General features: G+C 43.7%; 121 protein-coding genes, 1 tRNA gene and 3 pseudogenes (2 of these 125 running past the window's edge). 57 read left to right on the plus strand and 68 right to left on the minus strand.

Annotation, left to right across the window (positions count from 1 at the left end; genetic code table 11):
• From ADU37_RS00290 to ADU37_RS00300, 3 genes are all read right to left on the minus strand, one after another.
• A protein-coding gene (locus ADU37_RS00290; RefSeq protein ID WP_058945756.1) for a hypothetical protein crosses the window boundary here: on the minus strand, positions 1-1,124 show its 5' portion. Its footprint begins 22 nt before the window's first position; only the first 1,124 of its 1,146 coding nucleotides appear in the window; it begins with the start codon at positions 1,122-1,124; the stop codon falls past the left edge of the window.
• Positions 1,125-1,292: 168 nt separating this feature from the next.
• Positions 1,293-2,057 (minus strand): sulfite exporter TauE/SafE family protein, encoded by a 765-nt coding sequence (locus ADU37_RS00295; RefSeq protein ID WP_004067769.1) that lies wholly within the window; start codon positions 2,055-2,057, stop codon positions 1,293-1,295.
• A gap of 13 nt (positions 2,058-2,070) precedes the next feature.
• Positions 2,071-3,069, minus strand: a complete 999-nt coding sequence (locus tag ADU37_RS00300; protein WP_058945757.1) for a M42 family metallopeptidase — start codon at positions 3,067-3,069, stop codon at positions 2,071-2,073.
• A 321-nt stretch (positions 3,070-3,390) separates the two neighbouring features.
• Between ADU37_RS00300 and ADU37_RS00305 the strand changes: the two genes are divergently transcribed.
• Genes ADU37_RS00305 through ADU37_RS00320 form a run of 4 tightly spaced genes read left to right on the plus strand, consistent with a single transcriptional unit; the run spans position 3,391 to position 7,080 of the window.
• The gene (locus ADU37_RS00305; RefSeq protein ID WP_158508477.1) at positions 3,391-5,076 is read left to right on the plus strand and encodes a DUF4932 domain-containing protein; all 1,686 of its coding nucleotides are present in this window, start codon (positions 3,391-3,393) and stop codon (positions 5,074-5,076) included.
• Positions 5,077-5,081: 5 nt separating this feature from the next.
• Entirely contained in the window at positions 5,082-5,435 is a 354-nt protein-coding gene (locus tag ADU37_RS00310) for a hypothetical protein (protein WP_058945759.1), read from the plus strand.
• A gap of 45 nt (positions 5,436-5,480) precedes the next feature.
• A complete protein-coding gene (locus ADU37_RS00315; protein ID WP_058945760.1) occupies positions 5,481-6,047 on the plus strand; it encodes a TATA-box-binding protein in 567 nt (188 codons plus the stop codon).
• Between the two features lie 28 nt (positions 6,048-6,075).
• On the plus strand, positions 6,076-7,080 hold the full coding sequence (locus ADU37_RS00320) for a histone deacetylase family protein (protein WP_058945761.1): 1,005 nt from the start codon (positions 6,076-6,078) through the stop codon (positions 7,078-7,080).
• An 8-nt stretch (positions 7,081-7,088) separates the two neighbouring features.
• Here ADU37_RS00320 and ADU37_RS00325 read toward each other — a convergent pair whose 3' ends face one another.
• From ADU37_RS00325 to ADU37_RS00350, 6 genes are all read right to left on the minus strand, one after another.
• The gene (locus ADU37_RS00325; RefSeq protein ID WP_058945762.1) at positions 7,089-7,697 is read right to left on the minus strand and encodes an indolepyruvate oxidoreductase subunit beta; all 609 of its coding nucleotides are present in this window, start codon (positions 7,695-7,697) and stop codon (positions 7,089-7,091) included.
• Positions 7,694-9,634, minus strand: coding sequence for an indolepyruvate ferredoxin oxidoreductase subunit alpha (gene iorA, locus ADU37_RS00330; protein ID WP_058945763.1), 1,941 nt, complete (start codon positions 9,632-9,634; stop codon positions 7,694-7,696). Before iorA ends, ADU37_RS00325 begins: the two co-directional genes overlap by 4 nt.
• A gap of 10 nt (positions 9,635-9,644) precedes the next feature.
• On the minus strand, positions 9,645-11,012 hold the full coding sequence (acs, locus tag ADU37_RS00335) for an acetate--CoA ligase alpha subunit (protein ID WP_058945764.1): 1,368 nt from the start codon (positions 11,010-11,012) through the stop codon (positions 9,645-9,647).
• Positions 11,013-11,320: 308 nt separating this feature from the next.
• On the minus strand, positions 11,321-11,950 hold the full coding sequence (gene tmk, locus ADU37_RS00340) for a dTMP kinase (protein WP_004068218.1): 630 nt from the start codon (positions 11,948-11,950) through the stop codon (positions 11,321-11,323).
• A gap of 67 nt (positions 11,951-12,017) precedes the next feature.
• On the minus strand, positions 12,018-12,725 hold the full coding sequence (locus ADU37_RS00345) for a phospho-sugar mutase (protein WP_058945765.1): 708 nt from the start codon (positions 12,723-12,725) through the stop codon (positions 12,018-12,020).
• A gap of 10 nt (positions 12,726-12,735) precedes the next feature.
• The gene (locus ADU37_RS00350; protein ID WP_058945766.1) at positions 12,736-13,821 is read right to left on the minus strand and encodes an NDP-sugar synthase; all 1,086 of its coding nucleotides are present in this window, start codon (positions 13,819-13,821) and stop codon (positions 12,736-12,738) included.
• A gap of 107 nt (positions 13,822-13,928) precedes the next feature.
• Between ADU37_RS00350 and ADU37_RS00355 the strand changes: the two genes are divergently transcribed.
• The 5 genes from ADU37_RS00355 (at position 13,929) to ADU37_RS00375 (ending at position 18,908) form a co-directional block, all read left to right on the plus strand.
• A complete protein-coding gene (locus ADU37_RS00355; RefSeq protein ID WP_058945767.1) occupies positions 13,929-15,803 on the plus strand; it encodes a phosphoenolpyruvate carboxykinase (GTP) in 1,875 nt (624 codons plus the stop codon).
• Positions 15,804-15,940: 137 nt separating this feature from the next.
• Positions 15,941-17,125, plus strand: coding sequence for a magnesium transporter (locus ADU37_RS00360; protein WP_058945768.1), 1,185 nt, complete (start codon positions 15,941-15,943; stop codon positions 17,123-17,125).
• 57 nt (positions 17,126-17,182) lie between these two features.
• Positions 17,183-17,800: a potassium channel family protein gene (locus tag ADU37_RS00365; protein ID WP_058945769.1), complete on the plus strand. Its 618-nt coding sequence runs from the start codon at positions 17,183-17,185 to the stop codon at positions 17,798-17,800.
• Positions 17,787-18,386: a potassium channel family protein gene (locus ADU37_RS00370; protein WP_058945770.1), complete on the plus strand. Its 600-nt coding sequence runs from the start codon at positions 17,787-17,789 to the stop codon at positions 18,384-18,386. The genes ADU37_RS00365 and ADU37_RS00370 overlap by 14 nt, the downstream gene beginning before the upstream one ends.
• A gap of 51 nt (positions 18,387-18,437) precedes the next feature.
• Positions 18,438-18,908: a hypothetical protein gene (locus ADU37_RS00375; RefSeq protein WP_058945771.1), complete on the plus strand. Its 471-nt coding sequence runs from the start codon at positions 18,438-18,440 to the stop codon at positions 18,906-18,908.
• On the opposite strand, the gene ADU37_RS00380 is transcribed toward ADU37_RS00375, so the two are convergent.
• The 4 genes from ADU37_RS00380 to ADU37_RS00395 all read right to left on the minus strand — a co-directional run bounded on the left by ADU37_RS00380 (position 18,905) and on the right by ADU37_RS00395 (position 23,094).
• Entirely contained in the window at positions 18,905-20,416 is a 1,512-nt protein-coding gene (locus ADU37_RS00380) for a metallophosphoesterase (protein WP_058945772.1), read from the minus strand. The two genes, ADU37_RS00375 and ADU37_RS00380, sit on opposite strands and share 4 nt — an antisense overlap.
• A gap of 5 nt (positions 20,417-20,421) precedes the next feature.
• Entirely contained in the window at positions 20,422-20,832 is a 411-nt protein-coding gene (locus tag ADU37_RS00385) for a cyclic nucleotide-binding/CBS domain-containing protein (RefSeq protein WP_058945773.1), read from the minus strand.
• Between the two features lie 62 nt (positions 20,833-20,894).
• On the minus strand, positions 20,895-21,794 hold the full coding sequence (locus ADU37_RS00390) for a 2-phosphoglycerate kinase (protein WP_058945774.1): 900 nt from the start codon (positions 21,792-21,794) through the stop codon (positions 20,895-20,897).
• Positions 21,778-23,094, minus strand: coding sequence for a hypothetical protein (locus tag ADU37_RS00395; protein ID WP_058945775.1), 1,317 nt, complete (start codon positions 23,092-23,094; stop codon positions 21,778-21,780). Before ADU37_RS00395 ends, ADU37_RS00390 begins: the two co-directional genes overlap by 17 nt.
• A 134-nt stretch (positions 23,095-23,228) precedes the next feature.
• Here ADU37_RS00395 and wtpA point away from each other — a divergent pair, with 134 nt between their 5' ends.
• From wtpA to ADU37_RS00415, 4 genes are all read left to right on the plus strand, one after another.
• A complete protein-coding gene (wtpA, locus tag ADU37_RS00400) occupies positions 23,229-24,296 on the plus strand; it encodes a tungstate ABC transporter substrate-binding protein WtpA (protein ID WP_058945776.1) in 1,068 nt (355 codons plus the stop codon).
• Between the two features lie 31 nt (positions 24,297-24,327).
• Positions 24,328-25,071 carry a tungstate ABC transporter permease WtpB gene (wtpB, locus tag ADU37_RS00405; RefSeq protein WP_058945777.1) on the plus strand — a complete coding sequence of 248 codons (744 nt, stop codon included), beginning with the start codon at positions 24,328-24,330 and terminating at the stop codon, positions 25,069-25,071.
• A complete protein-coding gene (gene wtpC, locus ADU37_RS00410) occupies positions 25,064-26,098 on the plus strand; it encodes a tungstate ABC transporter ATP-binding protein WtpC (RefSeq protein WP_058945778.1) in 1,035 nt (344 codons plus the stop codon). The genes wtpB and wtpC overlap by 8 nt, the downstream gene beginning before the upstream one ends.
• A 106-nt stretch (positions 26,099-26,204) precedes the next feature.
• Positions 26,205-27,314 (plus strand): aromatic amino acid transport family protein, encoded by a 1,110-nt coding sequence (locus tag ADU37_RS00415; protein ID WP_058945779.1) that lies wholly within the window; start codon positions 26,205-26,207, stop codon positions 27,312-27,314.
• Here ADU37_RS00415 and ADU37_RS00420 read toward each other — a convergent pair.
• The gene (locus ADU37_RS00420; protein WP_058945780.1) at positions 27,290-27,571 is read right to left on the minus strand and encodes a hypothetical protein; all 282 of its coding nucleotides are present in this window, start codon (positions 27,569-27,571) and stop codon (positions 27,290-27,292) included. The genes ADU37_RS00415 and ADU37_RS00420 overlap by 25 nt on opposite strands.
• Positions 27,572-27,671: 100 nt before the next feature.
• Here ADU37_RS00420 and ADU37_RS00425 point away from each other — a divergent pair, with 100 nt between their 5' ends.
• The 3 genes from ADU37_RS00425 to ADU37_RS00435 all read left to right on the plus strand — a co-directional run bounded on the left by ADU37_RS00425 (position 27,672) and on the right by ADU37_RS00435 (position 30,917).
• Positions 27,672-30,263 (plus strand): ATP-dependent helicase, encoded by a 2,592-nt coding sequence (locus tag ADU37_RS00425; protein ID WP_058945781.1) that lies wholly within the window; start codon positions 27,672-27,674, stop codon positions 30,261-30,263.
• 97 nt (positions 30,264-30,360) lie between these two features.
• Entirely contained in the window at positions 30,361-30,636 is a 276-nt protein-coding gene (locus tag ADU37_RS00430; protein WP_058945782.1) for a hypothetical protein, read from the plus strand.
• Entirely contained in the window at positions 30,636-30,917 is a 282-nt protein-coding gene (locus tag ADU37_RS00435; RefSeq protein ID WP_058945783.1) for a hypothetical protein, read from the plus strand. Before ADU37_RS00430 ends, ADU37_RS00435 begins: the two co-directional genes overlap by 1 nt.
• Here ADU37_RS00435 and ADU37_RS00440 read toward each other — a convergent pair.
• The gene (locus ADU37_RS00440) at positions 30,907-32,766 is read right to left on the minus strand and encodes a prolyl oligopeptidase family serine peptidase (protein ID WP_058945784.1); all 1,860 of its coding nucleotides are present in this window, start codon (positions 32,764-32,766) and stop codon (positions 30,907-30,909) included. The genes ADU37_RS00435 and ADU37_RS00440 overlap by 11 nt on opposite strands.
• A gap of 97 nt (positions 32,767-32,863) precedes the next feature.
• Here ADU37_RS00440 and ADU37_RS00445 point away from each other — a divergent pair, with 97 nt between their 5' ends.
• Positions 32,864-34,747: a GNAT family N-acetyltransferase gene (locus tag ADU37_RS00445; protein WP_058945785.1), complete on the plus strand. Its 1,884-nt coding sequence runs from the start codon at positions 32,864-32,866 to the stop codon at positions 34,745-34,747.
• A gap of 52 nt (positions 34,748-34,799) precedes the next feature.
• Positions 34,800-35,465, plus strand: coding sequence for a DUF4097 family beta strand repeat-containing protein (locus tag ADU37_RS00450; protein WP_058945786.1), 666 nt, complete (start codon positions 34,800-34,802; stop codon positions 35,463-35,465).
• On the opposite strand, the gene mrtA is transcribed toward ADU37_RS00450, so the two are convergent.
• Together mrtA and ADU37_RS00460 are read right to left on the minus strand one after the other, a co-directional pair.
• Entirely contained in the window at positions 35,452-36,033 is a 582-nt protein-coding gene (mrtA, locus tag ADU37_RS00455; RefSeq protein WP_082663067.1) for a CPBP family archaeomyxosortase MrtA, read from the minus strand. The two genes, ADU37_RS00450 and mrtA, sit on opposite strands and share 14 nt — an antisense overlap.
• A gap of 39 nt (positions 36,034-36,072) precedes the next feature.
• On the minus strand, positions 36,073-36,936 hold the full coding sequence (locus ADU37_RS00460; RefSeq protein WP_058945788.1) for a peptidylprolyl isomerase: 864 nt from the start codon (positions 36,934-36,936) through the stop codon (positions 36,073-36,075).
• A gap of 120 nt (positions 36,937-37,056) precedes the next feature.
• Here ADU37_RS00460 and cysS point away from each other — a divergent pair, with 120 nt between their 5' ends.
• Positions 37,057-38,487, plus strand: a complete 1,431-nt coding sequence (gene cysS / locus ADU37_RS00465) for a cysteine--tRNA ligase (RefSeq protein ID WP_203226271.1) — start codon at positions 37,057-37,059, stop codon at positions 38,485-38,487.
• On the opposite strand, the gene ADU37_RS00470 is transcribed toward cysS, so the two are convergent.
• From ADU37_RS00470 to ADU37_RS00480, 3 genes are read right to left on the minus strand one after another with little or no spacing between them, the layout of a single operon-like run.
• The gene (locus ADU37_RS00470) at positions 38,488-38,742 is read right to left on the minus strand and encodes a hypothetical protein (RefSeq protein WP_058945790.1); all 255 of its coding nucleotides are present in this window, start codon (positions 38,740-38,742) and stop codon (positions 38,488-38,490) included.
• Positions 38,743-38,787: 45 nt separating this feature from the next.
• Complete coding sequence (locus ADU37_RS00475; RefSeq protein WP_058945791.1) at positions 38,788-39,177, minus strand: type II toxin-antitoxin system VapC family toxin; 390 nt, start codon at positions 39,175-39,177, stop codon at positions 38,788-38,790.
• A complete protein-coding gene (locus tag ADU37_RS00480) occupies positions 39,164-39,385 on the minus strand; it encodes a hypothetical protein (protein WP_058945792.1) in 222 nt (73 codons plus the stop codon). The genes ADU37_RS00475 and ADU37_RS00480 overlap by 14 nt, the downstream gene beginning before the upstream one ends.
• Before the next feature lie 157 nt (positions 39,386-39,542).
• Between ADU37_RS00480 and ADU37_RS00485 the strand changes: the two genes are divergently transcribed.
• The 5 genes from ADU37_RS00485 to ADU37_RS00515 all read left to right on the plus strand — a co-directional run bounded on the left by ADU37_RS00485 (position 39,543) and on the right by ADU37_RS00515 (position 43,154).
• Entirely contained in the window at positions 39,543-40,886 is a 1,344-nt protein-coding gene (locus ADU37_RS00485; protein ID WP_082662996.1) for a M20/M25/M40 family metallo-hydrolase, read from the plus strand.
• Between the two features lie 484 nt (positions 40,887-41,370).
• The gene (locus ADU37_RS00495; protein ID WP_058945795.1) at positions 41,371-41,577 is read left to right on the plus strand and encodes a hypothetical protein; all 207 of its coding nucleotides are present in this window, start codon (positions 41,371-41,373) and stop codon (positions 41,575-41,577) included.
• A 210-nt stretch (positions 41,578-41,787) separates the two neighbouring features.
• Positions 41,788-42,021, plus strand: a complete 234-nt coding sequence (locus ADU37_RS00500) for a hypothetical protein (RefSeq protein WP_058945796.1) — start codon at positions 41,788-41,790, stop codon at positions 42,019-42,021.
• 385 nt (positions 42,022-42,406) lie between these two features.
• Complete coding sequence (locus ADU37_RS11180) at positions 42,407-42,592, plus strand: hypothetical protein (RefSeq protein WP_144433157.1); 186 nt, start codon at positions 42,407-42,409, stop codon at positions 42,590-42,592.
• A gap of 4 nt (positions 42,593-42,596) precedes the next feature.
• Entirely contained in the window at positions 42,597-43,154 is a 558-nt protein-coding gene (locus tag ADU37_RS00515; RefSeq protein WP_058945799.1) for a hypothetical protein, read from the plus strand.
• A 20-nt stretch (positions 43,155-43,174) separates the two neighbouring features.
• On the opposite strand, the pseudogene leuS reads toward ADU37_RS00515, so the two are convergent.
• Positions 43,175-43,507, minus strand: a pseudogene (leuS, locus tag ADU37_RS00520) (leucine--tRNA ligase); the annotation flags it as partial.
• Between the two features lie 46 nt (positions 43,508-43,553).
• On the opposite strand from leuS, the gene ADU37_RS00525 reads away from it, so the two are divergent.
• Positions 43,554-44,201 (plus strand): phosphoribosyltransferase, encoded by a 648-nt coding sequence (locus ADU37_RS00525; RefSeq protein WP_058945801.1) that lies wholly within the window; start codon positions 43,554-43,556, stop codon positions 44,199-44,201.
• A 12-nt stretch (positions 44,202-44,213) separates the two neighbouring features.
• On the plus strand, positions 44,214-44,507 hold the full coding sequence (locus ADU37_RS00530; protein ID WP_058945802.1) for a hypothetical protein: 294 nt from the start codon (positions 44,214-44,216) through the stop codon (positions 44,505-44,507).
• Here ADU37_RS00530 and ADU37_RS00535 read toward each other — a convergent pair.
• Complete coding sequence (locus tag ADU37_RS00535) at positions 44,498-46,276, minus strand: DUF4932 domain-containing protein (protein ID WP_238981978.1); 1,779 nt, start codon at positions 46,274-46,276, stop codon at positions 44,498-44,500. The genes ADU37_RS00530 and ADU37_RS00535 overlap by 10 nt on opposite strands.
• Before the next feature lie 84 nt (positions 46,277-46,360).
• On the opposite strand from ADU37_RS00535, the gene ADU37_RS00540 reads away from it, so the two are divergent.
• Positions 46,361-47,332 carry a metal ABC transporter solute-binding protein, Zn/Mn family gene (locus ADU37_RS00540; protein ID WP_058945804.1) on the plus strand — a complete coding sequence of 324 codons (972 nt, stop codon included), beginning with the start codon at positions 46,361-46,363 and terminating at the stop codon, positions 47,330-47,332.
• Positions 47,333-47,338: 6 nt separating this feature from the next.
• Here the strand turns inward: ADU37_RS00540 and ADU37_RS00545 are convergent, their stop codons facing one another.
• The 4 genes from ADU37_RS00545 to ADU37_RS00560 are packed head-to-tail and all read right to left on the minus strand — an operon-like array spanning position 47,339 to position 52,105.
• Complete coding sequence (locus ADU37_RS00545) at positions 47,339-48,244, minus strand: ABC transporter permease (protein ID WP_058945805.1); 906 nt, start codon at positions 48,242-48,244, stop codon at positions 47,339-47,341.
• A complete protein-coding gene (locus ADU37_RS00550; protein ID WP_058945806.1) occupies positions 48,241-49,272 on the minus strand; it encodes an ABC transporter permease in 1,032 nt (343 codons plus the stop codon). Before ADU37_RS00550 ends, ADU37_RS00545 begins: the two co-directional genes overlap by 4 nt.
• Entirely contained in the window at positions 49,262-50,791 is a 1,530-nt protein-coding gene (locus tag ADU37_RS00555) for an ABC transporter ATP-binding protein (protein ID WP_058945807.1), read from the minus strand. The genes ADU37_RS00550 and ADU37_RS00555 overlap by 11 nt, the downstream gene beginning before the upstream one ends.
• Before the next feature lie 45 nt (positions 50,792-50,836).
• On the minus strand, positions 50,837-52,105 hold the full coding sequence (locus ADU37_RS00560; protein WP_058945808.1) for a BMP family protein: 1,269 nt from the start codon (positions 52,103-52,105) through the stop codon (positions 50,837-50,839).
• Positions 52,106-52,229: 124 nt separating this feature from the next.
• Between ADU37_RS00560 and ADU37_RS00565 the strand changes: the two genes are divergently transcribed.
• Positions 52,230-52,685: a hypothetical protein gene (locus ADU37_RS00565; protein ID WP_058945809.1), complete on the plus strand. Its 456-nt coding sequence runs from the start codon at positions 52,230-52,232 to the stop codon at positions 52,683-52,685.
• A 72-nt stretch (positions 52,686-52,757) separates the two neighbouring features.
• Positions 52,758-54,107, plus strand: a complete 1,350-nt coding sequence (gene glmM / locus ADU37_RS00570) for a phosphoglucosamine mutase (RefSeq protein WP_058945810.1) — start codon at positions 52,758-52,760, stop codon at positions 54,105-54,107.
• A gap of 24 nt (positions 54,108-54,131) precedes the next feature.
• On the opposite strand, the gene ADU37_RS00575 is transcribed toward glmM, so the two are convergent.
• Positions 54,132-54,344, minus strand: a complete 213-nt coding sequence (locus ADU37_RS00575) for a hypothetical protein (protein ID WP_058945811.1) — start codon at positions 54,342-54,344, stop codon at positions 54,132-54,134.
• Between ADU37_RS00575 and ADU37_RS00580 the strand changes: the two genes are divergently transcribed.
• Genes ADU37_RS00580 through ADU37_RS00590 form a run of 3 tightly spaced genes read left to right on the plus strand, consistent with a single transcriptional unit; the run spans position 54,343 to position 54,980 of the window.
• A complete protein-coding gene (locus ADU37_RS00580; RefSeq protein WP_058945812.1) occupies positions 54,343-54,561 on the plus strand; it encodes a hypothetical protein in 219 nt (72 codons plus the stop codon). The two genes, ADU37_RS00575 and ADU37_RS00580, sit on opposite strands and share 2 nt — an antisense overlap.
• Positions 54,558-54,740: a hypothetical protein gene (locus tag ADU37_RS00585; protein ID WP_058945813.1), complete on the plus strand. Its 183-nt coding sequence runs from the start codon at positions 54,558-54,560 to the stop codon at positions 54,738-54,740. The genes ADU37_RS00580 and ADU37_RS00585 overlap by 4 nt, the downstream gene beginning before the upstream one ends.
• 42 nt (positions 54,741-54,782) lie before the next feature.
• Positions 54,783-54,980 (plus strand): hypothetical protein, encoded by a 198-nt coding sequence (locus tag ADU37_RS00590; RefSeq protein WP_058945814.1) that lies wholly within the window; start codon positions 54,783-54,785, stop codon positions 54,978-54,980.
• Here the strand turns inward: ADU37_RS00590 and ADU37_RS00595 are convergent.
• The 8 genes from ADU37_RS00595 to ADU37_RS00630 form a co-directional block, all read right to left on the minus strand.
• Entirely contained in the window at positions 54,962-55,441 is a 480-nt protein-coding gene (locus ADU37_RS00595; RefSeq protein WP_058945815.1) for a flavodoxin family protein, read from the minus strand. The two genes, ADU37_RS00590 and ADU37_RS00595, sit on opposite strands and share 19 nt — an antisense overlap.
• Complete coding sequence (locus tag ADU37_RS00600) at positions 55,438-56,019, minus strand: DUF523 domain-containing protein (protein ID WP_058945816.1); 582 nt, start codon at positions 56,017-56,019, stop codon at positions 55,438-55,440. Before ADU37_RS00600 ends, ADU37_RS00595 begins: the two co-directional genes overlap by 4 nt.
• Positions 56,020-56,053: 34 nt before the next feature.
• The gene (locus ADU37_RS00605; RefSeq protein ID WP_058945817.1) at positions 56,054-56,635 is read right to left on the minus strand and encodes an AAA family ATPase; all 582 of its coding nucleotides are present in this window, start codon (positions 56,633-56,635) and stop codon (positions 56,054-56,056) included.
• A gap of 12 nt (positions 56,636-56,647) precedes the next feature.
• Entirely contained in the window at positions 56,648-57,448 is an 801-nt protein-coding gene (locus tag ADU37_RS00610) for a hypothetical protein (RefSeq protein ID WP_058945818.1), read from the minus strand.
• Positions 57,448-57,723, minus strand: a complete 276-nt coding sequence (locus tag ADU37_RS00615) for a hypothetical protein (RefSeq protein WP_058945819.1) — start codon at positions 57,721-57,723, stop codon at positions 57,448-57,450. The genes ADU37_RS00610 and ADU37_RS00615 overlap by 1 nt, the downstream gene beginning before the upstream one ends.
• A gap of 64 nt (positions 57,724-57,787) precedes the next feature.
• Positions 57,788-58,360 (minus strand): hypothetical protein, encoded by a 573-nt coding sequence (locus ADU37_RS00620; RefSeq protein WP_058945820.1) that lies wholly within the window; start codon positions 58,358-58,360, stop codon positions 57,788-57,790.
• Positions 58,361-58,388: 28 nt separating this feature from the next.
• On the minus strand, positions 58,389-59,591 hold the full coding sequence (locus ADU37_RS00625; protein ID WP_058945821.1) for a hypothetical protein: 1,203 nt from the start codon (positions 59,589-59,591) through the stop codon (positions 58,389-58,391).
• Between the two features lie 317 nt (positions 59,592-59,908).
• Positions 59,909-61,105 (minus strand): cysteine desulfurase, encoded by a 1,197-nt coding sequence (locus ADU37_RS00630; protein ID WP_058945822.1) that lies wholly within the window; start codon positions 61,103-61,105, stop codon positions 59,909-59,911.
• 131 nt (positions 61,106-61,236) lie between these two features.
• On the opposite strand from ADU37_RS00630, the gene ADU37_RS00635 reads away from it, so the two are divergent.
• Complete coding sequence (locus tag ADU37_RS00635; RefSeq protein WP_058945823.1) at positions 61,237-61,824, plus strand: hypothetical protein; 588 nt, start codon at positions 61,237-61,239, stop codon at positions 61,822-61,824.
• On the opposite strand, the gene ADU37_RS11550 is transcribed toward ADU37_RS00635, so the two are convergent.
• A complete protein-coding gene (locus ADU37_RS11550) occupies positions 61,804-61,923 on the minus strand; it encodes a D-glucuronyl C5-epimerase family protein (RefSeq protein ID WP_082662998.1) in 120 nt (39 codons plus the stop codon). The genes ADU37_RS00635 and ADU37_RS11550 overlap by 21 nt on opposite strands.
• A gap of 49 nt (positions 61,924-61,972) precedes the next feature.
• Entirely contained in the window at positions 61,973-63,508 is a 1,536-nt protein-coding gene (locus ADU37_RS00640; protein WP_058945824.1) for a D-glucuronyl C5-epimerase family protein, read from the minus strand.
• A 95-nt stretch (positions 63,509-63,603) separates the two neighbouring features.
• On the opposite strand from ADU37_RS00640, the gene ADU37_RS00645 reads away from it, so the two are divergent.
• The 3 genes from ADU37_RS00645 to ADU37_RS00655 are packed head-to-tail and all read left to right on the plus strand — an operon-like array spanning position 63,604 to position 65,184.
• Complete coding sequence (locus ADU37_RS00645) at positions 63,604-64,500, plus strand: thiamine-phosphate synthase family protein (RefSeq protein ID WP_058945825.1); 897 nt, start codon at positions 63,604-63,606, stop codon at positions 64,498-64,500.
• Positions 64,497-64,796 (plus strand): VanZ family protein, encoded by a 300-nt coding sequence (locus tag ADU37_RS00650; RefSeq protein WP_058945826.1) that lies wholly within the window; start codon positions 64,497-64,499, stop codon positions 64,794-64,796. The genes ADU37_RS00645 and ADU37_RS00650 overlap by 4 nt, the downstream gene beginning before the upstream one ends.
• A complete protein-coding gene (locus tag ADU37_RS00655; protein ID WP_058945827.1) occupies positions 64,771-65,184 on the plus strand; it encodes a secondary thiamine-phosphate synthase enzyme YjbQ in 414 nt (137 codons plus the stop codon). The genes ADU37_RS00650 and ADU37_RS00655 overlap by 26 nt, the downstream gene beginning before the upstream one ends.
• Positions 65,185-65,266: 82 nt before the next feature.
• Here the strand turns inward: ADU37_RS00655 and ADU37_RS00660 are convergent, their stop codons facing one another.
• Both ADU37_RS00660 and ADU37_RS00665 read right to left on the minus strand, forming a co-directional pair.
• Positions 65,267-66,022: an MBL fold metallo-hydrolase gene (locus tag ADU37_RS00660; protein WP_058945828.1), complete on the minus strand. Its 756-nt coding sequence runs from the start codon at positions 66,020-66,022 to the stop codon at positions 65,267-65,269.
• Positions 66,019-66,678 carry a M48 family metallopeptidase gene (locus ADU37_RS00665; protein WP_058945829.1) on the minus strand — a complete coding sequence of 220 codons (660 nt, stop codon included), beginning with the start codon at positions 66,676-66,678 and terminating at the stop codon, positions 66,019-66,021. The genes ADU37_RS00660 and ADU37_RS00665 overlap by 4 nt, the downstream gene beginning before the upstream one ends.
• A gap of 84 nt (positions 66,679-66,762) precedes the next feature.
• On the opposite strand from ADU37_RS00665, the gene ADU37_RS00670 reads away from it, so the two are divergent.
• Positions 66,763-67,446, plus strand: coding sequence for an MFS transporter (locus ADU37_RS00670; RefSeq protein ID WP_004069752.1), 684 nt, complete (start codon positions 66,763-66,765; stop codon positions 67,444-67,446).
• Between the two features lie 39 nt (positions 67,447-67,485).
• Here ADU37_RS00670 and ADU37_RS00675 read toward each other — a convergent pair whose 3' ends face one another.
• The 7 genes from ADU37_RS00675 to ADU37_RS11190 are packed head-to-tail and all read right to left on the minus strand — an operon-like array spanning position 67,486 to position 71,712.
• Entirely contained in the window at positions 67,486-68,388 is a 903-nt protein-coding gene (locus tag ADU37_RS00675) for an ABC transporter ATP-binding protein (RefSeq protein WP_004069754.1), read from the minus strand.
• A gap of 11 nt (positions 68,389-68,399) precedes the next feature.
• Positions 68,400-69,203 carry an ABC transporter permease gene (locus ADU37_RS00680; protein ID WP_004069756.1) on the minus strand — a complete coding sequence of 268 codons (804 nt, stop codon included), beginning with the start codon at positions 69,201-69,203 and terminating at the stop codon, positions 68,400-68,402.
• Complete coding sequence (locus ADU37_RS00685) at positions 69,203-69,649, minus strand: hypothetical protein (protein WP_143592314.1); 447 nt, start codon at positions 69,647-69,649, stop codon at positions 69,203-69,205. Before ADU37_RS00685 ends, ADU37_RS00680 begins: the two co-directional genes overlap by 1 nt.
• Positions 69,630-70,061: a hypothetical protein gene (locus tag ADU37_RS00690; protein WP_004069760.1), complete on the minus strand. Its 432-nt coding sequence runs from the start codon at positions 70,059-70,061 to the stop codon at positions 69,630-69,632. The genes ADU37_RS00685 and ADU37_RS00690 overlap by 20 nt, the downstream gene beginning before the upstream one ends.
• Entirely contained in the window at positions 70,058-71,242 is a 1,185-nt protein-coding gene (locus tag ADU37_RS00695; RefSeq protein WP_004069763.1) for a radical SAM protein, read from the minus strand. The genes ADU37_RS00690 and ADU37_RS00695 overlap by 4 nt, the downstream gene beginning before the upstream one ends.
• Before the next feature lie 12 nt (positions 71,243-71,254).
• Positions 71,255-71,515, minus strand: a complete 261-nt coding sequence (locus tag ADU37_RS00700) for a hypothetical protein (RefSeq protein WP_004069765.1) — start codon at positions 71,513-71,515, stop codon at positions 71,255-71,257.
• Positions 71,512-71,712 carry a hypothetical protein gene (locus tag ADU37_RS11190; protein WP_144433159.1) on the minus strand — a complete coding sequence of 67 codons (201 nt, stop codon included), beginning with the start codon at positions 71,710-71,712 and terminating at the stop codon, positions 71,512-71,514. Before ADU37_RS11190 ends, ADU37_RS00700 begins: the two co-directional genes overlap by 4 nt.
• 235 nt (positions 71,713-71,947) lie before the next feature.
• On the opposite strand from ADU37_RS11190, the gene ADU37_RS10875 reads away from it, so the two are divergent.
• Both ADU37_RS10875 and ADU37_RS00705 read left to right on the plus strand, forming a co-directional pair.
• Positions 71,948-72,229 (plus strand): MBL fold metallo-hydrolase, encoded by a 282-nt coding sequence (locus ADU37_RS10875; protein WP_082662999.1) that lies wholly within the window; start codon positions 71,948-71,950, stop codon positions 72,227-72,229.
• Between the two features lie 92 nt (positions 72,230-72,321).
• The gene (locus tag ADU37_RS00705; protein ID WP_020953640.1) at positions 72,322-73,077 is read left to right on the plus strand and encodes a hypothetical protein; all 756 of its coding nucleotides are present in this window, start codon (positions 72,322-72,324) and stop codon (positions 73,075-73,077) included.
• Here ADU37_RS00705 and ADU37_RS00710 read toward each other — a convergent pair.
• The 7 genes from ADU37_RS00710 to ADU37_RS00740 form a co-directional block, all read right to left on the minus strand.
• Entirely contained in the window at positions 73,042-73,461 is a 420-nt protein-coding gene (locus tag ADU37_RS00710) for an ester cyclase (RefSeq protein ID WP_004069767.1), read from the minus strand. The genes ADU37_RS00705 and ADU37_RS00710 overlap by 36 nt on opposite strands.
• A gap of 310 nt (positions 73,462-73,771) precedes the next feature.
• Positions 73,772-74,479 (minus strand): acetate--CoA ligase family protein, encoded by a 708-nt coding sequence (locus tag ADU37_RS00715; protein ID WP_058945830.1) that lies wholly within the window; start codon positions 74,477-74,479, stop codon positions 73,772-73,774.
• 35 nt (positions 74,480-74,514) lie between these two features.
• Positions 74,515-75,936 carry an acetate--CoA ligase family protein gene (locus ADU37_RS00720; protein WP_058945831.1) on the minus strand — a complete coding sequence of 474 codons (1,422 nt, stop codon included), beginning with the start codon at positions 75,934-75,936 and terminating at the stop codon, positions 74,515-74,517.
• A gap of 133 nt (positions 75,937-76,069) precedes the next feature.
• Positions 76,070-76,846 carry a sugar phosphate isomerase/epimerase gene (locus tag ADU37_RS00725; protein WP_238981979.1) on the minus strand — a complete coding sequence of 259 codons (777 nt, stop codon included), beginning with the start codon at positions 76,844-76,846 and terminating at the stop codon, positions 76,070-76,072.
• A gap of 32 nt (positions 76,847-76,878) precedes the next feature.
• Complete coding sequence (locus tag ADU37_RS00730) at positions 76,879-77,547, minus strand: TIGR00266 family protein (RefSeq protein WP_058945833.1); 669 nt, start codon at positions 77,545-77,547, stop codon at positions 76,879-76,881.
• A gap of 45 nt (positions 77,548-77,592) precedes the next feature.
• The gene (gene nth, locus ADU37_RS00735; RefSeq protein ID WP_058945834.1) at positions 77,593-78,306 is read right to left on the minus strand and encodes an endonuclease III; all 714 of its coding nucleotides are present in this window, start codon (positions 78,304-78,306) and stop codon (positions 77,593-77,595) included.
• The gene (locus tag ADU37_RS00740) at positions 78,275-78,706 is read right to left on the minus strand and encodes an ATPase (protein WP_058945835.1); all 432 of its coding nucleotides are present in this window, start codon (positions 78,704-78,706) and stop codon (positions 78,275-78,277) included. The genes nth and ADU37_RS00740 overlap by 32 nt, the downstream gene beginning before the upstream one ends.
• A gap of 91 nt (positions 78,707-78,797) precedes the next feature.
• On the opposite strand from ADU37_RS00740, the gene ADU37_RS00745 reads away from it, so the two are divergent.
• Genes ADU37_RS00745 through ADU37_RS00755 form a run of 3 tightly spaced genes read left to right on the plus strand, consistent with a single transcriptional unit; the run spans position 78,798 to position 81,011 of the window.
• Positions 78,798-79,253, plus strand: a complete 456-nt coding sequence (locus ADU37_RS00745; protein WP_058945836.1) for a PadR family transcriptional regulator — start codon at positions 78,798-78,800, stop codon at positions 79,251-79,253.
• A 1-nt stretch (position 79,254) separates the two neighbouring features.
• Complete coding sequence (locus tag ADU37_RS00750; RefSeq protein ID WP_058945837.1) at positions 79,255-80,235, plus strand: ATP-binding cassette domain-containing protein; 981 nt, start codon at positions 79,255-79,257, stop codon at positions 80,233-80,235.
• A gap of 5 nt (positions 80,236-80,240) precedes the next feature.
• Positions 80,241-81,011 carry an ABC transporter permease gene (locus ADU37_RS00755; protein ID WP_058945838.1) on the plus strand — a complete coding sequence of 257 codons (771 nt, stop codon included), beginning with the start codon at positions 80,241-80,243 and terminating at the stop codon, positions 81,009-81,011.
• 2 nt (positions 81,012-81,013) lie between these two features.
• Here ADU37_RS00755 and ADU37_RS00760 read toward each other — a convergent pair whose 3' ends face one another.
• A complete protein-coding gene (locus tag ADU37_RS00760; RefSeq protein ID WP_058945839.1) occupies positions 81,014-82,249 on the minus strand; it encodes a phosphoglycerate kinase in 1,236 nt (411 codons plus the stop codon).
• A gap of 123 nt (positions 82,250-82,372) precedes the next feature.
• Here ADU37_RS00760 and ADU37_RS00765 point away from each other — a divergent pair, with 123 nt between their 5' ends.
• A complete protein-coding gene (locus ADU37_RS00765) occupies positions 82,373-84,520 on the plus strand; it encodes a restriction endonuclease (protein WP_058945840.1) in 2,148 nt (715 codons plus the stop codon).
• Here ADU37_RS00765 and ADU37_RS00770 read toward each other — a convergent pair whose 3' ends face one another.
• From ADU37_RS00770 to ADU37_RS00800, 7 genes and pseudogenes are all read right to left on the minus strand, one after another.
• Positions 84,521-85,132 (minus strand): hypothetical protein, encoded by a 612-nt coding sequence (locus tag ADU37_RS00770; protein WP_058945841.1) that lies wholly within the window; start codon positions 85,130-85,132, stop codon positions 84,521-84,523.
• Between the two features lie 81 nt (positions 85,133-85,213).
• A complete protein-coding gene (locus ADU37_RS00775) occupies positions 85,214-87,178 on the minus strand; it encodes a metallophosphoesterase (RefSeq protein WP_058945842.1) in 1,965 nt (654 codons plus the stop codon).
• A gap of 51 nt (positions 87,179-87,229) precedes the next feature.
• Positions 87,230-87,832, minus strand: a complete 603-nt coding sequence (locus ADU37_RS00780) for a DUF447 domain-containing protein (RefSeq protein ID WP_058945843.1) — start codon at positions 87,830-87,832, stop codon at positions 87,230-87,232.
• A 27-nt stretch (positions 87,833-87,859) separates the two neighbouring features.
• Complete coding sequence (locus tag ADU37_RS00785) at positions 87,860-88,924, minus strand: ABC transporter ATP-binding protein (RefSeq protein ID WP_058945844.1); 1,065 nt, start codon at positions 88,922-88,924, stop codon at positions 87,860-87,862.
• Between the two features lie 9 nt (positions 88,925-88,933).
• Positions 88,934-90,777 (minus strand): annotated as a pseudogene (locus ADU37_RS00790) (ABC transporter permease).
• Entirely contained in the window at positions 90,774-92,168 is a 1,395-nt protein-coding gene (locus tag ADU37_RS00795) for an ABC transporter substrate-binding protein (protein ID WP_058945845.1), read from the minus strand. The pseudogene ADU37_RS00790 and the gene ADU37_RS00795 overlap by 4 nt, the downstream one beginning before the upstream one ends.
• Before the next feature lie 89 nt (positions 92,169-92,257).
• Positions 92,258-93,322: a CGP-CTERM sorting domain-containing protein gene (locus tag ADU37_RS00800; protein ID WP_058945846.1), complete on the minus strand. Its 1,065-nt coding sequence runs from the start codon at positions 93,320-93,322 to the stop codon at positions 92,258-92,260.
• A 114-nt stretch (positions 93,323-93,436) separates the two neighbouring features.
• On the opposite strand from ADU37_RS00800, the gene ADU37_RS00805 reads away from it, so the two are divergent.
• Positions 93,437-94,564 carry a tyrosine--tRNA ligase gene (locus ADU37_RS00805; RefSeq protein WP_058945847.1) on the plus strand — a complete coding sequence of 376 codons (1,128 nt, stop codon included), beginning with the start codon at positions 93,437-93,439 and terminating at the stop codon, positions 94,562-94,564.
• Between the two features lie 31 nt (positions 94,565-94,595).
• Here the strand turns inward: ADU37_RS00805 and ADU37_RS00810 are convergent.
• The 5 genes and pseudogenes from ADU37_RS00810 to ADU37_RS00830 all read right to left on the minus strand — a co-directional run bounded on the left by ADU37_RS00810 (position 94,596) and on the right by ADU37_RS00830 (position 99,072).
• Positions 94,596-94,683 (minus strand) — tRNA-Leu (locus tag ADU37_RS00810).
• 57 nt (positions 94,684-94,740) lie between these two features.
• Positions 94,741-95,385, minus strand: a complete 645-nt coding sequence (locus ADU37_RS00815; RefSeq protein WP_058945848.1) for an alanyl-tRNA editing protein — start codon at positions 95,383-95,385, stop codon at positions 94,741-94,743.
• A 47-nt stretch (positions 95,386-95,432) separates the two neighbouring features.
• Positions 95,433-96,860 (minus strand): hypothetical protein, encoded by a 1,428-nt coding sequence (locus tag ADU37_RS00820; RefSeq protein WP_058945849.1) that lies wholly within the window; start codon positions 96,858-96,860, stop codon positions 95,433-95,435.
• 88 nt (positions 96,861-96,948) lie between these two features.
• Positions 96,949-98,224 (minus strand): annotated as a pseudogene (locus ADU37_RS00825) (dicarboxylate/amino acid:cation symporter).
• Between the two features lie 101 nt (positions 98,225-98,325).
• Complete coding sequence (locus tag ADU37_RS00830) at positions 98,326-99,072, minus strand: biotin--[acetyl-CoA-carboxylase] ligase (RefSeq protein WP_058945850.1); 747 nt, start codon at positions 99,070-99,072, stop codon at positions 98,326-98,328.
• Between the two features lie 94 nt (positions 99,073-99,166).
• Between ADU37_RS00830 and fba the strand changes: the two genes are divergently transcribed.
• The 9 genes from fba (at position 99,167) to ADU37_RS00875 (ending at position 107,279) form a co-directional block, all read left to right on the plus strand.
• Entirely contained in the window at positions 99,167-100,015 is an 849-nt protein-coding gene (fba, locus tag ADU37_RS00835) for a class I fructose-bisphosphate aldolase (protein WP_058945851.1), read from the plus strand.
• 72 nt (positions 100,016-100,087) lie between these two features.
• Positions 100,088-101,851: a pyruvate/oxaloacetate carboxyltransferase gene (locus tag ADU37_RS00840; RefSeq protein ID WP_058945852.1), complete on the plus strand. Its 1,764-nt coding sequence runs from the start codon at positions 100,088-100,090 to the stop codon at positions 101,849-101,851.
• Positions 101,852-102,033: 182 nt separating this feature from the next.
• Positions 102,034-103,770, plus strand: coding sequence for a carbon starvation protein A (locus ADU37_RS00845; protein WP_058945853.1), 1,737 nt, complete (start codon positions 102,034-102,036; stop codon positions 103,768-103,770).
• A gap of 152 nt (positions 103,771-103,922) precedes the next feature.
• Positions 103,923-104,105: a hypothetical protein gene (locus tag ADU37_RS11800; RefSeq protein ID WP_343203939.1), complete on the plus strand. Its 183-nt coding sequence runs from the start codon at positions 103,923-103,925 to the stop codon at positions 104,103-104,105.
• The gene (locus ADU37_RS00855; protein ID WP_058945854.1) at positions 104,098-104,367 is read left to right on the plus strand and encodes a hypothetical protein; all 270 of its coding nucleotides are present in this window, start codon (positions 104,098-104,100) and stop codon (positions 104,365-104,367) included. Before ADU37_RS11800 ends, ADU37_RS00855 begins: the two co-directional genes overlap by 8 nt.
• 10 nt (positions 104,368-104,377) lie before the next feature.
• Positions 104,378-105,370, plus strand: a complete 993-nt coding sequence (locus tag ADU37_RS00860) for an ArsA family ATPase (protein ID WP_058945855.1) — start codon at positions 104,378-104,380, stop codon at positions 105,368-105,370.
• On the plus strand, positions 105,360-105,650 hold the full coding sequence (locus ADU37_RS00865; RefSeq protein ID WP_058945856.1) for an iron-sulfur cluster assembly protein: 291 nt from the start codon (positions 105,360-105,362) through the stop codon (positions 105,648-105,650). Before ADU37_RS00860 ends, ADU37_RS00865 begins: the two co-directional genes overlap by 11 nt.
• Positions 105,651-105,652: 2 nt before the next feature.
• The gene (locus ADU37_RS00870; RefSeq protein WP_058945857.1) at positions 105,653-106,309 is read left to right on the plus strand and encodes a hypothetical protein; all 657 of its coding nucleotides are present in this window, start codon (positions 105,653-105,655) and stop codon (positions 106,307-106,309) included.
• 37 nt (positions 106,310-106,346) lie between these two features.
• On the plus strand, positions 106,347-107,279 hold the full coding sequence (locus tag ADU37_RS00875; RefSeq protein WP_058945858.1) for an RsmB/NOP family class I SAM-dependent RNA methyltransferase: 933 nt from the start codon (positions 106,347-106,349) through the stop codon (positions 107,277-107,279).
• A 6-nt stretch (positions 107,280-107,285) separates the two neighbouring features.
• On the opposite strand, the gene ADU37_RS00880 is transcribed toward ADU37_RS00875, so the two are convergent.
• Positions 107,286-108,278 (minus strand): hypothetical protein, encoded by a 993-nt coding sequence (locus tag ADU37_RS00880; protein ID WP_058945859.1) that lies wholly within the window; start codon positions 108,276-108,278, stop codon positions 107,286-107,288.
• The gene (locus tag ADU37_RS00885; RefSeq protein ID WP_058945860.1) at positions 108,278-108,868 is read right to left on the minus strand and encodes a metallophosphoesterase; all 591 of its coding nucleotides are present in this window, start codon (positions 108,866-108,868) and stop codon (positions 108,278-108,280) included. Before ADU37_RS00885 ends, ADU37_RS00880 begins: the two co-directional genes overlap by 1 nt.
• A gap of 61 nt (positions 108,869-108,929) precedes the next feature.
• On the opposite strand from ADU37_RS00885, the gene ADU37_RS00890 reads away from it, so the two are divergent.
• From ADU37_RS00890 to speB, 4 genes are all read left to right on the plus strand, one after another.
• On the plus strand, positions 108,930-110,018 hold the full coding sequence (locus ADU37_RS00890; RefSeq protein WP_058945861.1) for a saccharopine dehydrogenase family protein: 1,089 nt from the start codon (positions 108,930-108,932) through the stop codon (positions 110,016-110,018).
• Complete coding sequence (locus tag ADU37_RS00895; RefSeq protein ID WP_058945862.1) at positions 109,996-110,658, plus strand: 16S rRNA methyltransferase; 663 nt, start codon at positions 109,996-109,998, stop codon at positions 110,656-110,658. The genes ADU37_RS00890 and ADU37_RS00895 overlap by 23 nt, the downstream gene beginning before the upstream one ends.
• Positions 110,659-110,728: 70 nt before the next feature.
• Positions 110,729-111,145 carry a translation initiation factor IF-5A gene (locus tag ADU37_RS00900; RefSeq protein WP_058945863.1) on the plus strand — a complete coding sequence of 139 codons (417 nt, stop codon included), beginning with the start codon at positions 110,729-110,731 and terminating at the stop codon, positions 111,143-111,145.
• A gap of 82 nt (positions 111,146-111,227) precedes the next feature.
• Positions 111,228-111,645: the beginning of an agmatinase gene (gene speB, locus ADU37_RS00905; protein ID WP_058945864.1), read on the plus strand. The gene runs 440 nt beyond the window's last position; only the first 418 of its 858 coding nucleotides appear in the window; the start codon lies at positions 111,228-111,230; its stop codon lies beyond the right edge, outside the window.

Below are 111,645 nucleotides of genomic sequence, written 5' to 3' on the forward strand. Positions count from 1 at the left end.
TCCTCCACCTCTGCGAGAAGCTTTTCAGCCCTCTGGATATGGACGACGGCATTGCTGATATCGTTGCGTTTTAATGAAATAATCGCTACAGAAAGCTCATTGACGGCTCCTTTGAGCTGCGCCTCAGCTCTTGCTGTATTTATTCCTTTCTTCTTTAAAATTGCAATTGCGGTTGTATCCTTTTTTATCCTCTCTCTCAGCTCTTCTAGGGTTTCTTTTATGTTCATGCTCTCTCTTCTAACTCTTTCTATCATTCCAAGGAACTTCTGTATTTGGTGGGAATTCTCTCTGATTATCCCTAATGCCTCAATCCATTTTCCTTCTTTTGCTAAGCTTTCGACCTTTATGTAGATGTTTTTTATCCTCTCTATGCTCTGCTCGGCCTCTTCCACGTTCATACCTCTTGTTTTTGCGTTTTTTACCATTACCTCAGCAACTGCAATACTCTGGTTGGTCTTTACCAAGAAAGAATTAACGATCCTTTCAGCATTCCTCGAAGCGAGTTCTCTGAGCACTTTTTCTAGTTCTCTATTGAGTTCGGCCCTTTTCATTCTGGCAATTTCCATGTTTCTTTTCGCATCTTCTATCTTCTTTGCTTTTAAAGCTTCGAAGACAGTTCTATAAGCATCTTTGGTCTCCTTGTAAGCTTTTATCAGCTTGTCCGTGTTAACTCCTTCCTTTTCAGCCACTTTTATTACCTTTTCTACGTAGGAGAAATACGCAATGACCCTTTCAGCTTCCTCATTCAACTGCTCTCTCAACATTTCTGTACTTTCTGTTTCTTTCAATTCCCTGAGAACTTCTCTATAGTATTTCATAGCCAATAGGGCATCCTGGATTGCATTTTGATACTCTCCATTCTGATATTCCAGAGAAGCTTTTTCTTTGAGGTTTTCGGCTTTTTTATAGTTCTCTAAGGTATTCTGGGGCAGTTCGTTCTTTATGGGTCTTATCCTTGATTCTACAAATTCGCCGAGTTTGGTTAGCTGTGCTATTAGCTCTCCTGCCATACTCTCGTTGCTCTGCTCCTCCAGATATTGGCCGTTGCTTTGGTTTTGGGCAATGCTAATAGGGATTAGTCCGCCTATTAAAACAAGGATAACCCCAAGGGCACTAAACTTCATCACTCTCACCATCGTTAATATGATCTTGACCTAAAACGAAGGTTTCGAGTGTTCCAAAGCTCTTTTTAATTATGGGGGAGATGAAATCGACGGGATAACCAATCATGAAAAAAGTTCGCAAAATCACTTTAAATCTCTTTTTCCCCTAAAAAAGTTAATAACAAAGACTCAAGGAACCGGATAGCCAAGTCCTTTGAGGATCATTCTGAGGGCTAAAAATGCCATCACAACAGCAAAAGCTTTTGTTAGATTGCTTGCCTTGGTTCTTTTCGCTATCTTTGCTCCTAACTGAGCCCCAACTATCAATCCCGGCACAAGTAGTATTAGCCACTCAACCTCAACGTTCCCGAGCATATAGTGTTTAAAAGCCCCACTTGTGGCGGTAAATACTATGGCAAAGCTTGAAGTTGCCACGGCATAGTGTATCGGCAGTCCCATGTAAGTTAGGAACGGAACGTTTATCGCTCCTCCCCCTATTCCAAGTAGCCCGCTTGCTATTCCTGCTATGAATCCTCCAATAGGCACTATTTTATAATCCAGCTTTATCTGGCTCAAATCTACTTCATGTGGCTCTTTGCTCTTTTTGCGGTAAAGCCTTATTGCCACAAGGAATAGGACCACACCAAAAATGACCTTTAACTGGCTTGCGCTTATATAACTCGTCATCCATGCCCCTATGTATGCCCCTATCACTGCAGTGCTTGCCAAAAGGAGACCTGCTTTGTAGTGTATTCTTCTCTGTCTGTGGTAGGCTATGGCAGAGCTTAGGGAAGTGAAAACAACGGCAGCACTTGAGGTTCCAACTGCGTGATGGATTTCCACTCCTAAGAGGTTTAGAGTTGGTACGATCAAAAACCCTCCCCCTAAGCCGAAGAGAGCTGCCAATATGCCTATGAAAACTCCAACACCAAAATATCCAACATATTTAAGCAAAGAATCACCTCCGTTATTCGAGTTCAAACACGAGGGCTTCTATTAGCTTTATCAGGGCTTTGAGATCATCTAAGTGGAGCGTTTCTGTTTCGCTGTGGAGGTATTTTATGGGGACGCTTAAAGCTAAAGTCTGGCTTTTGGCTTCAAAAACCGATGCGTCAGTTCCTCCCCCGGTAACTCCGATCTGTATTGGAATGTTGTTCTTTTTTGCTATTTCAAGGGCTTTCCTTGACAGAGATGGGGTGTATATTGCAGAATTATCCACGGCCCTTATTACAGCACCTTTTCCAAGTTTCACGTCCCCTGTAAGGAAGGAGCAGCATGCAAACGAATCCACCGCTACAGCATACTTTGGAGAATAGCTGCTCGCCAGAAACTTGGCTCCCTTGAGCCCTATCTCTTCTTGAACCGTAAAGGCAAAGATGTATTTTCCGTCCAGATCATGGTCAACAAGGTCTTTTATGGCTTCAACCAGAGCAACAACACCAAACCTGTCGTCTAAGGAGCGTGTAGCTATGTATTTGTTGTTTAAGATGCTGAAGTGCTTTTTAAATACTGCAAAGTCCAAAACCTTTACTCCCATTTCTTCGGCTTCTTCCTTTGATTCCGCTCCAATGTCTATTTCGAGGCTGTGCCAAGGAATGGTGTCGAACTTCCTTTCAAGGTTGAGGTGTACTGGTGTTACACCTATAACCCCGTCCAGCTCCCCCTTCTCGGTTATTACCGTTACATGCCTTCCCAGAAGAAGCCTATCATCTATTCCTCCAATTTTTCTGAACTTTAGCTTTCCATCATTGGTTATTCCTGTTATCAGGAGTCCAATTTCGTCCATGTGTGCCATGAAAATGGCCTTTTCTTCCCCTTCTCCAAGCTCTACAATAAGGTTTCCAATTGTATCAACCTTGTAGTCAGCGTAATCCTTTATCCATTCGATAACCTTCTCCCTTATCCTGCCCTCATATCCCGAAATGCCGGGAAGTTGAGTTATCTCTTTAAGCTCTTCCACAATCATTTCCTTCACCGAAAAATAAATGGAGGTAAACTACTTAAAGTTTTTTAATAGCGTTAAGATTTGCGTTTTAATGATTAAAGAGTCCTGATAATATCTGTGTGTAAAATACAAAAGTACAAAAAATGATTATGGCAGTTTCCGGTACTCATACAAGAGCAGCAACATCCTTTTGTTTAACTGTGGTTGTTAAATGGAGAATTGGTAAAAAACATAGGCATCTTCTCTTATTTGACCTTCCTTTTTCACAATTCTGTTAATTCCTCGTATTGTCGTTCAGAGTTAATGTTGAAAATTATTAAAAACAAATATGACAAATCAAATATGGGGGAGTGCATAGTGAAGTTGTCTAAGGCGGGATTGATAATGATTATTCTGATTGTAGTTGGAACATTTCCTGAAGGATACTCACAAACTGAGAATAAAGCTAGTATTATAGTTGAAGTCAACCCAAATCTTGAACTGTTTGCAGTAGTTTACATTTTAGCCTTTAATGGGAGTGATCCGTTTATAATAGCACCCGAAGATTACATTAACGATGTCTTGACATACTTTGCCCCTTACAAAGAGCATGAGGCGGTCGAATACATTAGGAAAATTCTTGATAAGTCTTACCCGTATTACCACCGTGATAGTGTGATAATGGATCTAAGCACTAGACTAGTGGCTTTAGATTACCTGCCAAATGAGACTAATCTCGGCGATTTAAAGCCCCTGGCAGAGTTTGCCAAAGAGAGCAACTTCATGGAGTTTTACAAAGCTCACGAGAAAGAATACGCTGAATACACCTCAAGCATAAAGCCTTACTTACTGGGCGTCCCAAAGCTGCACAGGGAATTCTTTGGATATGCTGCTAAAGAATACCGAGTCGAATACTCGTACTCATTGAGAATACGTGCTCATGCAGAATTCCAAGGAGGGACAGTCTACTGCATAGACTACATCTACCCATCCAAATATGAAGAAGAAAAGATTCAGGACGTTGTTGCAATATTCCATGAGTTTACACATCCTTTTGTTAATAATTTTCTGGGGAAAACCTACAAGCTTTTCGAGAACAAAAGTTATTACCTGGATGAAATCAAAAACCAACTACCCATGACTACAATGTATGATTCAGCGCATTTTGGATCATTCATTCAGTATCTTAACGAGGTTTTAACAGAAAGCCTCGCAGAGTACTTCGCCTTAGAGAGTGGTGTTCCCCAAGAGTCAGTTAAGTATAGAACACTTAAACTCTCCTCTGGGTTGTATCCTCTCGAAGATTTTTTGAAAGAATATAAGTATTTTGAAAAAATCAGGAAAGATAATGAAACTCTGCTTGATTACGCTCCCACTATGGCCGAACACATGGGGGAGTGGGCAACTCCAGAGAACATCAGTAGATACTTTAATAAGAGAGCTCCTGTCATGGGACTCCCACTTATAAACAGAGGCACATACCTTGGCAAGATTGTAATTGTTTACGGTACCCAAAACCCCGATAAAAGTGGTGTGGAGTACGATAAAAAAACTGCGGAGGAGTTGAGGGAGTTTCTTGAGAACTCATTTATCATAGGCTACAGCAACGCCCCCAAAATAATTGTCAAAGAGGATGTTAATTTGACAGATGAAGACCTAAGGGGGAATTTAATTCTTATTGGCGGTCCTGTAGCGAATGAAATTACGAGGAAGCTAAATGACCAACTTCCAGTAGCTTTTGTGCATTATGAGGATGGTTGGAGTTTAAAGCGGAATCCGAGTGCTGTTGAGGATTTCGGTGCGTTTCTGCTAACACCTGATAACCTCATAGAACTCCCATTGAACAGCACGATTCCCTATGATGAGTCCATGGGTGTGCTGCAGACTATTAGGAATCCCTGGAATGAGAAAAACTACATTATGGTGCTTGCTGGTTTAACACGATATGGAACAAAAAATATTTCAAAGAACTTAAACTTTATAGTTAGTTATAAAATCTTTGGAGGAAACTACACAGAATTAGGATTTTACAAGCAATATAAAGGGTGAAAGCCATGCACCTCTCTTATTTTACAAACATCATCCCACTAACCGGAAATGAATATCTCTTGCTGAAGCCTGGTTCAAAACCCTTGACAGTGGATGGAGAAGTTGTTGAAACGATTAAAACTCCAAGCTGTGCTCCAAAAGAAGTTATAAACGCTCTGATAAAAGAAGGATTTATTACAAACTTAAAGCCGGAAGAAGAAGTTGCATTATTTTACAGTTTTTTAGAACAAAACGAATCCCAAATAAAAGGTAAATATAGCATTGCAATAACATACAACTGCAACTATTCTGCGGCTAGTAATGTTACTAATGATCCTACCAGTATCTGCCAATTTTCACTAAACTTTAAAAACCCCTAGGGAATTATTTATAAAGGGTTTTTAAACCCAGTGGAGGTGTAGGCCTTGGTTGATATGAGCAATGTTGAACTTAGGATAGAAAACATAGTAGCCTCTGTGGATCTTTTTGCTTCTCTTGATCTTGAAAAAGTGATAGAAATCTGCCCGCACTCAAAGTATAACCCGGAGGAGTTCCCAGGGATAATATGTCGCCTCGATGAGCCAAAAGTTGCCCTTCTTGTGTTTAGCTCCGGTAAGCTTGTGGTAACTGGGGCAAAGAGTGTTGAAGACATTCAGGCAGCGGTTTCAAAGCTTGTTGAAATGCTCTCGAGAATCGGGACCAAGTTCACCAGAGCGCCGGAGATAGATATCCAAAATATGGTGTTTAGTGGAGATCTTAAGATGGAGTTTAATCTCGATGCCGTCGCTCTTGTGTTGCCGAATTGCGAGTATGAACCTGAGCAGTTCCCCGGTGTTATCTATCGTGTTAAAGACCCTAAGGCGGTTATACTTCTCTTCAGCTCTGGGAAAATCGTGTGCAGTGGGGCAAAGAGTGAACACGATGCCTGGGAAGCCGTTAAAAAGCTCCTCCATGAGCTTGAAAAATACGGCCTCATTGAAGAGGAGGCTTAATTTCTTTTAACTTTTCTGGGGGAGCTTCATGGAGATTCTCTATTCCGAGGTCTTTAAAGAGCACAAACCTCTAAGATATCACCCTGAAAATCCGGAAAGGCTTGAACTTGCTATAGAAGGGCTTAGGAACTCTGGTTTGTGGATGAACATAAGGGAGCCTCCAGAGGCGAAAGTAGAGAAGCTTTTAAGGGTTCACTCTGAGAAATACGTTGAAATGATAAGGGAGCTCTCAAAAACGGGCTTCTCTTTTGTTGACCCCGACACCTATGTATCTCAAGCCACTTGGAAAGCTGCCCTTAAGGCCTTTGGAGCAGCTGTTGAGGCGGCAAGGCTTGCACTTAAAAAGAAAGACATTTATCTGGCTTTGGTTCGACCACCGGGTCATCATGCCGGTAAAAATGGAAGGGCATTTAAAGCTCCCACACTCGGCTTCTGCATCTTTAACAACTCCGCTGGAGCTGCTCTTGAGATTAAAGATGCTCTCGGGGATGCAGTGGTGATAGATTTTGACGTTCATCATGGCAACGGTACGCAAGAGATATTCTGGGATGATAATGAGGTTGTGCATATAGACATCCACGAGAAGGCCATCTATCCGGGAAGCGGAGAGATTTACGATGTCGGGGGAAAAGGGGCAGAGGGGAGCAAAGTAAACATCCCAATGCCTCATTATTCAAAGGATGACGACTACATCTTAGCATGGAGAGAAATAGTTCTTCCAATTCTGGAAGAGATAGCGCCAAGGGTTATCGTGGTCTCAGCAGGCTTTGATGCTTTTAAAGACGATGGCCTCGCTACAGTGGAGTTAACTGAGAAGTTTTATCAATTTGCCGGAGCTTCCCTTTCAAAGTTTAGCTTGGCCGTTGTTTTAGAAGGGGGCTATAGTGTGGGACTAAAGAGAGGGTTACCTGCATTTATTCGGGGATACATTTCGGGAAAAGCACACAGAGAAGGGATTTACCCGAGTTATGAAGCGGTAAAAGTTGTTGAAGCTGCTAAAGAAATATATGGGAAATGGTGGGAAATTGGATAAAAGAGGTCTTAGAGCCCCAAAATTTCTTTTGCAGCCTTTATTCCAAGGTCAAAGGCTTTCATGTTCATTTCCACGGCTTTTGGAGGGACGCTTAGCTTTATGACTTCTCTGACGTGCTCGGCATCGAGCGGGAACTCCGGAATCTGTGTTAAAGCTCCAATTAGAACTGTGTTTGTTGTGACAACGTGACCTGCTTGTTCGGCAAGCTCTTCAGCATTAAAGCCAATCCATTTCGCCTTGAAGTCCTCTTCGAAGACTTTTCTTATCTCTTCCAAGCTTGGATACTTTGCCATTCCCATTGAAACCTGCACTGGAACTATTGGCTTTGTGTTAACAACTACCACTCCACCCTCCTTGAGGTAGTTGATGTATCTTAAGGCCTCTACGGGCTCGAAGGAAAGCATAACATCCGCTTTTCCCTCTGGCACCATTGAGCCGTAAACGTCCTCTCCAAAGCGTACGTAACTTATGACGGAACCAAAGCGCTGGCTCATTCCGTGGACTTCTCCTATCCTCACCTTGTATCCCGCTCTCAAGGCAGCCCAGCCAAGAACGTTTGCGGCCGTTAAAACTCCCTGACCGCCTACCCCGGTGATGACTATGTTATACTCCCTCATTGTGATCCCTCCTTTACGGGTTCAAAGGCCCCAAATGGACACACCTGGGCACAACCTCCGCATCCCCAGCACATTGTTGGCTCAACTCTTGCCTGCCTCTTCTCCTCGTCCCAGTAAATCGCTGGACAGCCATAGGCGTTTATACATACCCTACATCCTGTGCACTTCTCCTCATTGACTTGGTAGATTGGCCATTTCATTCCCCTTCTTCTCATTTGTCCCACTTTGTAGAGGGCACACACTTGTCTCGATACCACAACGCTAACTCCTTCAACCTCTAAGGCCTTCTTTATGGTCTCATAGGTTGTCTTTATGTCATATGGGTCAACTACTGCCACAAAATCAGCTCCCATGGCTTTTGCAACGTCCTCTATGGGTATTCTCTTGCCCATACCATGCGGGGTCTGTCCGGTGCTTGGATTTGGCTGATCGCCGGTCATTGCAGTGACGAGGTTATCCAAAACCACTATGAGAACGTTTGAGCGGTTGTAGATTGCGTTTGCCAAAGCTGGCAAACCAGTGTGGTAGAATGTTGAGTCACCAATTGTGGCAACTATCACTTGCTTCTCGGGGTTTCTCTGTTCTTCACTTAGACTTCCGTTCTGGGCTATGCTCAACCCATGGGCAATTCCGATTGAAGCTCCCATAGCCACGGTTGTATCAACGGTTTGAAGCGGCGGAAGCAATCCAAGGGTGTAGCAGCCTATGTCACTTGGATAGATCGCCCTTGCCCTTGTGGCCTTCTTTATGGCGTAGAAGCTGTTTCTGTGTGGACACGCTGGACACAGTGAAGGAGGTCTTGGGGGTAAGAGGGGCTTAACCTTTTCGTACTTTGCGTCAAGCTCTTCAAAGTTTATTGGCGTCTCAAGCCCAAGGAACTTTGCTATGGCAGTTACAGCCCTCCTTGTCGTCATCTCGTAAACTCTGGGCACGAGGTCTTTTCCATGAATTGGGATTGTGAAGCCTCTGTCATAGGCCCACGTTTTTACCTGCTCCTCAACCACCGGCTCAAGCTCCTCAACGATGAGAACCATCTCAAGTCCCTGGAAGAACTTCTCTAACAATCCATAGGGAACTGGGAACGGTGTTCCAAGCTTGAGGATCTTCACATCGTCAACGCCAAGCCAGGCGAGAGCTTCTTTAACATAGGCGTAGCTTAAGCCAGGAGCGATTATACCAACCTTGGCGTTCTCGTCGCCTTCTATCCAGTTGAATGGACAGTTGTTGAGTTCCTCTCTTATTTTTTCAATTTTCTCAAGGATTACCGGGTGGAACTTTCTTGCGTTAGCTGGGACATCGACAAACCTGTTTGGGTCTTTTTTAAACTTGCCAAACTTTCTCTTTCCCTGCTTTATCTCCTCTGGCAGTTCCCCTAATACTACATCCCCTCTTGCGTGTGAAGTCCTCGTCGTTGTCCTTAAAATCACAAAGTGCTTAAACTTCTCGCTGAGCTCGAAAGCGTATTTTGTCATTTCCTTTGCCTCTTGGGGATCGCTCGGCTCGAGAACCGGAACGTTTGCAAACTTTGCGTAAATCCTTGTGTCTTGCTCATTCTGTGAAGACCACATGCTTGGGTCGTCTGCCACCATTATGACGAATCCACCCTCAACACCCATTCCAACTGCACTCAGGAAGGTATCGGCAGCAACGTTTAAACCAACGTGCTTCATTGCCGTCATTGCCCTGAGGCCACTCCAAGCTGCGGCTAAAGCGGTCTCAAAGGCAACTTTTTCGTTTGTGGAGTACTCCATGTAGACTCCAGCTTTTTTGCTTACAACGGCCATTGTATCGGTGAGCTCCGAGCTTGGAGTTCCAGGATAAGCGGCATAAACCGCTATGTTTGCCTCAAGTGCTCCTCTGGCTATTGCTTGATTCCCTAAAAGCAAAACCCTTTCCCCGGGTTTGTCCCATAAAACAATATCGCTAACTTTAGCCATCCACACCACCTCATTCTTTAACAACACCCTTTGACTTGGCGAACTCAGCCAGAGCATAAGCGGCTACCCCAACGTCTTCGGGCCTTTCATAAGTTGGAATGCCTTCTCTTTCAAGAAGTTCCTTGGCTTTCTCGCTAACGTGTCCGGCCATGAACAATGCCAAAACCGGTTTTCCATTATTGACTTCCTTAACGGCTTTTATGACCCCTTCCGCGTGCTCCGTCGGAGTCATCCCCGCAAAAGTTGGCACAACACAAATAGCGATGAGCATATCAACGTTTTCATCCTCTAAGAGGAGCTTTGCTGTCTTGTAGTACTCCTCCCCCCTTGCTGAGGCTATCATATCAACTGGGTTCTTAACTGCCGCCATTGGAGGCAAGAATGATCGGAGCTTTTGCATTGTTTCCTCTTCCAAGTTGGCTAACTTTAGTCCCCTCTTGTCTATCTCGTCTGCCGTTAAAACCCCGGGACCACCTGCGTTGGTCATTATTGCGACTCTCTTTCCTTTTGGCAGTGGTTGGGTAAAAGCCCTTGCCATACTCAACATTTCATCTATGGTGTTTGCAACTAAAATTCCGCTTTGCTTGAATGCGGCTTCATAAATGGCGTAACTTCCGGCCAAAGAACCCGTATGGGATGAAGCAGCCCTTGCGCCGCTTTCGCTCTTTCCGGCTTTTAAGGCTATTATTGGCTTCTTCTTGCTGACTCTTTTCGCAACTTCCATGAATCTCCTTCCGTCTTTTATACCCTCTATATAAAGGGCGATGGCTTTGCTGTTTTCATCCTCGGCCAAATACTCCATAAGGTCTGCAAAGTCCACGTCACTCATATTTCCGACGCTTATGAACTTAGAAAATCCAATGTCCTCTTTGATAGTCTTGTAAACTATTCCAGCTCCTAAGGCTCCGCTTTGGGATACGAAGGCAACACTGCCTTTCTTGGCGTTCATTATAAACGTTGCATTGAGATTGCTGTGGGTGTCCATTACTCCTACACAGTTAGGCCCTATAATCCTCATTCCATATTTATGGGCTATTTCAACGAGTTCTCTCTCTTCTTTCTTTCCCTCTTCACCCATTTCGCCGAATCCCGCTGTTATTATTATGACACCTTTCACGCCTTTTTCTCCGCAATCGATGAGTGATTGTTTGACGAATCCTTTGGGTACAACTATGACAGCTAGGTCAACCTCGTCTGGAATATCCTTGACGTTCTTGTATGCTTTAATCCCTTGAACGACTTCGTCTTTTACATTTACTGGATACACCTTTCCTTTGTACTCTTTTAGGTTCTTGAAGACCTCATAACCGAGTTTCAGAGGATCATTGGATGCCCCCAGCACCGCAACGCTCCTTGGGGTGAAGAAATAATCGAGCATTTTTACAATCACCGAGTTTCATATCGGTAAAAGTCTATATAAGCTTTCCGAGAAAGCGCAGTTAGGCAATCTTGGCCATAAAAAAGCACAAATTGGTCTTTGATGAGCATAAAACGACACGGATGAATTATCACTCGGAGTAATATGTTCTCAAAAGGCAAAGCCTCAGCTAACCCTCTTGTCATCACTCATCAGAGTGGCTAACGCTCGTCATCGGCTAACACTTTTTAAAGAAGAGGGAGTTAAAAGGTTTGGGATGATGTGCGTTTACCGGTCTGAGTGGTGATGAGATCGGCACTGTCTGACCTTTATTCTCTTTTTTCAAGGAGTTCATGCTCAACTAAAGCCACTATATCATTGTGAATGTCCTCGACTGGGGCCAGGGCGTTTATAATCCTTATCTCCTCAAACTTCTCGGCAAGCTTCAAGTAGTTTTCTCTCACCTTTTTTTGTAGCTCTACAATTTTATCAAACTCTGACCTGATGCTCCTTCCGTTTATGCGTTTTATGCTCTCCTTAACTGGCAAGTCGAGGAGGATTACGAGGTCAGCCCTTGGGGCGAAGGCATTTAGGTTGATGAGCCACTCCAGATCAAGCCCCCTTGCCCACTGGTAAGCCAGGGAGGAGTAGAAATACCTGTCTGAAATAACCACCTTTCCAGCTTTTAGAGAAGGCTCTATGAGCTTTTTAACGTGCTCTGCTCTGTCCGCGGCAAAAAGCAATGCCTCCGCTTCTTTGCTTATCCGTGCACCATCGATTATTCCCTCTTTTCCTCCCGTCAGTACGAGTCTCCTTATTAGCTTTCCAAAAGCGGTATCTGTAGGTTCTTTGGTGAGAACGACTTCGTATCCCTTGTTTTCAAACCACTTCGCAAGCATTTTAGCCTGGGTTGATTTTCCTGCCCCGTCGATTCCTTCTAAGACGATGAACATGCCCATAAATACACCTCCAGAGTTGTGACTTACTTGATTTTTTGCTTTTTGTATTTCTTCTTGGAGTTGGAATTCAGAGGGCTTTCTTCATATGATTTAAGAGCTCCCACATGCTTCCAAACTCTTTTTCTTCCTCTCCTTTGTGGAATTCCACATATCCATTTGGTTTGAAGCGGAGTCCAAAGGTGTAATCTCCTTTTTTGAGCTTTTGAAGGTAAACCTCCTTGGGTTTTGGAGGTAGGTAGCTGGTCATCATATCGTTGAGAAGCTCCACTTCAAACCCGAAGTGTTCATTTAATCTGGGAAAGAAGAGCACTGCTGGAGTATTCATGCAATCCACCAGTGCAGTCCCCTCTATCTTGAAGTTATAGTGCCTGAAGATATCCTGCAGAAAGTCATCCAGGGCGTTGGGATAGTAAACAGTCGCTCCTATATCGTTGGGATGTGCCTCTATAAACTTCTTGCTCTCCAGTATGGCCTCTATTTCATCGGGATCAAAGCCGCTAATCTCTACCCTTACCCCGTTGTGGTAGTAAACATATACCAGAGGAAGGCCCCTCTTATGGGCAAAGTCTTTGAGTGCTATCAGAGGAATAAGTCTAACATCCATGGTCGCTGCCCCGGTGCTTACGATTCCCACGACGAGTGCTCTCTTTCCATACCTTGAAATTGCCCTTCCGTCTCGTCCTACCACTATAGTCCCCTGTCCTGCGGTTCCTATTGCTCTACCAAGCAGAGCGAGCTCCTCTGGGTTGAATTCCTCGGATTTATAAATCTCCATCATAATCACCTCAATCGGGAAGTATTATACTTTCTTTTCCAATTCTTGACTCGGTCCAGATTTTTACATTTGCGCCAATTTTTGTGAACTCCTCAATCACGGAGTTATCTCCGATAACGCTACCGCTTTCAATAATTACACCCTTTCCGATGTAAACGTTCTCTCCAATTATCGCTTCGTAGATCTCTGCTCCTTCCTCGATAGTCACATTAGAGAATATTACCGAACGTTCTATTTTAACGTTTCTGCCTATTTTAACGTTATCTCCAAGTACGGCAAATCCCCTTATGCTGGGATTTCTGATTTGGCATCTCCTCCCGCTGTAAAGGGAGCCTCCATATTCCAGATTTCCTTTTAGGGATTCCGTTCTTAACTGTGGAAGCTGTAATCTTCCCAAGAACACATCTTCAGTTGCCTGAAGGTAGCTTGATGGCCTCCCCACATCGTTCCAGTATTCTTTAAACGGAAAACCATAAAGGGGCAAATTCTCTTCGAGCATTTTGGGAAACAGATTGAGTGAGAAATCAAAGTTTTCCCCTTTGGGCACTAAGTCAAAGGCTTCTGGCTCGAACACGTAGATGCCTGCGTTTACAAGGTTGCTAAACGCCTCTTCCGGCTTTGGTTTTTCCTTGAACCTTATTATCCTGTTCTCTGAATCTACAATCGCTATTCCATACTGGGTTGGATCTTCAACCTGAGAGAGGGCTATTGTTGCGAGGGCTTTCTTTTTCCTGTGGTACTCGTAGAGGGCTTTAATGTCCAAATTCGTGAGAACATCGCTTGAGGCAACTATAAACGTGTCCTCTATTTTGTCCACAACCTTTTTTGTTGCTCCTGCAGTTCCTAGCTTTATGTTCTCTCCATTTGAATAGTGAATCTCAACCCCAAAATCACTTCCGTCTCCAAAATACTCCATGATTCTCTCTTTTAGGTATCCAACGAGTACGAATATCTCTTCCACTCCAGCGTTTATTAGGGCTTTGACTATGTACTCCATCATGGGTTTGTTGAAAAATGGTATCATCGGTTTGGGGCGGTAGACGGTTAGAGGAAGCAATCTTGTGCCTTTTCCGCCCGCTAGAACTACTGCCTGCATACAACTGCCACCATAAAGTTTAGGGATTTCCCAGTTAATATAATTTATGGTGGTTTTATTGGAAATCTTTTTAATTTGTCATAATGACAATTTTTACGGTGATGTAAATGGAGCCTTTGGAATACCTCCAAAATAGACTTGATCCGGAACAGTTTGAGAAAATTAGGGTAATTGACAATCCTGAGCTCCATGAATTTTTGGCAAAGTACATTGATCTTTTGAATCCTGCAAAAGTTTTTGTTTGCACAGACTCGAAGGAAGACGAGGACTATGTAAGGAGAAAGGCCATTGAATACGGAGAAGAGAAGCCCCTCGCAATGAGCGGACATACCGTCCACTACGACGGCTATTATGATCAAGCTAGAGACAAGGCTAGGACTAAAATCTTGGTTCCTAAGGGGGTGGAGATTCCGTTCATAAACACTATGGACAGGGAAGAAGGGCTTAAGGAGATTCATGAAATCATGAGAGATATTGCAAAAGGTAAGGAGCTGTTTGTGTGTTTCTTTGTTCTCGGCCCTAAGAACTCAATCTTCACTATTCCAGCGGTTCAGCTCACCGATTCCGCTTATGTTGCCCACAGTGAGTTTATCCTTTACAGAAAAGGTTATGAGGAGTTTAAACGTCTTGGAAGAGATGCAAAGTTTTTGAAGTTTGTCCATTCCGCGGGGGAACTTGATGAAAGAAAGACCAGCAAGAACATAGATAGGAGAAGGGTTTACATTGACCTTGAAGGGGAGACCGTTTATTCGGCAAACACGCAGTACGGTGGCAATGCAATAGGGCTCAAAAAGCTCGCCTTCAGGCTTACGATTAGGAGAGCTGTTCAAGAAGGCTGGTTGAGTGAGCACATGTTTCTTATGCGCGTGAACGGACCTAATGGGAGAAAAACCTATTTCACGGGGGCCTATCCATCTATGTGCGGCAAAACCTCAACAGCAATGCTTCCATGGGAAAACATCGTGGGGGATGACCTCACGTTCATAGTTGACATGAAAGGTGAAGCCAGAGGGGCTAACGTCGAGAAGGGTGTCTTTGGAATAATCCAGGGGGTCAACCACGAGGATGACCCAATAATATGGCAGGTTCTTCACTCACCGAATGAGATAATCTTCTCGAACGTTCTCGTTAAAGATGGAAAGACCTACTGGAATGACATGGGCATTCCGATTCCAGACGAGGGAGAAAATCACAGCGGGAAGTGGTGGAGAGGAAAGAAAGATGCCGAGGGTAACGAGATACCACCGAGCCACAAAAATGCCCGCTTCACAGTCAGCCTTGAGGCATTTCCAAACGTTGATTTAGAGGCCCTTGAAGCCCCTTGTGGCGTTAGAATCGGTGGCATAATATTTGGTGGCAGAGATGCGGATACCTGGCCCCCGGTGAGGGAAGCCTTTGACTGGGCCCATGGGGTCATTACTATGGGAGCGGCACTGGAAAGTGAAACAACCGCGGCCACCCTTGGAAAGGAAGGAGTGAGGGCATTCAATCCAATGGCTATTTTGGATTTCATGAGCGTTCATATTGGGGACTACCTTAGGAACTACCTTGAATTTGAAAAGAAGCTAAGGATAAAGCCGAAAATATTTGCCGTTAACTACTTCCTTAGGGATAAAGACGGCAGATGGCTGAATCATAAGCTCGACAAGGCAGTGTGGCTCAAATGGATGGAGCTTAGGGTTCATGGAGATGTTGATGCGATAGAAACTCCCGTTGGATACATTCCAAAATACGAAGACCTGAAGAGACTCTTTAAAGAAGTCCTCAACAAGGATTACAGCAGAGAAGACTATGAAAAGCAGTTCACCATCAGGGTTCCCGAGTTCCTTGCCAAAATAGAGAGGATTGAAAAGATTTACAAGGATGTTGGCAACATCCCAGAAGAGCTCTTTAAGATTTTAGAGGAAGAGAGACAAAGACTCCTAAAGGCGAAAGAGAAGTATGGAGATTACATATCCCCATTCCAGCTAGAAAAGAGCTAACATATAAGAAAATCCGTCTCTTACTTCTTTTTTCTTCGGTTAGGGTCACCAAAACCTTTTTATATAACTTTTCGGAGAGTTACTCGGTAAGGTAAAAGAGGGTGGCAAGGAGGGAGCGGAAATGAGGGGGGAGGAATATGAAAAGCCTCCAAGTAGTTCTTGGAAGGGAGCTTTCAGAGAAATTCAGGGAAGCATTGATAGCAGTTCCACCGCTAATAGTTTGTCTTCTTATGGACTTCTTTGCCGGAGCCTTCTTGGGTAGATTTTTTGAAAAGATTATGCTGAGTTACCCGGTCATATTCGTGATTCTCCCGGGACTTATGGGGTTGAGAGGCAACATTTTTGGCGCAATGGCTTCCCGCTTTACTACAATGCTCCATCTAGGTGAGATGGAGCCAAAGCTGGGAGATAAAAATGTTTTGAAAAACATCTTCTTGAGCATTCTCCTGTCTCTCCTCCCTGTTATTGTACTGTGGATTATAGGAGTTCTTAAAGTGGGAAACGCCATATCCGGGATGATTGTGCTTTTAATAGTGCTAACTTCGACTATTTTCGTAAGCTTGATAATGGGTTATGCAACAGCACTTGTTACTGTACTGCCCTTCAAGAAGGGCATTGATCCAGACACCGTGGCGGCACCTTTGGTAACTTCCGCTGGAGATCTCGTCACGATGCCTTTTCTGGTCTTCTTTATTCTCCTTTATGAAGACATCCCCCCTCTCTTCTATAGCTTAGTGGTTTTGGCGTTTGTGCTTTTGTTAGCTATGTTCATTAAAACAAAATTTGAAAGCGAAGAGAAACGCGTGATTAGAGAAATTTTAGGAATTATTGGGGCTTTAGCATTGCTGTCAAGCATTTCGGGTGGACTGCTCGAATCTTACAGCGAAGTTATTTATGCTTCTGTTGTGTTCAGCGTCATGTACCCTGCAATACTTGACACCGCTGGAAACTATGGATCAATTATTGGGGCAAAAACCTCAACGAAGCTTCATCTTGGGGAAATCGAGGGCTTCCTTAACCGGGATTCTATACTGGAAATTTTTGTGTACTTTGTGACGAGCTTTTTCATGGCAGTTCTAATGAACTTAGTGGCAATAGGTGTGGTAAAACTAAGCTTGGGGAAGAGCATTGGACTTGTTCTCCCGTTTATTTTTCTTTATCCTCTCTTGGTCTTGTTTAACATGTTCATTGGATACTTCCTCGCAATATTCTTTGATAGACTCGGCTTGGATCCCGATAATGCCACCGTTCCAACGATAACAACTTTAGCAGATATCTTCTCAACACTCTTCACCGTAGGGGTTGCTCGTCTGATTGTTTAGGTTAAGAAAACCTTAAAAGAAAATGAGATATGAGATAAAAACGGGGAGGACGAAGGGATGGAAGAGCTTGAGGAATTTGAGTATCAGCCTAAGAGCGTTAAAGAAATTTTCATAGAGATGAAAAACATCGTTGAGCTTATGGTTGATCTTGCCTATACGGCAATCCTCTTCGGGGACAAGGAGATAGCCGAGGAAGTGCTCGATCTCGAGGAGAGAATGGATTTGCTTAACTACCACCTTATGACACACGCTGTTTTGGCAGCAAGAAATCCAAAGGAGGCGGAGCAAATAACTTCTGTTCTGCAGATGGCGAATTCAATAGAGGACATCTCAAACGCCGCTGGAGACCTTGCGAAGATGGTTCTTGAAGGAGTTGAACTTCATCCAGTTATTACAGAGGCGATTATGGAAAGCGAGGAAGTAATAGCCAAAATACCCGTAACGGCCGATTCTGTCATCGTAGGAAAAACACTTGGGGAACTTGACCTTGCCACAAACACTGGGGTTTGGATAATAGCGGTGAAAAGGGGTAAGAGGTGGATTTTTGCTCCGGATAAGGACTTCAAGATAAAGCCGGGAGATATTTTGATAGGAAGGGGAACTCACACCTCTGTTGAACACCTTAAGGAGATTGCGAGAGGGGCTATCAGGGTGGTTGGTAATGAAAGAGCTTGAAGAGATAAAAGATTATCTTATAGAGATGAAAAATCTCTCTTCCCTTATGGTTGACCTTGCATTTTCCTCTGTTATGTACAACAGTGAGGACATAGCCGATGAGGTTTATATCCTGGAAGAAAAGATGGACGAGCTTACATTAAAGGTTAAAAAGCTTGCATTACGAGCAGCTAAATATGAGGAAAACCCCGAAAAACTCCTCAGTATAATTGAGATGGCCACGATAAACGAGCAGATAAGCGATTCCGCCTATGAGATAGCAGACCTCGTTCTCAGGGACGTTGAGCCTCACCCCATAATAAGGAAAATAATGCACGATGTTGATGAAGAAATAGGACGCATAAAGGTTAACAAGGGGTCAATACTAATAGGGCAATCCCTCAAACAGCTTAAGCTTCCGACTAAAGTTGGTGTAAGGTTAATAGCGATAAAGAGGGGAGGAAGGTATATTTACAACCCCCCCAAGGACGAGAAAATTGAAGAGGGGGACATACTAATAGCTGTAGGCTCTGGAATTGATCGCCTGAGAGAGCTTTCCAACGAAAAAGAGGGGGAAGGAGAATTCATAGAAGAGGAGGAGGAATGATTATAAACCCTTCAGGTTACTTGTTTTTGAAAAAGAAATGGAGGACTTGGAATGAAGGTGGAAGGATTTGTTGCAAGTCTAAAAAATGCCGAAACAATTGAGGAGCTCTTTGACATTCTCGAAGAAAATGGTGCCCCCGTTATAGAGTTTGACGGACAGAAGACCCTCATAGTTGTAGAAGGAGACTTTGAGGGAAAGCCCTTTTGGACGGAGATAAACGGTAAGAAAGCCAACTTTGCCCTTGGAGATGCGATGTTAAGCTCAGCAAGCTTTCCCTTTAAATGTAAAAAGCCCTATACGGGTGGAAACGTTATCTTTGTGAACTTCGAAAATATAGAAAGCGAGGAATTTCTGGTTGCATACAGGTCGGAGGATACTTTGAGGGCATTTCATGTGAAGGGCACAGGGGTTGAGAAAATAGATGAGAAGAGATACGAGGAGCTTATTGCTAAGATGCCCGAGTTCAAAGTTAAGGGCTTTTCGGAAGAGCAGATGGACATGATGGGCGCCTTCTTTGGCTAAGCCCACGGCACTTTTGTTTTTATCTTCCATATTCCAAGGAGTTTTCTTGATCCCCAGGTTGCCTGTATCTCAAACGCTGCTATCATATCTTCATAGATGTCTATTAAGTTGAAGGAGTTTCCAAAGGGATTTCTGTGGAGCTCCCAGCTTATTGATCCTGCGTTTATTATCGGTGTTTCTTCGACTTTTATTCCCAATGTGTTGCCACCGTGACCGGTTAAAACCAAATTTGCTTTTTCCTCGGTCAGTATTTTTAAAACATTCCCTCCATCTTCCAAAAATCCTATCTCCCTGCTCTTGGGTATTGGAATTATGTTGTGGTGCATTATCACGGCTCTGAACTTTTCTTCATGTTCCTGTAGATGCTTTCTCAAAATCTTCTGGCCTATCCTCCCAACCACTCCTATAGGAGTCTCGTACTGGGCCGAAATTATCGGAATGAAGGCAAAATTTTCCATTTCAACTATCTTTGGCTCCCCAAAATACTCTTTGAAGAGGTCGTAGCCGAGGTAGGTAATGTCGTTGTGACCCGGCACTATGATCTTTTCTGGCTTGATCTTTTCCCAGAATTCGTAAGCTTTTGCATAATATCTCTCGGTTCCTACATCAACAAGATCTCCACAGTGTATGACTAAATCTGGCTTGTATTTCTCGTTGATAGCTTTAATCGCGTTTTTCAAAACTCTCTCTCTGAAATAAACCCTATCTGAAACATTGCTCTCGCTCATCTGGACGATTCTTAACAATCTTCTCTTCTTTGGAACAAAAATCCTTTGCTTTTTGATTTTAAACTCTCTTCTTGTGATATCTCCGGTCACCCGCTTTATACTTACCGAGATTTTTCCATCCCCTTTGATTTTGATTATGTTGTAGCTGTTTACGTCGCCTTTTCTGGTCTTTCTGCATGAGGTGCAGCCGGCATTTGCCACAACAAGCCCCTCAACTTTGTAGATATTCGGCACGTGCTTGTGTCCGCAGATGTAAAGGTTAACATCGTGCTTTAAGAGTAAGTCCAACACATCGCCGGCATTGAATAAAACGTTCCTTTCTCTTCCAGTATCTGGTAAGGGAACTAAATGGTGGTGGGAAGCAACGATCTTGAATTTTTTGTGGGAATACTCCTCAAGCTTTTCTTTGAGCCAGTGGAACTTGTATCCTCCTATTCTTCCATCGCTTAGGTCTGGGATCGTTGAATCGACCCATATGATGACAAGGTCTCCTTTTTCGTAAACCCCATTTAGTGGCCCTATGTACTTCTCAAAGAGTTCGTAACCGACGTTTCTTGCATCGTGATTTCCGGGAACGACGATTAAAGGCTTCTGAATCTTTTTTAGTTCATAACTTGCCCTCTCGTATTCTTCCCTCAACCCCTCGTTTGTCACATCTCCCGTGTGAATAACTATGTCATAGTCCAGTGTGTTGACCTCGTTGGCTATTAAATCGTAGGCGTAGCCCTTGTAGGCTTCTTCGCTGGTTATGTGGGTGTCACTTATGTGGGCTATTTTCATATCCCTCACTCCGTTGCTATTGAAGTTTCGAGCTTTCTCCTGCTTGCCTCGAGCAAATCACTCAGTGTGAAAATCCCGACGACTTTTCCTTCTTCCCTCACCAACATGTGCTTTATTCTCTTTGCAGCCATTATCTTCAGCACTTCCTTTAGAGGTGTATTCGTGTCCACGGTAATGAGGTCTTTTGTCATTATCTCCTTTACTGGCGTTGTATAGGGCAAACCTGGGACGATTACCCTCCTGATAACATCGCTTTTTGTAAAGAAACCCACAACGTTGTCTTTTTCGTCAATAACCACCAGAGAACCAATGTCAAAATCCACCATCAATTTGCATGCCTCTTGGACGGTGTCTTCTGGCCTTACCCCTATGAGCTTCTTCGTCATATACACCTTGATAGGAGCGTTTTCATCCATTGGAATCACCACAAAAGCTCTCAAAAATTAATTGGTCTCAGAAAGATAAAAGGGTTTTGCCTTTAAATTGGAAGTTCTATACCTTTTTTCTTAAGCCGTTTTGGTATTTCCTCCATGAGGTTATTCATTATGGAGTTTATTGACTGCTCAAGCTCGATGTTCTCTATAATTGGAATTCCATACTCTTTTGCTTTTTCGATTAGATACTCTTGGATGCGCATTATGTTGTCGATGTTTTTCACGTAGTATTCGGCTGGCCTGAGGCTATAGCGAGCCCTTTCGTAAAACCTCGCTTCAAGTGCCTCGCTGTTCCTTACTGTTATCAAATACATAAAGCTTCTGTCGTTTAGAGTTATATAGCCCGGGACTAAGTGAATTCCCTCTATTATCGTGTTGAAACCCTCCTTGTATGAACGCTCCACAACGGCGTTGATTCCCACGGTTACATAGCGTACTTGACTCTCGAAGCCATATATTAGGGGATCAACATCTTTTGGCAGGTTTCTAAGTTCTCTCCATGCCAAAAATGAGGAGGTGTGTAGAGATGGTAGGAGCTCTTTGCTTATTATTTTCCTCATTACCTCTCTAACGGTGTCTGTTCCTATGACAGTCCTTATCCCGAGTCTAAAAGCCAACTCCGTCGCTAGTGTGGACTTTCCAACCCCGGTTGCCCCTCCGAGGAGGATTATCATCGGATACTTCAGCCTTCTAAGCTCATGCCAGAAAAGATACTTCCTAGCGGCATCTTTCAGTCCATGATCCAAGAGCTTCTTATAGGTCATTTTCCGGATTTCATCCTTGGTGATTACCTTTACCTTTTTTCTCTCAAGTTCCTTTACTATCTCTGCCGCTATTGAATAGGCTATCCCAACGTCAACGCCGGTAGAAGTTATTGATCTAGTTAAGATTCCCCGTGAAAAGGGTATTTTGGTTTTCTCTTTGGAATCAACGACGATTATCATTTGCCTCACCTTTGAGCTCCCTTCCGATTTTCAAAACAGCTTCCTTCAAGTCCTTTCCGTCTATGTTAACCGGCTCATTGTCTAGGTATATTATTTCCTTTCCATGCTTGAGGGCTTCCCTTGTAACCACGTCTACGGCAGCTGCTTTTAGTTCCACTATGACCGTATCGTAGTTATCAAAGCGTTTCAAGTCCTCCCTGAGTTTTTCTCTGTTTGCCAAGTTTGAGCTTTTTCCAACTATCTCAACCCCGTAATGATCTTCCAAATATTTTGCGGCTTTGTTAAGTCCTTCCGGAGGTGCGGTCATAACGAGGAGAGCTTTTTTGCCCCTTACTTCTCCCAAAGGTCTTGGCCTAAAGGCCGTTAAATGAACTTCCGCTTTTGGGTTTATTTCTCTCAAAACCCTTTGGAGCTCTTCAAGCTTCTCTTTGCTTACCATATCGGCAAGTGTGACCACGATTAAGTCCGCGAGTCCCACTCTAAAGGGTCCGAAATAGCTCCTTACGAACTCAATCCTCTGAGTTGCACCGACGACGGTTATGTATTTATCTGCTTTAACAGCTGGAAAGGTGGCACCGCTTCCCTCAAGTATCACTATATCCCCTTCAAGCTTCTCCGCGAGTTTTATTCCTTTGTCAACGATATCGAAAAAGCTAAAACCTGCCATTCCACCTCCGCATCTTCTGCATCCGATGGTTAAAACCCTGGCCGTTAAAGCGTCTTCAAAATGGTCAGATGCAGCGTGCTTCCCTGACTCCGCGATTTTTACTAAGAACTCGGGAGTTATTTCTATCTTATCCCCCTCAATTATTTCCGGTTCCTCCGGTCCTCCCCTGCCCATTGTTACTATTATTGGATTTGCAATTTGTTTCAGAGTCCTTGCAACAAAGCCACTTACCGCCGTTTTTCCAACTCTTTTCCCAGTACCCAATATTGTGAGACTTGGCTTGTTAATTTGAATCATCTCTTTTGGGGAGAATTCGAAATCAGCACCCCTGTATTTTATTCCATGCTTTAGGAGCACTGCCGCTATTCTAAATCTGTCCTCATAGTTTAGCACGGGCTCGTCGCTCAGGTCGATGACTTCCTCAATCTTGTTCTCCCTAATGGCTTTCTCGATTTCAAGGAGATAGTTCTCTCCATAGTACAGCTTGACCCCTATTTTTTTCTCCAAGGACTTCACATCGCCTATTTTCTCCGTACCCCCCAAAAACACTGCACAGCATACATCTCCGAGCTGTTTTATGGCCCATGCAGTTACATCTGGATAGTGCTCCCCATCAATAAGCACCATTCTCATTCTCCCACCTTTAGAGGTTTAAGTTAGTTTAGGTATAAAATCCTTCTGGAGTTAAGTGAGCTAGTTTAACTTCTACGCGTCTATTTATTCAAAATGTTTAAATACTCAAAGTTGAGTATTCTTCTGGTGGTGTGATGAAACGAGCATCGTTGATTCTCACAGGAATTTTCCTCCTTGCGGTAATTGCCAGTGGCTGCATTGGAGGGGATGAAGTTAGGGACACCGGAACAAAGGGAGGTTATTCATCAGAACAAGCAGAGCTTAAGAAGGCAACTTTGAAGATCTTTCACGCTGGTTCTCTGAGCGAGCCCTTAAAAGACGTCAGCGAAGCTTTCAGGGAATACGCTAAGACTCTTGGTTATGATGTGGAAATTCAAGCAGAGGCTAGCGGAAGTGTTATGGCCGTTAGAAAAGTCACAGACTTGGGGAAAAAAGCCGATATCGTTGCCCTTGCGGATTATACCCTAATCCCTCAGTTGCTGGTGCCCAACTATACGGACTTTTATGTCCTTTTTGCAACCAATGAGATAGTCATAGCATTCACAGATAGGAGCAAATACGCCGATGAAATCAACTCTAACAACTGGTACGAGATTTTAGCAAGGAATGATGTTTCCTTTGGATTCAGCGACCCCAATCAAGACCCCTGTGGTTATAGGAGTGTTATGGTAATGAAGCTTGCCGATATCTATTATGGAAAGCCGATTTTTGAAACTTTAGTAGAGAGAAACACCAACATATATGCCGAAGGAAACCACATAGTTGCCCCAAAGGAGATTCAAATCAAGACTGACAAGGTTGTTATAAGGCCAAAGGAAACGGATTTAACTGGCTTGGTGGAGAGCGGCAGTTTGGACTATTATTTCATTTACAAAAGTGTCGCAATGCAGCACGGCTTAAAGTTCGTTGAGTTGCCTAAAGAGATCAATCTGAAGGACTTTACTCTAGCAGAGCATTATGGACAGGTTTCAATAACACTTGGCTCAACAGGAAAAACTATCAAGGCAGAACCAATTGTCTATGGAGCAACCGTTCTAAAAGATGCCCCCAATAGAGAGCTCGCTCTGGAGTATCTTAAGTTCTTGCTGAGCGAAAGGGGCAGGCAAATTTTTGAGAGGAATTATCAGGATTTCATATGGCCCCCCGTTGGGTTTGGAAACATTCCAGAGGAGATCAAAGATGAAGTAATGGTAGGGGGCTAAACTTTGTGTCTTTTTCTTCAGGGGTGAGGAGATGAGAGATTACGTGACATGGTTCTTCGCTCTGCTCGGCACGTTCCTTGTTCTGTACATCCTCCTTCCGTTAGCCGTTATCATAGGGAAGCAGCTTTTGGACTGGGAGATGGTAGTAAATGTTCTCCACGATGAGCTCGTCTTAGAAGCCCTCAGGAATTCCCTCCTAACCTCTACGGCTACAATGCTTATTTCTCTCTTTTTTGGGGTTCCCCTTGGCTACATACTCGCAAGGAAGGATTTTAAAGGTAAAAGCTTTGTTCAGGCAGTTGTTGATGTCCCAATAGTTATTCCACACTCCGTTGTTGGCATAATGCTTCTTGTAACGTTTTCAAACAAAATTTTGGACAGCTATCTCGGAATAATAATGGCAATGCTTTTTGTCTCCGCACCTTTCACAATCAATGCTGCCAGAGACGGGTTTTTGGCTGTAGATGAGAAGCTTGAGCATGTGGCAAGAACCTTAGGAGCCAGCAGGCTTAGAGCATTCTTTACGATTTCGCTTCCCCTTGCGATGCCCTCTATCCTGAGCGGTGCCATAATGACGTGGGCAAGGGCTATAAGTGAGGTCGGTGCAATCCTAATTATCGCCTATTACCCAAAGACGGCCCAGATTCTGGTCATGGAGTATTTTAACAACTACGGTTTGAGGGCTTCAAGGCCGATTTCCGTTATCCTTGTGCTGCTGAGCTTAAGCATTTTCGTTGTTCTGAGATGGCTTGTCGGGAGGTCGAGAAATGCTTAGGGTCGAAAACGTCAGCAAAGAGTGGAGGGAGTTCAATCTTAAAGATATCAGCTTTGAGGTTAGAGCGAATGAATACTTCATAATTTTGGGTCCCAGCGGTGCTGGAAAGACTCTCCTCCTTGAGCTCATCGCTGGCATCTTCACACCAGATTCTGGAAAAATCTTTATGGATGGGAAGGAGATAACTTTTCTTCCACCGGAGAAGAGGAACTTGGCTTATATCCCCCAAAACTACGCCCTCTTTCCCCATATGAAAGTCTACGACAACATAGCCTACGGATTGAAGCTCAGGAAAATCCAAAAAAATGAAATCGATAGGAGGGTTAAGGAGATTGCGGAGATTCTTGAAATCTCACATCTCTTGCACAGAAAACCAAAGACGCTGAGCGGCGGTGAAGCTCAAAGGGTTGCCATTGCAAGGGCTTTGATACTGGAGCCAAAGCTCATACTTCTTGATGAGCCCTTTGCGAATCTGGACGTTCAAACGAGGGCTAAGCTCATTCAGGAGATGAAGCGCTGGCGGAAGGAGCTTAATTTCACGGCTTTACACGTAACGCACTCATTTGAAGAGGCCGTCAGCTTGGGGGATAGAGTGGGGGTAATGTTAAACGGAAAATTGATTCAAACAGGAGAAGTCAGGGAGGTCTTTTCCAAGCCTAAAAATGAAGAAGTCGCAAGGTTTCTTGGGTTTGAAAACATAATAGAGGGGATTGCGGAAGGGAGAATATTAAGGGCGAATGGAATCTCAATAGAGCTGCCGGTGGAAGTTAAGGGAAAGGTAAGGGTCGGGATAAGGCCAGAAGACGTTGTAATATCCAATGAACCCATAAAGAGCTCTGCAAGAAACGAATTCAAAGCTAAGGTGTTGGCGGTTGAAGACCTTGGCTCTCTGGTAAGATTAACCCTCGATATTGATGGAGTTGAGCTTAGAGCCTTTATCACCCGCTCTTCTCTTGTGGAGATGGGGATTGAAGAGGGAAAGGAGGTTTACCTGAGCTTTAAAGCAACGGCGATCCATGTCTTTTAATGTGTACAAGTATACCTGGGTGCATCCATTTGTCTTTTAGAGTCCTTTTCTTTACATATAGCAAGCCTTTTATATTCATGAAATTTCTTTCATAATCGGTGGGAGCATGGGGAGGCTGAGGCTGGCTGAGGCAAGCGCAATACTTATAGGTACCCAAATTGGTGCGGGTGTTTTGGGTTTACCGTATGCACTGAGGGAGGCAGGAGTTCTTGGGATTTTTATTGTAATTTTGGCTGGATTGATGACACTCCTCACTGCCCTGTTCGTGCTTGAGGTCTCATCCAAAAATCCCGGAAAAAGCCTTTCAAAACTCACTGAGGAGCATTTGGGAAAGATAGGTGGAATTTTAATGTTTCTCAGCATCTCTGTTTTGGCTTATGGGGCTCTCATAGCATACATTGCAGGGGGTGCTGGTATTTTATCTTCCTTAACCGGGGTTAAGCCTGAGTTCGCTGCTTTAGCCTTCTGGAGTTTAATGAGCCTGATAGTCTTTATGGGGCTTAAAGTCTCTGGGGAGGCGGAGTTGGCTCTTACGGGGCTTCTTCTTTTAGTCCTTGCGGTCTCGATAGGTCTTGTTTTGGGAAGGATTGACATAAATAACTTGTCCACTTTTAACGCCTCTGCAGCTTTAGATGGATTGGGAGTTGTGATTTTTGCTTATGTCAGCCACATGGTAATCCCCGAGCTCCTCAAAGGACTCGAAGACATAAAAACAACCACAAAAGCGGTCTTTATAGGCTACCTTGTTCCAATGGTGTTTTATGCTTTCTTTGTCCTATCATTTGTGGGGGCCTTTGGTTCAGATACGCCCGAACTTGCAACAAGCGCACTTGAAAGGCTATACGGAAATCTGGGAAGGATTCTAGGTCTTGTTCTGCCCCTTGCAGCAATATGTACAAGTTACATAGGTATAGCCCTTTCGGAAATGGATAATATGAAAGATGTTTTGGGAGTGGATAGGCTCTATGCGTGGCTGCTGACAGTGCTTCCGCCTTTGCTAATATACCTTGCCGGTCTCAAGAGCTTTGTAAATGCCCTATGGCTGGCTGGAAGTTTTGGCGGAATACTCTATGCAGGAATACTACCGACGGCAATGTATCTAAAGGCAAAGAGAAGGCAGGAGAGCTTTCATTTTGATCTACCACATTCGATCGCTTACTTCTCCGGACTGGTTTTCCTTGTGCTTTTCCTCTATTCAATTGTCTCCTTGGGATAAATTTTGTATTTTACCACGTACCTTCCTTTTTCAAAATCCTCTTCCTTTTCAACGACCTCAACCGGCTCCACTTTTAGTCCGAATTCAATAGCTTCCCATGTGATGTCTTCAAAATAGTCAAATAACCCGCAGGTCTTGCAGAAGGAGCCCTTAAATTCGATTATTGCCTCATCCTCTTTTACTTCTATTATCTCAGCCTGAGCCTCGCTTCCGTGAAGTCTGTTAAACTCTTCAACGGCCTTCTTAAGTATCTCCATGCTTCTCCCCGCCGAGGTTTGGTTTTGGGTCTTTAAATGATTTTGTTCGAAATTCGTATCAAAATTTTTAAAGTCCGGCTATGTAGGATGATTGAGAGCTATGATAAGGTTTGCAAACAGGGAATACAGCGATGAGGAAATCTACGCCTTACTCGATAAGCCCATTGCAGAGTGGTTTAGGCGTAAGTTCGGTACTTTTACTCCTCCCCAGAGATACGCCGTGGTAGAAATCCACAAGGGAGAAAACGTCCTAATATCCTCTCCAACGGGTAGTGGAAAAACTTTGTCGGCTTTTTTAGCTGCTATAAACGAGCTTGTTCTTCTTGGAAAGGAGGGCAAGCTTGAAGACCAGATTTACGTTCTCTACGTTTCCCCGCTGAGAGCCTTGAACAATGACATAAGAAGAAACCTTGAGGAGCCGTTAAATGAGATAAGAGAAGTTTACAAAGAGTTAGGCTATGAATTGCCTGAGATAAGGGTGGCTGTTAGAACAAGCGATACCTCAAGCTATGAAAAGCAGAAGATGGCAAAAAAGCCACCCCATATTTTGATAACCACTCCTGAAAGTCTGGCAATAGCGTTAAATGCCCCAAAATTTAGAGAGAGGCTGAAAACAGTTAAATACGTGATCGTTGATGAGGTCCATGCCTTGGCTGAGAACAAAAGGGGCACTCATTTGACCTTAAGCCTTGAGAGACTTCAAAATCTTGCTGGAGACTTCGTAAGAATTGGCCTAAGTGCGACGATACATCCCCTTGAAGAGGTTGCCAAGTTTGTCTTTGGCTACAACGATGATGGAACCCCACGTTCTGGTTTAATAGTTGATGTTAGCTTTGCAAAGCAGACTGAAATTAGGGTTGAGAGCGTAGTTGAGGATCTCATCTATGCCCCAGCCAGTGAACTCAGCGAGGCCTTGTATAAACGGTTGGATGAGCTTATAGAGCAGCATCGGACAACTTTAATATTCACAAACACACGAAGCGGTGCCGAGAGGGTAGCTTATCACCTAAAGAAGAAGTTCCCGAAATATGCGGAATTAATTGAGACTCATCATTCAAGCCTTTCCCGGGATGTCAGGCTTGAAGTTGAGGAGAAACTGAAGAGAGGGGAGCTCAAGGCGGTAGTTTCAAGCACCTCTCTGGAGCTGGGCATTGATATCGGAAGCATTGATCTTGTTGTTTTAATAGGCTCCCCCAAGAGCGTCAACAGGGCACTTCAAAGAATTGGGAGGGCCGGGCACAGGTTGCATGAGGTCAGCAAAGGTGTGATCCTTGTTTTGGATAGGGATGATTTAGTGGAATGCACAGTTTTGGCCCATAACGCGAGAAATAGAAGGCTTGACAGAATTAAAATTCCCCAGAATCCACTGGATGTTCTTGTGCAGCACCTCCTTGGAATGGCTCTGGAGAGGGTTTGGGATATAAAAGAAGCTTATGCTCTTGTTAGGAGAGCTTATCCATACCGCAACTTGGACTTTGAGGACTTCATGAGCGTTTTGCACTATCTCGCTGGAGAATACGCAGGTTTGGAGGAAAAGAAGGTTTATGCAAAAATCTGGCTCGATGAAGAGGAAGGCAAATTCGGTAAGAGAGGGAAAATGACGAGGGCAATCTACTACATGAACACCGGGACGATCCCAGATGAAGCAAAAATTGAAGTTTACACTCTCGATAAGCGCTTCATAGGAACTGTCGAGGAGGAATTCGCCGAAAGATTAATGCCCGGGGATATCTTCGTTTTAGCAGGCAGAACCTATGAGTTTAAAAAATCTAGGGGCAACAGAATATATGTTGTGCCAAAGGAAGGGGCGAAGCCCACAATCCCGGCGTGGTTTTCTGAGATGCTGCCGCTGAGCTTTGATTTGGCCTTGGATGTGCAGCGATTTAGAAGGGAGATTAAGGGACTGCTGGGCAACAAAAGGGCTAAAAGACTCCTTATGAAAAAGTATCAAATTGATGAAAAAGCTGCAAAGGCCATTCTGGGATATTTCAGGGAGCAGGGGAGGTATTCCACAATTCCAGATGACGAGATTCTTTTGGTTGAGGAGGTCTTTGACGAGAGAAGGGCTAAGTATTTCTTCCATACCCTAATTGGAAGAAGGGCAAACGAAGCCCTAAGCAGGGCCTTTGCATACCTTATCAGCAAGAAGAAGAGAACAAACGTGGGAATAGCAATAAGCGATAACGGCTTCATGCTTATCCTCCCTAAGGAGAAGCCCCTAAGCGAAGAGGAAATTAAGGAGCTGTTTCAGGTTGAGGACTTAAGAGGGACTTTAAAGAGAGCATTAGACAACACGGAGCTCTTAAAGAGACGCTTTAGGCATGTGGCAAACAGGGGGTTGCTCATCCTTAGGAGATACATGGGGAGAAAGAAAAGCTTAAGCAGGCAACAGCTGAATGCACAAACCCTTTTGAGGCTCTTGAAGAAGAACTATCCTGATTTTCCGCTTTTAAAGGAGGTTTACAGGGAAATAATGGAGGACAAGATGGATATAGAAAACGCGGAGCTCTTTTTGAGCTGGGTGAAAGAGGGGAAGATAAAGGTTGTTATAGAGCACAACGAGCTTCCGAGTCCATTTGCCTTCAACCTTGAGGTAATCGGAGCGAGCGACGTTGTTCTCATGGAGGATAGAAGGGAACTAATTAAGCAGTTGCACAGCAAGATTATGAAGCTGATAGAGGAAAAGGCTTAAATACTATAGAAGTAATTACTGATTGGAATGAACAGAAGGATATCGAGTCTGTTGCTCATCTTGTTTGGTCTTCTACTACTTTAGTCGCTGGACTATTTTGAGGAAGTTTCCAACAAAGATCCTCTTTTCACCTTCGTATCTTGTGGCTTACTCTTCTGAAGGTTCTGAGCTATGGAGGAAGGAGTTTAACACAACATCAGTAAGCGCGGCTAGTGATTTGATCGCAGCGGGGGGCTATTTGAAGAATGGCAGCGTGGTTAAGGTTTTTGACATAAAGGGCGAAGAGCTCTGGAGCTTAAACTTCGGTGAGGAAGTAGCAACAAACGGAAAAATCGTTGCCTCTGGAGTAATGAGCGTTATCATCCGAGCTTGATGTTGGGAAGAATCGCAATTTCTAAAGACGAAAAGTACATAGTTTATGGGATTTCTGGGGTGGATCTGGTCTTAAATCCTCTCTTTGACTGTGATAAAGACGGAATCATAGACGAAAGCGACCCTCTTCCTATAAACAATGATCTCTTCTACAGAATTCTTCTGACTGTCATTGTGGGTATTTCCGCGTTCTGGATAAAAAGAGAAGAACTGCAAAAGGAAAGGGAAGAATTTAGAAAAAGATATGAAGAAATTAAAAGCGTCTTAGATTCTAAACTCTGATCTCCAAGGTCTTAGCCACGAAAGCGAGCAGGTCTGTCAGTTCCTTAATCCTCGTCTCTGGCGAGGCCCCCATGTGTCCGCTCTTTGTTTCTACCCTCAGATAAACTGGGGCTCCGAGGTCTTTGAGCTTCTTTGCGAACTTAAGTGCATGTGCAGGGTGAACTCTGTCATCGTACAAGCCGGTATAGATTAGTGTCGGGGGATACTTTTGGGGCTTTACGTTGTGATATGGGGAATACTTGAGGAGGAACTCCCTGTCCTTTGGGTCATCCGGGTTGCCGTATTCGGGTATCCATACGCTTCCAATGTAAAGTTTATGGAACCTCAGCATGTCTATAACCGGATACCCTATTAAAGCGGCATCCATGACGTCCGGCCTCTGGACTAAAACAGCTGAAACCAAAAGACCGCCGTTGCTTCTTCCCCAGGCAGCAACCTTGTAGCCCTCTTTTTTGAGCTTCTCGAGAACTGCAATAAAGTCATCAAAGACGTTCTGTTTGTTCTCCCTCATCCCAGCTCTGTGCCATTCCTCGCCGTATTCGCTTCCTCCTCTAAGGTTTGCCATCACAAAGGTTCCACCGCGCTTTATAAAAGGTATTGCATGCGGGAAGAACCTGGGATTCAGGGCAATGTTGAAGCCGCCGTATCCGAAAACCCACGCCTTCTTTTCGTCCTTTTCTCCTTTCACAATGAAGTAGTGCACCTTAGTTCCATCCTTTGAAATCGCGAAATCTTCGCCAACCTTAAAGATACCCTCCACTTTTACCTCATCGATTAGCTCAAGCTTTTCCTTGAAGAAATATAGGCGATATGGGATTGTAAAGCTTTCGTACCTCAAAATAGCCTTTTTCCCATCATTATCGAGGGGTTGAACCTGTCCGGGCACGTCGAATTTTATCTCCTCAAGAAGCTTCCCGTCAAGGGTGAAGACCTTCAGCAGTGATGAAGCATGCACGAGATAGCCGGCAAGGATTTTACCCCCGGCTATTATAGCCCACTCCAGCGGGAACTCGTCTTCTGGGATGACTTCTCTTACTTTTCCATTTTCAATGGCAATGACCTTACCGAGTCCCTTTCCTTCCCTTGTGTAGATGTAAAGCTTTCCGTCTATGTAGTCTATTGGATAAGCCGGAACCTCGCTTGAATACACCTTTTCCCATTTTTCCGGCTCTTCAAGGGGACCAAAATAAATCTCACTCTTGTTCCATCCTAAGGAGAGGGTTAGCAGTGCATAATTACCGTAGTTGCTTCTGTGGAGGGTCATAAAGTATCCTGAGCCCAATCCTTCTCCAAAGACCATCCTCTCTTCTCCGCCCTTTTTGAGGAAGATTCTCTCCGCAGGAGCATCAACTCCGTCTGGTGTTTTTCCCTTTCTGTAGAAGCGTGCAAAATAGTAGCCGTCATCAAGGAAAACGATGTTCCAGAGTGATGGTTTTATCTCCTCAACTACCTCACCATTTTCGAGGTCAATTATCCTTGTAATGCCCTCATCTGCTCCTCCTATTGAAAAGCTGTACGCTAACCTTTTCCCCTCTCTGTCTACGGTGAAGCTTTGCAGAAGAATTTCGTCCTTAAGTTCCTCTTCAAGCTGCTTTGAATCGACTATGACTTCGTTTGTTTCGAGAATCTTTATTGCCTGCCTCCCCTTCTCGTTTATCCTTACAAACGTCCCTCTCTTTGTTATGTGAGCTTCAACGACGTTGGGGAGGTAATAGTGCTCTCTGACCTCTTCGATGAGCCTATCGGGCAAATCGCCCAGAAACTCTCTAAAGCGGGTGTTTCCCTCTTCTATGAATTTTAAAACCCTCTCGTCACTTAGGTTTTCCATCCAGATATAGGGGTCTTCCACGCTTACCACCGTTTAGATATATACCTTAGCGTTATTAAACCTATTGCCCCGCTCAACACTTAAATATCCCTTTGTCAAAATCTCTCAGGTGGTTTGTATGATACTCCGAGGGAAAGTTGTTGGAAGTGAAATTCCCCGGTTTAAGCACAGATGGTTTGGGGTTCTTGAGGTCGATGCCGGGGGGAGATACAAGCTTTACATGAGCGGTATTGCTCAATGGTTTGTAACGGGGGATGAAGTGGAAATACACATTAAGAACAGACCCAAAAAAGGCAACGTGCTTGACTTTGACGATTATGAGCTCTACAAGTTTTACGGAGGAGATAAAATAAAGGTCTGGCCGGTATGGGAGAAGAGATATGAGGCAGAGCGCTTTTCTCCCCTAACGGGAGAGCTCCTATACACCTATAGGATAAAAGCCAGAGAGGCAACCTATGAAAGCGACTTTGAGGCAATAGCGGAGCTTGAGCAGTATCACTATGCATCTCAGAAGGAGAAGGTTGCGCTTTGGAGGTGTGAGAACAACCACATCTTCGAGGCAAACACGAAGCAGAGATGCCCGGTTTGTGGGAATGAAAAAGTCCACATTCTTGAGATTAAGGGTTCCACTCCAGCATCGAGGTTTTTGATTCTTGAGCTTGAGAACAGGGAGGAATACGAGCCGAAGATTTTGGCATACGTAAGGGTTGACCCGCCTATTCCGCTGATGCACCGCCGTTTGCCCAATGGTGAAATAGAGAAGAACATAAGGGAGAAGGTTTTTCCGGAGGAGTGGTTTAAGCCCTCTTTCTGGCCAGAGAAAATCATGAAAGAGCTTTATGAAGAGCTGAAGAAAAAGCACACAAAAAAGATCGCACGCCATCTGCTGTGGGAGGAGGCTAAGTTGGGGGCTTTAAGGGAGAGCAACACGGCTGGAGCTAGAATAGCTAGAGTTGTTGTGCATCCGGATTATAGAAGCGATGGACTCGGACAGCTCAGCGTTAAAGCCGCCCTCGAGTGGATAAACGAGAGAAGAGTCCCGGAGATGAGAAAGAGAAAGCACATAGTAGAGACAATAGCCCAGATGGCTCGTTTCAATCCGTTTTTTGAGAAAGTTGGGTTTAAGTTTCTATGGGAGACAGCAAGCGGAAGACCAGTGCTTTTCTATCCCCTAACTGATGAAGCGAAGAAATACATCGAAAGGTTTCTCAGAGAAGACCCATATGCTCCCAAGGATGGAAGATTGTGGAGGCCAAGCTACGGGAAGGTTGAACCCTTGAAGGGGCCAATAGTTTTTAAGAATGTCAGCAAGGTGTTTGAAAGTGAACTGGACATAAAGGGTCTCCCGGAGGAGATAAGGTTCCTTCTGGAAGCTTTTGGGGTTAGACACAGGGTGATACAGAGGCCGATTTTAAGGAACCTGAACTTTGAAATTAAGCCCGGTGAAATAGTTGCGGTTGTTGGGGCAAGTGGAGCTGGGAAGACGACTCTCATTAGGCTTCTCCTTGGTGCAGCACTTGGCTATTGGGAAGAGAAATACAGACCTACGAGTGGAGAGATTAAGGTGCCGGAGAACGTTAAAGTTTCGGCACTGCTACCGGGGGAGCAGGAACCTGTTTTTGGAAGTGAAAGCATTTTGGAGCATGTTTACAGAAAGATAGGGGATTTAAACGCAGCCGTTGAGGTTCTAAACCGCTCCGGTCTTAGTGATGCCGTTCTTTATAGGGCGAAGTTCGGCGAGCTTTCGACGGGCCAAAAGGAGAGGGCAAAGATAGCATCTTTACTTGCAGAGAAGCCAAATCTTCTGCTTATGGACGAATTCGCTGCCCATCTTGACACCCTTACCGCCATGAGGGTCGCCAAAAAGGTAAGTGAAATTCTAAGGGAAGCTGGCATAACAGCCTTGATAATAACCCACAGACCTGAGGTCGTCAAGGCCTTGGATCCGGATAAGGTTCTCTTTGTGGGCTATGGAACCGCAAGGCTGAGTGATCAATTTTGACCACACTTTTCTTTTCCTTTGACCACACCATATTTAATTGGAGGTGGGAGATATGATAGAGGTTGTTGAGAGAGAATATAAGGTTGGAGAAGGAACAAAGCTGAAGATTGGAAACGTAAACGGCACCATAAAGATCGAGGGTTATGAGGGTGAAACTATAAAACTGAAAGCCGAAAAAAAGTGGGGGCTTTTAGGTGCAGAGCCAAAGATAAAGGTCAAAAAAGAGGGAAACGTGCTTGAGATTAAAGCAGAGCAGAAAAGGAACTTTGGGATAGGTATTGGTGGTAGTGCGGTTAATTTTGAGATTTTACTCCCCAAGGGGATTGAGATTGAAAAGGTTGGAAATGTTAACGGCTCAATAGGCATTAAAGGGGTCAGAAGAGTTGGGAAGGTATCCACTGTAAACGGAAGCATAGTCCTTGAAAACTGCTTCTTTGAAAAAGCCTCAACTGTAAACGGAAGCATAAAAGCAGTGTTTTCGACTATGAAGGGAGATAGTGTGATTTCAACCATAAACGGGAGCATTGAAGTATATATCCCAAGAAAAGCGGACGTTGAAATAGAGGCAAGTGGCGTCAATGGAAAGATAACTTCTGAGCTTCCCGGGGAGTTGAAGTCTGCTTATGGTTCAAAATCCTTTGAGACGGTTCTTGGAGAAGGAACCCACAAGCTCAAGATTTCAACCGTAAACGGGAGCATAGTAATTAAAGCACTATAAGTAGGTCAAAAGCCACCGCACCGACCCAGTGGAGAAGAAAACTCGGCAGAAAGCTTTCACTCTTTAAATCAATTTTTGCAAAGATTATTCCCGCTATGAACGAGTAGGGAACTTCCAGTGGCGGCTTGCCTATGTGGACGAGAGTGTAGGGAACGTTCTGGACGATTATCCCTAACCACTTGTTTTTCCTTGCAAGGGGAAAGAGGAGAATCCCTCTGTAAAATGCCTCGTGGGCAAACATGATAACGCCAATCAAAAGCTCCTTAAGGAGAAAATCCTCCCAAGAAGAGTAGGCAAATATCGGATAATACGCCTTGAAGCTTTCCAGCTGGGAGGCATAAACACTTATAGGAAAAGAGAGGAGAAAGAGGGCAAAAGCCCAAACATAGCCATCTCTTTTCCCTGTTTTAAAGCCGAGCTCCCGGGGCTTGAAGCCAAGAAAATAAGCAACTGTGAGGGGTATGAGCACATAGAAAAGGCCATCATAAAAAGCCCATTCGTAGATGTTTTTCCCTAATCGATAGTTGAGAGCAATGAGAATTCCGGCAAGAGCGTAGAGGGCAATTATCTCTTTCAAAGTCTTCACCAAATAAAAAAGATAAAGGAATCACCCTTTATTTTCTTCGCTTTCTTCTGGTTTTTCCTCTTGTTCTTGGATCTTTTCTTCTTTTGTTGTCTCTTCTTTCACTGTTTCCGTTGTCCCCTCGGCTTCCTCTTTTGTTTCTTCCTTTACCTCTTCTTCAACTTCTTCCTCTATCCTGGCCTCTGGTGGCTTCAAAAGCTCTTCTACACTTGGTTTGAACTCGATCTTCTCATACCCAAGGAACCTGAGGTCGCTCTCAAGAAGAATTTCGCCTAAAACAAGGGTTCTCGGATCTATTGTCTGTTCTCCGAAGTCTATTTTAACGTCGTTTTCGCCCACTTCGATCTGCACTTTTTCAAAGTCTATTCTTGGAATTCTGAGCTCGATTAAGGCCTTCACTTTCTCTATTGGGTCGTCTATTTTTTCAAGTATCTCAACCTCATAAACAACGGTTTTTCCCGCGTATGGATGGTTGAAGTCAACTCTAACCCTGCCGCTGGACACGCTCATTACTCTGCCCTTGAGCTTCTTTCCGCTCTCCGTTTCGATCTCCACATCAAGACCCGGAAAAGGGTATATGCCCTGCCTTCTAAACTGGCCGATTGTGAATGTTTTTATGAGCTTTGGGTCCCTCTTTCCAAATGCCTTCTCTGGCGGGAGCTTGATGACATGCTTCTTTCCAACCTCTAAGCCCTCAAGGGCTTCATCAAGGCCTTTTATAACGTGTCCAGCACCAACCGCTATCGAAACTGGCCCGTAAATTCCCTTTTCGCTGTAGATTCCGGCTTCCTTTGCAACATCCTCGTAAGTCGTGTCAAATATCTCTCCCGTTTCTTCTATTTTTCCGGTGTAGTGGAGCCTTATTACGTCTTTCTTTGCAACTTTCATAATCATAACCTCCTCTTTCCTTTTTCAAAAACTGGTTTAGATTATGGGAGGGGGTTTTTAAGCTTTGCACTTGCCGGAAGCGATAATCTAATAAAAACTTCGGAGAACTCTTTCTGGGTGATTGGGGTGAAGGTTTATAACACGATGTCCAAGCAGAAGGAGGAGTTTAATCCTTTGAGGGATGGCGAGGTCAGAATGTACGTGTGCGGGCCAACGGTTTACGATTACACTCATCTCGGCCATGCAAGGACTTATATCGCCTTTGACGTTATTAGAAGGTATCTGGAGCATAAGGGGTACACGGTTTTAATGGTCATGAACTTCACCGATATAGACGACAAGATCATCAGAAGGGCAAATGAAACCGGTGAAGATCCAAAGGAACTGGCTGAAAAGTTCTTGAAGTATTTCCTTGAGGATATGAAGGCTTTGAAGGTAAAGCCTGCCGACATTTACCCAAGGGTAACGGAGCACATTCAGGATATAATTGAATTTGTTAAGAAGCTTGAGGAAAAAGGCTATGCATACGAAGGAAGCGATGGCGTTTACTTTGAAGTCAGGAAGTACCGAGAATACGGGAAGCTGAGCAAGATAAACCTTGAGGAGCTTAGAAAAGGGGCGAGAGTAGAGCCCGGAGAAGGGAAGAGAAATCCAGAGGACTTTGCCCTGTGGAAGAAAGCAAAACCTGGGGAGCCCAAATGGGAAAGTCCGTGGGGTGAGGGAAGGCCTGGATGGCACATAGAGTGTTCCACCATGAGCACCAAATACCTCGGCGAGAGCTTTGATATCCACGGGGGAGGAAACGATTTAATTTTCCCGCACCACGAAAACGAGATAGCTCAAACAGAGGCATGCACCGGCAAAGAATGGGTGAAATACTGGCTTCACACGGGCTTTGTAATGGTCAAAGGAGAGAAAATGAGCAAAAGCCTTGGAAACTTCGTTACCATCCGGGAGCTCCTTCAAAGATACTCGGCAGAGGTCATCAGGTTCTTTGTCCTTCAAAAGCACTATCGCTCTCCTTTGGACTACACGGAAGAGGGGATTCAACATGCAAAGAACAACCTTGAGAGGCTTTATCATACACTCGAAAACATAAGAATAGCCCTTGAAAAGGCAGAAACGCCGTTTAAATGGGATAAAGAAGAGTTCGAGCTTTATGAAGTGGTAAGGGATGCGAAGAAGAAGTTTTACGAAGCGATGGACGATGACTTCAACACGGCTGAGGCTATGAAGCCAATATTTGAAGTGGCAAATGCCGTAAACAGGTATCTTGAGAAGGTTGAGAAGCCAAAGGAAAGCGTTCTTAGAAAAGCCCTTGAGTTCTTCAAAATGATAAGCGAAGTCTTTGGAATATTCGAGGACTATTTCAAAGAGACCAAAGAGACAAAGGAAGAGGAACTAATAGAGCTACTAATTGAAGTTAGAAGTGCACTCAGAAAACAGAAAAACTTTGAGCTGGCAGACAAAATAAGGAGCGAGCTCGGAGAGCTTGGTATTCAACTTGAAGACACACCCCAGGGAACAATATGGAAAAGGATAAACGTTTGATCATTCCTTTTTCTTCTTAAACTCCGCCAGGAGCTCTTTTGCCGCCTTTACCATTTCCTCTAAGCTTGCTTTGTCGTGTGTTATGCCTATAGTTATCTTTGCGTTTGTCGTTGCGTAGGAGAAATACAGCGTGTTGCCCTTGCTCTCGGCAAAAAACTGCTCCACAGTTGTTTCATCTTCCACCCCTTCGTCTCCCTCTTCAGCCGCTATGACCTCTTTTGGTACCTCCTCAAAGAGCATGGGCTTTGGCTTCATTTTTTCACCTCCCCATAAATTTTGAGAGTCTTCAAGATAGATTTATTAAATGAGCTTTACTCTCACGTATTTTTTCGCTGCCTCAAACTGCTTAACGTCAGGGGTATAAAACTCAGCTTTTAGTTCTTCCGCAAGGGCTATGTAGAGAGCATCGTAAACGGTAATTTTTTCCTTCAGCGCTATCTCCAAAGCACGCTCAAAGTAATTCTTGGCTTCGAAGAGCAACAGGCTTTTGGCGAGATACTTCAGTGCTTCAGTTCTGTCTTTTGCGTCTTCTTCATCTAGCCGTTTTTGGATAACAGCCTTCCAAATAGCGTTTAATGCTTCAACGAGAGCGTAATCCAGCGTTGCAGTTTTTTCCGTTAGTGGGATACTTTCCCAGTTCTCTTCTTGAAGGATAACTTTAGCGAGAGCAGATGCATCAATTACTATCACGATCCTCCCTCACAGATTTCGCTGAAAAACCCCTCTCAACGCTCTTTTTCCCCTTGAGAATTTCAAGGGCTTTTTGGAGGTTTTTCCTCCTTTCTTCCTCTTCTATGCGCTGGATTATGAACCTCCTTATTTCTTCACTCCAGTTTATACTTATTCCCTTCATCTTTGCTTTTATCTCATCTGGAATCCTAACTGTAATGACAGCCATGCAATACCACCTGAAATACATTATGCAATACGAAGTATATAAAATTTGCGTTTATCTCGTGAGAGCCTCGCCCTTTTAGAGGGATGACTTAGGGGGTCGTAAACCTTTCTCTTTAACCACTGTTGAACGGGGGTGAAAACCCTTAAATATCATTTCGATGAAGATTTTAATGGTGTCACCTATGGATGTTGTTGAGCTTCTTTCCGAACTGGTGAGATTTGACACAACAAACGACCCGGCAAAAGGCGTAAAACCCTCAAAGGAGTGCCCGGGGTTTATAGTGGATACACTGTCTTCCTGGGGCATCGAAGCTGAGCTGGTAGAAAAAGATGGCTATTATGCAGTTTATGGTGAAATCGGCAAAGGGAAGCCAAAGCTCCTCTTTATGGCGCATTTTGATGTAGTCCCAGTGAACAGAGAAGAGTGGGAGACTGAACCGTTTGAGCTTACCATTAAAGGTAGCAGAGCATACGGAAGGGGAAGTGCCGATGACAAGGGAAACGTAGCTTCAGTGATGTTAGCGTTGAAAGAGCTCTCAAAAATGGAGCTTGAGGGGAAGATTCTGTTCGCATTTACCGGCGATGAAGAAATCGGTGGAAAAATGGCAATGCACATTGCTGAAAAGCTGAAGGGCGAAAATAACCTTCCTGAATACATGATCAACGCAGATGGCATTGGCATGAAACCCATAATACGCAGGAGAAAGGGGTTTGGAGTTACCATAGCCGTTCCTTCTGAAAGAATCAAGCTCAGAGGAGTCCTAAAAGAAAGGAAGTTTAAGGTGAGCACCCCTATTCTCGAAACAAGGCATGCGGCATATTTCCTTCCCGGAGTTGATACCCATCCGATGATAGCACTCTCGCACTTTTTGAGGAATTCAAACGCTTTGGCGGTCTCCCTTGAAGGAAAGTTCCTCAAGGGAAACGTCGTGCCGAGTGAGGTAACGCTCAGGTATCTTGAGCCGGGAGAGGGAGAGGAAGTTGAAGCAGATATGTGCTTGACAAAACTTTTAAAGGCGATAGTGCCTCTGGTGAGAGCTCCAATAAAGCCTGAAAAGTACAGCGATTATGGAGTATCGATAACTCCCAACATCTATTCCTTTAAGGATGGCAAGCATGTTCTGAGGCTAGACATAAGGGCGATGAGCCATTCCCATAAAGACATCGAGAGCACCATAAAAGAGGTTGTTGCCTTTAACGTCCCGGAGGCAGAGGTTATCGTAAGCAGCAACGAAAAAGCCGGTTACCTCTTTACCCATCCGGAGGAAAAGATAGTCAAAACAACTTTAAAAGTCCTTGAAGAACTCGGCGAGAAGGTGGAGCCCGTTGAAGGACCCGGAGCTTCTGACTCAAGGTTCTTCACGCCTTATGGGGTTAAGGCAATAGACTTTGGACCGAAAGGAGGGAACATTCACGGCCCGAACGAGTATGTTGAGATAGACTCGCTCCGCAAGATGCCAGTGATTTATGCTGAGGTTGCGAGGAGGCTGGTAAGGGAGTAGTTAGCTCCCTTCCTCTCTAACTTCGTCGAAATCCTGAAGGTCGAAGACGAGGTAGCCCCCCTCCTTCGGGTTTCCCTTTTATCCTATTCCCCATCAATCCGAAGTGGTTTCCCTTATCCCAGTGAGCTCCGCTTTCTTTTGAGGTCTTTGGGGCTCTCCACGCTTCCATTTTGTTCAAGTTTGGGTAGTGGTCGAAGCCGCTCTCTTTTATCCTATGGATTATTTTTCCAGAGAAGTTGAAATTGCAAGAGTATTAATAAAATTATCAGTTGGGGGAATAAATAATGAGAATTCCCTGCTATCCGGTTTTTTGGTATAACCTCCTCAAAGGAATAACCGTTGGAAACTTTCTTATTGTACTTTTTGGAACCGTTAATCCTCGGTTCGGATTCAGGTTTGCCCTTTTATACTGGCTCGTTATGAGTCCTACCTCATATATCTCCACGGGAAGGAAAAAGATGTTCTCATAAGGACACATGGGCTAATGAGGGGGAAGGAAATAGCGATGAGGCTGCTCTTCGTTAGGTACTTTATTGCCTTCCTCGCCCTGCTTGGGGCTCTAATTGAGACTTATTTCGGGGAGAACATTTTACTCTTCATAATGGCCGGCATCTTGTGGTCAGTAGTGTATTCCATAGTCATGACCGACGTAGAGTGCCTAAAGAAACCCGACATAATGGAAGAAAAATAAAAACGGCTCACTCCACATAAACTGTCGCTTTAACGGTTTGCTCCTGTGTAGGTGCTTTATGGGGCTCCGAAGTGTTCCTCTGTTTTCTCTGGTTATCGTGTCCGTGTCAGTAGTAATTTTCCATAATTGTTTTGAATTTACTTTAAAAAATAAAAGTTTATAAACACGTAAGCTTGTAATCATTTTTGAAACATTATCGGAGGTTTAGCTTTGAAGTGGAAGCCGTTGTTTGCAGTCATCATTGGACTGCTGATGGTCGGAACTACTGCAGGGAGTGCAAGTGCAATAGAATTCCCTATCAATGACACGAGTCTGTCTTTTGGAATCCTTAGAGGATTTTATGATCCTGATCCTAATATCGTGACCAAAACTCCGGAGAAGATAACAAAAAACGTGGTAGGAATGTTCAAACTGGATCTTTATACGATGGACATCCCAATATAGACGATTATGGTGACTACAAAGTGGCAATCAAAATCGTGGATGAGGGGAAGTACATTAACAGAGGAACTTCCTTTGCACTTGTTAGTATGGGAACTCCGCTCACACTTGGGAACCACAATGACCCGATAGAAATTGGTATTACTGCACCATGGAATTCTACAGTGCATGACAGGGTGTATCGGATCGCTGGACCGATAGATATACCTTCTCAGCCAAGTTCCCCTAATTTGCTAAAGTGGGGATTTGACTTATTGGTTGGTACATAGGGGTTCCTAATCCTTTGTCACTAATTATCCCGGATTCTAAGGCACCTCTTCCTTTACAGTTCCATATATTCCCCGGAGAGGAGTCTAATTCATTCAGATTTATATTTGACAATGTTGAATTGTCGGATACGGGCAATAGGATAAACGTTGAGGGTGTCATAATAGAATACCAAGAAGGGGACGACGGCATAGCGCCAGTTTATGCATTTTATAAGGTTCCAGTTTACTGGGAATACATTTATGCCACAAAGGTAAGGACTATAAACACTAATATACCAATACCAATATACGTAACACATGGGTGATACTATGAGGCTTGGGATAAGGGATGCATTGTACCTTTTCATTATTTTTCTTTTGATTGCCCAGCTTTGGTCGGTCTCACGCGAAAACGAGCGTTTGAGAGAAGAACAGAAGAGTATAAAGGAAACTCTTGTGACTTCTCAGCTTATACATGAAATTTTCGAGTTAAGGCGTCATGCAAAACTAACGAATGTCCTTATGGACACTCCTCCCGGTACTGAATCCAAACTTGCCTTGCTCATTGAATTGAACAATACAAAATATTCGCTTTCGAGGCTGGAAAGGGATGTCGATCACTTGGGTGCCTGGTTGGGGTATGAAAATGACAGCCTTTCTCCATCTGGTGGGGGCTGTGTGGAGCTTCTCGAAGTGGTGTACTACACAGTCCAAAGCGAGAACATGACTCACGAGGACGTTCTTCTTGCCTTTAACGGCCTCGATACAATAATAAACTTCACCCGTGTGTACCCTCCGACCTATGGGAACATCATCCAAGGATTGAGTGATATGAATAAAGAATGCTGGAGGTTACTTCAGGAGGCAAACAGAACGCAGAAAAAATAGAGGAGAAAATAACCTCGAACTCACTCCACATAAACCGCCGGCTTCAGCGGCCTCGCCGCCTTCTTCTTTCCTCCTTTGTCCTCCTCTGGATTAATGACTATCTCTATGCCGAGCTCCTTCTCGATGAAGTCCTTTGCCTCCCTCAGGGCTTTCTCCTCGTCTATGCGCTTCACCTCGAAGGCCCTCTCCTTGATGAGTCTCTGTATGAGCCTGCTCACCTCTTTGCCGTGCTTCCTCATCTCTGGATCCTTCATCAGCTCGGCAATAGCTGCCTTAAAGTCCTTCTTCTCGGGGACCACTTCGACGACCTTCCACTTCCACTTGGAGATAGTATAGATGTATGTCTTCTTCGGGAAAAGCTTAAATATTTCTTGTTTATTAACGTCAGTAAGGGAAATCATGAAGAAGTTTCCAGCGTACTTGGCTTCTTGGGACGACATAGAGAAGTGGGCTAAAGAAGGAGCAATTAAAGTTCTTGAAGAAGGCTGGAGGCCAGATGTTGTAGTGGGCCTTGCAAGAGGCGGCTGGGTTGCAGCGAGGCTTTACTGCGACTATTTGGGAGTTAAAGATCTCGTGAGCGTTAAAGTGGAGCATTGGGGAGTTACGGCAACTCCAGACGGAAAAGCCAGACTTAAGTACGGCACGCAATACAATTTTGAGGGCAAGAAAGTCCTGATAGTTGATGACATAGCGGACACTGGAGAAAGCTTAACCTTGGCAAAGAACTACGTCGAAAGCAAAAATCCAGCCGAAATAAAAGTTGCAACTCTTTTGACTATAAAAACCTCAAAGTTTAGACCAGATTACTTCGGAGAAGAGATCGATTGGGCGTGGATAGTCTTTCCGTGGAACTTTGTTGAGGACATGATAAACCTTGTAAACAACTTGTTTGAGGAAAAGGAAACCCTTACCTCGGACGAAATAATTGAGCTGTTTAAAGAGCTCCATGGTATGGAGGTTCCGAAGGAGAAGCTTGAGGAGGCCTTAAAATTTGCCCAGATGAGAAAAATATTTAAATGGGATGGGCAATCTTGGCGCAAAGCTTAAGGTTGTGATATCTTGGATAAGGAGGATATGATAAAATCAATAAGGGAGCACAGCAACTACTCCAGAGAAATCTACGATATGCACGAAGATGTGATAAACGAGGCCCTAGACCGTTATGACCAGCTGAAAGAAGAATATTTAAATGACCATTCGCGTGCTAGAATCGTTAGAATCGTGATAAACGAGGACAATAATTTGCCTTTGGCCATGGAGTTCCATCGGAAGGATGATTCCTTTAAAGGCTTCAGCATAGCGATAGGCAAGCCCTACATAAAGAACGGGAAGGGCAACGGGCATCAGGAGTAAAATCCATCTTCAATGACTCTTCCGTCGTATACTTGATAGCTTGCTAGATAGTATGTTGGATTTTTGTATTTTCTTGTTCCATATCTATCCGCTCCGGCGATCCATATTATGTAGTTGTCTTCCCGATATGGGTTTCTTATTGCCATTATTACGGATGTAAAGGGCGAGCTGTAGGTTTTTTCGGTGAATTCAATCTCTTTTATGTATTGATCCGTTATTAAGAACGTTCTGACGTTTTCGAATTCGGCATTTTTCTCCAAAATCCATGTTCCATTTGAGGGCACAAATCTTAAGGGGAAGCCCTCGTCCAGTTGATCCACAACTTTATTACTCAAAGGGCCGCCTATGAGGATCATATCCTTCTCTAAATCTTCCTTAGTTATCTCCATATCGCTCTTTATTTCAACTTTTACCTCCCCCATCCACTGAGAGTAGAACCTCTGGAGATAATCTTTAACGATTTCGGCCGTTTCTCTATCGTAATCCACACCATTTTTGTCAGGATTCTGTGTGCCATAGACTATGATTATTTCTCCCTCCTTCACTCCATCGTCCAGTGCCCTCAATGGGGTTACCGGTACCTTTTCTTCATAAAGGGTTTTTGCTTCGCTTTCGGGCACCTTATGAGCCAACTCTGTTAGCATGTTGAAGATGTACTCCTCCAAGGGCCTGTTATTCTCAATGGCAATCTTGGCATATTTTTCGTATAGCCCTATAACATCCTTGATCCAAAATTCTCCCCATGCTTTCTTCATCTGAAGGGAAAGCTCGGCATAGTCCTTGTTTATTCCGCTTAGGGCAAAGTACGCCCAGGCATCTGCAAAGCTTTCGTATATCATGGTTGTATCGCTCCAAAAGTGTATGTCATAGGTTGCCAAGTAAGGCATGTCCTCCTCTATGGTGTCTTCGAGGTATTTGAGGGGCTTTACTTTGTATTCGTAATACTCGTTGAGCTTGGCTGTAGTTAGGTCGTGTCCAAGCTCATGGTAGATAAACTCCAGAATCCACAATCTGTCAAATTCTGAATTGTCCACATAGACGCTGTTCAGCGGAAGCCCGAATATAGTATCCTTTGCTCTAAGAAAGCCCCAGTATGTTTTGGGAGGGTTTCTTCTGACCAATGGAAGCATTCCTCCGGAGCCGTAGATTACAGTTTCATTCACTTTTTCCCTAAAGCTGTGTCCGTGAATGCAGACTAAATGGGGAAAATGAAACTCGAAGCGGACTTTGCTCAGGTCCATATATGCTTCCATAAACTCATCTGGTGGGAGTAGAGTTATGGCAGAAGCATAAACTTCCAGATCTTGCTTGTAATAGTTTTCATGCTTCCTGAAGAACTCCATAAAATTCGTATCATGGGAGAATTCCCTCAGGGCGTCCACTATTTCGTCAAGCTCTTGCTCCTGCCATTCGGTGTAGATCCTCTCCATCTCCGGTGGCTCCGAGAACTGCAGAAGGTACGCGTCAATGATGAATAGCCTGTAGTCCCTCTCCGGAATAGTCTTTGCATTCTTGAAATATTCCCTAAGTATCTCTACCGCTCTGTGGTTTCTGTATTTCCAAAACCAGCGTTTCACATCGTCGATGTATTCCCCCCTGTTGATTACGAACTCGTCGTGACCAAATGCAAGGTAGTAAACAATGGATAGGAGCTCTTCATTTGGGTTTATCTTTATTAGAACACTGTTCCGCTGGAACTGGTACGCACTAACGTTTGGAGCCAGGAGAAAGATAAGCAGGAGTGCCAAGAGCCTGCGCTTCATATCCATCACACTAATTTTTCATTGCGGTATATTTAAACTCTCTGCGAAACTTTAAAATACCATGCTCCAATTCTGTTAGGGTGACCTAAAATGAAGAGGATGGTGATACTTTTTGTGCTTACCCTTCTTCTGGCTCCATTAACTACCGCCCAGGAAAAACCTCTAATAATAACAAGCATAGCCCCAATAGCGGAGATACTTAGGGAAGCTTTTGGAGATATCTTTCAGGTGGAATACCTTGTTCCCCTCGGCGTTGATCCCCATCAATACCAGCTTACACCGGAGCAGATTGAAGAGATTCAAAGGGCAGATGTTATAGTTACAATTGGTCACTTGCCAGCTGAAGAAAAAATAGAGGAACTTGAGCGAGAAGGCATCTTGAAAGGTAAGGTTCTTGGGATAAAGGATTATCAGAGATACGGCTTTCGCTATTTACCGGAGAGGTGGTACAGCAACAAGTACAATCCCCACGGTATTTGGCTTGACCCCTACAATGCCCTTGCCATAGCTGAAGCCGTAAAGGATGCTTTAGCTAACTCCCCTGCATACGCCTCCATAGGTTCTCGGTTTTCAGAGTTTGAGGCAAAACTCAGAGGGATTATCCTGGCATATCAAAAATTGGGCTTGGAAGGGAAGAAGGCATTGATAGAGCTCCCCTCTCAACAGTACACTTTGGAGTGGATGGGGATTGAGGCGATTGGGTCTATAAAACCTGAAGAAGAAGTTCCAGCTAAGAGTGTGGATGAGCTCCTTACTGTTGCAAAAACAGTTGATGTGATAGTTTACTCGGAGGAATCCCCAGAACCTTTGAAAAGTGCTGCCCTTGAGCTTTCAAAAAGAACAGGAGTTCCGGCGGTCAAAGTTTCGGTTATGTGGAGTGGGAGGAATTATACCGAAGTTTTAGCCCAAAATTCTGCCAACATAGCATCAGCATTTGGAATCTATGCTCCGCAACAAGGGCAAACTTTCAAGCAAACAAACCTCAACATGACGTATATCCTTCTTGCCTTCGTGTTAGGAATCACCCTCGGAACAGCTCTCGGTGTGATAATAAAAAAGTAGGGGAGTTCACTCTCTCTTGTAGGGCTTTCCATCGGCCTTTGGAGGTCTTACTTTTCCTATTATTCCTGCCACAATGATCAATGTCACTAGGTATGGAAGTGTAGCAACAAACTGCCATGGAATGATTCTCTGAACCTCTGGATTCGTTCTTACCCACACTGAGAGGTTGTCGAAGAATCCGAAAATGAATCCTCCAAGGAGAGCCCTTAAGGGGTTCCATCCGCTGAACACCATATTTGCCAGGGCGATAAATCCTCTACCTGCTGAAAGCTGTTTTGTAACCGTTCCAAGCCAGTCTACACTCATGAATGCCCCGCCAAGTCCTGCAAGCGTTGCTCCATACACGGTGGCTAAAAATCTATAGCGCTCAACGTTTATACCTAAAGCATCCGCTGCTTCCGGATTTTCACCTACCGCTCTTATTCTAAGTCCTAATGGGGTTCTGAAGAGAACCCAGTGGGTCAAGAGTGCTATGGCAATCGTCACAAGGACCATTGGGCTTAAACTTCCATAGGGGGTGTTTATTATCGGTGTAACCCTGAAGTTCGTCGGGACTTGATGCTGACCTGCGGTTCCCCAGTATGCTGGAATTCCAAAGGCCACAACACCCAATGCGAGAAGGTTAACTCCTATACCCGGAATCACGTGGTCTCCCTTTAGATAGACGGTGATAAACCCGTGGAGCATCCCGAGGAGTATCCCTATAAAAGCCCCACCAAGAAGACCTATCCATGGACTTCCGGTGATTTCTGCGAATATTGCTCCGAAGAAGGCACTCATGAGGAGTATTCCCTCATATCCTATGTTTACCACACCTGCCCTCTCGCTCACCACAGCGCCCACGCTTGTGAGCACCAGTGGAACCATTGCCGTTAGTGCTCCTATAAGCGTTGAAATGACTGCCTCAATCATCTTCTCACCACCCTCCTTAGAAGGTCTAAAAGTCCCGGTACTGCAACGGCAACAACTATCACACCCTGAACCATTCTCACCATCTCTAACGGCACTCCTGCTTCAATCTGCATAGCCGTGGCTCCAGCTTTAAGCATTCCAAAGAATATGCCACTGAATATTATTCCAAGAGGATGGTTCCTTCCAACCAGTGAAACACCTATCCCATCAAATCCGTAGCCGTAGATGTTCGCCATTCCCTGGCTTATTGCATAGCTTGGAGGCCTCCCCATGACTTCCGTTGCACCAGCAAGGCCGCTCATGATGCCTCCAAGTAGGAAAGACCATATAACCGCTTTCTTTGGGTTTATTCCACCATAGCGGGCTGCCCTTTCGTTGTATCCGCTCACCCTAAGTTCATACCCCAACTCGGTGTGCCAGAGAATGTAGTATGTGATGAGAGCTGCTATTATTGAAATTGCAAAGGCCCATGAAAGCTCACTCCCTTTCATTATTATCGGAAGCCTTGCACTAACTGGAACCGCTATTGTCTTGTTCGGATCCTCTGGATTGGGTATTTTTTGCAGGACTATGTAGAGGGCTATGAAGTAGGCTATCCAGTTGAGCATGATCGTTGATACGACCTCATTTACCCCTCTTAGAACCTTTAAAAATGCCGGGATTGCCATCCACGCGATTCCCGCTATTATCCCACCAAGAAGGCCCATTAAAATGTTTCCCCAGAGGTTTGTTAGCAGGATCGCCACTATAGCTCCAAAATACACTGTTCCTTCTCCGCCGATGTTGAAAAGTCCCGTTCTGGCCCCTATTCCAAAGGTCAAGGCGGTTAATATTATGGGGGTTGCTGCACTCAGTGTCATGGCCCATCCGTACTTTGAGCCTATTGCTCCGTCGAAAAGTGCCACGTAAGCCTTAATTGGGCTGTAGCCTGAGAAGGCCAATACGATTCCCCCAACTACAATCCCAATTACTATTGCTATCATGCTTTCTACAAACGGCTTCGCGAATCCTTTGATGTCAACTCTCATGCTTGATACCTCCCATCATCAGTCCTATCTGCTCTTCGGTAACCTCTTCGGGCTTTGCTATACCTACGAATTGACCCTCGTAGATTATTGCCATCCTGTCACTGAGCTGTAGCACCTCATCCAAGTCCGCAGAGACCAGAAGAACAGCTTTGTTCTCGTTTCTAAGCTTTATCAGGTAGTTTCTTATGTACTCGGTTGATGCTACATCCACTCCCCTCGTTGGCTGAGATGCGATTATAAATTCGGGCTCTTTGCTGACTTCCCTTGCAACTATGAGCTTTTGCTGGTTTCCTCCGCTCAGGCTCTTTACGGGGGCATCTATGCTGGGGACAACAACTTCAAAATCCTTAACAAGTTTTGTCGCATGTTCTTTAACCCTATCCCATCTTATAAGTCCCAATGGGCCCCGGAAATTTTCTCTCCAGTGGAGTCCGAGGATTGAATTTTCGGCTACACTCATCTCTGTGACCAGCCCCATATGTATCCTGTCCTCCGGAATATGTGCCACTCCGAGATCATAGAGCTCCCTTGGTGGTCTACCGGTTATATCTTTGCCGTTAAGGAGTATTTTGCCTTTCTCTACCTTTCTTAACCCGCTTATCGCCTCTATAAGCTCGGTTTGCCCGTTGCCCTCTACACCAGCTATCCCGAATATCTCTCCTGCCCTCACCTCAAATGTGAGTCCCCTTACGGCATCTTCCCCTCTATCCCCTTTTACCCATAGGTCTTTTACTTCAAGCACGGGGCTTCCAGCCTCTTTGGGTGGTTTCTCTATCCTGAGGACAACCTCTCTCCCGACCATCATTTTGGCGAGTTCTTTTGGAGATGTTTCGCTTGTGTTGACGGTTCCTATCACTTCCCCCTTTCTCAGAACGGTTACCCTGTCGGTTATCTCCATGACCTCCCTGAGCTTGTGGCTTATGAATATTATCGTTGTCCCCTGTGCCTTTAGCTTTCTGAGAACATTAAAGAGTTCCTTGACCTCTATCGGTGTTAACACTGCAGTTGGCTCATCCAGGATGAGAACATCAACATCTCTATACAAGGTTTTTAATATCTCGATTCTCTGCTGAACTCCCACCGGAAGGTTTTCAACGGGTACATCGAGGGGGACTTGGAAGTTTAACTCATCCATAAGTTTTTGCAGCTTTCCCTTTGCTTTCTCAACATCTATCTTTGAGAAAAGCCCGTGACCTTCCATTCCAAGTATGATATTATGAAGACCATCAAAAACGTCAACAAGGGTAAAATGCTGATGAACCATCCCAATTCCATTCGCAAGGGCATCGGCGGGGCTCTTAAACCTCACTTCTTTACCATTAACAAAGATTTTACCCTCTGTTGGATGGAGCATTCCAGAGAGGATTTTCATTAAGGTTGTTTTTCCGGCTCCATTCTCACCCAATAAACCGTGAATCTCACCTTTTTTTACGGAAAAATCAACGCCTTTCAGGGCCTTTGTTCCATCTGGATATATCTTGACGATTCCTTTCATCTCGATAATTGGAACTTCCTTCATAAATGCACCCCCAAGAAGCTGTAAAAGTTAAAATAGAAAGGGAAATCAGCTGCTTTCCCACTGCTTTGCAAGTTCTTCCATTTCTTGCCATGTTTGGGCGTTTCTTAGGGCTTCTATCTGGTCTTTTGTGGTTGCCATTGGGATCTTTATCTCTCCGCTCTTGATTTTCTCTTCGAGCTCACTCACCGCTTGCCAAATCCAGTCTGGAACTTGCTTTCTTGTCTCCTCGAGCTTGGCAAATAGCTCATCTTCGCTGGTAAAGCGGAGCTCCTTGAGCTTCTGCTTCTTGGTTTCCTCTGGCAGTGAGTTGAACATCTCCTTGACATCGTCGATAGTGCTTACCCCAACACCGCCCTCTTTGAGTCCGAGCTCCATTATTCCTCCTTGCCAGTTGCCCTTGACGGCCATCTCCACAGCCTTGTATACACCCACATCGACCCTCTTCATCATTGAAGCTATTATAACCCCCGGCTTAATCCAGTCTTGAGCTGAGTCAACACCTACTGCAAACGGTGGTCCCATGTCTTTTCCTTGGCTCTGGAGGTACTCATAGACGGCATCGAAGACACCCAATCCTACTGCACCGGCTATTTGGTAAATTACCCACGCTCCTTGCCCGAGCTGGGCTTGAGCGGCTGTTTTACCCTTTGCGGGGTCCGTGAATGAGCCGGTGTAAGTGTATAAGATGTCAATGTTAACATCTTTTCCGGTCTTTTGCTTGTAGTAATCCTCTGCCCAGGCCACGCCAAATCTGTAGCCGCCCTCAAACTTGTAAAGCACTGGGATTTCAATACCAAGAACGGCTCCAACTTTGTCTTTGCCGTCGTTAGCAGCAATTAAACCGGCCAAAGCTCCTATTAGGGCTGAACCTTCATTCTCTTTAAAGAGAATGCTCACGACATTTGGCTTGTCTGGGACAAACCCATCAACTATGGCGAACTTCTGGTTGGGGAACTCATCTGCTACTTGCTTTATTGCATCGGTCATCATAAATCCAACTGCTATAATGATGTTGTATTCCCCCTTTTGGGCTAAGCTTCTGAGGTTTGGCAAGTAATCAGACTCACTGTTGCTTTGTACTTCCTTAAGCTCGAGGTTGAAGTCCTTTGCAGCCCTTGAGGCACCTAGGTATGCCATATCGTTGAAGCTAAGATCACCTCTTCCACCGACATCATAAACCACTGCAATTTTTCCCGCGTATTGGGGAGTGCTTGTTTGGGTTTCTGTCTTTCCTCCCCCGCCAATACAGCCACTTACAGCAACGCTAAATAGTAAAATCCCTACTAAAAACACTACTAATCCTCTATTCTTCATTAGATCGACCTCCAGAGGGAGTTATCGTATGAGGGTGAGAACAAAAAGATATATACTTTATGGTTATTTTTGGCAACTGCCTCAGGTTTTTAAAGGGTCTAATTCTACTGAGTGGGGGAGTGATATGCTTGAAGAGATAGCGAGCCTTGAAAGGGGTGTGGTTTTACTTACAGGGGATGCCAAGAGGCTTGCAAGGATATTCCTCAACCTGTGGCTTTCTAAAGGTAAAGTTTTCCTTGTGGAATACCTTCCTTTTGAGGTTGATTATCCAGAGAAGGTCTTCATAGGGAGCATTGAAGAAGGATTTGAGTTTGATGGCTATGTGATTTATTCACTTCTTTCCAGACCAAAACCGGAGAGAGCCAAGTATTACTCGTTCATAGCAGAACATAGGGATAAACTTATCCTTATATACGAGCCCAAGTACCTCAGAGACTCCCTATTTAGATATGCTCTCAAGGATTTGGTGGATTATCTGGTCGCCTATAAGCGCGAGACCATGGGAATGGATAGAGTTGACGTTTACAAGCTTGAAGGGGGCAGAGTGGCTAAAAAGAAAACCTACGTGAGGAGATTTTGAGAGAGATGAAATAAAAAATCTTTTAAGTTGGCTGCGTACTTTTTAGTGTTTAGCGTTCATAGGGTGATTCTCATGGGGAAGTACTTCGGGACGAGCGGTATAAGGGAAGTCGTTAATGAGAAATTGACTCCGGATCTCGCCCTGAAGGTCGGAAAGGCATTGGGGACTTTCCTTGGCGAGGGGAGGGTAGTTGTCGGCATGGATACTAGAACTAGCGGCGAGATGCTTAAAAATGCCCTAATCTCAGGTCTTTTGAGCACTGGAGTTGATGTTATTGACATAGGTCTTTCTCCCACTCCATTAACGGGCTTTGCAATAAGGCTCTATGAGGCAAATGCGGGAGTAACCATCACCGCTTCCCACAATCCCCCCCAGTACAACGGCATAAAGGTATGGCAGGCGAGCGGAATGGCCTATACAAGCGAGATGGAGAGTGAGCTGGAGAGAATTCTTGAAGAGGAGAAGTTCCAGCAGGCATCTTGGGATAGAATAGGAAAGCTAACAAAGGCTGATCCAAAAGAGGAGTACATAAAAAAAGCCCTCGAAATGGTGGAACTTTCAAAAAGCTACAAGGTTGTTGTTGACTGTGGAAACGGCGCCGGGAGCATAGTTTCGCCCTACCTTCAGAGGGAGCTTGGAAATAAAGTTATCTCGCTCAACTCCCACCCGAGCGGCTTCTTTGTGAGGGAGCTCGAGCCAAACGCTAAAAGCCTTTCAGCCCTTTCGAGGGCTGTTAAGTCCCTTGGGGCTGATGTTGGCATAGCACACGATGGAGATGCAGATAGGATTGGCGTCGTTGACGATCGGGGGAACTTTGTGGAGTATGAAGTTATGCTCTCCCTCATAAGCGGCTACATGCTGAGAAAGTTTGGGAAAGGAAAGATTATCACCACAGTTGATGCCGGTTTTGCCTTGGATGATTACGTTAGACCTTTGGGTGGGGAGGTTGTGAGGGTAAGGGTCGGAGACGTTGCGGTTGCGGAAGGAATAATGAGGGAAGAAGCAATCTTCGGCGGCGAGCCCTCTGGAACCTGGATAATCCCGCAGTGGAACCTCACTCCTGACGGAATCTTTGCCGGGGCTTTGGTTCTTGAGATGATCGACAGACTCGGCCCGATAAGCGAGCTTGCCAAAGAAGTCCCGCGCTACGTAACCTTAAGGGCAAAGATACCCTGTCCCAACGGGAAGAAGGCGAAGGCGATGGAGATAATAGCCCGCGAGGCCCTAAAGACGTTCGACTACAACAGGCTCATCGACATCGACGGAATCAGGATAGAGAACTCCGACTGGTGGATTCTCTTCAGGCCCAGCGGCACGGAGCCGATAATGAGGATAACCCTTGAGGCCCACACGGAGGAGAAGGCGAGGGAACTGATGGAGAGGGCGGAGAGGCTCGTGAGGAGGGCCATCGAGGAGGCCTGAAGGTGAGGATCCCCTCTACATCATCTACGCCCTTTTTGCCGCTTTTTTCGCCGCCCTGGTTCCCATCTTCTCCTCATTGTTGCCCTCGCCACTGGAAAGACGAACACATCCGGCTTTGACCACCGCGCTCTGCTCTTCGTAACCCTTTCCAGAGTGATTATTAGAGAGGGTAGCAAAATGAGCGGGATGTTCCTCTTCTGGGGGAAGAAGAAAGAGGTTGGCAAAGGCGGAGCACATGAAGGCTTACCTCAAGAGCGTGGGGCACGCGGTTGGAGACGCGCTGGACAGGATATACAGGGACGGGATATACCTTGAGTTGAAAAAGGACCCTGCACCCCTAATAGACGCTATTTATGAAGAACTGGTCGGCCGGGGCATCCCCGTCCCAAACAAAGGAAAGTTCCACGAGGACATGCGCAAAGCATTCAGGGTTAGGACCCCGGCAAGCACATGACCACAATGGACCGCCTGAAGGAGTACAAGGAAACGGTAAAGATGGAAAAGACACGCCCGATACTGGTGAAGCAACCTGAGAAGTCCCCCGGAGTGAGGAAAGGGAAGGGGAAACCGAAGAAGAAAGCCCGGCCCACCGAAAGCGCCGACTTCTCAAGGGCGAGGCTCGAAGTCCTCTAGATACTCCAGGCCCTTGAGTTCTCTGACTACTCCGGGAAGGCCGTGGAAAAGGCCGTGGAGAAGCTCTCCTCGCGCATGGCCGAGCTCTCGAAGGAGAAGCCAACGCCGGATCTCCTCTCGATAATGGGCCTCTACTCCTACGCCCTTGAGCTCGTGAAGAACGAAAGGTGGGACGAGGCGAAGGCGTTCCTGGAGCTCGCCATCTTTAGAACCCACGAAGCTCAGCCCCGGCCGTTTTGAGGACCGCCCTCCAACTGCCTCATCTTTTCGGCGAACCTTTTAGCCCTCTCAATGTCTCCCTCATCGGGATGCCCTTTGTTTATCCCGCCTATCTTCTCCAGCCATCCGTTCGTGTCCCATCCTTTGCAGGAGAACTCCCCGACTATCTCAAAGCCCTTCTCCCTCAGCGCCTTCCTGAGCTTCCGGTGGTTTATGAACGGAACGTTTATCCCTGCCGTTGAGAAAATAAATGCTTTCTTCCCTTTCACTTCTGGAAGGCTATTTATAAGCTTGAAGAGCGCCCTGTGGTGCTTCCAGTAGTAGATGCCCGAGCCAAAGCCGATGAGGTCATAGCTAAGAAGCTCCTCGGGCTTCACCTTCCATGGCTTGACGAGCTTCGCATTAAGAACTTCTGCTATTGCTTTGGCTATCTTTTCCGTGTTTTTGTGATGTATGGAAACGTAAACAACAATGGCACTCATCTTAGCCCCCCTATAGCTTTTTTCAACTTTTCAAGGCTTTCCCCAATGCTATCCTTGTCAAATTCAAGGTAGAGGGCATCCGGGAATCTCCCCTTGAGGATTTCAAAGAGCACGCCTTCCCCGGGGACTACCTCAAAGCTTTGCTCTTTCATCAGCTCTTTTGATCTCTTTATTCTCTCTTCCTTTGGCAGATAAAAGAACTCTTGGATAGCTTTGTAAGGAAATGTCTCTGGGTTGCTGGAGGTTGTGTGGAACACTCCACACGTTGGCGAGCCCTTAACCCCGAGAAAGATTATTTTTTCGGGCTTTTCTTCCGTCAAAATCCTTCCAATGAAGTCCGCAATGCTTTCGGCTTTTTCTCTCATTCCAAGCCTCTCATAGGCTTCCCTGCCCATTGGAGGCCTTGGCCACCCTATGAGCTCGTATTCCGGGCAGGGATATGTTAAGATTTTCATCTCATCTTTGTGCTCTGCAAAAAAGCTTAGGAGCTTTTCACTTGTCTTGTACTCTTTTTCCTTTGCTCCTCGATAAACGTAGAAGGGGCTGAGAAGGCATGGTGCAAGTATTATCATTATCATGGGCTTCACCAGTAAAAAGAAGCTTTAAAAATCTTTAAACTTTTTTAGACGTCAAAGAGGTTATGATTCCTTCGACCTTTGCCTTCAGCTCTTCAAGAGTTCCTTCATTTACAATCAAAAAGTCAGCCAAATCTTTAAGCTTGCTCGTGTGATAAAGCTTTTCCTCAGCTTCATCAGCCCTTAGAAAATCTTCAAAGCTTTTTATCACCTTGTCCTTACCCGCATTTCTCTTTTTTAAACGCTCATACCTTATCTCCGGGCTTGCCTCAACGTAGATTATAACCCCACCTCGCTTTTTTATCTCCTCTGTTTCTTCTCTCGAGCGAACCCCATCGATGACAACGTTTTCGCAGTTTCTTTTCTTGTCCAGTGCAAGCCTTATCAAAATGTCCTCCCCGTAGGTTTCCTTTAGGTATCTGCCGTATTCTATGAGTTTGTCCCTTGTTGGTTCGCTCTTTTCTGGAACTTCCGGGAGCCATGAGTATTCGCTTAGGTTATGAGTGAGGAGATCAATTAACGGATCGCTACATGAAACCCTGCAAAAGCCCCTCTCCTCGAAGAACTTTGCAATTGTTGTTTTCCCGGCTGCGATTTTACCAACAACTCCTATTATCATCTAACCACCAAGTTACTTTTTCCATGCCCGCCATATTAAGTTTGCCCCATCTGTGGACTCCATTAGCCCCTCGGCAACCATATCCACTATAAAGTCTATCATGGCATTCTTGTCAATCCTTGCAGGCTTTTCAAAGCCGAAAAAGTACTTTGCCTCAAAGAACCCAATGTGAAGAAACCTTAGGGGATTTAAAAGTGCCACATCCTCAGTAAACTTCAAATCGAATGGAAAATCTGCAATGACGAGCTTAATCCCCCTTTCTTTGGCAATATCTTTCAGCTTTTCCTCATCTGGGTAAAATAACTCCCTAAGGGAGCCGTCTATTGGCTCATAGCTTATTTTCGGAAAGGTGTACTTGATGCCTACCTTTTCAGCCTTCAGCCCCAATTTTTCGGCAAAGCCTATCATGGCCTTTGCATTGAAGCTGAGAAAAACAAGGGCTCTCTCATCTATTCTTAACTCGGGCCACTTTCGGGGGGGAAATTTGAACTCTGCCTCGATTATTGGTCCCAAAAATTCCAAAAAAGTTCCTCTAATCCTTTCCAAATTTTTTTCGAGCTTTTTCTGCTTTATAAGCAGGTCAAGCTTTGAATATACTGTAACTTGCTTCACACCGAGTTCTTCTCTAAGCTTTCCGATTACAAAGCTGTTCCCGATTATTGCACTTTTATCGCTTCTATCTCTGGCTATTATAAACAGCTTATCTTCTTCCCTGTCGTATCTGATTTCATCTATTACAAATGGCACTAAGGGAAAACCGTTTTCTTTTCTTATTCTGTTAACCTTCTCACTTATCTCTTCTTTTGTAAGCATCAGCTCACCTTGTACGCCTTGATGCACTCGTAGATTTCCTGGGCAATTTTTAAAGCTTCCTCTCTGTCGTCGGTTTCTTTTACTATAATCTTTCCACTTGGAAATATGCTTATGTCATATGTCTTTCTAACAAGGGCTAAGAACTTGGTTACCCGCTTTATCTGGTAGCCTTTCTCCGCTAGGCATTCGCAGACCTCCTCTAAGTCGATATCAAAATTTTCTCGCGGGGTTATGTTTATTGCCTTCATGCTTGTACACGGCCTTGCAACCAGCATGGAACCACCAACCAGAATTTATGAACCGTACTTCATAAAATTTATTGGAAGAAAAGCCCGAGCATCATCGCTTCCAGATGGCAAACCCCAAAATTGAGACCAGCAAAAGCGCCCCTAGTGAAAGGATAATTTTTGTTGAGATGCCATTTTCTTTTGCGGGACTTTTAGTGTCTGTTCCCTCTTCAAGGGTGAAACTTACTTCAATTTCTCCCGCTGGAAGTGTTATTTTATTGCCCTCAACTTCAAGGGGGACATCGCTCATATCCACCAAGCTTGCTTCCTCCGGCAGTATAACGCTCACCGGATTGTCTGAGCTCAATGAGATAGTCCAAACAAGGCCTTCCTGCTTAATCAAGTCTGGAGTAGTATAGGTTATCTCCACTATCTGGGCATCTTGAGTGTTCACTGTTATCTCGTTTCCGTTTATGTAATATTCAAGGGGATTACCGTTTTCATCGGTAACAAAGACGTCCTCGTAATGATCACCAATCAAAGATAACGTAACCTGCGTTGCATAATCATCAACGGGCACTTCAATTTCTACAGTTGCGTATCCGTCTCCGTAGGGGGTTATGTTTATGCTCCGTGCACTTACAAAGGGAATAAAAAGCAAGAAGGCAAGCAAAGCCTTTTTCATACTTTCCACCTCCATAAAAAATTGGAAATCAGAGGTGCCTCAAGATGAACTCATCCACTCTATGGAGCATTTCTAGGGCGATTGCAAAGTGCATCTTTGCTTCCGCTGGCTTCTTGTGTTTTAGGAGCTCGATTCCAAGTCTTATCTCTTGTATTGAAGTTTTAAGCTGTAGCTCCGCCTTTCTTGTATCTACTCCTTTCTTCTTGAGCTCTCTCAAGGCTTTTGCATCCTTCTGAACCCTGTCGTTAATCTCTCTGAGGAATGCTCTCATGTCTCTCATCTTTTCTTGGGCTTCTCTTTCGTGGAACTTTCTTTGGATAAATGCCATTGCCCTGTGGAATTCTTTTATGGTCTCCGTGTTCTCCCTCATGACTTGAAGGGCTTCGTCGTATTTTCCTTCATCCGCTAGGGCTTTGACCTCATCGTAGACTTCTCTAAACGCTTCAAGCCTTTCTTGAAGTTCACTTGCATCGTAGCCCTTTTCTTCTGCCGTCTCAATTACCTTCTCCGCCATCTCTATTCCCCTTGCACCCTTCTCCAAGAACTCATTTACTATCTTGTCAGCGTTTGCCTCTACAAGTTCCCTTCTTATTCTCCTTAGCTCCTCGTCTAAAGCTGCTTTTTTCTCCCTCGCAACTTCGAGGTCTTCTTTGGCTTTCTCAAAATCTCTGGCTTTTATGTCCTCTAACACAGTCCTGTAAGCCTCTTTAGTTTCTTGTAAAAGCGCTGTTGCATTCTCTACGTCAATCCCCTGTTTTTGAGCCATCTCTATAGTTCTCTCAGCCATTCTAAAGTAGCCTTCCATCCTTCTTATCTCTTCCGGGAGCCGTTCTCTTAGCTCCTCTTTTCCTCTTTCAAAGTTCTTCAGGACTTCTCTGTAGTGGTGCATTGCCGTTAAGCCATTGATTATGGCATTGTAATAGTCGCCGCTTTCATAGGCAGTGAGGGCATCTTCCTTATACTCTTCGGCCAGTTGGTAGTGTCTCATAACGCTTGAGTTATCTGGCAGGTTTATGTTGTTAATTAGTCTTGTTGTTATATTGCTTAATCTTTCGAGGGCTGCAACGATATGTTCGGCTATCCTTTCCTCCTGCGTTATGTTTTGTATTTCCGGTGGCAAAGGCTCTGTTTCATTTTCTATTGTGGCGTTCTCATCTGCTAGGCTCAAGCCCGCTGGTATTATGCTCCCCACCAACAGGCCTATTAACACCCAGACCTTCAACCACTTCATGTTCATCACCATTCCTAACTGGGGCTTTTACCTATTTTAGGAATCCGGTGAAAAGAACGTTCCGGAACGTTTCATTTTTTGTGTAAACTTCCATAAACAGCTTTCTACACATACAACCCATTAAAAATTATGGAAATCTGCATGTGAACGATGAGAAACTGTATTTTGGACTAAACTGGGCTTAGATTTTTTGGGTGAGCTTCATAAAGGCCGGCATTCTTTAAACGGTATGTCTTGAACTTTGGTGTTTTGGAGATGTGCACTTGGAGAAGTTCTTCTATTTCCAATCAAACTCCTCCAAAAGTTAAAAAGAAAAATCACTTTAAACTTCTCACAAGTTCCTCCATAACCCCAAGGAACGTTTCAACTTCTTCAATACTGTTGTACACATGGAAAGAAGCTCTAACAGTTCCATTTATGCCAAGCTTTTTCATTACCGGCAGTGCACAGTGGTGACCGCTCCTTACCATAATGTTGTGCTCATCCAGAACGGCGGCAACGTCATGCGGATGCAATGGTGGAACGTTAAAACTCACAACTCCAGCATGCTTTTTGAGGTCTCTTGGTCCGTACCATGGAACTTCAAGCTCTGTTAAGCCCTCAGTTGTTCTTTTCACAAGCTTGTGCTCTTGCTTTTCGATTTTGTCTATGCCTATCCTTTCAATGTACTTTATTCCAGCAGCAAGACCTATTGCCCCTCCAATGTTTGGCGTACCGGCTTCATAGCGCTCCGGTGGTTCGGTGAGTTTGTAATCATAAAGATCAACGTCTTCAATTGTTCCTCCGCCAATTAACGGGGGCTCGAACACATCGAAGAATTCCTCCCTTATGTAGAGCACCCCTATTCCGGTTGGGCCCATTGGGCCTTTGTGTCCCGAGAATGCCAAGAAATCTGCGTGAAGTTTGTTAACGTCAACCTCCATGTGGCCAACGCTTTGGGCTGCATCGACAACAAATATCGCCCCCTCATCTTTTGCCATTTTTCCGACTTCTTCTACCTCATGGATAACACCGAGTGCATTGGAAACGTGCTGCATGGCCACAAGCTTTGCGCCCTTTATCTTCTTTTCGGCGTCCGCTAAATCCAAGTTTCCTTCGTTGTCTCCCTCGATTATCTCAAGCTTTAGACCAAGCTTTTTAGCCAGCCTTTGCCATGGAAGTAAATCGGAATGATGCTCATAGGGGGTGGTGACTATTTTATCGCCTTTCTTAAAAATTCCTTCTAACCCGAGGGCTGTTAAATTTAGGCTTTCGCTGGTATTTTTTGTGAAAACAACCTCTTCAAAATTTGCCCCAATAAACCTGGCTGTTATCTCCCTTGCCTTCTCATATTCATGGGTCGCCTTTTGAGAGAGCCTGTGAACTCCACGGTGGACGTTTGCCCTGTATTTCAAATAATACTCATCCATGGCCTCAACAACCGGTTTAGGGGTTAGAGAGGTTGCGGTGTTGTCAAAATATATGACCTCCTGCGTTAAAGGGATATCTTTCCGAACATCTTCGGGTATTCTCATGCCAACCACCGTAGAATTTATTTTCATAGAACATATAAATGCTTTGCTTCTCATTTTTGTTCTCCCAAATATTCCCAGTGCGGAACAAAATTTTATAAAGTTTGGAACAAAAAAAGCTGGCGGTGGTTCAAATGAAGGCCAGAGAGATAGGGGTAATAGGACTGCTGCTGGGCTTATCTCTGGTATTGCAGAGTTCCCCTCTTAAGGTTCCGACTCAATGGGGAATGACGATTGACCTTGTGGCCGTTCCGATAGTGGTCATCTACATTTTGTTGGGCTTCTGGAGCAGTGTAACAGCTCTAATATTATTGTTTCTGGGCTTGAGTTTAATATCATCCGCTTCTTGGTTGGGAGCCAGTATGAAGTTCTTTGCAACCTTGAGTGTGTTAATAGGCCTTGAAATTGCTAAAAGGATTACAAGGTTTGACCTCAAGAACTACAAGAAGGAGAGGAACCTTGTAACATTTGTGCTTACTGCTTATCTGGTAGGAATTGCAATAAGGATCCCTCTAATGGTTGCAATGAACTACTACTACGCCCTACCGTTGTGGCTGGGCATTCCAAAAGAGCAGGTGATCCCAACTATTGAAGAGTGGTTCCACATCCCATTCTGGCTCGTGATAGGCATTCCGAATGCCATTCAAAGTGCTGTGGACGTTGTGATCGGTATTCTCGTCGCTCTGCCGGTTATTAGATCGCTACCGTACATCCTTGAGTGATTTCTTCCATTTTTCTGCATATTGTTTGAAAATCTCCTCTTTCGTTTTTTCATAGAGCCACTCTGAGAGATCTACATGTAATTTGTGGTATTTTTCCATGGCCTTCCCGTGGATATTTGAATACAAACTTCAGCCATTTTCATCAAAGTCACCCGAGCTTTTCAGATGGCAGACCTCTGTAAACGAGGTAATTGTTCCATTTTCTGGCATAATTCAGAAAGTACTCATCGCCGGTAACATCGTATAGCCATTTTAAGAGCCTTATATGAAGTCTGTGGTAGAACTCGCTCGCGTCCCCGTGAATGTTTGAGTATCTACTCCACGAGTTGGTGTCAAAGATTGGAAGTGCCCTCTTTGTGCTCTCGACACCGGCCTTGAATAGTTTCCAGGCTTTTTCGTCTTTTGTGACCCCCCAGTAGTAGTAGAGGCCTTGCAAGGCTATTATGTGGCCGTTTAAGACCAGCTCGTTTGGATTGTAGTTGTATTCGAGATACCATGGCCCATATTTCGTATCTGCGACAAATCCGTTCATTTCCAAAGGCAGGTCAAAGGAATTGAGGAGAAGTTTTGCTGTTTTTAGGTATGTTTTGTTTCCTGTTAGCTGGTAGGCTTTGGCATATAACCCCGCTCCCAAGCCTTGGGCATAACCAGAAACCCAGGGAACAGAAGAATTCTCAAAATGAAAATAATTCAAAAACAAAGCGTAATCTTCGCCGTTGTAATTTCCGTAATAGGGGAGCCCCTGAAGTTCGTCCAAAAGCTTAAGGGCTTTTTCGTTATCCCCCCTTTGGAAATACAGGTCAACCCAGTGAAGGGCACTCACCGCATAGAGGTTTATCCCCCTTCCCCGGTAGTATATGAAGGGCAAGGAGGTGTTTAGTCCGCCCTTTATCCTTATGGGGGAATAATAGGGGGTATTGTCGGAGAATATCACGGTAGAAAAGTCCTTTTGTGGTGAAGTAAAGCGGGAGTAGTACTCGTTGTTGGCCTTAAGAGTTAGATTGAAGACCTTTATATCAATGGCTGAGAGGGATTTCCATTTTGCAAGCTCCCCAAAAGCCCGTAGTACATAGGAGGAATCCCTATAGGATATGAGATACGTGATGTTGCCTGTTTCAGAGTACTTTTGCAGGAAAAAGCTGCTCAATTTTTTGTTTCTCTCGATTTCCCTCAGAATATCTTCTGGGATTTCTCCATAGAGGTCTCTTATCTCCCCAAGTAGAGCTTCTTCTGGAGATAAAAAAACGTCTTTTGGAATGCTCTCGCCGATAATCCCTGATTTATCCCTATCCGCTCTTATCCTAATGCTCCCATCTTGATAGTAGAGCTCCAAGGTAACAAGTACTTCTTCTCCATAGGGGAGCTTAAGTGTAATCAGGTTCTTAGCATCCTCTCTTTTCCCATACCAATTCTTTACTCTTGCTTCCGCAATGAAGGCAACGTTGACTTCTCCGTTATCTCCTCTTGCATATCCAACAAAAACGGGCTTATTGAATTCACGTATCGTTTTATCCCCCACTTTTATTTCCACTTCTGAAAAGTCAAAAACTGCGCTTTTTTCTTCTATTTGCACGTATACTTTGACATTAGAGTTTACGGGGGATGAGTAGAGCCCCTCTTCAACGGTAATGCATCCGAGAGAAAAAATTATCAGGAAAATCGGTATTATTTTAATTAGTTTCATATTTCCTCACAGTGGTTAAAAAGATGGTTAGAAATATAAGCTTTTCTGGAAAAGGTTTATAACCTGGTTTTAAAAAGGAACAACTGGTGAAGAACATGAAAACCCCCTGTGAATTCTGGGCCGAGGAGGTTATGCCCAACCTTAGGGCAAACGTCGCTCGGATCTTATACTCCAAAGGCTTAGCTCAGACAAAAATAGCGGAACACCTTGGAATTACTCAGGCGATGGTTAGCAAATACCTGAGCGGCAAGTATAGAGGATTAGGTGGTGAACTTGGTAGGGAAATTGAAAAGGTTGCCCAAGAGGTTGCGGGACTCATTTTGTATGGGGCAAAAAAAGAAGATTTGGTAAGGTTTTTGAACAGAAAGTTCTTTGAAATGTTCAGGAGTGGCATTCTGTGCAAAGGTTATCTGGATTACATTGGTGGTAGTGATGAATCTCTATGCAGGGAAATATTCACCGAAGAGCCTTCAAGAACTCAGATTTTAGAAGAGCTTTCGCTGGCCTTGAATGAGTTGCTTCGTGATGAGGAGTTTTTGAAGCTCATACCAGAGATCAGAAGTAACCTTGCCTATTCTCTTCCAAAACCAAAAGAAAAGAACGATGTTGCCGCCGTTCCGGGGAGGATAACAGTGGTAAAGGGAAAAGCCTACGCTTTGCCTCCGGAATTTGGGGTGAGTGAACACATGGCAGAGGTGTTAATTGAGCTTTCTGAAATTTTCCCCGAAGTTAGAAGTGTTTTGAACATAAGGTACGATGAAGAAATATCCAATGCTCTCAAAAAGGCAGGTTTTAAAGTTGGAACTGTGGAAAAAAGCAAGAGAAGCGAGGAAGAAACCGTTAAACTGATTGTTGATGAGTTTAAGAAAAAAGGGATTCTTGATGCCGTGATAGATAAGGGAGGGTTTGGAATAGAACCTTGTGTTTATATCTTTGGCAAAAGCCCAATAGAGGTTGTTGAAAAAGTTAAAAAACTGGAGCGTTTCCTATGAGGCCTTTGAGGTATCTCTACCTAATCGTTCTAATTTATGCCAATCTCTCTCCCAAGGTGCCCTCGGCTGGAATAGCGGGAGGGGACAAAATAGCGCATTTCTTTGAGTTCTTATTTCTCGGTCTGATTAGTGAGAACAAGTTTTACATAGTTTTTCCGGTTATCCTTGAATCTCTGCAGGTCTTTGTCCCGGGAAGGAGCTTTTCCTTTATGGACATGGCCGCAAACCTAATGGGGTTTGGTGCCGGTTATTTGCTCTGGAGGTGGTGGAATGAAGGTAGTAACAGAGGAGCTTAGATTCTCTACAAAGGGGGAAATAGATTTGGTGGACATAACATCTGAAGTGGAGGGGATAGTAGAACGGAGCGAAATAAAAAACGGCCAAGTTCTTGTGTTTGTTCCCGGGGCAACCGGAGCCGTTGTAACAATAGAACACGAGAGCGGTCTTCTTGAGGATTTTAAAAGAATTCTAAAGGAACTTGTCCCGAGAGGTGCTGGTTACAGGCATGATTTGATAGACAACAACGCCCACTCTCACCTAAGGGCTACTATCTTGGGACCCTCACTTGTACTCCCAGTTGTTGAAGGAAAAGTTGTCAGGGGTATATGGCAGCAGATATTTTTTGTGGAGCTCGATGTAAGGCCAAGGAGGAGAAGGCTTGTTGTTCAGGTGATGGGTGAGTGAGATTATTTCTCCGGATATTATTTTTTGGGCGGCTCTTGCACATCCTACTGCCATAGAGGGTGAGTTGTTATGGTGTGTATCACTAAATTCTCAAAATCATGAAGTCCCTTCCAACTATTCCTGCCTCTCCGACCTTTTCTTCCAGCTCCTCATGGGGGTAGTTTGAATGGCTTATATGCACGAAGAGCGTTTTTACTGCATTTACTTTTTGTGCGAGCTTAACAGCATCTTCCACCCCGAGATGGGTTCTGGGAATTGAATGTTTGTGGGTCATCTCTGCTACGAGAAGATCGGCTCCGTGGATTTCTTTTAATGTTTCCTCGTCTTCCAAAATTTCTGGCCCCGTGTCTCCAGTTATGGCGATCCTTTTCTCCCCCATCTCTAAGATGAATCCCCCGGCAACTTCTCCGGGCTGGTGAATGACAGAAAAGTGCTTTACCTTGAGGTTTCCAAAATCATACCATCTGTTGAACTCTAAGGGGATGTACCTCCACTCTCTCTGACCCAAAAAAGTTTCTTGGAGGAGCTTCGCAATGCTGAGGGTTTTCTCATGGGAGTAAAGGATAATCTCTTTAAAAACCTGCAGTTCTGGAAGTCCGGCAATGTGGTCAAAGTGGAGATGGGTTATGAAAACCCTCTCGATTTTTTCATTCAGATGCTTTAGATGGTAATATAGGTCTGGAGAGGGATCTATGAGGGCTTTTATCTTTGGGATGTACATTGAAAACCTTGTTCTTCTGTATTGTGGGAACTTTCTCGCCCTTGTGCAGTTCTCACAGTTGCACAATGCCTTGGGAGTCCCGCTGTAAGAGCCGGAGCCCAAAAGGATGACCTTCATCCCCTTACCCCCAGTATCTCCCTCCAGATGGGATTGTTGTGGACAATTATCCACCACTCCTTAAGTTCTTTTCTCTTTTTCCTCCAGTCTGGGTGGAATTTCCCAACCAACGTCCAAAATTTTTTGGAGTGATTCATCTCTATAAGATGAGCTACCTCGTGTGTTACGAGATAGTCAATGAGCTCAGGGGGCAGGGCAAGCATTGCTAAATTGAAGCTTAGGTTCCCCTTTGGGGAGCAGCTTCCCCATCTCGTTCTCTGTTTTCGGATGAAAATTCTTTTTGGCTTGACACCTAAACTCGCAGCACGTTCTTCAACAAGGGGCACCAATAATGTTCTAAGCTCGTTTTTTAGAGTTTTCTCAAGCTTTCTTTTGTCTGAAACTTCTAAAACTTTGTTATCGGTGAAAATCTTTCCATCCCTAAATGGGTAGAACTTTCCCAGATAAGGAAACCCTCGAATGTTTTTTGCCCTCTCAATTTTCTCAAGCTTTGAGAGTATCCAATCCTCCTTTTCTTTTAGGAACCTTTCAACTCTTCTCGTTGGAGAGACGATGTAGAGTTTTCCCTCTGGACTTACGTAGATTCTCACATATCTTACCCTTCTCACGCTGACTTCGTACTGGATCTTCTTCCCATTAAGGTCTATTTCCGGCATATTATCTCTTTGAAGCTTGAAGCTTAAGTATTTATCTAATGAGAACGATTTAATATCTTGGAGTCAAACTTCTGTGGGGTAAACATGAAGAAGATACTTTACGCAATCCTAATAGCAGGATTTTTTGCAATACTCGGCTCTACCATGAGTAAATCTCCAACCTTGCCACTCTATGCTCAAAGTTTGGGGTTAAGCAGGGGAGAGATTGGAATTGTTGCGGCGGCATCAACTATAACGGGTATTTTTATGAACTTTGTCTCAGGGCTTTTGAGCGATATCTATGGGCGAAAAAAGCTTCTTAAAATAAGCGGCTTTGTATTCTTCTCTGCGCCCCTTCTTTACTTCTTTGCTAACAATGCTATAGCGTTAGCTTTGGTAAGGGCCTACTATGGGATAGCAACTGCTATATTTGTTCCTGTTTCCCTTGCTTTAATCAGTGACTTATATTCTGAAAAGAAAGGTACTTTTATGGGGATTTTAAGTTCTGCAACTCTCGTGGGGAGAGCCATTGCTCCGTTATTGGCAGGGAGCTTAATATATTTCGCAGGATTTTGGATTGTTTTTATTTTGTGTTCTTTCTTTGGATTTATTACCTTTGCAATAACTTTTACGTTACCTGAAGCAGAAGGAGAATTAGAGAAGTTTGAGTTTTCATTTAGTTCCACCCTCTTTCTTCTTGGTCTGTTGGATGCAGCTGTTTATATGGCTTATCAAAGTATTGAAACATTTTTACCTCTTTTCTACTTTCTTGAAGACAAAGCTTGTTAGGGTTTATTAAGTGGCTGTTTGCTAGCTATTCCAATCCTGCTATTTTTCTAGGATTCCGGTGAATATTTTCTCTATAGGAGTCTCTTTTGGTTTCACTTCATATACATTAATCCCTTGGGTGAGCAATATCTTCATGATCGCTGGAACTTCATCATTATACCTTGAAACCATCACAGAAATTCCCGTGTTTTCCACGTTAACGTTATACCCAAACTTCTCTAAGAGTTCTTTTGCCCTTATTTTTTTATCAACTTTAAACACCACTTCAATGCTACTAACTTTACTTAGTAAATTCTCCAATCTTTCCTCCAAAACGAGCTTTCCCTCCTTCATTATTGCAACCCTGCATTTTACCCCCTCAAAATTCTGGAGCTCGCTTAGAATGTGGGTCGAAAACAGAATGATTTTGCCTTCTTTCAGCATCTCAAAAATTTTGTCTCTTAAGCTTAAAGCTGTTGGAATGTCCAAATTGCTAAACGGTTCATCCAAAACTAGAATGTCTGGATTGTGAAGCAATGCTCTCGCTAAAGCGAGCCTCTTTCTAAAGCCTCTACTTAGATATCCGGCTTTTGTATTTTTGTATTTTTCAAGTCTAAATTCTTTTAGAAGTTCATTAATCCGTTCTTCTTCAACATCATAGATCTTGGCGAAAAATCGCAGATTCTTGTAGACCGTTAGATCTGGATAAACTCTCTCTCCCTCCGGCAGATACCCCATCTTTCTTTTAGCGTTTTCGGGTTCCACCCAAAGATCAATTCCATCAACTACGACCCTACCACTGGAAAGCGGCAAAATACCGGTGATTGCTCTAAATGTTGTGGTTTTACCTGCACCATTGGCTCCCAATAATACATAAATTTCCTTTTTTATTGCGATAAAGCTTAGATTTTCTATAACATCGCCGTTACCATAACCTGCACTGATATTTTCGACCTCAAGCATGAAATCACCCCTTAATTTGTAATGAATGCCAAGCGATTGATGACACGCTTGCCCAACATTGCTATTATTAGTGAAGCTACCAAAGAACAAATCCCCAGGAGCAGATATATCTGGAATGTTCTGTTTAACCCTAATTTTGCCGATGCAAAGGATATTATAATTGGCGTCAAAACTAAAGGCAAGCTCATTAGGTTTATAAGCTCTGAGCTCTTTATTTTTACACTCACTACTAGTCCTGTGCTAATAGAGAACATCATCATTGAAAAAGGAACGAACACTGTGATGATAATGAAGTATAGTGTGGGATGCCATATACTTCCTAGTGCTTTTAGATGTAGATACTGGATGAGGAAGAAAAGAGATGCAAAAGCAAAGCCCCATGAGAGCAAACTGAAGAACACTGTCGATAACAATTTCCCCAGGAGTATCTCGGATTCTGAAAGAGGAGATGAAAAAAGGATTTCCATAGTTTTATTTAATTTCTCATTGAAAAAAGAGGAGACAATTGAAGCATAAGAACTCAAGGCAGATACTAATATTACAACTACCGATAATTGGGATATCAGGGCGGCAAATGTTATTGCATCTTCGCCCATTTTTGCTACTTCATTTTCAGAAAGTCCAAACACTAAAGGGCTCTCAGATATTTGCTCCATGGCAAGCTGTTTTGAATAGGATGTTAAGTACCTTGGTCCACTCACAATCAACAACATTCCAATAACAAGTATAATTACAGCATTTGCTAATAGTCCAGCCAACTGTTTGTTTGCAAAGTACTGCCAGACCTCTTTCATGAGTACTGGCTTAATTCCCATTATTTTCTCACCTCTATGACTTTTTCTTTTATGCTTTCGTCCAGTATAGCATCTATAACCTCATGAATATTATCAAAAGCTAGGTAGTATCTTTTCCCGTCTGTGGCCTCTATGAGCAAGCCAGAATCTGAACTGGCATAGGAAACTACCTCTCCATATTTACCTTTGTATTTGCCAATTCTATACCGGCCAAATTCTAGCCCCCCAAGTCTCCAGACAAGCACATCTCGGTAATCTTTAACTTGGAAATCTCTAACTCTAATTGGAACTGTTCTCCTTTTTGTTTTTATTACAAGAATTACTTGGTTGTTCTCATGTCGAATAATAACTGCATGGGGCACATATGCATCAAAAAAGCCATATTTTATGAGTGCAAGGACTAGCCCAACTATTCCTAATGTAATAAATAAGGACAACAAAATAGAATTATCCACCATTATTCTCACGCTCTTTGTTGTTGTTTTGCATGATGTCCCTCAGTATATCTACGAAGTGGATATCGGTATTCTGCTTCTGGAGATATATAAATTCGTTGGTAAATAACCATAATATGGCGTTTTTTAAGTCATTTTTTATTATCCTCCTTGGGGTTTCTGGATAGATAAGACACAGATGCGTGACAAGGTCTGAAAATTTTACACTCCCTTTTTTCTGGAGTATTTTTATGATCTCCCCCATGGTTGGATTCATCACGGTGATTTTCCATGTAATTGGATTAAATCCCACAACTCTCCCATCTCTCTCGAATCTAAATTTTAAATTTTTGAGTAAGCTGATCATATATTTATCAGAGCTTACTTCAGTTAGCAAACCGTTAATATGCTTATCAATATTGGTTATCAAGCTATTAGTTATCATGTTGATAACACCTCCCTAATATTTCTTGCTAGAATGGACAAATCTTCTTCATTTAATTGTAATATATCCAAGTAATCTGAACCTATCCTTGTCATAAAGAGAGATTTCAACTTGAGGATATCTCTCTCAGTTTTTAGATAGGAGGATATTGATAAAAGCACAGGGTTATCTCTCCATGCATATTCCAAACCTTCTTTCCATAGTTTTTCTATTCCATCTGAAACATGACCGTAAGCCAAACTCAAATATGGAGTGGGAAGAATATAACCTTCTGCACTTATTGAAAGGGAAATCAGTGAGACATATGGACCTATTATGATATGCTCTGTTGGATCGCCAAATTCAATTCTAGTGGAATACTCAAAACTATGTTCGAATATCCACGTTATTAATTTCCTGTATTGATCATCAGTCGGCATTAGTTTCACATGTTCGAAGGTTTCAGGAACAAAATACATTGTGCGAACAGATAAAACCTCAAGTTTGTCACATAACTCAACAGTTTCTGGAAAGTTATCTATATTTAGTTTTGTTGAACAGAAACTTACAATTGTTGGAATATTGTATTCGATCAGATTCTTTATTGCGTTGATAGCTCTGTTGTATGAACCTTTAGGTCTTAGTTTTTCCATAATCTCAGGTCTGGAGCCATCTAAAGATACTTGGACAGCGGCAATACCACTTTCAGCAAGTTTTGAAGCAAAGTTGTCGGATATTAATGAGCCATTAGTTACCATGTTAACATCGATCCCCCTTTCGTTAGCATATTGTATAATATCAAACAAATCCCTACGAAGTGTTGGCTCACCTCCACATAAACATAAGACCAGAACATTTAATTTCGCCAGTTCGTCTATGACATTAAATATCTCCTCTCTGCTGAGTTCTCTGCGAATTACATCTGGAGAACAACCAATGTAACAATAGGGACAATTGTAGTTACATCGATATGTAACATCGATTGCTGCAGAAACAGGGCCCTTTAGATTTTCCGGCCAGATGCGATACTTACGATAAAGACTTCTAAGCTCGCTAAATATCTCTGGGATCTCTTTTAATTCCCCAGCCCTGTAAGGTACATTTGTACCAGTTGACATTTGAATAAATCTGCTGAGAATATTCGAAAAAGAATAATAAAACGTTTGAAGTTCATTTGATAGACTGCCAACACCCAGTCTCATTATCTTCACCTTTTATGTCAAGTTTTTACTCAAGGTGCTATGCTGTATCTTTGGATCTCTAATTAGGGAAGCATTGCCATGTAAAAGCCACTTTGCTATCCATGCTGCTACTCCCCAAACAACTGCGACATACATTGCAGCAATAACCCATACTGCCGCAGCCGCCATAACCGTACCGCCAACATTTAATACATACGCATGGCTTATTGCTATTTCTTTGGTAATTCCTGAAGTAATACCAACATCACCCCCAACAGGAGGCAAATAGCTCATGCACTTTCACCTCCTGAGGTTTTGTCTTTTAACGGTAAGGACCAAATAACTACGAAAAGGACTGGCATAATCTGAGTGAATATTGGTCCTGGGCCACCGACTTCAACTACAACACTTCCAAGCCCGTGTCCAAGATCCTCTCCGATGGGAGGGATATACTCTCCCATTAATACTCCCTCCAGTTTAACATTATGCATAATTTGATATGTTGCTATAAATATTTATTCTTTTCGTAAACTCTAAGTTACCAACTTCAAGTTTCTAAATTTCTTAAAAAAAAGTAAGTCCTTAAAAAGCTCCTTCTTCTAGATTACAAATGAGTAACTATATAAAACTTTGAATAGTAAATAAAAATTTAATTCTTTATAAGCATCTCATCCAAAGATAGTGATGGAAGCTAAGATTTAAATCTTGGAGGATTAACTTCATAACATGGTACTCTCCTTTAAGCCTGTGTGGTTTGATTCCTTGGGATCCAAGAGTTCATGTGTCTTCGTTAAAACACCTGACATCTCGATCTTAATAGATCCGGGTGTCGCTATTATGCATCCAAGTTTTCCAGCCACTGAAGAAGAGAAAATCGAATGGCTTATTGAGGGGGAGAAGGCAATAAAAAAGGCCAGTGAAAAGGCCGATATTATTGTAATTTCTCACTATCACTACGATCACTACTTTCCAAGCGATTTAGATATGTATGGGGAAAAACACTCTTAGTTAAGAACCCAAATGAGTATATAAACGATTCCCAGAGAGAACGAGCCGAGTATTTTTATTCCAATTTCTACAGGTATTATGGAGAATTAAAGTTGGAGGATATCTGGAAAGAACCAGAATCGCGAGAATATCCAAATCCAATGGAAGAGCTACCAATAGCATTCTCCAAGGATTTCGGAGATTACAACAAGCGAAGGAAACAACTCCTTGAAAAAGGCCTTAAGTGGTTCAGAAATAGGGTCAATAAATGGAATCGAAACCCAAAAATTCCTGAGATGAGTTTCAAGAATCTTCGAGTTGTGTTTGCTGATGGGAGAGAATTTCAGTTTGGAGACACAAAAGTCAAATTTACGAAACCTCTCTTTCATGGAATAGAGTTTTCAAGAGTGGGTTGGGTGATTTCAACTGTTATTGAACATGAAGAAGAAAAGTTAATCCATTCAAGTGATTTAAATGGCCCTATAATAGAAGACTATGCGGAGTGGATAATTAGAGAAAATCCAGATATCTTAGTCTTAGACGGCCCTATGACATATATGCTTGGTTACCTCCTCAATAAAATCAATTTAAGAAGAGCAATTGAAAATGCGGTTAGAATTGTGAAAGAGACAGATGCAGAGACTATTATCTACGATCACCACCTCCCGCGAGAGCGTCATTTTAGGGAGCATACGAGAGAGGTGTGGGAAGTTGGAGAAAAGCTCAACAAAAGTGTTTTAACGGCCGCCGAGTTCTTGGGAAAGAAGCCAAAAGTTCTGGAAGTCACTCTTAAAAATAAAAAAAGGAGATCAGTTCAGAGAATGCAAATGATGTCATCTTTTTGGTGGAAAAACACCAAGCTGTCGTAAAATAGCAATCTCGTTGCTTACCCACCACATTTCTGCAACTTTATCTCCTTCGAAGCGGTATACAGTCATACCTTCAAAGCGGACCTTTTTTCCAGTAGGTGGAATTCCCATAAACTCGCCCTTTTGGGTTCCAGTTACTGTCCACCGTACCGCAATTTTATCTTCCTCAGCTATCATGTCTTCGATAGTTGCGTGAAAATCTGGAAGCGTCTTGTGAACTTCAACTACCCATTTTTTAAATGAGGCAAAGTCTGAAACCTCAGGAATATTAGGATGGTGATTTTTGAAATTTGGTGTGTAAAACTTGTCTATTACTTCCACATTTCCCCTGTTCCAGATTTCGTCGATTATCGTTTGGAGGATTCTTTTTCTTTCTGTGCTCATTTATTTTCACCCCCTCTTACGCTGTGTATCTGAGTTATTTGAGAACCAGCCTTTTGATAGCCTTTTGGTAAGGTACCAGGCACTCAAAAAACTCAACTTATTACTATGAATAGGACTTAGGTAATATATACTTTTGTATTATGTGGGAATGTAGTAATTATGACGTTTACAAAGAATTAGAGCATTTTGACAAATTCAAACAAAACTTTAAACAAAGTTTCATGTAAACTCGCGCCTTACAAAAACAGAACTTCAAATATCGAATTATGGAAGAAAAATAAAATGAGGGTGGATTATTTTTCTGCAGAGACTACTTCAAAATTATCCTTGCGTCCACTATAACTGCCCCTTCTCCCTCGGGATAAACGAAGACCGGGTTCAAGTCCATCTCTTTGATGTAATCCTTGAGGTCATCAACGAGCTGTGAAACTTTTAGCATCATGTCCACAATTGCTTTCATGTCTGCCGGTGGTTCTCCCCTTGCCCCAGCGAGGATCGGGTATCCCTTGATGCTCCTTATCATCGCCCAAGCATCTTTTTCCTCAATTGGGATTATCCTGAAGGTTACGTCTTTAAGGATCTCCACGAAGATTCCACCGAGACCGAACATTATTGCGTGGCCAAACTGTGGATCCTCAGTTACACCGATAATGATCTCTCTTCCAGGCTTGAGCATTGGGGCTATCAATACACCCAAGATTTCAGCATCTGGCCGGTATTTCCTTGCATTTTCGTGAATTTCTTCCCACTTCTGCTTGAGCTCTTCATCGTTTTTTATGTTGAGCATAACGACTTTTGCATCGCTTTTGTGGAGAATCTGTGGAGACATGAGTTTCATAACGACTGGATACCCTATTTCGTTTGCGTATTTTATGGCCTCATCGAGGGTTTTCGCAAGCTTTTCCTCTGGAAGTGGCAAGCCATAGGCTTTTAAAACCTGCTTTGCTTCATATTCAACCAAAGCCTTCCTACCTTGAGCCAAAACTCCTTCAATCACTTTTAAAGCTTCGTCTTTCATAATTAACCCCCCATAATAAGGAAATAAGGAGTGAATCACTCCTCCTTTAACTTTTCAAGATATTTAGCGTATTGAACTAAGCCTGCTAAAGCTCTAACCCCTCTCTCCGGTGTTGGATACACTGGAACTCCCCTCTCTTCAAGTATCTTTGCATAATACTCCGTCTTTTTACCGCCCATGGCAACCGCAACTATTGGTTTTTCGCTCTTCTTTGCGTAGTCCGCTAAGATTTCTATTATTTCCTCCTCATCCAAGAGCGGCACCTGGAAGAGAACGATTACCACTATTGCATCAACGTTTGGATCGTTTACAAAAGCTTCAATTGCATACTTGTACCTCTGGGCATCGGTATCTCCAACGACATCAGTCGGATTTCCTGCAACCGCGTGTGGTGGGAAGTGCTCCTTTAGGTATTCGATGGTATCTTCGCTAAGTTCGGCCATTTTTAGACCAAATTTGGCAACGGCATCACTTGCCATAACTCCCGCTCCACCACCGTCTGTAATTATTCCAACCCTGTCTCCCTTTGGAAGCTTGCACTTTGCAAATGCCTTTGCTACATCAAACATGTGCTCAAAGTCCTCTGCCCTTAGAATCCCAGTCTGCTTGAAAACTGCATCATAAATCACATCGGCCCCAGCTAAGCTTCCGGTGTGGGATGAAGCGGCCTTTGCACCGTATTCCGTCCTTCCGCTCTTAAGGGCTATAACGGGCTTTACCTTTGTTATCCTCTTTGCAGCTTCGATGAATTTTCTGCCCTCTTTCACTCCCTCTATATAGAAGGTGACAACCCTTATGGAGTCATCGTAAATGAAATAATCCATCAGATCAGCATCGTCTACGTCTATTTTGTTACCGTAGCTTACCATCTTTCCGATTCCTATTCCAGCTAAGGCTGCCCAATCGAGCATTGCCGCAGCAAAAGCCCCGCTTTGAGAAACGAAAGCTATTGGGCCGCTCTTAGGTCTGTCCATTTTTTCCTCAGGCAGGAAAACCGTGTCGACACCGGTGTCGGGCACGTAAACTCCAACGCAGTTAGGCCCTATGACCCTTATCCCGTTTTCCCTTGCTATTTGAAGGATCTCCTCTTCCATTTTCTTTCCTTCTTCGCCGAGCTCTCCAAAACCTCCAGTAATAATTACTACTGCCTTTATCCCCTTTTCTGCGATTTCTCTCATTGTGTTTGGCACAAAGGGAGCTGGAATTGATATTACCGCTAAATCAGTGTCATCTGGGAGTTCTTTGACGCTCTTGTATACTTTATACCCCTCGATTTCATCAAGCTTGGGGTTTACGGGGTAAATGTTGCCCTTGAAAATACCCTGCTCTTTGTTCCTTTTAAAGTTCTCAAAAATAACGTTTCCAACTTTTCCTTTTTTGTTTGTGGCTCCTATGATTGCGACAGCCTTGGGTTCGAAGAAGGGCTTGAGTTCTTCGACAATTTTTGGGCTTTTCATGGTATCACCTCTAAAATTTTATGAATAAAGTTCCACTTGAACTTTATCTTCTTGTGTATAAAAGTTTTATGTAGGTAAAATAAGCTCCCTGATGAATCAATAAAGGCATTATTGCCCAAAAATTGGAAGAATATCAAATATTGCCCTGAAGTTCACTCAAAAATTTGAGACTTTTAACAGCATCATCGAGAGTTTTTACCTCTAAAGACATGGGAACTTTGGGTAGTTTTTTCATTACCTCCCTCCAAGGGATTATACCCTCTCCCAGAGCCAAATGAGAGTCTTTTGTGCCGTCATTGTCGCTTAAGTGTATGTACACTATTCTGTCTCTTAAGAGCTCAATAAACTCATCAAAGTTTCCAGTTGTTGTGTTTAAGTGCCCCACATCAAATGTCACGCCTATATTGGTTCCGTCAACGAGTTCCGCTATCCTCTCGGGAGTTTGAGCATCGAGAATCCAGAAGGAGGGCATATTCTCCAAAGCAACCTTCACGCCTATCTTTTCTCCCACTCTGTCTATTTCTTCTAGGGAGCGTTTTTGGACTTTTTCGTAGGCTTTGGGAAACTTTCCGCTTAGTGGGGACTTGTGTGCTGGATGAATTACCACAAGCAAGGATTCCATTCTATGTGCTACCTCCAGAGTCTCAAAGATAATGTTGAGAGAAGCCCTTCTTATTTTTTCGTTTAGTGACCCTATGTTTATATCGCTGAATGGAGCGTGAATAGTGCTTTTCAATCCGTTGTTCTCTAAAAACTCCATATGCACCTTGTAGTTGTACTTGTTAAGCTCATGATAACCTTCGTTAACAATTTCAACGAAATCAACGTTGAGATTCTTAATTTTATGGAGGGCGAGGCTTAAGCTTTTGTCAAATAGGCACTGGCTCGAAATCCCAATCACTCTTCTCACCGGAGAGGTATAAAGAAGAGGGTATAAAAACATCATCCTTGAGACTTTGGCAGGAAGGGAATGAGCCAGCTTAAAAAGCTATCTATGCTTCTTGTTTGTATGTATAATGTCCCAGTACCATAGAACTCCGCTACAAGTCCTTCGCCACCAAAGATAGTGCTTTTTATTCCCCCGACCCTTTTTACCTTAAAATCGAGACCCTCTGTAAAGGCCACTAAATGGCCGGTGTCTATTATGAAGCGCTCATCTCTAAGCTCCTTTTTATATATTGCTCCAAAGCTTGAAAGGAATACCGTTCCTTCCCCGGTTAGTTTAAGCAGAAAAAGCCCTTCTCTTGAGAAAAAGGTCTTTGCACCGCCGAATTTAGTGTCTATCTCTATATTCTCAGAACTAGCTAAAAATGCCCCGCTCTGGGCATATAGGGTTCCTCTCAGTTCTAACGCCTCTATGTCACCCATATACGGCGGGGCTAGGCCAATATTTCCTTTACCCCCTCTGGCTCTAAAGGTGTTTATGAATATGCTTTCTCCTCCAAGCATTGACCTTTTTAGGGCTTTAAAAACTCCGCCTGTCTTTGTTTCTATTTCCACGTTTGGGCTCATATGAACCATTGCTCCGGGTTCTGCCTTAATGGCTTCCCCATCCTCCAATTCTATCTCAACCAAGCTAAAACTTGGTCTTTGAATAATTTCGTATCTCATTTATAACACCAAAAGAAATTTGGTGATTTAGGTATATAAGCCCTTTTATCTTATTTCTCTCTTGTCTATTTGACCTTTTGCGTAGGGGCAGAGATCCTGCAGGGGACACTCGTTGCATTTGGGGTTTATAGGCTTGCATATTCGTTTTCCGTGGTCAACCATTGCATGATTCACATATATCCATAAATCCTTGGGTATTAATTGTTTGAGGTATTCCTCGACTTTCTCCGGTGAAACCTTCGGAGGAGCTAAGCCGAGCCTTTTGCTGATTCTGTTTACATGGGTATCCACGGGGATTGTTTGTTTTCCAAAGCCGTAAGCCAAAACGATATTTGCACACTTTCTTCCTATGCCTGGGAGCTTCATGAGCTCGTTGATGTCGTCGGGCACTTTACCGCCATATTTCTTGAGAATTATCTGAGAAGCTCTCACTATCCACTCTCCCTTAGTTTTCCAGAGACCGACACCATTCTTTCTCAAAAATTCCCGCATCTCTTCAATGGGTGTGTTCGCTATCGTCTCGATGTTCTTGTATTTTTTAAACAGCTCCCTCCACACTTTGTAGGTCACTTCATCCCTCATCCTCTGAGATATTATACAGTGAACCAACGTTTTGTATGGGTCCCCAATGAGGATTTTTTCCCTGGGATAGCTCTCCATGAGTTTTTTGATGATCTCTTGGGCACGCTTTTTCTTTTCTTCCCAGCTCTCGTTAAATGTAAACCCATCAGAGTTGGATAATTGTAAGTTTGTTTTCATCATGAACCACCAATACGGTATTTTTTGTAACCCTAACTTCTTTAAGTTTCTCGAATTTCCGGTTAAAAATCTTGTGCCCTCTTTGGTTCAAAATTAAAACCTCATCGTCAAAGACAACTGCAATAATGCTTTCTCCGAGAAGTAAATCTTCAATTTCCTTTTCAAATTTAAGTGTTGTGAAAAATATCTCTTCTCTGCTTAGCTCTATTGCCGTTGAATCGGTGATCTTGACAACTTCCGGCTCTGCATACACCACTTTAAATTTAAGGGGTTTTCCCAGCAGATCTATTTCCAGAACATCACCTTCTCTGACTTCTTTTCCCTTGAGTTTTGCCCTTATAACCTCAATAAAATCGGGAGTCAAGGACGCTTCAAATAGGGGTTTTAGCATAACCCTCATAGCCCCACCTTAGAAAATGTACTCCCGAACCAATTAAGGGTTTTGGGATAAGTTTATAAAGATATATCTTTTGATATATTTGGTGATATTAATGGAAAGACCGAAGTACCGAGGATATCTGAAACTTCTAATCCTTAATTTGCTTGAAGAGAAGCCTTTGCACGGCTATGGTATAATGGCGGAGCTTGAGAAAAGGTACGAAATACCGGGCCCAAGTGCTGGAGCGATATACCCTTTGCTGGCTAATTTAAAGAGGAACAATCTTATTGAGGTTGTTGAGACAGAAAAAAGAGAGAAAAAACTCTATAAAATCACAGAAAAGGGAAGGGCATATCTTCAGGAGCATCAAAATGAGCTGAAGGAGGCTCTTGAGAAGGTTGAGCGTTTTAGAGAATTTTCCAGACTTGGGGGCAGGGAATTGTTTAAAACGATAAAAGAGGTCATGGAAGCTTTACCCTCACTTTCTGACTCTCAAAAGGTTGAAATCTCGGAAGAAATTGAGAATTTTACGAAGAGAATAAAGCTGATACTTCTCGGAGGTGAGTAGAATGCATGCCATTGAAGTTGAAAATCTCGTCAAGAAATACGGTGACTTTGAGGCTGTAAAGGGGATTTCCTTTAAGGTCAAGAGAGGAGAAATATTTGCCTTTTTGGGGCCGAATGGTGCGGGTAAAACAACTACGGTTCACGTTCTAACTACTCTCCTAAAATTGACCTCGGGAAAGGCCATTGTTGCTGGGCATGATGTTGTCAGGGAACCAATGGAAGTGAGAAAGAGGATAGGAATAGTGTTCCAAGACCCAAGCCTTGATAGAGAGCTCACCGCTTGGGAGAACATGTATATTCACGGAAGGATATATGGATTGGGAGGGAATGAGCTTAAAAACAAAATAGAGGAGCTTTTGAAGTTTGTGGAGCTTTGGGAGTTTAGGGATAAGCCTGTAAAATACTTTTCAGGCGGTATGCAGAGAAGACTTGAAATTGCAAGGGCTCTTCTTCATGAACCAGAGGTGTTATTTTTGGATGAGCCGACAATAGGACTTGACCCTCAAACAAGGGCCCACATCTGGGACTACATCAAAGCCATGAAGGAAGAGCACAACATGACGATCTTTCTGACAACCCATTATATGGATGAAGCGGAGCAGTTGGCGGATAGGATAGCGATTATGGATCATGGCAAGATAATCGCCGAAGGAACGGCAGAGGACCTCAAAAAGCTTGTCGGCAATGATGTTATATACCTCAAACTTGAGGCTCCGGAGGATGTTAAGTGTCTTAAGGCTGAATTCATTAGAGGATGCAAACTTTTATCGGATGGAAGGGTTGGACTTGAAGTTGTAAACGCTGCAGAGGCTTTGCCTAAGATATTTGATCTTGCTAAAGAGCGGAATGTGAAAATTATCGAAGTAACTTACCACAGACCAACGCTTAACGACGTCTTCCTGTATCTAACGGGGAGGGAGATTAGGGATGAGGGAGAGGCGAATAGTTTCGCGTCAATGATAAGGATGAGAATGAGGAGGTGAAACAAATGAGAGCTTTAACAACGATGGCATACAGACAGCTAAAGCGATTTACAAGAGCAAGATCAAGAGTTTTTGGAATGATAATCAATCCCCTAATATGGCTCGTGTTCTTTGGACTTGGATGGAGTAAGGTTTTCGACAATCCAATGGCCAGGGCGATATTTGGAGGCGTTGACTACCTAACTTTCCTCGCTCCGGGTATATTTGCAATGACGATCTTCAATCAGAGCTTTATAGGTGGAGTCAGTGTCATATGGGACAAGCAGTTTGGCTTTCTTAAGGAAGTTTTGGTAGCTCCGGCTTCCAGAAAGGAAGGGATACTGGGCAGAATCCTTGGCGATTCATTGGTGACCTTGACACAGGGGACGGTAATTCTCCTTTTGACGTTCCTCTTAGCTGAGAATCTTAAAATAAGTGGCATCTTGCCATCTCTGGGCATTGGATTTCTCCTTGCGGTTGCGTTTTCAGGATTTGGAGTTAGCTTGGCCTTGAGGATGGAGAGCATGGAGGGGTTCCAGATGATAATGATGGTTCTCATGATGCCTTTAATATTCCTCAGTGGTGCAATGTATCCAATAGATACAATGCCCTCATGGATGAAAGCCTTGGCTTACATCAATCCCCTAACCTATGCGGTTGATGGAGCAAGGCATTTCCTTGTTGGGGAAAACGTAACAAAATTTGCCCTACCAACTGACGTTGGAATTCTTGCTTTGCTGGCCCTTTTCCTTGTGGGAATAGCCATGGCTGAATTTGAAAAAGCTACAATAGGTTGATTTTAACTCTTTTTTGCATTTTTAAATTTTTCATAGCTTATTTTAAGTGCCTCAACGAGAGGAAGCTTTTCTCCAGCAAAAAACGTTAACATAGCCCCACCGCCCGTGCTTATGTGGGAGATTCCCTTTATGTTGTACTTATATATGCTTGCTATTGAATGTCCCCCGCCAACAACTGAGAATGCCCCACTTTCCCCTATTGCCTTGAAGACCTCCACAGTGCCCTTTGCAAACTCTTCTACCTCAAAAACTCCCATGGGGCCGTTTGCGACTATTATGGCAGCCTCCTGGAGTATTTCCCTGTATTTTTCTATTGTTCTGCCCCCTATGTCCATAATTGGTTTTTCATCAAAAATCCATTTTTTATCGCTCAACAGATCTATTTCGACTCTCTCACCTTTGTATTCAACTGCAAAATCTACTGGAGTCCTCACATAGGGATAAAACTCATTCAATATCTTTTCCGCCCAATCTGTGAGTTCTATTAGTCCTTTTTTCTCGAGAAAACTTATGTTAGCATCTCCAAGATCAAATCCTTTTGCCAGGGTGAATATTTGGCCCACCAAACCGCCTGTTAAAATCAAGTCGGCTTTCCCGTTCCTCAAAACATTCTCTGCAACCTTAAGCGAATCATCAACTTTTGCCCCACCCAGTACATAGATTTTGGGCCTTTCTTCACTTTCATATGCTTTATTCAATGCTTTTAGTTCGCTCTCCATTAAAAATCCGGGTATCATTGGTTTTAACCTTGCAAAACCAACTAAAGAGGGCTGGGATCTGTGAGAGGCGGCAAATGCGTCTGTAACCACGTAGTCTATTAGGGGGCTAAGCTTCCTAACAAAGTGCGTTTTTTCGCACTTTTCTAAGGGGGCTTGTTTAGTTTCCTCCGCCGCAAATCTGAGGTTCTCCAACATAAGTATTTCACCGGGTTTTAGAGATGATATTGCTTCCCTTGCACATTTTCCGAAGACATCCTCCACATATTTTACTTCGATACCGAGCAGGGAACTCAGTATTTCGGCATGCTGTTCAGTGGTTAGGTAGTCTTCTTCATAGGGCTTGCTTTGGTGAGTTCCAACAACAACCTTTGCGTTGTGTTCGAGTAAATACCTTATGGTGGGTAGAACAGCCCTAAATCGAGCATCGCTGATTATCTTCCCATTCTTGACAGGTGAGTTTAAATCCGCCCTAAAAAAGACTGTTTTGCCGTGATAGTTAAATTCTGTCAGCTTAAACATTTTCTCACCTGAGAGAATGTAAATGGGAAATAGTTAAAAGATTATTTTAAACACCAGTGGTGATAGGTGTATTATGCAAAACGAATTTATAGAGAAGAATCCCCTATTATGTGGGGGAGTACCATGGAATGGACGGTGAAAATATTAAACTCCGCCTCTGATGGGGATATAATTCGTATTGTTCAAGGGCTTGTTGAATCTTTGGGGTTTAAAGAAGCCGAGAGGGTAAGAGCTAAAGAGTGGAAAATCGACTTCATAGCCCTCCGCGAAGACCCAATCTCTGGACTTGAGAAGTATGCAATAAAGGTAAAAACAAAAGGGTTGGCATCTTCTAAGGAAGTTGAAGAATTTGCAGAGGCCATCATAAAAGCCAAAGCCGATAGAGGGATTTTTCTTTCTGTTAGTGGATTCACAAAGGATGCAAAAGTGCTCCTGGAGAGGGAGTACAAGGGGAAGATAATCCCTTGGGATGGGGAAAGGCTCGTTAAGGAATTAAACGACAAGAAAATTCCAGTAGCCTATGAGTTGGTTGAAAGGCTCAAAAAGGAGGAGATGGGGAAGGAAGAGGAAAAAAGAATGGGTATGCTAAAGGTTATACGGCTGGATGCACCATTGTTATACTCTTTCTCGCCCAATAAAGTTCTTGAAAGGGTAGTGTCGGTTATAGAATCTCGGTATAAAATCAAACGAGAGGATATTTTTCTGGAAGAGCTGGTAGTTGAGCTTTCTACCGGTTATGTAATTTTGTGGTCTGCTAAAAAAGACACGAAGGAGGTAAAAGACAAGGCGGTAGTTCTGTCAAGGGAAGAAGTAATCCCCTTTGTAAGCGGAGACGTTGAGTTGGAGAGAAAGGTATCAAGAGCCCTCTTGGAAAGCGAGTCTACAATAAAGGCTAGTGAAGTTGAAATAACATCCGCAATTTCCCAAAATGAGGCGGTGATAGCCCTCAAATTAAAACTTGCAGATGAACTTGAGACTCCCCAAACGAATATCTATCTAAGTTCCAGAAGAAAGGTTTATGTTCCGAAGAAAGCTTTGTTGAACCTTAAGGTGGGCATCAACTCCGCCAAAGCTGAAGTTGATCTTAAAACGAATGACATCAAGATAAACATGGCTCCTCTTCCAAAGGAAAAGCTCGTTGAAATAGCCAGAGAAGAATGCAAAAAATATCTCGGAGAGGATACAGAAGAAATTTCCGTAGAGGAAAAAGATTCCGTAGCTATTATAAGTGGACAAACTAAGCGGTTTGTTTTTAGGATTGCTTTGCACGTCTACAGTGGTAGGGTTGTGAAAAGAAAGTCAAAAATGAAACGGGAGGCAATATTCTCTGAGATTGCCAAACTGTATCCTGATGGAGAGGTGATATTCTTTGATGAAAAAGAAAATAGAGCAATAGTAGATGTGATGACTCCAAAGGAAGTCGTGGTTCTTGAGTTCAACTTAGAAAATGGGGGGCATAGAGTAGTTGCAAATCTAATTCATCCTTATCAAATTGCAAATTCTGCCAGGAACATTATTGAAAGGAATTTTGACATAAAGGGACTTGAGCTTGTTGACTTTAAACTCCATAATACAACCCATTTGGAGCTACTCCTTGAGAGTGTTGACGGGAAGATTAAGGTAAATGCCGATGGAAAAACGGGAGATATAATAGATTACTTCGTTGAAATAAGCCCTCAGAAAGCCAGAGAGGTAATCCTCCAAAAATATAAGGGGTGGGAAATAAAGAAGCTGGAGAAGAATGAAGCTTATGAGGCTGAGCTTGAGAATGACAAATCTATCCTAAGAATATCCCTTAGCAAAGATGGGAAAATCCTAAATGAACTGGATAGACGGCTGAAAATTGATGTAGTGAGAGAGATAGCGGAGAAGTTCTTGAAAGAGAAGGGCATATCTGCAACCATTAAAGAGATAAAGCTCAATGAAAACTGGTTAATCAAGTTTGTTGGAGAGGAAAGAGTAGGGGAACTGGTAATAGGGAGGAGCTCTGGAGAGATCTTAAAGAGCGATGTATTTTTGACTGAGATAGCGATTGAGGAGAGCTACAAGAGGTATATACTGGAAAAGTTCAATGAAAAGAACCTCAATACGGAAAGGATAGTCCTCTACAAGGAAAAGGGGTATGCAGTGATAAAGCTAATAGGTGACAAGTCGGTTTACTATGCAAAAATAGACCTGAGAAGTGGCAAGATTTTGGAAGAAGATAGACTGCCCAGGAAAGGTTTGATGGCAAAGATAAAGAAAATTCAATTGGAAGCAAAATACAAATAATCAGGTCATCAGGAGGCTTTCAATTAATTTTATCGCCTCTACTATTTTTGTTTCTGGTACTTCTTCCTCTGGGAGTTCCAGGTTAATTACAAGCCTTTCTTCTTGTGCTTCCTCATCTAACCCGTAAACCTCGAGTTCTTCTACATCTACGTCTTCAAAGAAGTTCTCGATCTCTGGCCCTATTACCTTCTTGTCGTTTCCGTAAACCTCTACCCTGATAAGATCATCTTTGGACGAAGCAACAACTGCTATCTCGTAATCACCAACCCTTTTTGTGAACTTGATAAGGTTTCCGTAACCTAAAACCTCTTCAGTGAACCCAAGGTTTTTCATGACTCCCCTTATTCTCTCAATCTTTGCCTTCATCCTGTTTAATATCTTATCCCTCAATTTATAACTCTCTTCGAGGGCTTTCTTTATGCCCTCTCCAGCTTTTTCCACCTCGCCTTCCCATATTCCAACAATCTTTATCCCAGAAGAGGTCGGTTTAAGCTCAATTTTTAGGTTCTCTATGTCAAAATCTTTTAAGTCTTCAATCTTAAGCTCGCTAAGGCTGAGTATTTCAAATTCGATTCTAACTAGATTGCCAAAAGCTTTCCCCTTAAATTTCAAAGGGCATCACCTAGAATGGGGAGGATAAGTGGGTTTAAAAACTCTTCTATATGGGATAATGAAAATAATAAAAGAGAGCAATCATTTTCTTCTTCTAAATAGGGCAAGCGGGATTAGAGAGAATGCTAAAAGGGCCGCAGGCCCGCACGTTGATTTGCTCTCTGTTGGAGATGTTGCTTTACTTGTAGTTTGTGCCCCTCCTATCGTCTTTTCGAATGTTGCTTTGTTTCCATAGAAGTCCACAGCTACTGCTCTTATGGTGTATTCATCTGCATCAACCCCTGGAATTTCTGCTATGAAGTAGTCTGCCTGCCCCCCGCTTGACTGCACTGCCGGATATTTTGTGACTTTTCCGTTGGCTTCTATTTCCACGTAGATGTCCCTAATTCCAAGGTTATCCTTGGCACTTATGTAAACCTTAAATGGTTTTCCTTTCGTTGGTTTTGAAGGAGTCAAGTAGGGAATGCTTATTTCGGGTTTTTCGGTGTCCTTGCCTTTGCTTATCACCAGCTGGGATACTCCTTCTGGGACAGTTATTTCAAACAGTTCGTAGGTCTTGTCTCCAATCTTTCTTTCTCCAAGAAGCTTGTAGGTGACGTTTGTAACACTTGCATCGACTTGTGCTCCTTCTGGGACTTCTATCGCAAACTTTCCGCTCTCTTCTCCGAGTAGGTTTATGAACTTGACGGCACTTCCAAAGTCTGTCGTCCACCTAAACGTAATGAACTCCTGCGGGACTGGAAGCGAAATGAAGTCGTTGAAGAGTGTTCCAAACATCTCTTCAATCTCTGGTAGTCTAACGTTGCCATTTTCATCTATTTCAATTATTTTTGAGCCATACCATGTTGGACTTCTATTGGGTCTTGGGGGGTTTGTTTCTTTGTCTGGAGCTCCTGTGGATGTTGATGTTACAAACCAGTGCTCATTGCCGTTTTTATCTACGTAGATGTGAAGCTTGTCGTGGTGAATGTGCCCGCTCATAACAAGCTTTATGTTGTACTTCTCGACATCTTGGAGGAATCTCCTTGCTATGTCTTCTGTCGTCTTCTCTGGACCTCCAATCCAGTAATAACCAACGTACTGAGTTAGGTTTGCCCAATCTTTGTCGTCAAATGCTGTGAATCCTTCAATTCTTCCTCCAATCCATCCTTGAGGAGCGGAGTACCAGTATGGGTGATGGACAATCACTATTGGGATCTTGTCTTTGTGCTCTTCAAGGACTTTCTCCATCCATTCGAGCTGGTTCATGTAGGGATGGGCTTCGTCTCCGTGGGAGTCCAGAGCTATAATAAGGAACTTTCCTATGGTGAGGTAATAGTCTGTTGGACCTATTAGCTTGGGATAATAGTTCGGTGGATCATCATGGTTTCCTTTCACGATTATTGTGGGTCTTCCAGCCGCAGCTGCTCTGGAGATTATGTCAAAGAGCATTTTGTATCCTTTGCTATCTCCTGCGGTATCAACAACGTCCCCCGTGTTTATTATAACGTCAACTCTATCATCCATGCTCCAGTAGGTGTATACGCTGTCCGTGGCAACGTAGCTGTGGAGTGGAACGATTAAACCTCCGTCACAGAGTTCTTGTATCTTTGTTATATCCCTCTGGAAGTATTCGCCACATACGTAGCCGAATTTGGCGCCGCTGGTAACGTGGGTATCGCTTACGTGTGCTATCCTAAGCACCTTTGGGTATTCCTTGAGAACCCATACTCCGTTGGGTATAACTACCTCTCCTTTGTTTGATTTAACTTGAAGGAAGTAAACATCTGGAACGACATTTTCGGGTATTTTGGCTTTTATTATATTCCCTTTTTCTAAAATTTCAAGCTTATATGGGCCGTTCATAACTGAGACAATTGTAAGCTCTGCAATATCAACGCCTTCTTGGGGCTGTATCTCTATTGTTTCCCCCGGAAGTGCTATAGCTGGAGCTCCGGGCATTGGCATCTTTAGGACATCTCCCGGGAGTGCTTCTGCACTTGCTGGGTTTACATTAATCAAGGACAAAGTCAGGAACGCCAGCAAAAATGCAAGTGTTCGCCTCATGGTATCACCAAAATAGTAGAGAACTCGAACGTTAAAAAGTTGCCGCTCTTCTCAAGGGTTCCATCGTAAGGCTGCGGTTGCAAAGCCCATAATTTTCTCCGCAAGTTCACTCTCGCCCCCAAGCTTTTTGTAAAGCCTATAGCCTTCCCAAATCTTGGAATAGAGCTTTTGGGCTTCCTTTACGTTTAATGCTCTGGTTGCCACGTACAATCTTGTGAGGTGTATGGCCATTTCCAGCAAGTAGAAGTCGGCTCGACTGATAGGGGGGAAGGATAACGGATGTATATCCTCATATGTTGGAACCAGTGAACACTCTAAAACACGCGCTCTTCCCAATTCGTCCTCTATTTTCCTCTCAACGAATTCTATTCTTCCTTCTATGCTGGGAAGACCCTTTATCTTCTTGATAGGGATCGATTTCGCATTTTCAAATTCCACTTCAACTGGCAGGTTAAGGGCGGCTTTTACCAATAGCTCGACGTCCCACGTTATGTGGAGTACTCCATAAGGATGCTCTTTTATATCATTGGCGCTCTTGCCTTCAAAAAGCCTGAAATTCAATCTGTTGCCCTTTCTGTTAATTCCTACTGGGGTTATATTTGACCTTGTTGTAAGAAGCACTTCGTAAATCTTTCCCTCTTTTAAAATTTCCATTGCTCAACCTCCAGAGGAAAAAAAGGATTAGAGGCTTTGTTTTGGAAGCACAAGGATGTCATTTCTGTCTATGTAGAAGGTCACTTCTCCTTGGGGTCTTAGATGGGCAACGTCTTTATCGTTTATTGTTCTGGCGATTATCCTCTTTTCTCCAAAGAGTCCAACGACTTCAATGAAAAATCCGTAGTACTCTATAAGGTCAACTTTGCCCGTTATTGCCGCAGCATTTTCAATAGGATGCAGGCTGATGCGCTCTGGTCTTATCACTACGACAACTTTGTCGCTTTTGTCTTTGTATGTAAGCCCATCAAGCCTGAAGTTTCCAAATTCAACCGTTACTTTATCTCCCTCTCTTTCCACAACTTCGGCTGGGATTACGTTGGTTTTTCCCATAAACGATGCGACAAACTCAGTTTTTGGCTCTTCGTAGATTTCCTTTGGTGTGCCCACTTGTTCTATTTGCCCTATGTTCATCACGGCTATCCTATCGCTTATCGCCATTGCCTCTTCCTGGTCGTGAGTGACGTAGAGAACTGTGATTCCAAGCTCCCTCTGTATTCTTCTTATTTCCGATCTCATCTCCAGCCTAAGTTTTGCATCCAGGTTTGAAAGGGGCTCGTCAAGCAGGAGTAGCTTTGGCTCTACTACGAGAGCCCTTGCTATCGCAACCCTCTGCTGCTGACCTCCGCTGAGCTGTGTGGGGTATCTATCTTCATATCCTTGGAGTTTAACTAATTCAAGGGCCCACTTTACTCTCTTTTCGATTTCTTGTTTGGGTAGCTTTCTTATTTTGAGTCCGTAGGCAATGTTGTCGTAAACTGTCATGTGGGGCCATAATGCGTAGTTCTGGAAAACAAGGACGGCTCCCCTTTCACTTGAGCTTTTGTAAGTTACCTCTTCATCGTCGAAGTACAGATGCCCTTCGTCGGGGAAATCTAAGCCTGCGATTATCCTCAAGGTGGTTGATTTTCCGCATCCACTGGGCCCGAGTAATGTAAACAGTTCTCCGTGTTTTATGTGAAGGTCAATCCCTTTCAGGGCAACGGTTTCACCGAAAGTTTTCACTACGCCCTCAAGCTTGACTTCAACCATCTTCTCACCTCATGTTAATCCAATGAAGGAGTACCTTTGCTTTGTGATAACATTAACCACCACAATCGCGGTTATCTGAACCACTATAAGCAAGACTCCCAACGCTGCTGCTATGTTTATGCTACCCGCTGCGGACATCAAGACTTCTTTCATGAACGCTGTTATCGGAGCTTGTGCCATGTTTATTGAACCAAGGGTTATTCCAACGCTTGTTTCGCTCATTGAATAGACAAAGCTCAGCATTGCCCCGCCAAAGACGTTCAGAGATATTAGCGGCATTAAAATTCCTGTTATCGTCTTCCATCTTGAAGCGCCGAGGTTTATGGATGATTCCTCTAGGGATACATGAACCTGCTGCAGGCCGCATAAACAGATCTTGCTGCAAATGGGAGCCTTCTTATGGAGTAGGCAAGTATCAACACCAACGCCGGATTAAATCCATAGAGTGATGTTGGATTTAGCGGTGAATTCTCTGGAGTCACCGCTGAGAAGAAGTAGAAGTATCCCATTGCAACTACAATTCCCGGCACTGCGATCGGGAGTATCACTATACTCTCCAGTATGGGACTTAGAACGCCTTTGAATCTGCTTGTGGCATATGAAGAGGTTATTGAAAGGAGCACTATGAGGATTACAGCAGCTCCGGAATATATAAGGCTGTTTACGATGAACCTTCTGACATCCGGGTTTAATATCATCTCCTTGATGTAGTCAATTGTAAAGCCCTGTGGAAGGACCGTTGTGGTCCATCTCTCAGAAAAGGCAAGCATTATCACGCCCAGTTGTGGGAATATAGTAATAAGCAACGCTGGGAGGAGGACCAAGTATATTAAGAGGGCTTGCCATGGTTTTGGATCACTTACTCTCGGCTTCCACCTTCCACCTTTGCTTAGCATTGCATACTGTCTCAAGCTTACGTACTTTCTTATGCCAAGGAAAGCAATTACTGCTAGGGTAAGCATTATTATTGAAAGAGCCGCTATTTCGGGGCTTCTTTCTCCAAGGCCATAGATGAACTTGCTGAATATTTGGTATGACATAAGTTTTTTGGCCAATGGGTCTCCATGGAAGACGATTGGTGCCGCCAAGTCTTCAAGGCTGAATATAAAGACTAAGGTTGCTCCCGCAGCAATTCCGGGGAGAGCGAGGGGGAATGTTACCGTTCTGAAGAGGTGAAATCCCTTGCTTCCAAGGTTTTCTGCCTGCTCCTCAAGGGTTGGATCTATGTTGATAAAGCTTGCGTAAGCATTCAAGTAAACGATTGGGTAATAGGCCATAGACTGGGCTAAAACCACACCCGCTAAACCGTCTATTTTGATTCTAAACGGAAGGATGTGGAGGACTTCGTGGAAGATGTAGTTTATGAGCCCAAATTCGCTAAACATCTGCTTTATGACGTAAGCATTCACGAAAGGAGTTACCAGCAGTGGGATGAAAAGGGCGATTCTGAAGAAGTTCTTCCCTTTGAAGTTGTATCTCGCCATTACAAAGGCAAAGACAGTTCCCAAAATTGCCGTAAATAGCGTTACCAACGCGGCAACGACGAGGGAGTTCAGCACAACTCCAAAATCCAAGCCCCTAATTAAATATAGGCTCTCACCAGTTGAGGTTGTTAACTTTTGGGCGAAATCTCCCCGTGGAGGGAGTTGGATGTAGTAAGAATCCATCAATATGCTCTTAAACCAGTGGAGGGAGATATTTCCATCATAAGTAAAGGCAATAAGCAGCATGGACAAAACGGGGACTATTAAGAAGACTATCAAATACAAGAGGGGAAAAATATAGGAGAAGGCAACAAGGGGCTCAAACAATGGAGTTCCGAACAGTCTTTCACTCCATTTGCTAACCTTCATCCTTGCACCTCCGTGAGGACGCTTTGGTATTTTTCTCTTGCAGCATCTCTCCATTCTTGCATTAGGGTGTCTCTAAATGAGGAATCCTTTGCAAGTCTGTCATTTATCTTCTTTGCGTACTCTTCGGTTAAGGTTACGGTTTCTCCAGTGTCTGGGTCTTTAAATTTCACTGGCTCAAGAAGCTTGGCTTTTAACTCTCTGTACTTCTCTTCGCTTATCCTCCCTTCCCTGTAAGCATTTACCAATGAAACCCATGCCCTGTGGAGCTCTTGGTTCGCATCGACAAGTGTAGCCTTGAAGTAGAGCTGCATTGAGTTAACCGTGGCTAAGGCCTCGTTGTCATCGAATTCTATTCCCTGTGTCTTCAAGGCACTCTCATAGGCCTTCTTTAGGTCGGGTCTCTTTTGTCCTTCGGGAGTATCAAAGACACTTGGATTGACTGGCAGTCTGTTTATCTCCTCATCAAGCCATATCTTCTGTCCCTCTGTTAGAACCCAATAGATGAACGCTTGTGCAGCTTCTTTGTTTTGGGAGTTTACAAGAAGGGCTATGGGGTCACCGTTTATAATGCTCTGTCCCTTTGGAATGATATATTCACAAGCTGGATTCAGCTTCATTGCGGTGTATCCATAAAAGTCAATTGTGTTTCCAACGGCTATATCTCCGGCAATTACGGCCTCTCTGACTGCATCACTGGCATCGTAGATCTTTGAATTTGCAGCAATTAGTGTGAGAATCTTCCATCCTTCGTCCCATCCAAAGGCCTGAAGAATTATCTGGTAAATCCTTGTGTTTGAAGTACTTCTTGTAGGATCGGCAATTCCCACCTGAGGTGGATCCATTGCAAAGGTCTCGCTTGCTATTTCTTCCCATGTCTGGGGAACAGGAAGGTTCCATCTCTTAAGAACGTCGTGGTTCACGGTAAATCCAAATGAGGATAAAGCAGCTGCAATCCAGTATATTTTTCCATCATTTCCTTTTCTTACCATGGGCATTCCAGCAATTGTTTCTTGAATCTGGGCGCCAATAAGTCCCAGAACTTTTTGATCATCTATGGGAGCAAGGTAATTGTTCTTGAAAAGGTCATCAAAGAGTGTTGGGCCTCCTCCCCATCCAACATCGGCTCCCTTTTCTATGTAAGTTGGCCACAACGACTCAGGAGCTTTTATGAACTTTATATCCCTAATATTGTACTGTTTTGCTATGTCGCTTTGGAGGAACATCCTCTTTGCCATTACTTGTATTGTTACATCATGTCTCGTTAAAACGACAAGGGTTATTCCTTTTCCTTCCGTCTGTGTTCCTGTTTTGGTTTCTCCCCCTATACATCCTGCGGCAACCACACTGAACAACAGGATGAACAAAACTGAAAGGCTCGCAAATTTTTTCATCAATGCTCACCCCTTTTGAAGTTCAGGTACCCATTTTTAAATTTTGTCATAAAAATGTTAAAAGTTTAAAAGAAGGGAAAGATGCAAGATTACTTCCTTCTAAAGACCAGTGGGATTAGGATTAGTCCTACCAAAGCTGCTGGGCCGCAAACTCCTCCTCCACCACCACCGGTTTGGATTTCCGTTTTTGCCGCTTGCTCTAATGCCCAGTGTATCATGTTTGTGACGAACGCTGGGCCATCTAAGTCAACACCGTGGTACTTTGCCTCCCATGTTGGGGTGTAGTCACCGTATGGGCTCTCACCGCTTACGATGAGAACGCTTTGCTTTCCATTGTCGAATTTAATTATCTCAACCGCCAAGAGTGTGAATACCCCAGTTTCTCCAGCTGTATAAGCATTTGCCTGTGGGTCGTTGTTCTCCACAATAGTACCGTCTTGTGAGGTCTTTACAATCCTATAAACGTTCTCTGGAATGTTTCCATCAACGAGTTTTTGCCAGTTTCTATTATCATCAACCCACGCAACTACTGCCGGGCCGTGATAGAGGACTTTTCCTCCGTGCTGGAAGTTTTGTGTGAGCTTTTCTTTGTCTGGGGTGTTGTCATCTGGTTGTACAAGGCCAACAACTCTGTAAGATGCTCCGGCGTTGCTTGTTGGGTCTTCAACAGAACAGAGGTCAATCCTCAAGTGTCCAACACCGAGTTGTTCAAGAACGGAGTTTGCGATGTCCTGGGCATTGGGACCGCTGCCATAGTCGCTATCAGCGGCGACCCAAAGAACTTTCCCTCCCTGCTTAAACCATTCTGCAATGGCTTGAATTTCATCTGGCTGGAATGGGCTTGTTGGCTGGCCGAGGATAAGCATGTCAACGTTTGCAAGGGCATCGGCGGTTATCTTTTCTCCGAGGTGCTTAATGCCCAGAGTATCTGCAGCCATTGGATCGCCGAAGTAGCCCCACTCGACATCTGTGATGGTTTTAACTATCCCGTGGGCGAGGGTTTTGTTGGTTCCGTATTCAAGGACGTCCTCTGCAAGGTACTTCTCGTTTTCTCCGTGGGCCAAATCTACAGCAACTGTTGCAGCACTGGCAAAGGCCATACCAAAAAGACCAAACAACACAAAAACTGGGATTAGTATCGAAAGCTTCCTCATGGCGTTCACCAAAGTATCTTATAAAACTTGGAAGTTATAAGATTTTTGACTGTGATAGATGTTTCAAAGAAATGCTTAAAAGAATCGTTTAATATGTGTGGGTAGGTGGTGTAGATGGATATTGAAGAGAAAATAAGCTTGATAACGAGGAAACCTACTGAGGAAGTTCTGACGCTTGAGAATCTTAGGCATTTGCTGGAAATTGGAATGCCCTTGCAACATTACATCGGATTTGAGATAAGCGGTTACATTCACCTTGGCACTGGATTAATGGCTGGTGCAAAAATAGCCGACTTCCAAAAAGCGGGGATAAAAACGAGGATATTCCTTGCGGACTGGCACAGCTGGATTAACGATAAGCTCGGTGGGGATCTTGAGGTTATACAGAAAGTTGCCCTAACTTATTTCAAGGAGGGCATGAAGCAAAGCATTAAAGTCATGGGTGGGGATCCGGATAAGGTGGAATTCGTTCTGGCAAGTGAGATACTCGAGAAGGGTGACTACTGGAGGACGGTCATTGATATATCAAAAAACGTCACCCTGGCAAGGATGATGCGATCTATAACGATTATGGGAAGACAGATGGGGGAAGCAATTGATTTTGCGAAGCTCATCTATCCAGCCATGCAGGTTGCCGATATCTTTTACCAAGGAGTCAATATAGCACATGCTGGAATGGATCAAAGAAAAGCCCACGTCATTGCCATTGAAGTTGCTCCAAAGTTGAAATATCATCCCCTCATTTGGGAAGGGGAAAAGGTAAAACCCGTTGCCGTGCACCACCACCTCCTCTTAGGTCTTCAAGAACCTCCAAAATGGCCAATTGAAAGTGAAGAAGAGTTTAAAGAGATCAAGGCAGCAATGAAAATGAGCAAGAGCAAGCCGTATTCAGCTGTCTTCATTCATGACAGTCCGGAGGAGATAAAGCAGAAGCTTAGAAAGGCTTTCTGCCCAGCAAGGGAAGTTAACTACAACCCAGTGCTTGACTGGGCGGAGCATATAATCTTTAGGGAAGAGCCAACGGAGTTCACAATTCACAGACCGGCAAAGTTTGGCGGAGATGTGACGTATACGACGTTTAATGACCTTAAAAGAGACTTTGCCGAGGGCAAGGTACATCCCCTCGATTTGAAGAATGCCGTTGCAGACTACCTAATAGAACTACTCAAACCAATTAGGGAGTACTTTGAGAAGCATCCAGAACCGCTGGAGCTTATGAAAGAAGTGCAGATAACCAGATGAGCCTTTTTTCTTTTTTAAAATTTGAAGAGAATGGTGCGGGGGCGGGGATTTGAACCCCGGAACCCCTGCGGGACGGGACCCTGAATCCCGCGCCTTTGACCAGGCTCGGCAACCCCCGCGCGTTAGTAGATGAATTCTGCAGAACTTTTAAATCTTTCTGATGGGTATAGCCGATTCTAATCCTCAAGCCATATCTCTATTCTCTGAACTCCTTTTCCTATGCTTGAGCGTTTGAGCTTTTTTATGTGGCCGATTTCTCTAATGTCCTTTACGTGTGTCCCTCCACACGGAAGGACTTCAAAGTCCCTGATTTGGGTTAACCTCTTCTCTCCTTCCCACCAGATTTTGACTTCGCCTCCTTCATCAACGTAGCGGTTAAAGAGCCCGATTATCTTTTCTTTGTACTGGTTAAGGTTTTCGGGATATTCTACATCGTATCTACCCTTCTCTGGACTCATGCCGCTTCCATGTAGCTGCCAGTTTCCTTTCCCGAGAACTTCATTAAATACGTGGTCTAAGAGGTGCAAAGCTGTGTGTATTCTCATGAGCTTATAGCGCCTTTCCCAATCGAGTTTTAATTCTACTTCATCCCCGACGCTGAAGGCACCTGCATCTTCAACGACATGCCAGATATTCCCATCTTCATCTTTGTGGACATCCAGAACTCTAACTCCATTTATAGTTCCCGTATCGTGGGGTTGTCCCCCTCCAGTGGGGTAAAATATGGTCTGGTCTAAAAGCATGGCATTCTCCTTTATCTCGACTATCTTTGCTCTGGCTTCCTTTAGATATGCATCATCATAATAAAGTTTCCTCGTCATTTGTACCACCTACTCAAAGAATATTAAAGAGAAATTAAAACCTAATGCTATTTCTTTAACATGAAAAGGGCAATTCCTATTAAAACTGCCGCTCCTGCTATTCCGGCTATTTGGGGGGCTGTTAAATTCATTCTCTCTTCTGAGGGCACTCTGTACCTAATATAAGCCCTTGTAACGTTCCCTAAAAGGGACTGTATGTCCTCAAAGGGGGCACCGTATCTGACGAATACGTTTGCCGTTATCAAAATTTTGTTCCCCTCTATTTCTGTTAAGAGAGTGTATCTGTTCCCCTTGACTTCCTTGCTTATATTCCCTGGAACTTCAACAATTTCCGCCTCTGGTGGAAGAATAAATTCAATTCTTAGGCTCTGATTTATCTCGTTTTGGGCTCTGTAGCCCAGCTGTGAAGGGCTTAAAAGCGTTGGATCAAAGGAATATTCGTAGGTTCCGTTTACTAACTTGGTGAAGTTCTTCAGGACATAGTTGGCCTCTATTGTCAATGGGCCCTCTTTGTCCAAGCCTAATATGCTTGCGTTTGCATCCTCCACGGTTATTCCTTGAGCTGCCATTCTTTGGAGGTAGTTTTGGAGTATCATGTTGGTAACATTTTCGCCTCCCATAAGGTTTATTTGGAGCTTCATGAGCTCTATCTGCTCCATTGGCTCAAGGTATGTTTCCCTTACAAGAAGGTTGGTAGTTCCATCCTTTGAAATCTCTGCTTTTATGTACTGCTCGGTCTTTACAGGTTGATATGTTTCCTCCCCTTTATAGGGGGCTGTGTAATGAATATAAAATGCATTGTAGTCCCCGAAGAGCGCCCTGAATCCGTCTGGAGATAGGTTTTCTTCCAAGTAAATATCGGAGCTTACAGTAATTTTGTTTCCTTCAACTTTTGACCTTACGTAGAATTTGCTCTGTCCGAATTCTCTTGTGTAGGCTTTTGGGTACTCAACCAGCTCTGCTCCTTCCGGAAGCTCTATGATAAACACGTTGTGGAGTTCTATTTTTTGAGGCAGTCCGGTGTCTGGAACTGGCATTGTTCCATATCCCCTAGTTGGATCCACCACCATCTCCCAGTAGCCGTCGTAGGAGTAGTACTTGGCAAACTTTTCTGCATATGCCGTAAAAACTATTGTGAAGTTATCTTCCTTAATGCTGGCCAGTTTGAACGTTTGGTTTTTAGTCCTTATTCCCGCATTTGCTAAACTGGCAATGTAGTTGTTCAGCTGCTCTTTTTCGAACTTTGCTATTGCTTCTTCCTCAGTAAGGTTTGTTTGGTTTAATATGCTTGCGATCTCTTCTTTTATCTTCTCTTTTGGCCCCAGGATGGAGATTATTACGGTTATTTGAGCGTCTCCATTTTGGAGTACCTTAACTTTGAGCGTAAATTCTTCTTTATAGTAATCCACAGTCTCTGCTTGAACAAAAGAAAGGCCCAGAAGGAGAATTACTAAAAAACTTCCTAACTTTTTCATTTTTATCCCCCAATTTCTTTTTCTAAAAACCAAACGGTGATGGGGTATTTAACTCTATCCCTCACAAATTGAAAAGAAGAAGAGGAAATCACCACTTACTCTCGGCAAGTTCTCCCTCAGTTTTTGCGACTATTGTTGTTCCCACTAGGTCACCGGTAACGTTGACCATTGTTCTGCCCATGTCGAGGATGGCATCAATTCCGAGTATCATTGCGTAGGCCAAGGCGACTGGACTTCCCGGCTCTAGGTGAAGTCCGACGCTCTCCAAGACCATTGCGAGCATTATTGCTCCAGCTCCGGGCACGCCGGCGGTTCCAATTGAAGCCAGAACTGCCGTGACCACTATCACTAACTGCTGGCTAAATGATAAGGGCTGTCCAATTGCGAAGGCTATAAACATTGCGCAAACACCTTGGTACAGAGCGGTTCCGTCCATGTTGATTGTCGCCCCTAGTGGAAGAGTAAAGGAATAGATGCCTCTTGGCACGCCCATGTTCTCCTCTGCAACACGCATTGTGACTGGCAGAGTACCGCTTGAGCTTCTTGTAACAAAAGCCGTTATCATGGCGTCCTTAGCCTTGCTGAGGAACTTGACTAAGTCTAAGCCAAATATTTTGAGGAGAATTCCGTAGACAACCACTATCTGAATTGCCAAGCCTAGGTAAACTGCTACTGTAACTTTTGCCAGAGGTCCGACGACTTTTACCCCTTGGGTTGCCATGATGTAGGCTATTAAGGCGAATACACCTATTGGGGCGTACTGCATAACTCCTCTAACGATCTTGTACATCGCTTCCGCTAATCCATCAAAAGCATTGTAGAGTGTTGTTGCTGAATTTTTGATCCTCTCGTTTTCGCTGTTCATGAGATAGCTAAGGGCTATTCCCAAGACAATGGCGAAGAATATCGTTGGTAGGACTGCATCACTTGCAAGGGATGCAAACGGATTGGTGGGAACGATGTTTAGGAGGGTCTCCACGAGAGAAGGTGCCTGTGCCTGTATTGCCTTCCCTTCCCCTGTTCCAAGTTGTAGCCCAAGGCCGGGCTTGAAGAGGTTGGCCATTATAAGTCCTATGAACACTGCAAAGGCCGATGTTACTAAATAGTAGAGCACTATCTTTACACCCACTCTTCCAAGTCTTGCCGGACTTATGCTTGCGGCACCGACGACCAATGAAGCTAGAACGATTGGCATCACTAACATCTTTAAGAGCCTAACAAAGAGGTCTCCAAGAGGTTTTATTGCGGTTGCTGCTCCCGGGTGTCCGATGGCTCCCACTATCAGCCCGTACACTGCACCTAAAATCAGCCCAATAAATATTTTTCTCAATTGGGTATTCAAGATAGCTTTTTAGGAGCCCCATAGGGCCCACCTCCGAACATTGATGTTATATGGCAGTCTATGGCGGAGAATTTTGTACTTTGTAGTATATAACTTTTTCCAAAAAATACAAAATGTGGGGGGCTATTCGAACCTTAATGAGACATCTCCATAAAGAATTTTTTCTTTTCTTCCATCTTCGAGCTCAAGAATTAATGCACCAAGCTCGTCAACATCCAAGGCTTTTCCTCGAATTTCTCCTTCCTCCCTTATCACCCTGACTTCCCTATTTAGGATGGCCTTCTCTCTCCACTTTTGCAGTATTTTCTCGTCATTTCCGCGTAGAAACTCCTCGTACCAGTACTCCAACCGCTCTACAATGGTTTTAAATATCTCCTCTGTGGGAATTTGCACCCCTAGGACATTACTTATTGATGTTGAGGTGCTTGAGAGTTCTTCCGGAATTGGGTTGTTGACGTTTAGCCCAATGCCTAATACTATGTAGTAAACCTCCCTTTCTGAAAAACTCCCCTCTGCTAAGATACCGCATACCTTCTTTCCATTCACAAGGACATCGTTGGGCCATTTTATCTTTGCCTCTATCCCAAATTGTTCTAAGGTCTCAACAACGGCTATTGCTCCAAGAAAAACTATTTTAACTATATGATTGGGAGTGGTTTTTGGTTTTAATATCACACTCATCCACAGCCCGCCCCTGGGAGATGCCCATGTTCTAAACTTCCTCCCATAGCCGCTTTTTTGAGTGTCAGCCACCACTATGGTTCCTTCTCCCTCACCAAGGGCTATTCTCTTAGCATATTCATTTGTCGAATCTATTTCCTGAAAGTATATCACCTTTTTCCCAATGTTTTTGGTGTTAAGTCCGAGCATTTATCCCACCGTAATATATTTTGACATGCGGGATTATTTAGTTAACGATAGGTTTAAATTCTCCCTTTCTTATGTATCACCAGAGGTGAGTAGTATGGAAGCATACAACAACATTGGGATTAAGAGGAGGCTTAGAAGGTTTTTTAGAAGGGATGGGAGGGCTTTGATTTTTGCAATGGATCATGGATTTGAACACGGGCCAACTGATTTTGAAGAAAACTGGGAACACATCAACCCCAGAATCATAATTCGAAAGGTCGTTAGAGCCGGGATAGATGGAGTAATGATGCTTCCGGGGATAGCAAGAATAGCGGGAGAGGAGCTTGTTGGTAAGGATGTCGGTTTGATGGTAAAGCTTACCAGCAAAACAGAGCTTAGACCAAAGGAAGAGTGGCTTATGCAGGATCAGCTCGGCTTTGTTGAAGATGCGATTAAACTTGGAGCCGATGCCATAGCGGCAACGGTTTACTGGGGAAGTCCATATGAGGGAGCAATGATGAGACAGTTTGCGGAGATAGCAAGCTACGCTCACGATTTAGGTTACCCTGTTGTGCAGTTTGCCTATCCTAGGGGGCCGTACATCAGTGAAAAATACGGCAGGAAGGAGGACTATAGAGTTGTTATGTATGGAGCAAGGGCTGCTGCAGAGATGGGGGCAGATATGATTAAAACTTACTGGACTGGGTCAAGGGAAACATTTGCCAAGGTTGTGGATGCAGCGTCAGGCGTTCCGGTTCTCTTAAGTGGTGGAGCGAAGACGGATAATCCTCTGGATTTCTTAAAGCTCGTGTGGGAGGTAATTGAAGCTGGGGGTAGCGGAGCGGTTGTTGGAAGAAATATATTCCAGAGAGAAAATCCGGAGCCGATGATTAGAGCACTTTTGAGGGTAATCCACAGAAATGAAGATCCAGAAGAGGCCGCAAAGGCTGAAGGGTTAATTTGACTTTTTCTTTTTATTCAAATTTGTCCAGTGTGATTTTTAAACTCCTTTTTAAACATCTATCAGGTGGTGGGAATGGTTGAGATAATTGATACCACATTTAGGGATGCTCATCAGTCACTTATTGCTACAAGGCTATCAACAAGGGATATGCTTCCAATAGCTGAAAAAATGGACAAAATCGGCTTTTATTCCATGGAAGTATGGGGAGGAGCAACTTTTGATGCAGCTCTGAGGTTCCTGAGAGAAGACCCTTGGGAAAGGTTGAAACTTTTAAGAGAACACATAAAAAAGACAAAACTTCAAATGCTGCTTAGAGGACAAAACGTTGTTGGCTACAAGCACTACCCGGATGATGTAGTGGAAAAATTCGTTGAACTTGCTTACAAAAAAGGTATTGACATCTTTAGGGTCTTTGATGCCTTAAATGACGTTAGGAATATGAAAACCGCAATCAAAAAGGCCAAGGAAGTGGGGGCAGAAGTTCAGGGGGCAATAAGCTACACCACCGGGAAGATATTCACTTTAGAGTATTACCTCCAGAAAGTTGATGAGCTAATTGAGCTGGATGTTGATTATATCACAATCAAGGATATGGCAGCTCTTTTGGATCCCCAAATGGCCTATGAACTTGTGAAGGAAATTAAAGACCGCTATGGGGTAAAGGTCAATGTTCACACTCACGCAACAAGCGGTTTGGCCTCAGCAACGTACTTAAAGGCGGTTGAGGCTGGAGCGGATTTCATAGACACGGCAATTTATCCTTTAGCGAATGGTACAGCCCAGCCTGCAATCCAGAGCATCTATTACTCTTTAAAAAGCGAAGACAGGCCTAAAGTTGATATGAAGCTGATTTTTGAAATCTCCAAGTATCTGAGGAAGCTGCTTGAAGAGAAGTACGAACATTTAATGGACAAAAGGGCCCTTCACGGAGATCCAAACGTTCTGGTACATCAAATCCCCGGCGGTATGTATTCGAACCTTATATCCCAGCTTAGAGAAATGAAGGCTCTCGATAAGCTTGATGAAGTTTTAGAGGAAGTACCGAGGGTTAGGGAGGAACTCGGCTATCCGCCTTTAGTAACGCCAACTTCTCAAATAGTTGGCACTCAGGCAGTGTTCAACGTTCTGTTTGGAAGGTATAAGATGATAACCGGGGAAACAAAGAACTACGTAAAAGGTCTCTACGGCAGACCCCCCGCTCCAATAAAGGAGGAAATTAAGAAGCTTATCCTTGGAGATGAAGAACCGATAACTGTCAGGCCTGCCGATTTGCTTGAACCGATGCTTGAAAAAGCGAGAAGGGAACTTGAGGAAAAGGGTTATCTTGAGAAGGAAGAAGACGTTTTAACGTATTGTCTCTTCCCACAGGTAGCTTTGGAGTTCTTTGAACTTAGAAAGCAAGGGAAGCTCAAGCCAGTAGAAGAGAAGCCCAAAGGAAAGGTGATAAAGGTCTATGTGGGTGGAAGGGAGTATGAGATTGGGGTTGAAGGGGTAAAGCTTGAGGGGTTGCTTATTTCGGCTTATACCTCTTCTGAAGCTCCAGCTCTTGCTCCGGTTCCTTCAGTTTCTGCTTCAGCTCCTTCAGTGTCGGTTGAAGTTCCTGTTGCCCCGACATTAACTGGTGGGGATGTGGTTTCTGCGCCTATGCCGGGTAAGGTTCTTAGGGTTTTGGTTGGGGTGGGTGATGAGGTTAGGGTTGGTCAGGGGTTGGTCATTTTAGAGGCTATGAAGATGGAGAATGAGATTCCTTCGCCGAGGGATGGTGTTGTGAAGAGGATTCTTGTCAAGGAAGGAGACACCGTCGACACAGGACAACCACTAATAGAACTCGAATAGTTATCTTTTCTAAACCTTTCATTACCCTTCATTTTTTACTCTAAACGGTGGGGAATTTGAGCGTTTTTGCCAATTTTTGGCCCACTCATCAAAATTTGTTCATAGAAATGCCCAGATTTCCGAAAGACATATATATTACATGACAGTAAAATTATGATGAATTTCCATTGGGGGTGCTCTAGATGAACTCGACAGTTATTATACTGGCGGCCGCAATTATATATGTGGCCATGTATTTTACTTATGGAAAGAGCCTACAAAGCAAAGTTGTCAAAGCAGACCCAAACAGACCAACACCAGCACACAAGCTTTACGATGGAGTTGACTACGTCCCAGCACACCCAGTAGTTCTTTATGGGCACCACTTCGCAAGTATTGCCGGAGCGGGGCCAATAGTTGGTCCAGCTGTGGCAATGGCGTGGGGATGGATACCATCACTGCTCTGGGTATGGTTTGGAAACGTCTTCATTGGAGCGGTGCATGATTACTTAGCCTTGATGGCTTCAGTGAGATACGATGGTAAGTCAATACAGTGGATTGCTGGAAAGATAATGAGCAAGAGAACTGGAATTGCATTTGAAGTTTACATATGGTTTGCCCTGCTCTTAGTGGTTGCAGCGTTTGTAGCTGTTACGGCGAGATTGCTCGTGCTTACCCCACAAGCCGCAACGGCAACACTCCTCTTCCTAATAGTGGCAGTTATTCTGGGATGGATGATGTACAAGATGAACGTGAACTTCTACGTCGCAACTGCTATAGGCTTAATACTCCTCGTTGTTGCAGTATGGATTGGCTTTAAGAACCCATTAATTTTCGTCCCGGGACAGACAGACGCAACAAGTGCCGCTTACACCCAAGCATACCACTACTGGAACATCATACTGATGATTTACATCATTGTGGCATCTTCACTGCCGGTATGGGTACTTCTCCAGCCCAGAGACTACCTGAACGCTTACATCCTCTGGTTCGGACTCTTAATTGGAGGTATAGCCTTCATAGCTCTCGCAAAGCCATTTGAAGCCCCAGGATTTACAATGTGGTCAGCGAACGTTGTCGGTGAACAGCCATCACCGTTCTGGCCCACTGTTCCATTGGTTATAGCGTGCGGTGCTTTGAGCGGCTTCCACTCCATAGTTGGTTCTGGAACTTCATCAAAGCAGCTTGACAAGGAAATCCACGGATTGCTCGTTGGCTACGGTGGAATGTTCACCGAGGGATTCCTTTCAACAGTAGTCATTACAGCTATAGCTGTTTACGGTGTTAAGCTCACCGGACTAAGCGCAAATGCAGTAGAATGGGGAACCCAATACATCACCAAAGGCGGACTTGGTACTTTCATCGGAGGTTATGCTCAAGGACTTGCAGACATGTACGGAATCGATGTTACCTTAGGAAAGACATTCGCTACCCTCTGGGTCTCAGCGTTCACATTAACCTCTCTTGACACTGCTACAAGGCTTGGAAGGTTTGCATGGCAAGAGGTCTTTGGAATGGTAACCGATACAAGCCAAGGAATATGGAAGATCCTCACAAACAAGTGGGTTGCCTCAATAATAATTGCTGGTCTCGGTACCTGGATGGCGTGGGGTGCCGGATACCAGGTTCTCTGGCCGGCATTTGCCGGTATGAACCAGCTATTAGCTTCAATTGCAATGATGACGGCCGCTCTATGGGCTTACAAGATACAGAAAGCTGGAACATGGAGCTATGCCGTCTTAATTCCAGCGCTCTTCCTATGGATAACAGTTACGGCAGGTCTTATATGGTACATAATAGTGGTTCCACTCAAGGGAAGCACATTGATAGCTGTGAAAGGTTCCCTCCTAGTAGGCTTAGTGCTAAACTTCCTCCTAGCGTATGACTTCTACATTGCCTGGAAGAGACCAGCTGAGGAATATGAGGCAGTTCCAGCGTGAAAGTTTTTTTTCTTTTTAACATTATTTTAATTTTGTTGAGGTGGTTTGATGAAAACTTTCTTAAAAAGGACTCTTTACTGGATCTCTATGCCTATCCGGGTTTTGTGGGAATTCAACAAGGGATTTAGGCTTTATTATCTTAGGGGGCTCCGGTGGGGGAAGAAGAACTTGAGGATGTTTTTGCCCTTCTTCTGCTTGGAAGTTACATTGGGTTTCCAAACCTTCCTGTGGACCTTAGCTATAGGCTTCTCCCTCATATGGTCAGGGAGATGTATGTTATGCAGGAGAAATCCCCTAATCCATTAAAGATGAAAACGGGGTGGTTAAATGTTTGAAAATCTAAAGGCATTTTTTAGGGGGTTTTTTAGTGCGTTTAAGACACGCTCTACGGAGTATCTTGAGTTTGAGGAGAGGGAGCTTGAAAATGTCTTCGCACTTGTGCTCATGGGATCGTTTGTGGGCATCCCTTCCCCGCCGACGACACTTGTAATGAGGTTAATGCCCCATATGGTAAGGGAAATTTACGTAATGCAGAGAAGAGCGGGAGAAATGGACGACATATTTGGCGAAATTGCAGCGATGTTTGAAATAACATGAGGTGGTAAGATTGAAAGAGTATCTCATCCCAAAAGAAGGGTTTAGAGTTTTATTCTTCATTGGAAAGGGAGGAGTTGGAAAAACGACGAGCTCAGCTGCGGTATCGGTTGCTCTCGCAAAAAAAGGATACAAAACTCTGATAGTCTCAATAGACCCGGCCCACAACTTGGGTGATGTGTTTGAGGTAAGGCTAAACGACAGGCCGAGGGAAATAGCTGAGAACCTTTATGCAATGGAACTCGACATGGAAAAGCTCATTAAAGCCTATTTGAAGCATCTTGAGGAGAATTTAAAGCATATGTATAGGTATCTTACCGTCATAAACCTTGAGAAGTATTTTGAAGTGCTCAGCTTTTCTCCAGGTATAGAAGAATACGCCACCCTTGAGGCTATCAGAGAGATACTGCAAAAAGGAGATGAATGGGACGTCATAGTATTTGATACACCTCCAACTGGATTAACTTTGAGGGTACTGGCCCTTCCTGAGATTGCCCTTATATGGACAGAGAAGCTCATAGAGATAAGAAGGAAGATTTTAGAAAAGAGAAGAGCGATTGAGAACATACAGGGAGAGAGGAAGTTTGTGATTGAAGGTGAAGAGTACAAGCTTCCAAGCAGGGAGGAAGAAGACCCTGTAATGAGGGAGCTCAAGCAGTATAAATCCGAGATTACTTTTGTCCGAAATGTTGTTACAGATCCAAAAAAGACCAGTGTTATAGCGGTGATGAATCCCGAAATGCTACCATTATATGAGACGGAGAGGGCTTACGAGGCTTTAAGAAAGTTCAAAATTCCCTTTAATCTGGTTGTTGTCAACAAAGTCATTGAGCTTGAGGAAGAAGTTCCAAGGATAAGGGTGAAGATGGAGGCTCAAAGAAAAGTGCTTGAGGAGATAGGGGAAAAGTTTAGGGGAATAGATATCGTTACAGTGCCCATGTTTGAAGAAGAGCCGAGAGGGCTGAACTGGCTTGAGAAAGTTGGAGGGTTAATAGTTGGAGATTGATGAAATTTATGAAGAGCTCAGGAAGGTGAAGGAACCCATAAGTGGGGAGGATATAGTTAGCCTGGGAATTGTGAGTTTAATCAGGAAAGAAGACAACAAAATAACAATCTTCCTTGGGTTGGCGAGAAGAACTCCCAGACATCCGTTTGAGATGGCTGTTAATTGGGCAGTTCATGCAAGGATAGTCAAAGATATAGTAAAGGTTTTAGAGGGAAAAGTAAACTTTGAGATAATCGATGACATGACGTTTCAAAGGTATTATCCGATAGAGGAGGTTTAATCATGAAGGTTACACCGGAATTGTTGCTTTTGATAATGGCACTGGGTGCTATAGCTACTTTGCAGTTTTACAAGGGAAGAAAGCTCAATTTGACTATAATGGACTACTACCTGAGAACCATAGAGGGAGTTGTGAAGCCCAAGGACAAGGATTACGTGTGGATAGGGGGGTATGTTGGGTTCAGGGCGTTTTATAAAGTAAATGAAGGTAATATTGACAAGTTTGAATACACGTTAACCCTTTTGCCAAGGCAGAGCATTTTGTATTTCCCTATCTCGAAGCTGATAAACAGACATGACAAGATATACTTTGTGGTAAAGCCCTATGCGGCAATCAGAAGGGAAGCACACCTAATACAAAAAGGATACTATCGCCTTAAGCCGAAGATCGAGGATGAGGAGCTTTTGCAGAGGGAAATAGTAGAGGTAAATGGAAAGCAGTACGAAGCCCTTTTTGAGAAGAGACGAGACGTTGAAATGCTAAAAGAGTTTCTACAGGGGTTTTCAAAAGTCGAAAACGTCAAGCATATATCATTAACTCCAAAGACAAACGTACTCTACGTTTTCATGAAGCCGGAGATAGAGACGATAGAGCAGGATGTAAGACACATAGTACGCTTTGTCAATGAAAGCATAAGAGAAAACCCCTTTGAGCGGTAGGGAAAATCTAATAAATCCCTCCTCTAAACTTTTCTCTATGATAGAGAGACTTTTCAGCCTTGGATATTCCAAGCAATTTGCGGAGAGATATTTTGAGTTGTGGGGGGATAGAGCATTAAAAATAGCTGAAGCCATGGAGAAGCCCTTACCTAGGTGTTTCAGGGTTAATACTCTCCGTGTTGAGATTCCCAAGCTCACTAAAATGCTGAACAAGAAGGGTTTTCAATTTAAGCGTGTTCCCTGGGCAAAAGAAGGCTTCTGCCTAACAAGGGAGCCTTTTTCCATAACTTCTACTCCGGAATATCTTGGCGGTCTGCTTTATATCCAGGAGGCATCCTCTATGTATCCCCCAATAGCCTTAGACCCAAAACCGGGAGAAGTTGTTGCAGATATGGCGGCGGCTCCGGGTGGTAAAACCTCTTACCTCGCCCAGCTTATGAAAAATGAAGGAATTATATATGCATTCGATGTTGGGGAAGAGAGGCTCAAGGAAACAAGGCTAAACCTCTCTCGGCTTGGAGTTACAAACACAATTCTCCTCCACAAAAGCTCTCTCTATATGGGGGAATTGGGGATTGAGTTTGATAAAATTCTCCTTGATGCCCCCTGCACTGGCTCTGGAACTATCCATAAAAATCCAGAGAGAAAGGCGAACAGAACGCTGGAGGATGTGAAGTTCTGTCAAAACCTGCAGATGCAGATGGTAAAAGTTGCTTTGGAAAACCTCAAAGAAGGGGGTGTGTTGGTTTATTCCACATGCTCTTTAGAGCCGGAGGAGAATGAATTTGTTGTTCAGTGGGCTCTGGACAACTTTGACATTGAGCTTTTACCCCTTAGACATGGCGAACCTGCCCTAACGGCACCCTTTGGGATAGAGCTTAGCGAGGAGCTCAGCAAGGCGAGAAGGTTCTATCCCGACGCTCATAACACAAGCGGGTTCTTTGTTGCTAAAATAAGAAAGAAGGGCTGAGAAGGTTTATTCATTGGAAACTTTCTCTTCTAAGAGTCTATCTTCAATCTCGTGCAGTCTTTTCTTTGTATCATTGCTTAACAGGCTTTCGAGCTCTTCTCTTGCTGCCTTCGCGAGTTCAAACTTAGATGCGTACTCCTTGGACACTTCTACCCATGGAATCTTCTTTTCCTCGACAAATACATCTATATCTGCAAACCTCCGATAGTCTCTGTACTCCAGTCCTTTGAGAAGGAACTTTATTCTGAGGGGATCTTCCCACGTTATTAGCTTTATTTTGTAAACCTTGATCCTCATGAATGGTCTTGGGTAATCCCAGTCCCACCCTTCACTTACGACATAGCCGAGGTCGAGATCTTCAAGAACTAGAAGTACCCTTTCTATGTTCTCTTCGTATCTCTTTTCGGTGTCATAGATTCTTATAGTGATCTCTTTCCAGCCCTCCGGGAGCAGTTTAAAGAGTATAATTGGCAAGTCAGTTCTTAAGGTTCTGTATACTTCCATGAAATTTTTTCTGATCAAAAACGCTTCTTTTATATCTCTTATGCTTAAAGGCTCGCTTAGTTTCTTGTCCGTCACCAGAAGGAGAGTGTCCTGCTCTTCGCCCTCGTTAATACCTCTGGCAAAGCTTGTTTTTATCCCTCCATATCTTTTCGGGATTATTTCGGAAGTTTTTTCGGCCTCTTTTGGCACTCTCAGAAGAATTATCTGGGGCCCAAGGTTTGCCCTGTCAAAAGGGGCTTTTGCATTTAAGAGCTCTTTTAAAACGCTGTCACTCCTCATTCTAACTAAAAAGGCGCCTCTCTTTGGATTCAGTATAGTTTTCCATTCTTCTGCAGGGGTTACAAAGATTATTGTATCGAGTTCTCCACTTTGATTCCACGCCTCGTCGACGGAGAGTTCTTCTACTCCAAAAAGATTTTTTAGGAAACTTTCGCCGCCTTCAACATCTGATGTCCTTAAAAAGAGCATTGAAGGGCCAAAACGCATTAATCTCATCACAATCCCCTCATAAGTTTATATCCCCTTTCGAAATTTGTTCCATCGGGATATTTGACCCTAACAACCTTCTTACTTCCCAAAAGGATGAAGTTCACATTTAAAACTCCATTTAGTCCTCGTCGGAGGGTTCTGAAGTTGTGACCGTAGAGAATGAAATCAACATCTTTGGGAGGATTCAGCTGACTGGGGTCATGTGCTAAGGCAAGCTTTACCTTACCTATCTTAACAATTTCCCCAGATTTTACTATCCGGGCCTTTCTGACGAGCTCTTTGAGAATTTCTTCACTATCCTCGTTTCCCGGAACAATGTACACGTCAGCCCCGGAATTTTCGAGTATATCCAACAGCTCTTTTACCCTTTCCCTGTATCGCTCTTTTAATTCGGGCTTTCTTTCAAGTTTTATGTTGTCCACCAGGTCGCCGGTATGAATAATATACTCCGGTCTGCTTTTTTCTATTAGGTTTAGGATGAAAGAATATATATTATCCGGAGTGTCGCTTATGTGCATTACCTTGGCCTCTTTACTCTCCAGTAATTCTTTTGGAAGCCCTCTTCTTCTTAAAAAGCTGGGTAAGTTTAATCTCATCACAATAATTCCAGAGCAATATTTTATATACCTTTGGTTCTACTTTAAGGAGGTGGGGTGTGTGAGAATCTTAGTACTTGGGGCTGGTAACGTTGGAAGGGCTATAGCTTATGATCTGAGTAAGGATTTTGAGGTGTGGGCAGGAGATAGAGACTTAAATCGATTGGAAAATGTGAAGAATTATGCGAATCCGATAAAAGTAGATGCCTCTGATTTTAGTTCTTTAGTGGAGAAAATGAAGGGTTTTGACCTTGTCGTGGGTGCCCTTCCCGGAAGGTTTGGATTTAGAACTCTAAAAGCGGCTGTAGAGGCTGGAGTTGACATTGTGGATGTTTCTTTTATGCCAGAAAATCCGTTAGCGCTTAGGGAAGAGGCCGTAAAAGCAAATATAACTGCTATCGTTGATGCGGGCTTTGCCCCAGGGCTTAGCAATATCTTCTTAGGAAGAATTTATCAAGAAATGAGCCCTCTTGAAGAGGGAATAATCCGGGTAGGTGGGCTTCCGAAGATCCCAAAGCCACCCCTTTACTACAAAATCACCTGGTCACCTTACGATCTAATCGAAGAATACACAAGGAAGGCAAGGATTGTGAAGGATGGCGAAGTTAGAGAAGTGGATCCACTGGAAAGGATTTGGAGAATAAAGCTCAAAGATTTCGAATTCGAAGAGTTTGTAAGTGATGGACTGAGAACCCTTATTGAAACAATAAACGCAAATCATCTCGAAGAGAGAACCCTTAGGTGGCCGGGGCATCTGGAAAAAATGAAAGTTCTGAAAGAACTGGGATTTTTTGAAGAGGAAAACGTTGAATTTACGCTTAAGGTAATTGGCCCACTGATGAATTACGAGAGCGAGGACTTTTCGATAATGGAAGTTTATGGCAGGGGCTTTAGGAATGGAAAAGGAATGAGTATCAGGTACTTCCTGTATGATGAAGCGAGGGATGGATTTACTTCTATGGCAAGGGTGACTGGATTTACAGCTGCTATAGTTTCTAGGATCGTTATGAATGGAGAGTGTGCATATGGAGTAATTCCTCCGGAGATTTTAGGGATGAGGGATGATACATATTCAAAGATAATGAGAGGGATAAGGGAGAGAGACATCCATGTGGAGGTAGTGGAAGATGCTCCATCTGATAATAGCTGACAGTGAACTTGAGCTTGTGCCGAAGAAGATAAGAGATCACCCTTCGGTTGTCAACTATGCAAGGAAGAGGGGAAAGAAGCCGGATGAAGTGCTACTTGATTCCACCTATCACCATTCGGCCCTTAAACTGCTGGAGGATGGAGAGAGGAGGGGAAGGCCGGATATAGTCCATCTGTGCCTTATAAATGCCCTTGAGAGTATATTAAACAGAGAAGGCAAGCTCAGGGTATATGTGCACACAAGAAACGACGAGATTATCTATATTAAACCCGAGACCAGACTTCCTCGAAACTACAATCGCTTTGTGGGGCTGATGGAAAGCTTATTCAAAAACAAAGCCGTTCCCGGAGACCTTGAACTTCTGAAAATAAGGAAGGGAACGCTTTCAGAACTCCTTGAGGAGATAGGCCCGGATGGGATTTTCGTGATGCACGAGAATGGGGATTTATTAACTCCAAAGGAATTCGGAGAAAGATTGGTTAATTACGCTTCACCAGCTGTTATCGTTGGTGGATTCCCCCATGGGGACTTTTTGAGTGAAGTAAAGGGAGAAAGAATTAGCATTTACAAGGAGCCCTTAATGGCGTGGAGTGTTGTCAATGAGGTTTTGATAAACTATGAGGGAAGTTTACTTTGGTAGAATCTTCTTCAAAAATTTTTTAAATGGTTGAACTAAATCACACCAAGAACGTTTGTGGGAGGTAAGGAAAATGGGAGACAAAACCAAAGTTCAGGTTAGTAAGCTCAAACCCGGAAGATACATCCTTATTGATGACGAGCCGTGCAAAATAGTCAACATTGCGGTTTCATCCCCGGGAAAGCACGGTTCAGCAAAGGCAAGAATTGAGGCCGTTGGAATATTTGACGGCAAGGTTAGGAGCATTGTGAAGCCAACAAGCGCTGAAGTTGATGTCCCAATTATCGACAAGAGAACGGGTCAGATAATAGCTCTCACACCGGACACAGTCCAGCTCATGGACATGGAGACATACGAAATCTTCGATGTTCCGATAGCAACGGGCGTTGATGATGAAATCAAGGACAAGATTAAAGAAGGTATTAACGTTGAATACTGGGAGACCCTTGGCAGAATAAAGATAATGAAGCTCAAAGGAGAAAGCGAGTGATTCTTTTTTAAATTTTTGACCTCTTGCTTGGTCTTGCAAAACTTTTTAACCTCCATTCTAAACTCCCTCCGGGTGAAGGATGATGGAACTCCTCTATACCTATGAGACGCTAAAGCTTGAATTTCCAATGAGCGATATTGAGGAAGCTGACTTTGTGATCCTTGGCATTCCCTTTGATGGAACAACTTCCTATAAACCTGGAACAAGGTTCGGGCCTACGCTGATAAGACAAGCCACGCTCAATTTGGAGAGCTATATTTTAGATTACGACACTGACCTTGCAGAGGTAAAGATAGCTGACGTTGGCGATTTAGCCATCGTCGCTGGTAACCCCCTCGAGACTATAAAAAGAGGCATTGAGACAATAGAAGAAATCAAGAAAATAAACCCTAAGGCAGTGCCTATAGTTTTGGGCGGTGAGCACTCAATGACTTTTGCCCCGGTGAAGGCGTTGAAGCCGAAAAGCTATCTTGTTTTTGATGCCCACCTTGATTTAAGGG

It is taken from the genome of Thermococcus sp. 2319x1, assembly GCF_001484685.1.
Lineage (GTDB): Archaea > Methanobacteriota_B > Thermococci > Thermococcales > Thermococcaceae > Thermococcus_A.

What these genes read in the sequence shown, in the direction of transcription:
- ADU37_RS00635 (WP_058945823.1), top strand. Translation starts at nt 61,237, where the DNA reads ATGAAGGCCAGAGAGATAGGGGTAATAGGACTGCTGCTGGGCTTATCT.
- ADU37_RS00710 (WP_004069767.1), bottom strand. Translation starts at nt 73,461, where the DNA reads ATGAGCACAGAAAGAAAAAGAATCCTCCAAACGATAATCGACGAAATC.
- ADU37_RS00580 (WP_058945812.1), top strand. Translation starts at nt 54,343, where the DNA reads ATGAAGGCTTACCTCAAGAGCGTGGGGCACGCGGTTGGAGACGCGCTG.
- ADU37_RS00575 (WP_058945811.1), bottom strand. Translation starts at nt 54,344, where the DNA reads ATGTGCTCCGCCTTTGCCAACCTCTTTCTTCTTCCCCCAGAAGAGGAA.
- ADU37_RS00815 (WP_058945848.1), bottom strand. Translation starts at nt 95,385, where the DNA reads ATGACGAGGAAACTTTATTATGATGATGCATATCTAAAGGAAGCCAGA.
- ADU37_RS00595 (WP_058945815.1), bottom strand. Translation starts at nt 55,441, where the DNA reads ATGAGTGCCATTGTTGTTTACGTTTCCATACATCACAAAAACACGGAA.
- ADU37_RS00540 (WP_058945804.1), top strand. Translation starts at nt 46,361, where the DNA reads ATGAAGAGGATGGTGATACTTTTTGTGCTTACCCTTCTTCTGGCTCCA.
- ADU37_RS00560 (WP_058945808.1), bottom strand. Translation starts at nt 52,105, where the DNA reads ATGAAGAATAGAGGATTAGTAGTGTTTTTAGTAGGGATTTTACTATTT.
- ADU37_RS00640 (WP_058945824.1), bottom strand. Translation starts at nt 63,508, where the DNA reads ATGAAACTAATTAAAATAATACCGATTTTCCTGATAATTTTTTCTCTC.
- ADU37_RS00345 (WP_058945765.1), bottom strand. Translation starts at nt 12,725, where the DNA reads ATGGAGATTTATAAATCCGAGGAATTCAACCCAGAGGAGCTCGCTCTG.
- fba (WP_058945851.1), top strand. Translation starts at nt 99,167, where the DNA reads ATGGAAGCATACAACAACATTGGGATTAAGAGGAGGCTTAGAAGGTTT.
- ADU37_RS00805 (WP_058945847.1), top strand. Translation starts at nt 93,437, where the DNA reads ATGGATATTGAAGAGAAAATAAGCTTGATAACGAGGAAACCTACTGAG.
- ADU37_RS00390 (WP_058945774.1), bottom strand. Translation starts at nt 21,794, where the DNA reads ATGATAATCGTCGTTGATTCCAAAGAGAAAACCAAAATACCCTTTTCA.
- ADU37_RS00610 (WP_058945818.1), bottom strand. Translation starts at nt 57,448, where the DNA reads ATGCTTACAAAAGAAGAGATAAGTGAGAAGGTTAACAGAATAAGAAAA.
- ADU37_RS00730 (WP_058945833.1), bottom strand. Translation starts at nt 77,547, where the DNA reads ATGAGATACGAAATTATTCAAAGACCAAGTTTTAGCTTGGTTGAGATA.
- ADU37_RS00830 (WP_058945850.1), bottom strand. Translation starts at nt 99,072, where the DNA reads ATGCTCGGACTTAACACCAAAAACATTGGGAAAAAGGTGATATACTTT.
- ADU37_RS00305 (WP_158508477.1), top strand. Translation starts at nt 3,391, where the DNA reads ATGGGGGAGTGCATAGTGAAGTTGTCTAAGGCGGGATTGATAATGATT.
- ADU37_RS00775 (WP_058945842.1), bottom strand. Translation starts at nt 87,178, where the DNA reads ATGAGGCGAACACTTGCATTTTTGCTGGCGTTCCTGACTTTGTCCTTG.
- ADU37_RS00780 (WP_058945843.1), bottom strand. Translation starts at nt 87,832, where the DNA reads ATGGAAATTTTAAAAGAGGGAAAGATTTACGAAGTGCTTCTTACAACA.
- ADU37_RS11550 (WP_082662998.1), bottom strand. Translation starts at nt 61,923, where the DNA reads ATGGAAAAATACCACAAATTACATGTAGATCTCTCAGAGTGGCTCTAT.
- ADU37_RS00535 (WP_238981978.1), bottom strand. Translation starts at nt 46,276, where the DNA reads ATGGATATGAAGCGCAGGCTCTTGGCACTCCTGCTTATCTTTCTCCTG.
- acs (WP_058945764.1), bottom strand. Translation starts at nt 11,012, where the DNA reads ATGCTCGATTATTTCTTCACCCCAAGGAGCGTTGCGGTGCTGGGGGCA.
- ADU37_RS00585 (WP_058945813.1), top strand. Translation starts at nt 54,558, where the DNA reads ATGACCACAATGGACCGCCTGAAGGAGTACAAGGAAACGGTAAAGATG.
- ADU37_RS00755 (WP_058945838.1), top strand. Translation starts at nt 80,241, where the DNA reads ATGAGAGCTTTAACAACGATGGCATACAGACAGCTAAAGCGATTTACA.
- ADU37_RS00680 (WP_004069756.1), bottom strand. Translation starts at nt 69,203, where the DNA reads ATGGGAATTAAGCCAGTACTCATGAAAGAGGTCTGGCAGTACTTTGCA.
- ADU37_RS00415 (WP_058945779.1), top strand. Translation starts at nt 26,205, where the DNA reads ATGGGGAGGCTGAGGCTGGCTGAGGCAAGCGCAATACTTATAGGTACC.
- ADU37_RS00480 (WP_058945792.1), bottom strand. Translation starts at nt 39,385, where the DNA reads ATGGCTGTCATTACAGTTAGGATTCCAGATGAGATAAAAGCAAAGATG.
- wtpC (WP_058945778.1), top strand. Translation starts at nt 25,064, where the DNA reads ATGCTTAGGGTCGAAAACGTCAGCAAAGAGTGGAGGGAGTTCAATCTT.
- ADU37_RS00630 (WP_058945822.1), bottom strand. Translation starts at nt 61,105, where the DNA reads ATGAGAATACCCGAAGATGTTCGGAAAGATATCCCTTTAACGCAGGAG.
- ADU37_RS00875 (WP_058945858.1), top strand. Translation starts at nt 106,347, where the DNA reads ATGATAGAGAGACTTTTCAGCCTTGGATATTCCAAGCAATTTGCGGAG.
- ADU37_RS00740 (WP_058945835.1), bottom strand. Translation starts at nt 78,706, where the DNA reads ATGAGGGTTATGCTAAAACCCCTATTTGAAGCGTCCTTGACTCCCGAT.
- ADU37_RS00550 (WP_058945806.1), bottom strand. Translation starts at nt 49,272, where the DNA reads ATGAGAGTTGACATCAAAGGATTCGCGAAGCCGTTTGTAGAAAGCATG.
- ADU37_RS00460 (WP_058945788.1), bottom strand. Translation starts at nt 36,936, where the DNA reads ATGAAAGTTGCAAAGAAAGACGTAATAAGGCTCCACTACACCGGAAAA.
- ADU37_RS00355 (WP_058945767.1), top strand. Translation starts at nt 13,929, where the DNA reads ATGGAGCCTTTGGAATACCTCCAAAATAGACTTGATCCGGAACAGTTT.
- ADU37_RS00645 (WP_058945825.1), top strand. Translation starts at nt 63,604, where the DNA reads ATGAAAACCCCCTGTGAATTCTGGGCCGAGGAGGTTATGCCCAACCTT.
- ADU37_RS00525 (WP_058945801.1), top strand. Translation starts at nt 43,554, where the DNA reads ATGAAGAAGTTTCCAGCGTACTTGGCTTCTTGGGACGACATAGAGAAG.
- ADU37_RS00880 (WP_058945859.1), bottom strand. Translation starts at nt 108,278, where the DNA reads ATGAGATTAATGCGTTTTGGCCCTTCAATGCTCTTTTTAAGGACATCA.
- ADU37_RS00310 (WP_058945759.1), top strand. Translation starts at nt 5,082, where the DNA reads ATGCACCTCTCTTATTTTACAAACATCATCCCACTAACCGGAAATGAA.
- ADU37_RS00385 (WP_058945773.1), bottom strand. Translation starts at nt 20,832, where the DNA reads ATGGATGAAAACGCTCCTATCAAGGTGTATATGACGAAGAAGCTCATA.
- ADU37_RS00435 (WP_058945783.1), top strand. Translation starts at nt 30,636, where the DNA reads ATGTTGGGAAGAATCGCAATTTCTAAAGACGAAAAGTACATAGTTTAT.
- ADU37_RS00605 (WP_058945817.1), bottom strand. Translation starts at nt 56,635, where the DNA reads ATGATAATAGGAGTTGTTGGTAAAATCGCAGCCGGGAAAACAACAATT.
- ADU37_RS00615 (WP_058945819.1), bottom strand. Translation starts at nt 57,723, where the DNA reads ATGCTGGTTGCAAGGCCGTGTACAAGCATGAAGGCAATAAACATAACC.
- ADU37_RS00650 (WP_058945826.1), top strand. Translation starts at nt 64,497, where the DNA reads ATGAGGCCTTTGAGGTATCTCTACCTAATCGTTCTAATTTATGCCAAT.
- ADU37_RS00695 (WP_004069763.1), bottom strand. Translation starts at nt 71,242, where the DNA reads ATGAGACTGGGTGTTGGCAGTCTATCAAATGAACTTCAAACGTTTTAT.
- ADU37_RS00425 (WP_058945781.1), top strand. Translation starts at nt 27,672, where the DNA reads ATGATAAGGTTTGCAAACAGGGAATACAGCGATGAGGAAATCTACGCC.
- ADU37_RS00365 (WP_058945769.1), top strand. Translation starts at nt 17,183, where the DNA reads ATGGAAGAGCTTGAGGAATTTGAGTATCAGCCTAAGAGCGTTAAAGAA.
- ADU37_RS00450 (WP_058945786.1), top strand. Translation starts at nt 34,800, where the DNA reads ATGATAGAGGTTGTTGAGAGAGAATATAAGGTTGGAGAAGGAACAAAG.
- ADU37_RS00845 (WP_058945853.1), top strand. Translation starts at nt 102,034, where the DNA reads ATGAACTCGACAGTTATTATACTGGCGGCCGCAATTATATATGTGGCC.
- ADU37_RS00750 (WP_058945837.1), top strand. Translation starts at nt 79,255, where the DNA reads ATGCATGCCATTGAAGTTGAAAATCTCGTCAAGAAATACGGTGACTTT.
- tmk (WP_004068218.1), bottom strand. Translation starts at nt 11,950, where the DNA reads ATGGGCATGTTCATCGTCTTAGAAGGAATCGACGGGGCAGGAAAATCA.
- ADU37_RS00485 (WP_082662996.1), top strand. Translation starts at nt 39,543, where the DNA reads ATGAAGATTTTAATGGTGTCACCTATGGATGTTGTTGAGCTTCTTTCC.
- ADU37_RS00765 (WP_058945840.1), top strand. Translation starts at nt 82,373, where the DNA reads ATGGAATGGACGGTGAAAATATTAAACTCCGCCTCTGATGGGGATATA.
- ADU37_RS00715 (WP_058945830.1), bottom strand. Translation starts at nt 74,479, where the DNA reads ATGAAAGACGAAGCTTTAAAAGTGATTGAAGGAGTTTTGGCTCAAGGT.
- wtpA (WP_058945776.1), top strand. Translation starts at nt 23,229, where the DNA reads ATGAAACGAGCATCGTTGATTCTCACAGGAATTTTCCTCCTTGCGGTA.
- ADU37_RS00690 (WP_004069760.1), bottom strand. Translation starts at nt 70,061, where the DNA reads ATGATAACTAATAGCTTGATAACCAATATTGATAAGCATATTAACGGT.
- ADU37_RS00840 (WP_058945852.1), top strand. Translation starts at nt 100,088, where the DNA reads ATGGTTGAGATAATTGATACCACATTTAGGGATGCTCATCAGTCACTT.
- ADU37_RS00380 (WP_058945772.1), bottom strand. Translation starts at nt 20,416, where the DNA reads ATGAAAATAGCCCACATAAGTGACACCCACATAACCAGCGAAGAAGCC.
- ADU37_RS10875 (WP_082662999.1), top strand. Translation starts at nt 71,948, where the DNA reads ATGGTACTCTCCTTTAAGCCTGTGTGGTTTGATTCCTTGGGATCCAAG.
- ADU37_RS00665 (WP_058945829.1), bottom strand. Translation starts at nt 66,678, where the DNA reads ATGCCGGAAATAGACCTTAATGGGAAGAAGATCCAGTACGAAGTCAGC.
- ADU37_RS00670 (WP_004069752.1), top strand. Translation starts at nt 66,763, where the DNA reads ATGAAGAAGATACTTTACGCAATCCTAATAGCAGGATTTTTTGCAATA.
- ADU37_RS00625 (WP_058945821.1), bottom strand. Translation starts at nt 59,591, where the DNA reads ATGAAGTGGTTGAAGGTCTGGGTGTTAATAGGCCTGTTGGTGGGGAGC.
- ADU37_RS00870 (WP_058945857.1), top strand. Translation starts at nt 105,653, where the DNA reads ATGAAGGTTACACCGGAATTGTTGCTTTTGATAATGGCACTGGGTGCT.
- ADU37_RS00745 (WP_058945836.1), top strand. Translation starts at nt 78,798, where the DNA reads ATGGAAAGACCGAAGTACCGAGGATATCTGAAACTTCTAATCCTTAAT.
- ADU37_RS00785 (WP_058945844.1), bottom strand. Translation starts at nt 88,924, where the DNA reads ATGGTTGAAGTCAAGCTTGAGGGCGTAGTGAAAACTTTCGGTGAAACC.
- ADU37_RS00855 (WP_058945854.1), top strand. Translation starts at nt 104,098, where the DNA reads ATGTTTGAAAATCTAAAGGCATTTTTTAGGGGGTTTTTTAGTGCGTTT.
- ADU37_RS00470 (WP_058945790.1), bottom strand. Translation starts at nt 38,742, where the DNA reads ATGAAGCCAAAGCCCATGCTCTTTGAGGAGGTACCAAAAGAGGTCATA.
- ADU37_RS00620 (WP_058945820.1), bottom strand. Translation starts at nt 58,360, where the DNA reads ATGAAAAAGGCTTTGCTTGCCTTCTTGCTTTTTATTCCCTTTGTAAGT.
- ADU37_RS00565 (WP_058945809.1), top strand. Translation starts at nt 52,230, where the DNA reads ATGCTTGAAGAGATAGCGAGCCTTGAAAGGGGTGTGGTTTTACTTACA.
- ADU37_RS00895 (WP_058945862.1), top strand. Translation starts at nt 109,996, where the DNA reads ATGCTCCATCTGATAATAGCTGACAGTGAACTTGAGCTTGTGCCGAAG.
- ADU37_RS00395 (WP_058945775.1), bottom strand. Translation starts at nt 23,094, where the DNA reads ATGAGAATGGTGCTTATTGATGGGGAGCACTATCCAGATGTAACTGCA.
- ADU37_RS00445 (WP_058945785.1), top strand. Translation starts at nt 32,864, where the DNA reads ATGATACTCCGAGGGAAAGTTGTTGGAAGTGAAATTCCCCGGTTTAAG.
- wtpB (WP_058945777.1), top strand. Translation starts at nt 24,328, where the DNA reads ATGAGAGATTACGTGACATGGTTCTTCGCTCTGCTCGGCACGTTCCTT.
- ADU37_RS00675 (WP_004069754.1), bottom strand. Translation starts at nt 68,388, where the DNA reads ATGCTTGAGGTCGAAAATATCAGTGCAGGTTATGGTAACGGCGATGTT.
- glmM (WP_058945810.1), top strand. Translation starts at nt 52,758, where the DNA reads ATGGGGAAGTACTTCGGGACGAGCGGTATAAGGGAAGTCGTTAATGAG.
- ADU37_RS00820 (WP_058945849.1), bottom strand. Translation starts at nt 96,860, where the DNA reads ATGAAAAAGTTAGGAAGTTTTTTAGTAATTCTCCTTCTGGGCCTTTCT.
- ADU37_RS00495 (WP_058945795.1), top strand. Translation starts at nt 41,371, where the DNA reads ATGAGGGGGAAGGAAATAGCGATGAGGCTGCTCTTCGTTAGGTACTTT.
- ADU37_RS00375 (WP_058945771.1), top strand. Translation starts at nt 18,438, where the DNA reads ATGAAGGTGGAAGGATTTGTTGCAAGTCTAAAAAATGCCGAAACAATT.
- ADU37_RS00655 (WP_058945827.1), top strand. Translation starts at nt 64,771, where the DNA reads ATGAAGGTAGTAACAGAGGAGCTTAGATTCTCTACAAAGGGGGAAATA.
- ADU37_RS00700 (WP_004069765.1), bottom strand. Translation starts at nt 71,515, where the DNA reads ATGAGCTATTTGCCTCCTGTTGGGGGTGATGTTGGTATTACTTCAGGA.
- ADU37_RS00370 (WP_058945770.1), top strand. Translation starts at nt 17,787, where the DNA reads ATGAAAGAGCTTGAAGAGATAAAAGATTATCTTATAGAGATGAAAAAT.
- nth (WP_058945834.1), bottom strand. Translation starts at nt 78,306, where the DNA reads ATGAAAACAAACTTACAATTATCCAACTCTGATGGGTTTACATTTAAC.
- ADU37_RS00885 (WP_058945860.1), bottom strand. Translation starts at nt 108,868, where the DNA reads ATGAGATTAAACTTACCCAGCTTTTTAAGAAGAAGAGGGCTTCCAAAA.
- ADU37_RS00515 (WP_058945799.1), top strand. Translation starts at nt 42,597, where the DNA reads ATGAGGCTTGGGATAAGGGATGCATTGTACCTTTTCATTATTTTTCTT.
- iorA (WP_058945763.1), bottom strand. Translation starts at nt 9,634, where the DNA reads ATGGCTAAAGTTAGCGATATTGTTTTATGGGACAAACCCGGGGAAAGG.
- ADU37_RS00600 (WP_058945816.1), bottom strand. Translation starts at nt 56,019, where the DNA reads ATGATAATGATAATACTTGCACCATGCCTTCTCAGCCCCTTCTACGTT.
- ADU37_RS00325 (WP_058945762.1), bottom strand. Translation starts at nt 7,697, where the DNA reads ATGAGGGAGTATAACATAGTCATCACCGGGGTAGGCGGTCAGGGAGTT.
- ADU37_RS00320 (WP_058945761.1), top strand. Translation starts at nt 6,076, where the DNA reads ATGGAGATTCTCTATTCCGAGGTCTTTAAAGAGCACAAACCTCTAAGA.
- ADU37_RS00350 (WP_058945766.1), bottom strand. Translation starts at nt 13,821, where the DNA reads ATGCAGGCAGTAGTTCTAGCGGGCGGAAAAGGCACAAGATTGCTTCCT.
- ADU37_RS00360 (WP_058945768.1), top strand. Translation starts at nt 15,941, where the DNA reads ATGAAAAGCCTCCAAGTAGTTCTTGGAAGGGAGCTTTCAGAGAAATTC.
- ADU37_RS00300 (WP_058945757.1), bottom strand. Translation starts at nt 3,069, where the DNA reads ATGATTGTGGAAGAGCTTAAAGAGATAACTCAACTTCCCGGCATTTCG.
- ADU37_RS00760 (WP_058945839.1), bottom strand. Translation starts at nt 82,249, where the DNA reads ATGTTTAAGCTGACAGAATTTAACTATCACGGCAAAACAGTCTTTTTT.
- ADU37_RS00420 (WP_058945780.1), bottom strand. Translation starts at nt 27,571, where the DNA reads ATGGAGATACTTAAGAAGGCCGTTGAAGAGTTTAACAGACTTCACGGA.
- ADU37_RS00720 (WP_058945831.1), bottom strand. Translation starts at nt 75,936, where the DNA reads ATGAAAAGCCCAAAAATTGTCGAAGAACTCAAGCCCTTCTTCGAACCC.
- ADU37_RS00545 (WP_058945805.1), bottom strand. Translation starts at nt 48,244, where the DNA reads ATGATTGAGGCAGTCATTTCAACGCTTATAGGAGCACTAACGGCAATG.
- ADU37_RS00900 (WP_058945863.1), top strand. Translation starts at nt 110,729, where the DNA reads ATGGGAGACAAAACCAAAGTTCAGGTTAGTAAGCTCAAACCCGGAAGA.
- ADU37_RS11190 (WP_144433159.1), bottom strand. Translation starts at nt 71,712, where the DNA reads ATGCATAATGTTAAACTGGAGGGAGTATTAATGGGAGAGTATATCCCT.
- ADU37_RS00660 (WP_058945828.1), bottom strand. Translation starts at nt 66,022, where the DNA reads ATGAAGGTCATCCTTTTGGGCTCCGGCTCTTACAGCGGGACTCCCAAG.
- ADU37_RS00795 (WP_058945845.1), bottom strand. Translation starts at nt 92,168, where the DNA reads ATGAAAAAATTTGCGAGCCTTTCAGTTTTGTTCATCCTGTTGTTCAGT.
- ADU37_RS00800 (WP_058945846.1), bottom strand. Translation starts at nt 93,322, where the DNA reads ATGAGGAAGCTTTCGATACTAATCCCAGTTTTTGTGTTGTTTGGTCTT.
- ADU37_RS00555 (WP_058945807.1), bottom strand. Translation starts at nt 50,791, where the DNA reads ATGAAGGAAGTTCCAATTATCGAGATGAAAGGAATCGTCAAGATATAT.